This is a genomic window from Micromonospora sp. NPDC003241 (assembly GCF_053589795.1).
On record NZ_JBSFSO010000025.1, the window covers coordinates 1 to 96,017 of the forward strand.

General features: G+C 72.0%; 78 protein-coding genes. 38 read left to right on the forward strand and 40 right to left on the reverse strand.

The window, feature by feature from the left end:
* The coding region (locus ACWDVW_RS19810; RefSeq protein WP_449950887.1) for a TerC family protein at positions 1-575 on the forward strand (575 nt) is incomplete at its 5' end.
* Between the two features lie 84 nt (positions 576-659).
* Here ACWDVW_RS19810 and ACWDVW_RS19815 read toward each other — a convergent pair.
* From ACWDVW_RS19815 to ACWDVW_RS19830, 4 genes are all read right to left on the reverse strand, one after another.
* Entirely contained in the window at positions 660-1,454 is a 795-nt protein-coding gene (locus ACWDVW_RS19815) for an ABC transporter permease (protein ID WP_449950890.1), read from the reverse strand.
* Positions 1,451-2,335, reverse strand: coding sequence for an ABC transporter ATP-binding protein (locus ACWDVW_RS19820; RefSeq protein WP_449950892.1), 885 nt, complete (start codon positions 2,333-2,335; stop codon positions 1,451-1,453). Before ACWDVW_RS19820 ends, ACWDVW_RS19815 begins: the two co-directional genes overlap by 4 nt.
* The gene (locus ACWDVW_RS19825) at positions 2,332-3,198 is read right to left on the reverse strand and encodes a DUF4097 family beta strand repeat-containing protein (RefSeq protein ID WP_449950894.1); all 867 of its coding nucleotides are present in this window, start codon (positions 3,196-3,198) and stop codon (positions 2,332-2,334) included. Before ACWDVW_RS19825 ends, ACWDVW_RS19820 begins: the two co-directional genes overlap by 4 nt.
* 75 nt (positions 3,199-3,273) lie before the next feature.
* A complete protein-coding gene (locus tag ACWDVW_RS19830) occupies positions 3,274-3,780 on the reverse strand; it encodes a toxin-antitoxin system HicB family antitoxin (RefSeq protein WP_449950897.1) in 507 nt (168 codons plus the stop codon).
* A 157-nt stretch (positions 3,781-3,937) separates the two neighbouring features.
* Between ACWDVW_RS19830 and ACWDVW_RS19835 the strand changes: the two genes are divergently transcribed.
* Together ACWDVW_RS19835 and ACWDVW_RS19840 are read left to right on the forward strand one after the other, a co-directional pair.
* The gene (locus ACWDVW_RS19835) at positions 3,938-6,058 is read left to right on the forward strand and encodes an acyltransferase family protein (RefSeq protein WP_449950900.1); all 2,121 of its coding nucleotides are present in this window, start codon (positions 3,938-3,940) and stop codon (positions 6,056-6,058) included.
* A gap of 557 nt (positions 6,059-6,615) precedes the next feature.
* A complete protein-coding gene (locus ACWDVW_RS19840; RefSeq protein ID WP_449950903.1) occupies positions 6,616-7,821 on the forward strand; it encodes an acyltransferase family protein in 1,206 nt (401 codons plus the stop codon).
* Between the two features lie 21 nt (positions 7,822-7,842).
* Here ACWDVW_RS19840 and ACWDVW_RS19845 read toward each other — a convergent pair whose 3' ends face one another.
* Positions 7,843-8,799 carry an NAD-dependent epimerase/dehydratase family protein gene (locus ACWDVW_RS19845; RefSeq protein ID WP_449950905.1) on the reverse strand — a complete coding sequence of 319 codons (957 nt, stop codon included), beginning with the start codon at positions 8,797-8,799 and terminating at the stop codon, positions 7,843-7,845.
* A 110-nt stretch (positions 8,800-8,909) separates the two neighbouring features.
* On the opposite strand from ACWDVW_RS19845, the gene ACWDVW_RS19850 reads away from it, so the two are divergent.
* A complete protein-coding gene (locus ACWDVW_RS19850) occupies positions 8,910-9,602 on the forward strand; it encodes a TetR/AcrR family transcriptional regulator (protein ID WP_449950908.1) in 693 nt (230 codons plus the stop codon).
* A 104-nt stretch (positions 9,603-9,706) separates the two neighbouring features.
* Positions 9,707-11,329, forward strand: a complete 1,623-nt coding sequence (locus ACWDVW_RS19855; protein WP_449950911.1) for a hypothetical protein — start codon at positions 9,707-9,709, stop codon at positions 11,327-11,329.
* A gap of 93 nt (positions 11,330-11,422) precedes the next feature.
* Here the strand turns inward: ACWDVW_RS19855 and ACWDVW_RS19860 are convergent, their stop codons facing one another.
* On the reverse strand, positions 11,423-12,589 hold the full coding sequence (locus ACWDVW_RS19860) for a M14 family zinc carboxypeptidase (protein ID WP_449950914.1): 1,167 nt from the start codon (positions 12,587-12,589) through the stop codon (positions 11,423-11,425).
* A gap of 361 nt (positions 12,590-12,950) precedes the next feature.
* On the opposite strand from ACWDVW_RS19860, the gene ACWDVW_RS19865 reads away from it, so the two are divergent.
* Complete coding sequence (locus ACWDVW_RS19865; RefSeq protein WP_449950917.1) at positions 12,951-13,580, forward strand: nucleotidyltransferase family protein; 630 nt, start codon at positions 12,951-12,953, stop codon at positions 13,578-13,580.
* A 20-nt stretch (positions 13,581-13,600) separates the two neighbouring features.
* Here the strand turns inward: ACWDVW_RS19865 and map are convergent, their stop codons facing one another.
* Complete coding sequence (gene map, locus ACWDVW_RS19870; RefSeq protein WP_449950919.1) at positions 13,601-14,368, reverse strand: type I methionyl aminopeptidase; 768 nt, start codon at positions 14,366-14,368, stop codon at positions 13,601-13,603.
* An 82-nt stretch (positions 14,369-14,450) separates the two neighbouring features.
* Here map and ACWDVW_RS19875 point away from each other — a divergent pair, with 82 nt between their 5' ends.
* Together ACWDVW_RS19875 and ACWDVW_RS19880 are read left to right on the forward strand one after the other, a co-directional pair.
* Entirely contained in the window at positions 14,451-14,723 is a 273-nt protein-coding gene (locus tag ACWDVW_RS19875; protein WP_449950922.1) for a helix-turn-helix domain-containing protein, read from the forward strand.
* Positions 14,724-14,803: 80 nt separating this feature from the next.
* A complete protein-coding gene (locus tag ACWDVW_RS19880) occupies positions 14,804-15,436 on the forward strand; it encodes a TOPRIM nucleotidyl transferase/hydrolase domain-containing protein (protein ID WP_449950924.1) in 633 nt (210 codons plus the stop codon).
* Here the strand turns inward: ACWDVW_RS19880 and ACWDVW_RS19885 are convergent.
* Positions 15,388-15,906 carry a hypothetical protein gene (locus ACWDVW_RS19885; RefSeq protein ID WP_449950927.1) on the reverse strand — a complete coding sequence of 173 codons (519 nt, stop codon included), beginning with the start codon at positions 15,904-15,906 and terminating at the stop codon, positions 15,388-15,390. The two genes, ACWDVW_RS19880 and ACWDVW_RS19885, sit on opposite strands and share 49 nt — an antisense overlap.
* A 225-nt stretch (positions 15,907-16,131) precedes the next feature.
* On the opposite strand from ACWDVW_RS19885, the gene ACWDVW_RS19890 reads away from it, so the two are divergent.
* The 7 genes from ACWDVW_RS19890 (at position 16,132) to ACWDVW_RS19920 (ending at position 22,197) form a co-directional block, all read left to right on the forward strand.
* Positions 16,132-18,096, forward strand: coding sequence for a fibronectin type III domain-containing protein (locus tag ACWDVW_RS19890; RefSeq protein WP_449950929.1), 1,965 nt, complete (start codon positions 16,132-16,134; stop codon positions 18,094-18,096).
* A gap of 109 nt (positions 18,097-18,205) precedes the next feature.
* On the forward strand, positions 18,206-18,838 hold the full coding sequence (locus ACWDVW_RS19895; RefSeq protein ID WP_449950932.1) for a hypothetical protein: 633 nt from the start codon (positions 18,206-18,208) through the stop codon (positions 18,836-18,838).
* A gap of 64 nt (positions 18,839-18,902) precedes the next feature.
* Positions 18,903-19,556, forward strand: a complete 654-nt coding sequence (locus tag ACWDVW_RS19900; RefSeq protein WP_449950935.1) for a hypothetical protein — start codon at positions 18,903-18,905, stop codon at positions 19,554-19,556.
* Positions 19,553-20,323, forward strand: a complete 771-nt coding sequence (locus ACWDVW_RS19905) for an urease accessory protein UreH domain-containing protein (protein ID WP_449950938.1) — start codon at positions 19,553-19,555, stop codon at positions 20,321-20,323. The genes ACWDVW_RS19900 and ACWDVW_RS19905 overlap by 4 nt, the downstream gene beginning before the upstream one ends.
* 100 nt (positions 20,324-20,423) lie before the next feature.
* Positions 20,424-20,948, forward strand: a complete 525-nt coding sequence (locus tag ACWDVW_RS19910; protein ID WP_449950940.1) for an RBBP9/YdeN family alpha/beta hydrolase — start codon at positions 20,424-20,426, stop codon at positions 20,946-20,948.
* Positions 20,949-20,998: 50 nt separating this feature from the next.
* Positions 20,999-21,595, forward strand: coding sequence for a hypothetical protein (locus tag ACWDVW_RS19915; RefSeq protein WP_449950943.1), 597 nt, complete (start codon positions 20,999-21,001; stop codon positions 21,593-21,595).
* Positions 21,596-21,726: 131 nt separating this feature from the next.
* Complete coding sequence (locus ACWDVW_RS19920) at positions 21,727-22,197, forward strand: PPOX class F420-dependent oxidoreductase (RefSeq protein ID WP_449950946.1); 471 nt, start codon at positions 21,727-21,729, stop codon at positions 22,195-22,197.
* On the opposite strand, the gene ACWDVW_RS19925 is transcribed toward ACWDVW_RS19920, so the two are convergent.
* Positions 22,194-23,120: an SDR family NAD(P)-dependent oxidoreductase gene (locus tag ACWDVW_RS19925; protein ID WP_449950949.1), complete on the reverse strand. Its 927-nt coding sequence runs from the start codon at positions 23,118-23,120 to the stop codon at positions 22,194-22,196. The two genes, ACWDVW_RS19920 and ACWDVW_RS19925, sit on opposite strands and share 4 nt — an antisense overlap.
* Positions 23,121-23,230: 110 nt before the next feature.
* Between ACWDVW_RS19925 and ACWDVW_RS19930 the strand changes: the two genes are divergently transcribed.
* The gene (locus tag ACWDVW_RS19930) at positions 23,231-23,800 is read left to right on the forward strand and encodes a TetR/AcrR family transcriptional regulator (RefSeq protein WP_449950952.1); all 570 of its coding nucleotides are present in this window, start codon (positions 23,231-23,233) and stop codon (positions 23,798-23,800) included.
* Here the strand turns inward: ACWDVW_RS19930 and ACWDVW_RS19935 are convergent.
* Complete coding sequence (locus ACWDVW_RS19935; protein ID WP_449950955.1) at positions 23,789-24,100, reverse strand: hypothetical protein; 312 nt, start codon at positions 24,098-24,100, stop codon at positions 23,789-23,791. The two genes, ACWDVW_RS19930 and ACWDVW_RS19935, sit on opposite strands and share 12 nt — an antisense overlap.
* Before the next feature lie 482 nt (positions 24,101-24,582).
* Between ACWDVW_RS19935 and ACWDVW_RS19940 the strand changes: the two genes are divergently transcribed.
* Together ACWDVW_RS19940 and ACWDVW_RS19945 are read left to right on the forward strand one after the other, a co-directional pair.
* Positions 24,583-24,801 (forward strand): winged helix-turn-helix domain-containing protein, encoded by a 219-nt coding sequence (locus tag ACWDVW_RS19940; RefSeq protein ID WP_350699101.1) that lies wholly within the window; start codon positions 24,583-24,585, stop codon positions 24,799-24,801.
* Between the two features lie 50 nt (positions 24,802-24,851).
* Positions 24,852-25,058, forward strand: a complete 207-nt coding sequence (locus ACWDVW_RS19945) for a DUF397 domain-containing protein (RefSeq protein WP_449950959.1) — start codon at positions 24,852-24,854, stop codon at positions 25,056-25,058.
* A 117-nt stretch (positions 25,059-25,175) separates the two neighbouring features.
* On the opposite strand, the gene ACWDVW_RS19950 is transcribed toward ACWDVW_RS19945, so the two are convergent.
* Both ACWDVW_RS19950 and ACWDVW_RS19955 read right to left on the reverse strand, forming a co-directional pair.
* Positions 25,176-25,577, reverse strand: a complete 402-nt coding sequence (locus tag ACWDVW_RS19950) for a hypothetical protein (RefSeq protein WP_449951065.1) — start codon at positions 25,575-25,577, stop codon at positions 25,176-25,178.
* On the reverse strand, positions 25,577-25,891 hold the full coding sequence (locus tag ACWDVW_RS19955; protein ID WP_449950961.1) for a hypothetical protein: 315 nt from the start codon (positions 25,889-25,891) through the stop codon (positions 25,577-25,579). The genes ACWDVW_RS19950 and ACWDVW_RS19955 overlap by 1 nt, the downstream gene beginning before the upstream one ends.
* A gap of 174 nt (positions 25,892-26,065) precedes the next feature.
* On the opposite strand from ACWDVW_RS19955, the gene ACWDVW_RS19960 reads away from it, so the two are divergent.
* Positions 26,066-27,724 (forward strand): FAD-dependent oxidoreductase, encoded by a 1,659-nt coding sequence (locus tag ACWDVW_RS19960; protein WP_449950964.1) that lies wholly within the window; start codon positions 26,066-26,068, stop codon positions 27,722-27,724.
* Complete coding sequence (locus ACWDVW_RS19965; protein ID WP_449950967.1) at positions 27,721-29,175, forward strand: ATP-binding protein; 1,455 nt, start codon at positions 27,721-27,723, stop codon at positions 29,173-29,175. The genes ACWDVW_RS19960 and ACWDVW_RS19965 overlap by 4 nt, the downstream gene beginning before the upstream one ends.
* Positions 29,176-29,200: 25 nt before the next feature.
* On the opposite strand, the gene ACWDVW_RS19970 is transcribed toward ACWDVW_RS19965, so the two are convergent.
* The 3 genes from ACWDVW_RS19970 to ACWDVW_RS19980 all read right to left on the reverse strand — a co-directional run bounded on the left by ACWDVW_RS19970 (position 29,201) and on the right by ACWDVW_RS19980 (position 35,205).
* Positions 29,201-30,241, reverse strand: a complete 1,041-nt coding sequence (locus tag ACWDVW_RS19970; RefSeq protein ID WP_449950969.1) for a WxL protein peptidoglycan domain-containing protein — start codon at positions 30,239-30,241, stop codon at positions 29,201-29,203.
* 66 nt (positions 30,242-30,307) lie between these two features.
* On the reverse strand, positions 30,308-30,940 hold the full coding sequence (locus tag ACWDVW_RS19975; protein ID WP_449950972.1) for a hypothetical protein: 633 nt from the start codon (positions 30,938-30,940) through the stop codon (positions 30,308-30,310).
* 83 nt (positions 30,941-31,023) lie between these two features.
* The gene (locus tag ACWDVW_RS19980; protein WP_449950975.1) at positions 31,024-35,205 is read right to left on the reverse strand and encodes an ExeM/NucH family extracellular endonuclease; all 4,182 of its coding nucleotides are present in this window, start codon (positions 35,203-35,205) and stop codon (positions 31,024-31,026) included.
* 194 nt (positions 35,206-35,399) lie between these two features.
* Between ACWDVW_RS19980 and ACWDVW_RS19985 the strand changes: the two genes are divergently transcribed.
* Positions 35,400-36,323, forward strand: coding sequence for an arginase family protein (locus tag ACWDVW_RS19985; RefSeq protein ID WP_449950977.1), 924 nt, complete (start codon positions 35,400-35,402; stop codon positions 36,321-36,323).
* Here ACWDVW_RS19985 and ACWDVW_RS19990 read toward each other — a convergent pair.
* From ACWDVW_RS19990 to ACWDVW_RS20055, 14 genes are all read right to left on the reverse strand, one after another.
* The gene (locus ACWDVW_RS19990; protein ID WP_449950980.1) at positions 36,302-38,152 is read right to left on the reverse strand and encodes a BTAD domain-containing putative transcriptional regulator; all 1,851 of its coding nucleotides are present in this window, start codon (positions 38,150-38,152) and stop codon (positions 36,302-36,304) included. The two genes, ACWDVW_RS19985 and ACWDVW_RS19990, sit on opposite strands and share 22 nt — an antisense overlap.
* Positions 38,153-38,253: 101 nt before the next feature.
* Positions 38,254-39,210 carry a Gfo/Idh/MocA family protein gene (locus ACWDVW_RS19995; protein ID WP_449950983.1) on the reverse strand — a complete coding sequence of 319 codons (957 nt, stop codon included), beginning with the start codon at positions 39,208-39,210 and terminating at the stop codon, positions 38,254-38,256.
* Positions 39,194-40,069 carry an inositol monophosphatase family protein gene (locus tag ACWDVW_RS20000; protein ID WP_449950986.1) on the reverse strand — a complete coding sequence of 292 codons (876 nt, stop codon included), beginning with the start codon at positions 40,067-40,069 and terminating at the stop codon, positions 39,194-39,196. The genes ACWDVW_RS19995 and ACWDVW_RS20000 overlap by 17 nt, the downstream gene beginning before the upstream one ends.
* 67 nt (positions 40,070-40,136) lie before the next feature.
* Complete coding sequence (locus tag ACWDVW_RS20005) at positions 40,137-40,670, reverse strand: flavin reductase family protein (protein ID WP_449950989.1); 534 nt, start codon at positions 40,668-40,670, stop codon at positions 40,137-40,139.
* A complete protein-coding gene (locus ACWDVW_RS20010; protein ID WP_449950992.1) occupies positions 40,670-42,178 on the reverse strand; it encodes an amino acid adenylation domain-containing protein in 1,509 nt (502 codons plus the stop codon). The genes ACWDVW_RS20005 and ACWDVW_RS20010 overlap by 1 nt, the downstream gene beginning before the upstream one ends.
* Complete coding sequence (locus ACWDVW_RS20015; protein ID WP_449950994.1) at positions 42,175-42,840, reverse strand: 4'-phosphopantetheinyl transferase family protein; 666 nt, start codon at positions 42,838-42,840, stop codon at positions 42,175-42,177. Before ACWDVW_RS20015 ends, ACWDVW_RS20010 begins: the two co-directional genes overlap by 4 nt.
* On the reverse strand, positions 42,837-43,949 hold the full coding sequence (locus ACWDVW_RS20020) for an acyl-CoA dehydrogenase family protein (RefSeq protein WP_449950997.1): 1,113 nt from the start codon (positions 43,947-43,949) through the stop codon (positions 42,837-42,839). The genes ACWDVW_RS20015 and ACWDVW_RS20020 overlap by 4 nt, the downstream gene beginning before the upstream one ends.
* Positions 43,942-45,093: an acyl-CoA dehydrogenase family protein gene (locus ACWDVW_RS20025; protein WP_449950999.1), complete on the reverse strand. Its 1,152-nt coding sequence runs from the start codon at positions 45,091-45,093 to the stop codon at positions 43,942-43,944. Before ACWDVW_RS20025 ends, ACWDVW_RS20020 begins: the two co-directional genes overlap by 8 nt.
* Positions 45,090-45,344 carry a phosphopantetheine-binding protein gene (locus ACWDVW_RS20030; RefSeq protein WP_396698161.1) on the reverse strand — a complete coding sequence of 85 codons (255 nt, stop codon included), beginning with the start codon at positions 45,342-45,344 and terminating at the stop codon, positions 45,090-45,092. Before ACWDVW_RS20030 ends, ACWDVW_RS20025 begins: the two co-directional genes overlap by 4 nt.
* A 5-nt stretch (positions 45,345-45,349) precedes the next feature.
* Positions 45,350-46,624, reverse strand: coding sequence for a type III PLP-dependent enzyme (locus ACWDVW_RS20035; protein WP_449951003.1), 1,275 nt, complete (start codon positions 46,622-46,624; stop codon positions 45,350-45,352).
* The gene (locus ACWDVW_RS20040) at positions 46,608-48,116 is read right to left on the reverse strand and encodes a class I adenylate-forming enzyme family protein (RefSeq protein ID WP_449951006.1); all 1,509 of its coding nucleotides are present in this window, start codon (positions 48,114-48,116) and stop codon (positions 46,608-46,610) included. Before ACWDVW_RS20040 ends, ACWDVW_RS20035 begins: the two co-directional genes overlap by 17 nt.
* Positions 48,116-49,363, reverse strand: coding sequence for an acyl carrier protein (locus tag ACWDVW_RS20045; protein WP_449951008.1), 1,248 nt, complete (start codon positions 49,361-49,363; stop codon positions 48,116-48,118). The genes ACWDVW_RS20040 and ACWDVW_RS20045 overlap by 1 nt, the downstream gene beginning before the upstream one ends.
* 69 nt (positions 49,364-49,432) lie before the next feature.
* Positions 49,433-50,653: an inositol-3-phosphate synthase gene (locus ACWDVW_RS20050; RefSeq protein WP_449951011.1), complete on the reverse strand. Its 1,221-nt coding sequence runs from the start codon at positions 50,651-50,653 to the stop codon at positions 49,433-49,435.
* A gap of 57 nt (positions 50,654-50,710) precedes the next feature.
* Complete coding sequence (locus tag ACWDVW_RS20055) at positions 50,711-51,985, reverse strand: DegT/DnrJ/EryC1/StrS family aminotransferase (protein ID WP_449951013.1); 1,275 nt, start codon at positions 51,983-51,985, stop codon at positions 50,711-50,713.
* Positions 51,986-52,090: 105 nt separating this feature from the next.
* On the opposite strand from ACWDVW_RS20055, the gene ACWDVW_RS20060 reads away from it, so the two are divergent.
* From ACWDVW_RS20060 to ACWDVW_RS20070, 3 genes are all read left to right on the forward strand, one after another.
* Positions 52,091-53,209 carry a glycosyltransferase family 2 protein gene (locus ACWDVW_RS20060; RefSeq protein WP_449951015.1) on the forward strand — a complete coding sequence of 373 codons (1,119 nt, stop codon included), beginning with the start codon at positions 52,091-52,093 and terminating at the stop codon, positions 53,207-53,209.
* Positions 53,210-53,220: 11 nt separating this feature from the next.
* Positions 53,221-54,648, forward strand: coding sequence for a condensation domain-containing protein (locus ACWDVW_RS20065; protein WP_449951018.1), 1,428 nt, complete (start codon positions 53,221-53,223; stop codon positions 54,646-54,648).
* A gap of 61 nt (positions 54,649-54,709) precedes the next feature.
* Positions 54,710-55,933 (forward strand): MFS transporter, encoded by a 1,224-nt coding sequence (locus ACWDVW_RS20070; RefSeq protein ID WP_396749076.1) that lies wholly within the window; start codon positions 54,710-54,712, stop codon positions 55,931-55,933.
* Positions 55,934-55,967: 34 nt separating this feature from the next.
* On the opposite strand, the gene ACWDVW_RS20075 is transcribed toward ACWDVW_RS20070, so the two are convergent.
* The 3 genes from ACWDVW_RS20075 to ACWDVW_RS20085 are packed head-to-tail and all read right to left on the reverse strand — an operon-like array spanning position 55,968 to position 59,855.
* Complete coding sequence (locus ACWDVW_RS20075; protein ID WP_131054478.1) at positions 55,968-56,660, reverse strand: hypothetical protein; 693 nt, start codon at positions 56,658-56,660, stop codon at positions 55,968-55,970.
* The gene (eccE, locus tag ACWDVW_RS20080) at positions 56,657-58,144 is read right to left on the reverse strand and encodes a type VII secretion protein EccE (RefSeq protein WP_449951022.1); all 1,488 of its coding nucleotides are present in this window, start codon (positions 58,142-58,144) and stop codon (positions 56,657-56,659) included. The genes ACWDVW_RS20075 and eccE overlap by 4 nt, the downstream gene beginning before the upstream one ends.
* Before the next feature lie 31 nt (positions 58,145-58,175).
* Positions 58,176-59,855 carry a right-handed parallel beta-helix repeat-containing protein gene (locus tag ACWDVW_RS20085; protein WP_449951024.1) on the reverse strand — a complete coding sequence of 560 codons (1,680 nt, stop codon included), beginning with the start codon at positions 59,853-59,855 and terminating at the stop codon, positions 58,176-58,178.
* A gap of 211 nt (positions 59,856-60,066) precedes the next feature.
* On the opposite strand from ACWDVW_RS20085, the gene ACWDVW_RS20090 reads away from it, so the two are divergent.
* From ACWDVW_RS20090 to ACWDVW_RS20100, 3 genes are all read left to right on the forward strand, one after another.
* Positions 60,067-60,450: a YwqJ-related putative deaminase gene (locus ACWDVW_RS20090; protein WP_396749084.1), complete on the forward strand. Its 384-nt coding sequence runs from the start codon at positions 60,067-60,069 to the stop codon at positions 60,448-60,450.
* On the forward strand, positions 60,447-60,932 hold the full coding sequence (locus tag ACWDVW_RS20095) for an SUKH-3 domain-containing protein (RefSeq protein ID WP_449951027.1): 486 nt from the start codon (positions 60,447-60,449) through the stop codon (positions 60,930-60,932). Before ACWDVW_RS20090 ends, ACWDVW_RS20095 begins: the two co-directional genes overlap by 4 nt.
* Positions 60,933-61,018: 86 nt before the next feature.
* Positions 61,019-62,236: an SseB family protein gene (locus ACWDVW_RS20100; RefSeq protein ID WP_449951067.1), complete on the forward strand. Its 1,218-nt coding sequence runs from the start codon at positions 61,019-61,021 to the stop codon at positions 62,234-62,236.
* Here ACWDVW_RS20100 and ACWDVW_RS20105 read toward each other — a convergent pair whose 3' ends face one another.
* The 5 genes from ACWDVW_RS20105 to eccCa form a co-directional block, all read right to left on the reverse strand.
* The gene (locus tag ACWDVW_RS20105; RefSeq protein ID WP_449951030.1) at positions 62,237-62,617 is read right to left on the reverse strand and encodes a hypothetical protein; all 381 of its coding nucleotides are present in this window, start codon (positions 62,615-62,617) and stop codon (positions 62,237-62,239) included. It lies immediately after the preceding gene.
* Positions 62,618-62,875: 258 nt separating this feature from the next.
* Positions 62,876-64,138 carry a type VII secretion-associated serine protease mycosin gene (gene mycP, locus ACWDVW_RS20110; RefSeq protein WP_449951033.1) on the reverse strand — a complete coding sequence of 421 codons (1,263 nt, stop codon included), beginning with the start codon at positions 64,136-64,138 and terminating at the stop codon, positions 62,876-62,878.
* Positions 64,139-64,250: 112 nt separating this feature from the next.
* Entirely contained in the window at positions 64,251-66,002 is a 1,752-nt protein-coding gene (locus tag ACWDVW_RS20115) for a hypothetical protein (RefSeq protein WP_449951036.1), read from the reverse strand.
* A 34-nt stretch (positions 66,003-66,036) separates the two neighbouring features.
* Complete coding sequence (locus ACWDVW_RS20120) at positions 66,037-66,660, reverse strand: hypothetical protein (protein WP_449951039.1); 624 nt, start codon at positions 66,658-66,660, stop codon at positions 66,037-66,039.
* Positions 66,661-66,837: 177 nt separating this feature from the next.
* Positions 66,838-70,800 (reverse strand): type VII secretion protein EccCa, encoded by a 3,963-nt coding sequence (gene eccCa, locus ACWDVW_RS20125; RefSeq protein WP_449951041.1) that lies wholly within the window; start codon positions 70,798-70,800, stop codon positions 66,838-66,840.
* A 170-nt stretch (positions 70,801-70,970) separates the two neighbouring features.
* Between eccCa and eccD the strand changes: the two genes are divergently transcribed.
* Entirely contained in the window at positions 70,971-72,359 is a 1,389-nt protein-coding gene (eccD, locus tag ACWDVW_RS20130; protein ID WP_449951043.1) for a type VII secretion integral membrane protein EccD, read from the forward strand.
* 3 nt (positions 72,360-72,362) lie between these two features.
* Here the strand turns inward: eccD and ACWDVW_RS20135 are convergent, their stop codons facing one another.
* A complete protein-coding gene (locus ACWDVW_RS20135) occupies positions 72,363-73,109 on the reverse strand; it encodes an SUKH-3 domain-containing protein (RefSeq protein ID WP_449951045.1) in 747 nt (248 codons plus the stop codon).
* Positions 73,110-73,253: 144 nt separating this feature from the next.
* Here ACWDVW_RS20135 and eccB point away from each other — a divergent pair, with 144 nt between their 5' ends.
* The 3 genes from eccB to ACWDVW_RS20150 all read left to right on the forward strand — a co-directional run bounded on the left by eccB (position 73,254) and on the right by ACWDVW_RS20150 (position 75,474).
* Entirely contained in the window at positions 73,254-74,681 is a 1,428-nt protein-coding gene (eccB, locus tag ACWDVW_RS20140) for a type VII secretion protein EccB (RefSeq protein WP_449951048.1), read from the forward strand.
* 158 nt (positions 74,682-74,839) lie between these two features.
* Positions 74,840-75,169, forward strand: a complete 330-nt coding sequence (locus tag ACWDVW_RS20145) for a WXG100 family type VII secretion target (protein WP_131057127.1) — start codon at positions 74,840-74,842, stop codon at positions 75,167-75,169.
* Positions 75,170-75,183: 14 nt separating this feature from the next.
* Complete coding sequence (locus ACWDVW_RS20150; RefSeq protein ID WP_396749110.1) at positions 75,184-75,474, forward strand: WXG100 family type VII secretion target; 291 nt, start codon at positions 75,184-75,186, stop codon at positions 75,472-75,474.
* Between the two features lie 78 nt (positions 75,475-75,552).
* On the opposite strand, the gene mycP (ACWDVW_RS20155) is transcribed toward ACWDVW_RS20150, so the two are convergent.
* Complete coding sequence (gene mycP / locus ACWDVW_RS20155; RefSeq protein WP_449951050.1) at positions 75,553-76,851, reverse strand: type VII secretion-associated serine protease mycosin; 1,299 nt, start codon at positions 76,849-76,851, stop codon at positions 75,553-75,555.
* 189 nt (positions 76,852-77,040) lie between these two features.
* On the opposite strand from mycP (ACWDVW_RS20155), the gene ACWDVW_RS20160 reads away from it, so the two are divergent.
* From ACWDVW_RS20160 to ACWDVW_RS20185, 6 genes are read left to right on the forward strand one after another with little or no spacing between them, the layout of a single operon-like run.
* Positions 77,041-77,433 carry a YbaB/EbfC family nucleoid-associated protein gene (locus ACWDVW_RS20160; protein WP_350699159.1) on the forward strand — a complete coding sequence of 131 codons (393 nt, stop codon included), beginning with the start codon at positions 77,041-77,043 and terminating at the stop codon, positions 77,431-77,433.
* The gene (locus ACWDVW_RS20165; RefSeq protein ID WP_350699144.1) at positions 77,430-77,771 is read left to right on the forward strand and encodes a hypothetical protein; all 342 of its coding nucleotides are present in this window, start codon (positions 77,430-77,432) and stop codon (positions 77,769-77,771) included. The genes ACWDVW_RS20160 and ACWDVW_RS20165 overlap by 4 nt, the downstream gene beginning before the upstream one ends.
* Before the next feature lie 45 nt (positions 77,772-77,816).
* A complete protein-coding gene (locus tag ACWDVW_RS20170) occupies positions 77,817-92,294 on the forward strand; it encodes a toxin glutamine deamidase domain-containing protein (protein WP_449951053.1) in 14,478 nt (4,825 codons plus the stop codon).
* A 1-nt stretch (position 92,295) separates the two neighbouring features.
* On the forward strand, positions 92,296-93,168 hold the full coding sequence (locus ACWDVW_RS20175) for a DUF6406 domain-containing protein (RefSeq protein WP_449951056.1): 873 nt from the start codon (positions 92,296-92,298) through the stop codon (positions 93,166-93,168).
* Positions 93,165-93,800, forward strand: a complete 636-nt coding sequence (locus tag ACWDVW_RS20180; protein WP_449951059.1) for a hypothetical protein — start codon at positions 93,165-93,167, stop codon at positions 93,798-93,800. Before ACWDVW_RS20175 ends, ACWDVW_RS20180 begins: the two co-directional genes overlap by 4 nt.
* Positions 93,801-93,820: 20 nt before the next feature.
* Positions 93,821-94,450 (forward strand): hypothetical protein, encoded by a 630-nt coding sequence (locus ACWDVW_RS20185; RefSeq protein ID WP_396749123.1) that lies wholly within the window; start codon positions 93,821-93,823, stop codon positions 94,448-94,450.
* A 34-nt stretch (positions 94,451-94,484) separates the two neighbouring features.
* Here ACWDVW_RS20185 and ACWDVW_RS20190 read toward each other — a convergent pair whose 3' ends face one another.
* Positions 94,485-95,027, reverse strand: a complete 543-nt coding sequence (locus ACWDVW_RS20190; RefSeq protein WP_350699153.1) for a hypothetical protein — start codon at positions 95,025-95,027, stop codon at positions 94,485-94,487.
* 66 nt (positions 95,028-95,093) lie between these two features.
* On the opposite strand from ACWDVW_RS20190, the gene ACWDVW_RS20195 reads away from it, so the two are divergent.
* On the forward strand, positions 95,094-95,345 hold the full coding sequence (locus ACWDVW_RS20195; RefSeq protein WP_449951062.1) for an SCO4848 family membrane protein: 252 nt from the start codon (positions 95,094-95,096) through the stop codon (positions 95,343-95,345).
* Positions 95,346-96,017: the final 672 nt, after the last annotated feature.

The following is a 96,017-nucleotide window of genomic DNA, read 5'->3' on the forward strand; positions in this document are numbered from 1 at the left end:
CGTTGATCCTGTTGTTCACCGCCGCGAAGTTGCTGCGTGACGCGTTCACCGGGCACGAGCAGTCGGTGGACATCGGCAACATGCGTTCGGTGCGGCTGCTGCGCCGGTTCATGCCGGTGGTGCAGGAGTACCACGGCACCAAGATGATCGTCCGGGTGAACGGCCGTCGGGCGTTGACGCCGTTGGCGCTGGTGGTGGTGGCGGTGTTCGCCGCCGATGCGGTCTTCGCGGTGGACTCGGTGCCGGCGGTGTACGGCATCACCGAGGACCCGTATCTCGTCTTCGCCACCAACGCCTTCGCGCTGCTGGGCCTGCGGGCGCTCTACTTCGTGCTGCACGCCGCGCTGAGCCGGCTGGTCCACCTCAGCTACGGCCTGGCGATCATCCTGGCGTTCATCGGCGTGAAGCTCGGCCTGCACTGGGCGCATGGTGTCTGGGAAGGTGTCCCGGAGATCCCGACTCTGGCGTCGTTGCTGGTCATCATCGGTGTGCTGACGGTCGTGACGATCACCAGCCTGCGTGCCACCCGCAACGTGGTGCCGGGCTCCAAGGAGGTCGTCACCGAACGCCGGTGAGCCTGCCGCCTCGGCTCCGTCCACCACGACCGGAACGCATGCCCGGACGGCATGCGTTCCGATTCCCCGGGTGACCCGGTCGGGTCAGCGGACGGACTTGCGCACGTAGAGGGTGCGGGCCCAGGCGTAGCCGACGACGATCATGACGGCGCACCAGGCGAGGGCCAGCCAGACGTGCCGACCCGGGTCCGCCCCGGCGAGCAGCGCACGAGTGGTCTCGATGAAGGCCGTGAACGGCTGCCAGTCGGCGAACCACCGCACTCCGGCCGGCATCGAGTCGGTGGGGACGAAGCCGCTGCCGAGGAAGGGCAGCAGGGTGAAGACCATCGGAGTGTTGCTCGCGGTCTCCACCGTGCTCGCGCTCATCCCCATGGCGACGGCCACCCAGGAGACCGCGAAACAGACCAGGCCGAGGAACGCGGTGAGGACGAGCCAGTCCAGGGGACCGGCGGCCGGACGCAGACCCATCAGCACGGCGACGCCGAGGACCACGGCGAGGCAGAGGACGCCCTGCACGGTGTTGCCGAGCACGTGTCCGGTGAGTACGGCGGCGCGCGAGATCGCCATGGACCGGAACCGGGCGACGATGCCTTCGGTCATGTCCTGGGCGATGCCGATGGAGGCCCCGGAGGCGATGCCGGCGACCCCGATGAGCAGGATGCCGGGTACGACGTAGGCGAGGTAGGTCCGGGTCGCGCCGCCGGTCCCGCCGGCCGGGAGGCCGGCGCCGAGGGTGTTGCCGAGGACGTAGACGAACAACAGCAGCAGGACGACCGGGATGCCGATGACGAACCCGGTGAGCCCGGGATAGCGGATCATGTGCAGCAGGTTGCGGTGAAGCATGGTCACCGCGTCGGCGACGGTGGTCCTGGTGCTCATCGGTGCTCCCTGGTCGAGGTGGCCGGAGTCGTGGTGAGTGCGAAGAACACGTCGTCGAGGCTGGGGGCGCGCACGCTGACGTTCGCGGAGTGGACGTCGTCGATGTCGGCCAGAGCCCGGCGGAGACCGTCGGCAGTGCCGTCGGTGGGGATCTCGTGGACGACCTTGCCGTCCGGGCCGTGCACCACGAGGACCTCGGTGCCGACGCGGGACTTGAGCTCGGCCGGGGAGCCCTCGCCGACCATCCGGCCGCCGTGCAGGACGGCGACCCGATCGGCGACCCGGTCGGCCTCTTCGAGGTACTGGGTGGTGAGCAGGATGGTCACCCCGTCGGCGAGCAGTTCCCGGACGATCTCCCACATGGTCTGTCGGCTGCGCGGGTCGAGCCCGGTCGTCGGCTCGTCGAGGAAGATCACCTTTGGGCTGCCGACCAGGGTCATCGCCAGGTCCAGCCGTCGCTTCATGCCTCCGGAGTAGGTGTGCAGAGGCTTCCGGGCGGCCTCGACGAGATCGAACCGGGCCAGCAACTCGTCCACGCGACGGCGGCCGGCGCGAGCGCCCAGGTGCCGCAGTCTCGCCATCAGCCGGAGGTTCTCCTCCCCGGTCAGCAGCCCGTCCACGGCGGCGAACTGGCCGGTCAGCCCGATCGCCGCGCGTACGCCGTCGGGGTCGCGTGCCAGGTCATGTCCGGCGACGGTGACCGTCCCGGCGTCCGGGGCGACGAGGGTCGAGAGGATGTGCACGGTGGTGGTCTTGCCGGCGCCGTTCGGACCCAGCAGGGCGAACACGGTGCCGGCCTCGACGGTGAGGTCGATGCCGTCCAGGACGGTCCGGTCGCCGTAGGTCTTACGGAGCCCGACGGCGGTGATGGCGCTGCTCATGCGGTGGCCTCCCGTTCCGGTAAGTCGGTGGCGCGGCGGATGACGACGTCGGCGTAGTCGGCACGCAGGCGCAACTCCACGTGGCGTCCGGTGTTCGCGGCGTCGGCGTCAGGGGTGAGTTCGTTGCGTACGCGGCCGTGCGCGGAGAAGGCGTCGATCCAGGCGGCCAGCCCGGCCGGTACGCCGACCTCCACGTCCGCGTGTCCGTTCTCGATCCGGATGCTTCCGCCGCTCACCTCGCGGATCCGGACCGGGCCGTGGGCACTGCGCGCGGTCACGTCGCCGAGGGCACGGCCGATGGTCAGCGCACCGGAGGTGGCCACGGTGACCGATCCGCCGGTGGTGCCGAGCTCGATCGGGCCGTGCGAGCCGCGCAGCCGGACCTCGCCCCCGACTCGCCGGACGTTCACCAGTCCGTGGCCGACCGTGCCGTCGAGCCGGCCGGTGACCTGGGCGACGTCGATGGTGCCGTGCGGGGATTCGAGCACGAGGTCGTCGACGGTGTCGGCGTTGACGTTGCCGTACTTCGCGACGACGCGGGAGTCGCCGAACCTGCCGCGCAGGTTCACCGATCCGTAGGCGTTCTCGATCGCCACCCGTGATCCGGTGGGCAACTCGCACCGGACGTCCACCGAGTCGCTCTGGCCGAAGAGGTTGAGCCGGCGCGGCACGGTGATCCGGAGCCGGCCACCGTCGAACGAGACCGTGGCGTCCCGGGCCAGCGAGACGTCGCCGGACCGGCCGGGCCGGCTGGGTACGACCTCGACGGTGACGTCGTCGCGGTCCGAGGCGATCAGTTCGACCAGACCGACGCCGAGTGTGGCGTCCAGGTCGATCGGACCGGTGGTGTCGTAGGTGGGCATGGTGCTACCTCCACAGGGCGCGCCGGATCGGTCCCGCCGGCGGCGGGACGACAGGAAGAGTGGGTGCGGCGGGGCTTAGCGGGCCCAACCGGTGAAGCGTGAGCCGCCTCGCGTGTCGCGTTTCGCGGCACGGCGGGTCTTCGGTTCGAGCGCGGTGCCGATCGCCCGGACGAGCCAGGAGTTGACCGAGAGCCCTTCCTCGGCCGCGGCCTGCTCGACGCGGGCCTTCAGCCGGTCGGGCAGTCGGAGCGTGGTGCGGGACGTGACGGTGTCGTCGAGCGGCTCCGGTGTGGGAGCGGGCGGATCCTCCGGGACGGGGGTGTGCTCCTCCGCCGAGCCGGTCGGAGGAGTGACGACCAGGTGCGGATCGCGACCCCGGAACACCACGTCGACCGAGCCCGGTGCGATCTCCCTGGTGATCTCGCTCGCCGCGTCGCTGAGCACTTCGAGCACCATCAACCGGGTCGCGGCGTCGAGCGTGAGACTGAGCCGTTCGGCAACGGCTCGTGTCTCGGGATCGCCGGCCTCCGCCGTGGCCGCGAGCTGTGCGCGCAGCTCCGTGACGTATCGCTCCAGGTTCATGACACCACCATAGCGCCAGAGTGGTGTCAAGCCAAGCCTAATTGACACCACATGACACCACGCGACACCACCGGTGGGGGAGCGTGGGGTTGGGGGTGGCTGAAAACGGTCAAAAGCCTCATTGTTGCCTCTATGCTCCGCCCCGAGAGGGGTGGAGATGACACGGACAGGGGAACGAGCCGGGACGATCCTGACGGGCCGGTTCCGCGATGACGTCGAAGGGCTGCGCGGTCTCGCGCTCGTGCTGGTGCTGGTCGGGCATGCCGGCGTGGCAGCGCTGCCGGGATTCTTCGTCGCCGTCGACGTCTTCTTCGTGATCTCCGGCTTCCTGATCACCGGTCTGCTCGTCGACGAGATGCGCCGGACCGGCCGGATCTCCATCACCGCGTTCTACGTCCGGCGCGCCAAGCGACTGTTGCCCGCCGCCAGCGTCGTCGTCGTGGCGAGCATGCTGCTCACGTACCTCTTCCTGCCGCCGATCCGGTGGTCCGAGACCGCCCGGGATGCCCTGGCCAGCGCGGTCTATGCGATGAACTGGCGGCTGGTCGAGCAGTCGACCGACTACCTGCGGTCGGAGGAGGCGCCGAGCATCCTCCAGCACTTCTGGTCGCTCGCCGTCGAGGAGCAGTTCTATCTGGTCTGGCCGCTGCTCCTGCTGACCGCCGTGGCGCTCGGTCGCCGCCGGGCGCAGTCGGTCGAGGCGCGATCGCCGGTGGACGTCCGTGGTCGGCACCGCCGACGGTTCTTCGTCGACCGGACGTCCGCGCCGGTGCTCGTCGCGATCGCCCTGGTCGGCGTACCGTCGCTGGCCTGGTCGGTGCACCTGAGCCAGACCGAGCCCGCGCGGGCGTACCTCGTCACCACCACCCGGATGTGGGAACTGGCGTTGGGCGGTGCGCTGGCGATCCTGAGCGGCCACCTCTCCCGGCTGCCCCGACCGGCCGCGGTCACGCTCGGCTGGGCCGGCATGGCCATGATCGCCGTCGGCGCGATGCTGATCGGGCCGGATGCGGCCTATCCGGGACACCTCGCGCTGCTGCCCACCCTCGGCGCGGTGGCGATCATCGCGGCCGGTCCCGGGGCCGGGCGGTACGGGCCCGCGCTGCTGCTGGAGAGGCGGTCGATGCGGGCGGTCGGGGTCGTCTCGTACTCCTGGTATCTCTGGCACTGGCCGTTGCTGGTCGTCGCCGAGGCGCGCTGGGGCCCGTTGGGGCCCGGCGCCGGCCTGGCGATGATCCTCTGCTCTGCGGTCCCGGCGGTGCTGACCCACTACCTGGTGGAGAACCCTTTCCGGTACGCGCAGTTCTCCCCGGCCCGCACCCTGCGGATGGGACTGGTCGCCACCAGCCTGACCGTCCTGGCCGGTGTCGGCCTGAGCCTCGCGGTGCGGCCACCGGCCGCACCGGGCCCCACGCAGCTCGCCGGTGCCGGTCCGGCGTCGCCCGGCGGCGATCCGGCGCTGGTGGACCGCTTCGCCCGGATCACGCCCGACCCGCTCGACGCCCGCGACGACCTGTCCGACGTCTACCGCGACGACTGCATCACGCAGGCGCAGGAGTCGAGTCTGCGCACCTGCGTCTACGGCGACCGTGACTCGCCGGTGGAGGTCGCGCTGGCCGGCGACTCGCACGCGGCGCACTGGGTGCCGGCGTTGCAGCAGGTCGCGACGGAACGTGGCTGGCGGCTGGTCACCTACATCAAGACCGCCTGTTCGTTCATGACCGCCCCGACGGTCGTCGGCGGACGGGTCGACGAGAGCTGTACGGAATGGAACCGCGAACTGCGGAGGGCGCTCACCGGCGAGCGACGACCCCGGCTGCTGATCGCCTCCAGCGTGACCCAGATCCCGCTGGTGAATGGCGCTACTCCGGCGCCCGGGCCGTCGACGGCCGACGCGCAGGCGGAGGCGCTCGCCCGGACCTGGTCCGAGTTGACCGGGGCGGGGGTGCCGCTGGTGGTCATCCGAGCCACTCCGGCGTTCCGGGTGGACATCGCCGAGTGCGTCTCCGCCAACCGGGAACGACTCAGCGCCTGCGCCCAGCCGCGCCAGCCCGCGCTCGTCTGGGGCGTACCGCAGGAGCGGGCGGCGGCCACCGTGGCGCAGGTGCATCTGGCCGACCTCAACGACGCGATCTGTCCGGGCGAGCGCTGTCCTGCGGTGATCGACGGGGTGCTCGTCTATCGGGACGCGCACCATCTGACCGCCACGTACGCGCGCCGTCTCGCGCCCCGACTTGACGACTTCCTGCTCCGACACACCGCGCGGCACCTGTCGTGAGGCGGTACAGCGGATTCAGCCTTCCGGGTTACTTGGGGTATTTCGACCAACTTGTCCGTATCGGCGGTGTGATGCTGGCCCACGTACGAGAAGTCGAACGTCGCGGGCGGTCCTGAACCTGGTCGGCACCCGACCGGGTGCAACAGGACGACCCTCCGATCTCGCCGTCTCCTCGTGGACCCGAGGAGACGACACGAGCCGGCCGATTCCGGACAGCATCCGGGTACGTGTCGCAGAGGTCGCCACGCCGCGTTCGGGCTCCGCCCAGAGGTGACCCGCGCCTGCGCCGGTTCATCGGCCCGGGTCGGTGCACTGTGGACGGTGGTCGACGGTCTGCTCGGACATCTGCCCAGCGGCGGTCGTGGTGCGAGTCGGCCACGGCCGCCGCTGGCGGCCGTTCTGGGGTCTGCTGCCCGCCCGGCCAGGCCGTGCAGAGTGGACAAATCACCAAAACCGGGATGAAAGCCGTGAAGATGCTGATACTGCATGTGTCACACGCGGCGGTCGGCACGACGACTCGACCTCCGTCCGGATCTGATCCGCAAAGGAGTCGTCACGTGCAGGCGTGGTTCAACGAAGGGCGCTCGCCGACGCTGCAGGACAGATACTCGGCCCGGCACAACGCGTTCGGCGCGCTGCGTCTGGCGATGGCGTGCGGCGTGATCATCGCCCACTCCGGGCCGATCGGGTTCGGGGTGGGAAACCTCGGTACGGGCCTCTTCGCGGGGCAGAGCGACATCGGCACGATGTCCCTCTACGGCTTCTTCCTGATCTCCGGGTTCCTCATCACCGACAGCGCGCTGCGCTCGTCCCTGCCGCAGTACATCCGCGCCCGCGTGCTGCGGGTGTTTCCCGGCCTGTGGGTCTGCCTGCTGGTCACGGCCTTCGTCATCGCGCCGCTGGTGGCGATCTACGAGAACGGCAGCCTCGACGGCTTCTGGGGACATCCGGAGGGCCCGTTCGACTACGTCACCACGAACGTCCTCGCGTCGATGGAGCAGTTCCCGATCTCCGGCCTGCTCGCCGACACCCCGTACGGGCGGCTCGGCGGAGGTCCGAGCGCGTTCGACGGCTCGCTCTGGACCCTCCGGTACGACCTGGCGTTCTACGGCGTGGTGGCCCTGCTGATGATGACCGCGGTGCTGCGTCGGTCGCCGCGTGCCGTCCTGCTGTTGACGGTCGTCTGCTACGCGCTGGTCCTGTGGGACTTCCTGAACGGACCGACCATCACCGCACGTCCGCCGCAGCACGGCGCGATCGGCCCGTTCCCGCTGATCGGTGCCTTCGCCGCCGACTGGACGCTGATGCTCGGCTTCCTCTTCCTGCTCGGTACGGCCGCACGTCTCTATGCACACCGCATCCCGGTCAACGGCGTGTGGGCCGCAGTGGCCGGTGTCGTGCTGACCGGCTCGCTGCTCAAGGGCGGCTTCTTCGCCGTCGGCCTGCCGGCCTTCGCCTACGTGGTGCTCTACGCCGCGGTGGCGCTGCCGAAGCAACTGTCCAGGATCAGCCGACGGCACGACTACACCTACGGCCTCTACATCTACGGCTTCCCGGTGCAGCAGGTCATCGCCCTGGTCGGCGGCGCCGAGTTCGGGATGTTCGGCTACACCGTGCTGAGCCTGCTGGGCACCCTGGCGTTCGCCGTACCCTCCTGGCACCTGGTGGAACGTCCCGCCCTGCGATTCAAGACCGAGAGCGTGCGGGCGCGTAGCCGGGTCGACCGCGACGCGGAGACCCGACAGACCATGCCGGTCTCCTGAACCTCCGGTGTGGTGTCGTCGTCAGGCAGCGGCGAGGGGGGCAGCGGCACTCTTGCTCGGTGCGTCGCGCAGCAACGCGATCGCCTCGCGCAGCGCCTCGTCGATCGGCTGGGGACGCAGGCCGAACGCGGTGGTGGCGGCCGAGGAGTCCATCACGAACGGCCGCGCGAACTGGTATGCCGTGGTCTGGAACTCGCGGAGCATGGGAACGAACAGGCCGGCGGCCCGGAAGACCGGTGCGGGAGCGCTGGTGAGCTTCGGCGCGGGCACGCCGGCCAGCTCGGTGAAACGGGTGGCGAGCTGCCGGATCGTCTTCGGCGCCGCACTCGGCACGTGCCAGGGACGGTTCCAGGCCCGCTCGTCGGTGGCGGCGGTGACCAGCATGGCCGCCACGTCGTTGATCGAGGTCCAGGTGTGCGGCACGTCGAGTGGGGCGGGGACGATGGCACGGCGTCCGGCGAGCAGCGGCTGACCGAGGAAGAAGGTCAGGATCGACTGCGCCTGGAGGTAGTCGCTGGCGCGTACCTCGGTGACCGCGCGGAGGCGACCGGAACGCTGGGCGGCGAGGGCGTCGCGCCACATGTCGGCGCGCATCCGCAGCTTGGGGTGCGTGGCGGCGAGCGGGGTCTGCTCGGTCATCGGCCCGCTGACCTCGCCGTACCCGTAGAGGCAGCCGGCGATCACGAGTGGCGCGCCGGACCGCTCGGCGGCGGTGAGCAGTGCGGTGGCCATCGGCGGCCAGTCGGTGAGCCAGCGGTGGTAGGCGGGATTGAGGCAGTTGTAGACGGCGGTCGCGCCCTGCGCCAGCTCGCTGAGCCGGTCGGCGTCGGTGGCGTCGGCGGCGATCCGCTCGATGCGGGCGTGGATCGGGCCCCGCCCGGAGCGGCTGACGATCCGGACCTGCTCACCACGCGTGGCGAGCAGTCGCGCGGTGGTCGAGCCGACCATGCCGGCGCCGACGATCAGGTGAACGGCCATCGAAGTCTCCCCTCGGTTGAGAGCAGTGCTCTCTGTTGAGACCAATGCTCAGGCATGAGGGCACCCTTCGTCAAGAGCAGTGCTCTCGAATGTGTGCGACAATCTCCGGTATGCCTGCCGCCGCCATCCGGGCCAGGGCCCGAGCCGAGATGATCAACGAGATCAAGACGATCGCCCGCCGCCACCTCGCCGCGGAGGGGGCGAACCTGTCGCTGCGTGCCGTCGCCCGGGACATGGGGATGGTCTCCTCGGCGATCTACCGCTACTTCCCGAGCCGGGACGAGCTGCTCACCGCGCTGATCCTGGACGGCTACCAGGCTCTCGGTGACGCGGCCGAGGCGGCCGACGCCGAGGTCACCGCCCGCACCGACCTGCGCGGCCGGTGGCTCGCCGTGTCTCACGCGGTACGCCGCTGGGCGCTGGCCCACCCGGCCGAGTACGCCCTGCTGTTCGGTAGTCCGGTGCCCGGGTACGCCGCGCCGCAGGAGACCACCGTGGCGGCGTCCCGGACCCCGACCACCCTGATCCGGATCCTGCTCGACGGCTTCACCACCGGCGTACTGGCCGATCCCGGGGCGGACGAGCTGCCCGGTCCGGTGCACGCCGATCTCGCCGTCGTGCGGGATCACCTCTTCGCCGGACTACCCGAGACCCTGCTGGCCCGGGGCTCCGTCGGCTGGATCCACTGCTTCGGTGCCGTCAGCTTCGAACTCTTCGGCCAGCTCGACGGCCTGATCACCGCGCGGGACGAGTACTTCGACCACCAGATGCGCCGGATGGCCGACCTGATCGGCCTACCCTGACGCGACTGTGGACGGGACGGTGCGGGCGGCGGATGTCATCTAGCATCAGCTTTCCCGCCGTTGTCGTACTGCGGGATCGGCTTCCACTCACGGGAGTTCCTGGATTGTTCTCATCTCGCATCGGGGCCGCCTCCGGCCCCGGATCGTCCTCGCGTGCCCGCGTCCTGGCCCGGGCCGCCGTCGCGTCGGCACTGGTGCCGGCGCTGCTGCTCGGTGCCGGCGCGCCTGCGGTCGCGGCGACCAACACGCTGACCGTCACCACGCTGGACCGCAACGGCAAGAAGGTCACCGTCACCACGACCGTGGTCAACCTCGCCACCAACGAGCGCCGTTCGGTCAAGTCCAACAAGGCCAAGAAACTGCCGAAGGGCACCTACGCGGTGCTCGCCGCGATCAGCACCGGGGACACCTCGACCCTCGGCGCCCGCACGGTCAAGGTCTCCGGCGCCAGTAAGACCACGGTGGACGCCCGCAAGGGCAAGCGGGTCTCGCTCGGCCTCAGTCCGGCGATCGACACGGCCGGGCGGGAGATCCTGACCAACGGGCAGATCTGCACCCGCTCCGCGTCCGCGACCTACTCGGTCGACGGGTGGGACCCCGGCGGCGGGCTGTACGTCGTCCCGAACTCCTCGAAACGGCTGGCCTTCGCCGCGATGCGGTCCTGGGTCGACCACACCGGTGCGTCCCCCCACTACGCGGTCATGTACACCACGACCAGTGTCCCGAGCACCCCGACGCGGACCTTCAAGCAGTCCTCGCTCGCCACGGTAAACGTGGAGACCCGACGCGGCCCGTCGGCGGCGAACTACAGCAGCCTGGGGGTGCAGCCGATCGACCGTTCCTGCGGCAGCGACATGTACGCCGGCCTGGTCAGCACCGATCAGCCGTACCGGACGAAGGTCCGCCTCTCGGCCGGCAAGTGGGACGTCGGGGTACACGCCTACACCGAAGCCAAGGACGGATCGGCACCGGTCGTCGGGCACTACTTCGCCCCCCGTACGGTCAGCGCGGGCAAGTCGTACACCCTGCGGTTCTTCCGGTCCGCCTGGGGACCGTCGACCTGGCTGCCGCAGCTCACCAACGGCTGGCTGTCGTACTCGCTGAACGACATGTTCGCAGACCCCGGCTTCCCCCGCCGCAGCGTCGAGGGCGGCGACAAGGCGACCGCGACCCTGAAGTTCGGTGGCAAGACGGTAAAGACCAAGAAGGACAGGGGCTGGGAGCCGTACTTCACCAGCCTTGAGTACAAGGTCAAGAAGAGTGGTTGGTACACGCTCACCAACGACGCGAGCCGGTACTACCCGGAGATCACCTTCCCGGCCGGGATGCTGTCGCCGAAGACCAGCGTTACGTACCGGTTCAAGGCGAAGCCGAACAGCTCGGTGACCGCGCCCGTCTACGCGCTGACCATGCTGCCCAACGGGCTCGACCTGCACAACCGGGCCAAGGCCGGCGGCAGCACGAACGTGCAGTTGAAGCTGAGCCGCCCCAAGGCCGGCCCGGACGCCAAGCTGGGCAAGAACCCGAAGGTGAAGACGGTCACCGCCAAGGCGTCCTTCGACGGCGGCAAGACCTGGCGCTCAGTGTCGGTCAAGAAGATCGACGGCGTGTGGACCGCCCAGGTGGGCAACCCGACGTCCGGCGCGGTCTCGCTGCGGGCGCGGGTCACCGACACCGTCGGCGGCTACACCGACGTGACGATCATCCGGGCGTACGCGATCGGCTGATCCGGCCACCGTCACGATGACGACGGGCCCCCTTCCCGCCCGGGAAGGGGGCCCGCTCGGTGACCGGATGCGCCCGGTCACCTGTGGTGCTGCCTACCAGTACTTCGGCAGCTCGTAGAAGTCGTCGCCGTTCAGGTTGTCGACCGACCGGTCCGCCATCCGCTCGGCGATGCCGACGATGCCGGCCTCGACGGCCTTGGTGAGCTGACCCTTCTGCTTCTGACCCCAGGCGTGGGACTGGCCGCGTACCTCGAACAGGACGCTCGCGCTGCCGTTGAGGGCGAACGCCGACCGGGCCTGCCCGGCATAGTCACGGTCGAAGCTGTAGCCGTCCGCGACCTGGTAGTGGACGTACTGGCTGACCCCACCGAAGAACGGCGAGCCGGTGCCGGAGCCGTTGCCCGCGTGCTGCATCATGCCGAGCGCGGCGGCCAGCGTGTGCCGGCGGGAGGCGTCCTGGTCGAGCAGCGGCCAGTCGGCGTACCTCGGGTTGCCGGCGGCCTCCGAGCCGAGCGGCGGGAAGTCCAGCGCCACCGTGACGTACTGGTCGGTCCCGATGTTCTCGTTGCACGGGCCCATGTGGTGCAGGTCCACGTAGGCGTGGACCTTGCCGAACTCGTCGCGCAGGTTGACGTAGAGGTCACGCAGTGCCCGGGACTCGTTGGTCAGGTACATGCCGGGCAGCGTCTCGTTGGACGGCCGCGTCGCGGGCGAGGGCTCGGCGGTCAGGTCCGCGCTGAAGTCCCGGTTGACGTCGAAGCCCCGGGCACCGTTGCTGTAGTAGTACGGAGCGTTGGTGCCGGCCAACTGCGGGAACTTCTCGACCACCTCGTTCCACGGGAAGTCGTTCTGCCGACGGTTCAGCTCCGCACCGTCGGGGTTGAACTTCGGAACGGCGACGATGGTCAGGTTGTCCCGGATCAACTTGGCCTGCGGGCTCCCGCTGGACCCGAGGGTCTTGAGCATCTGCAGCAGTGCCTCGGTGCCGGTCTTCTCGTTGCCGTGGATCTCGCTCGTGATCAGCAGTACGCGGTCACCGGTGCCGACGCGGGCGGTGTAGATGTCCCGGCCCCGGTGGGACTGGCCGATGACGTCCACGGCGACCCGGCCGTGGCTGGTCGCCTCGATCTGAGCGAGCTGCTTGCCGAGCTGTGCGTAGTCGGTCCACCCGGAGGCGGATCGGTTGCCGGGCAGATTGCCGCAGTTCGCGTTCACGTTCTCCGCCGACGAGGACGGCGCGAACAGGGTTACGGCACACATTGTTGCGACAGTTGTCGACACCAAAAGGCGACGGTGCATCAGACCTCCTACATCTGTATGAATTCGGCTGCGCGGTGCGTCGATCCGATCGTTTTCCGGGCGGCTCCCACCTCGATTTCACTGTCCTCTGCGGCCACGTTTCGCCTGCTGGCAGGCGTTCGGTGGCGTGAATCCGTCGATCGGATGAGGCAAAACTAAAGGCGTTGGTTAATGTGCATCGGTGTCGGCCAGCGTGTTTGAGGAAACTTTGAGGTTCGCGTGGTCGATCGAGCTGCGGCGGCTGTCGCCGGCACTATTCAAAATCGGTCCACCCCGCAATGGTGGCGCTGAGTTCTCGGCTGCCCGGTGTTAACGTCCAGGGGTGGATTCGACACGTGCCAGGTCCGGCTCGCCGGTCGCCGGGCTGGTGCTCGCGGCCGGCGCGGGCCGCCGCTACGGGCGACCCAAGGCGCTGGTGGAGGTGCACGGCCGGCTGCTCGTGGAACGTGCGGTGGCCACCCTGGCGGCCGGTGGCTGTGATCCGGTGACCGTGGTGCTCGGTGCCGACGCGGAGCTGGTCGCCGTCCGCGCCGATCTGGCCGGAGCGACGGTGGTCGTCAACCCGGAGTGGGCCGGCGGGATGGGGTCGTCCCTGCGTGCCGGTCTCGCCGCGCTGGCGCCGACCCCGGCGGTGGCCGCGCTGGTGCTCCTGGTCGACATGCCGGGCATCACCCCCGAGGCGGTACGCCGGCTCGTCGGTCTCGCCGCCCCGCAGGTGCTCGCGATGGCGGGGTACCAGACCGGGCGCGGTCACCCGGTCCTGCTCGGCCGGGCGCACTGGGCGGGTGTCGCCGCGTCGGCCGTCGGTGACGTGGGTGCCCGTCCCTATCTGCGCGAACGTGCCGAGCAGATCCGGGTCGTACCGGTCGCCGACGTGGCCGACGGCGGTGACATCGACACCGAGGCCGACCGGGCCAGATTCCTCGCCGCCGGGGAGGCGGCGAGCGCCTGACGTGCCTGTGGGTGCCGGTCTCAGCGGGCGGTGAGGATCACCGGCCCGTCCTCGGTGATCGCGATGGTGTGCTCCCAGTGCGCGGCCCGGCTGCCGTCGGCGGACCGGAGCGTCCAGCCGTCCCGGTCCACCCGGTACCTGTCGTTCCCACCGGCGATGAACATCGGTTCGAGCGCGAGGACCAGCCCCGGCCTGAGCCGCAGGCCCCGGCCGGGCTTGCCCTCGTTGGGCACGAACGGGTCCTCGTGCATGGCGCGGCCGATCCCATGGCCGCCGTGGTTCTCCATCAGACCGAATCCCCGCGCCCGGCCGACGGTGCCGATGGCGTGGGCGATGTCGCCCATCCGGGCACCGGGCGTGGCGGCGGCGATGCCGGCGTGCAGGGCGCGTCGGGTCTCGTCCACCAGCGTCTGGTCGTCCGGGTCGGCGGCGCCGACGATGAAGGTCACCGCCGAGTCGCCGTGCAGCCCGTCGATGTACGCGCCGCAGTCGACGCTCAGCACGTCCCCCTCGGCGAGCCGGTACGACGTGGGGATGCCGTGCACCACCGCGTCGTTGACCGAGGTGCAGATGACCGCCGGGAAGGGGCTGGGTGCCGACCGGGGGTGGTAGTGCAGGAACGAGGGCTTCGCGCCGGCCTCGCTGATCACCGTGGCGGCGATCTCGTCCAACTCCCGCAGGGACGTGCCGACCGTGGCCGCCGTCTGGGTCGCGGCGAGCGCCGTCGCCACCACCCGCCCTGCCTCGCGCATCACGGCGATCTCGCCCGGCGTCTTCAACTCGACCATCTCTACCTCTTCGTCGTTCGTGCTGGCGGGGGCGGTGTGCTCCCCGGCCCTGGTATTTTAATACCAGGATTACTATAGGCCCATGGTGCGTACCCCGATGACCGAGGACGAGCGGGCGCGTGGGCTGGTGCTGGGGCGACTGCTCCAACAGGCGCGCGGCGGTCGGAGTGCCGCCGCCGTGGCCCTCCAGGCCGGTATCTCGCTGGACACGCTGCGCAAGATCGAACGCGGGGCGATCGCCTCGCCCGCGTACTTCACCGTCGCCGCCCTGGCCCGGGTGCTCGGGCTCTCGCTGGACGACCTGGCGACCCGGCTCGCCGAGCCGTCTCCGGCCACCGGGCAACTCGCCTCCTGACCGGGCGGTCCGGGCGGTAACTCGCTGGGCCGCTCCGGCGCAGGTCGGCATGATGGTGCGGACGGCCGGGAGGTGAAGGGGTGCGGATCCCGATCGACGCCCTGGGTGACGCCCGCGCCGTGCTCCTGGTCGAGGGGGCCAGCGACCAGGCGGCGGTGCAGGCGCTCGCCCTGCGGCGCGGCCGGGACCTGGCCGCCGAGGGCGTACGGGTGCTGCCGATGGGTGGCATCACCAACATCGGGCAGCACCTGGTCATGCTCGGCCCGCAGGGGCGCGGCCTACGGCTGGCCGGCCTCTACGACGTGGCCGAGGAGGGCTTCGTCCAGCGCGGACTCGACCGGGCCGGCATCGCCACCGCCGCCTCCACCGCCCAGATCGCCGAACTCGGGTTCCACGTCTGCGTACGGGATCTGGAGGACGAGTTGATCCGGGCCGTCGGCACCGACGGGGTGCAGGAGTTCCTGGACGCCGTCGGGGACCTGCGGTCCTTCCGGCTGTTCCAGCGACAGCCGGCGCAGCAGGGACGGGAGTTGACCGCCCAGTTGCACCGGTTCGTCGGCACCCGGTCCGGCCGCAAGGAGGCGTACGCCCGGCTCATGGTGCAGGCGCTCGACCTGGACCGGATGCCACGCCCGCTGGACGCGGTGCTCGACTCGGTCTCCGCTCACCACCTGGGCAGCATCGAGCCGGACAACCGGCCGCCGGGCCGGTAGGCCACGCACATCACGTCCCGATCACCGGCCGCCCAGGTCTCCTCGGTCGGCAGGACCGGATAGAAGCGCAGGTCCCGGGCCTGCCCGTCGGGCCAGGTGCGGGTGAACAGGTCCCGGCAGGCACCCCAGGCGAACTCGCCCAACGCGGCCGGCGCCCAGTCCGCGTCGTCGTCGGCGTGCACGAACCCGTACGTCTGGTTGTCTGCCGTCAGCGCGCACGGCCGGTAACGGACGACCGCCCCGCCGGCCTCCGGCAGGTGCACCGGGTCGTCGAAGCACTCGCCACCCTCGATGTCGAGGACGCCCGGCGTCTGCGCGCTGATGAAGTGTTCGTCCTTGACCACCACGGCGGCCGGGGCGGAACTGCCGACCAGGGCCCCGAGCAGGACCGCAGTGCAGAGCAGGGCACCGCCGGCCCGCAGTCGACGGCCGGTGCGGTCGGGGTGGGGGGCGGTGTGTTGATCGGTCATAACGCCGCCGAGCGTACGAAGACGACCTGAACGCAGGCGGTACGTCGGTGTCGAGCGGATGGCCGGCAGGCCAACAGTTGCTGGTCAGGGCGGGATCACGGGCGACTGTTCACTCGTTCGAAAGGATCTTGTTGCCGTCCGGTCGGGCACGACTGCGCGAATGACGACGGCGCGTGCCGGCAGGTGATCGACCACCGGTGCCGCCGTCCGCCTCCTCATTGAAGGGTGACCAGAGTCTTGACCGACCAGAAGGCTCCCTGGCGCATCGGTGCGCGCCGGACCAAGATCGTGGCGATCGGTGCCGCAGCCCTGATCGTCGGCGGTGTGGCGATCAGCCCCGCCGCCTTCGGCGACGCCCCGCCGGCCAAGCATCCCGCCGCCGAGATCCATAAGCCCTCCCCCGTACCGGACCGCATCATCCTGACCCCGACCACCACACCGTCCACCTCACAGCGCGTCACCTGGCGGGCCGAGGCACCGGCGGAGTGGGCCCGCGCCGAGATCCTCGAAGCGCCCCGGGCACTGGGTGACGTCGTACCGCCCACCGGCGCGGTGACCCGCCTCTCCGCGCTGTCGAGCACGGCGGTCAACACCTCGCTCGGGTACGCCTCGACCTACCACACCGTCGAGTTCACCGGCCTCACGCCGAACACCCGCTACACCTACCGGGTCGGCGACGGCAGCAACTGGAGCGAGTGGATCGACTTCACCACCGCCGCCGTTGACTTCGCGCCGTTCTCGTTCATCTACTACGGCGACGCCCAGAACTACATCGACTCGGCCGTGCCCCGGGTCTTCCGGCAGGCGTTCGCCGACCGGCCGAAGGCCAAGGCGATCGTCAACGCCGGTGACCTGATCGACCACGCCAACAGCGAGGAGCAGTGGGGCCAGTGGTACAAGGCCAGCGGCTTCATCGACGGCCAGATCAACAACATCTCGGTCCCGGGTAACCACGAGTACAGCGGCGGCCTGTCGCAGTTCTGGCGGCCGCAGTTCCCGTACCCGGACAACGGGCCGGGCAACCCGGAACTCAAGCAGACCGTCTACTCCCTCGACTACCAGGGCGTGCGCTTCATCGCCCTGGACTCCAACCACCAGAGCAACGCCACCCTGATGGCCGCGCAGACCGCCTGGCTGGAGGGGGTCCTCAAGGACAACCCGAACAAGTGGACGGTGGTGACCTTCCACCACCCCGTCTACTCGACCACCGGCAGCCGCAACAACGCCCAGGTCCGCAACCAGTGGGGCCCGCTGTTCGAGAAGTACGGCGTCGACCTGGTGCTCCAGGGCCACGACCACTCGTACGGCCGGGGCAACGTGGCCACCAACCGTCGCTCGGCCGCCGTGCACGACGGCACGGTCTATGCGGTGTCCGTCTCCGGCGGCAAGATGTACCAGCTCAACAACGGGCAGAACTGGACCGGCAACGGTGCCGAGGTGACCAGCACCAGCCAGAACACCCAGCTCTACCAGCTCATCGACGTCGAGCAGGGCACGCTGCGCTACGAGTCGCGCTACGCCAACGGGCAGCACCACGACGGGTTCCTGATCCGCAAGAACGACCAGGGCGAGCGGACCGTCAACGAGCTGCGTACCCCGCAGAACACGGCCGGTCAGCAGGTCACGGTCGACAAGACCACGGTCGACGTGAAGGGCACGGTCGCCGTCTCCGCGTACGGCTACGACCCGGCCGAGAAGGTCGCCGTCCACCTGCGCGAGGCCGGCAGCACCGGTGACACCGGCCGCGACGAGGACCGCATCGCCACCGTGACCGCCGACGAGCTGGGCCGGATCAGCTACCCGCTGACCGTGCCGGCCAGCACCAACGCGGGCAGCGCGTACGAGGTGTTCCTCACCAGCAAGAACCAGAAGATCACCAGCCCGGCCATCACGGTGACCGGCTGGAAGGTCGACGTGCAGGCCCGCGCCCACTGCGTCGGCACCACCGCGCACGTCTCGGTCACCGCCCGCAACACCGACGCCGGTCCGCTGGACGTCGAGCTGGTGACGCCGTACGGCTCGCGGAAGGTCTCCGACGTCGCTCCCGGCAAGTCCGCCAGCCAGGCGTTCACCAGCCGGGCCAGGTCCGTGCCGGCCGGTACCGCCACGGTCACGGTCACCGGGACCGTCGACGGCGACCCGGTGACGATGCGGGTCGAGGTGCCGTTCGACGCGGCGAGCTGCGACTAGTCCACCTCGGTGGCGGCGTCCTCCCCGGCGCCGCCACCGTCTCCCGCCCGGACGAAACCGTCCGGCGAAGCCATCAGTTCCGCCCCAGCGAAGATCGACGGAGTAACGGATGAGCACATGGAATCGTGAGCGGCTGCTCGCGGCGGTCGCCGCCGGTGCGCTGCTGGCCGGGTCGGTGACGCTCGCGTCACCGGCGCTGGCCGAGCCCGGCACCGGCGGCGACGTGTCGGTGACGGTCGACATCGAGGAGATCACGGAGCCGGGAGTGCTCGCGATGTCGATCGCGGGCGACTCGGTGGCGTTGACCGAGGACGGGTCGACGCTGCTGGTCCGTCAGTTCGTCGGCGGTCTGCCGACGGTGACGGTCACCGACACCCGCGCCGCCGACGAGGTGCCGTCAGGTGCCGCGTGGGCGGTGCTCGGCAGCGCCACCGACTTCACGGGTGCGGCTGGTCAGGAGCCGATCGGCGCCGGGCACCTGGGCTGGAAGCCGCGTCTGGTCGACGGCGGCGACACCGGCCTGGTCAGTGAGGGTGAAGAGGTCGTGACGGTGCTGGACGAGCCGACGCAGCCGGGCAACAACGTGGGTCTGGTCGACCAGGAACTGCTGGTCTCGACGTTCGACTCCGGAGCGGTCGCTGGTGGGGCGTACTCGGTCGACGCCGACCTGTTCCTGCGCACCCCGGCCGATGTCGCCGCCGGTGCGTACACCTCGACGTTGACCCTGTCCCTGTTCGAATGACCGCCGTGGGCCGTGGGGGCCGCGCGGTCGGACCCCCACGGCCCGGCGCGTTCCGGAGAGAACAATGAATCACCGCAGCATCGCGGGTGCGCTGCTCGCCGGCACGGCGGCCCTGGCCGTCACCACCGGTGGCGGCGGGCCTGCCGCCGCCCATCCCTTCGGGCCGCCCACGACTGCCCAGGTCGCCGTGGACGGTTCCCGGGTCGACCTGTCCTGGCAACCCGCCGAGGACGACTGGGTCGCGCTCGGCCAGTCGCTCGGCGCGTTCGAGGACCCCTCCACCGGCCCGGTCGCCACCCAGGTAACCGGCGAGCAGAAGCTCCGCGACTCCACCGCCGTCCAGGACTACCTGCGCGAGCGGATCACGGTCAGCCAGCAGGGCCGACCCTGCCGTGGGGAACTCCAGCCGCTGGACGCCCTGCTCGCCCAGGGAGCCCGGCTGCGCTTCGAGTGTCCGGCTCCGGTCACCGCGCTCGACATCACGGTGACCGCGCTCACCGACCTCAACCAGGCGTACCGCACGGTGCTGCGCGCCGAGTCGGCGACACCGGCCGAGGCACTGTTCACCGGCGCCGACGGCACCCACCGCGTCGACTTCACCCGCTCGGGCGGCGGATCCGCCCCGGCCGCCGCGCTGGCCGTCGGCGTGGTCGCCGCCGGTGGGCTCGGTGCGCTGCTCGTTGCCCTGACCCGACGACGTAACCGGAGTACGGCATGAACGACCTCAACGGGCTCGACGAGCGCCTGATCGCCCTGTTCGACAACGCGGCCCTGTTCTGGGTCGCCCTGGTCGTGGCGGTCGGTGTCGGCGCCGCGCACGCGGTGGCACCCGGGCACGGCAAGAGCGTCACCGCCGCGTACCTGGTCGGTACGCACGGCCGCTACCGGGACGCGCTCCGGCTCGGCGTGATCGTCGCGGTGATGCACACCTTCTCCGTCCTGGTGCTGGCGCTGGTCTGGACGGGGTTGAGCGGCGTGGCCGACCTCGGCACCAGGACGATCACCGCCGTGCTCCAGGTGGTGGCCGGGATCGTGGTGATCGGTGTCGGCGCGCACCTGATCCGACGTCACCTCGCCAAGCGGGGCCACCACCATCACCACCATCACCACCACCACGGCGACGACGGCCACCATCACCACGACGTCCCGGTCGACCCGTGGTCCCGGCGTGGGCTGATCGCGCTCGGGCTCTCCGGTGGGCTGCTGCCCTCGCCGTCGGCCTTCCTGATCCTGGTGAGCGGCCTGCTGACCGGCCGCTCCCTGGGCGCGGTGGTGATCGTGCTCGGGTTCGGCGTCGGGATGGCGCTGACGCTGACCGGCGTCGGCGTGCTCACCATCCGGGGGCAGGCGCTGCTCGCCGGGCGAGCCGGCCGGGGTGCGCTGGTGGCCGGTCTGGCGGCCTGGATGCCGGCGATCGCCGGTGCGGCGGTCTGCCTCGGCGGGTGCCTCTACGTGGCCGCGGCCGTCTCGGCTCTCGCCGCCTGACCGGCGGTCTCGGCCCTCGCCGTTCGTCTCGGCTCCAGCCGCCTGGCCGTCCGTCGAAACAGGACTGACGGGACGGGTGCGTGCGATTACCGTCGGCCGGGTGACCCGACACCTGCTCGTGCCCGGACGGGGAACGCCGCGACCCGAGCACTGGATGAACTGGCTCGCCGACCGTCATCCGGACTACCGGTGGGCACCCGAGCCGCCCGGCCCGCCGCTGGTCCTGCGGGACCGGGTGGCGGCGCTGCACGAGGCCGTGCACGCCTCGACCGAGCCGGCCGTGCTCGTGGCGCACAGCGCCGGATGCGTCAGCACCGTCGTGTGGGCGGCCGGGCACACCGGACCGATCGCAGGCGCGCTGCTGGTCACCCCGCCGGTCATCGACGGGTACGAGCCGGACGAGCCGGGGGACCTGCCCTGGATCGTGCCCCGCACCCGGTTGCCGTTCCCGACCGTCCTGGTCGCCAGCCGGACCGACCCGTACACCACCTTTGCCCAGTTCACCGAGTACGCCGAGGACTGGGGCGCGGAACTGGTCGACGCGGGCGAGGTCGGACACCTCGACAGTGCGGCCGGGTTCGGCCCCTGGCCCGAGGGGGAGCGGCTGATCGCCCGGCTCGGCTGAGCGGGGCTGCGCATCCATCGCGTCCGGTCGATAATGCGAGGGTGGTGAGAATGGGCTGGGTGCTGGTCGCCGCGCTGCTGTCGACTGTGACGGCCTGCGACGGCACCCCGAGTCCGAGCCCGTCGGACGCCCCGTCGGGGCAGGTCGCCACCACAGCGACGCCGACGGATTTCGCCGCTCCGCCGCTGCGGCTGCCCACCGTGGCAACCGGGGACGCCTGCCCGGTCACCGAGCCACAGCCCTGGCCCCACCCGGACCAGGCCAGCCGGGTGCTCGGCCCCGGGCCGCTCTATCCGGTCGCCGACTACTTCCGGGACGGCGTACTGGAGTTGCGCGCCATGGACCGGCAACAGGACGGCACGTACACGAAGAAGGTCCGGTGGATCGGCTCCGGCTATGCCGGGCCGGTGCTGGTGCGGGCGGCCCGGATCGACGGGACCGGCCCGGCCGGTGCGGAGTTCGCCTACCTCGGGGAGCCGCGCGACGGCGGGCACCACGCCCTGCTGGTCCGTCCGGAGAACGACCTGCCCGCGACCACCATGGTCGGCGGGCCGGGGTGCTACGCGTACCAGGTCGACGGCACCACGTTCAGCGTCACGGTGGTGTTCCGCGCCGCCCTGGAGACGACCTCCGACCCGTCGTCCTGAGCGGCACTACCGCTGCTCGGTCACGACCAGATAGGTGTGCAGGGCCTGGCGGGAGCGGGTGAGCGCGTCGATCCGCTCGTCCAGGTCGACGATACCCACCTGGATCGGATTCCACTGCGAAGGAGCAGACGATGCACGACCGCGACGAACAGTCCGGCACGCCGGTCCCCGCCGTGGCGGCGGCCTACGACCCGCACACCCTCCTGGCGGAGAGTCGGCTCGGGGTGCTGGCCACGATCAGGTCGGACGGCCGTCCCCAGCTCTCCCCGGTCATGCCCTACTACGACCGGCCGGCCGGCGTCCTGTACGTGTCGATGACCGAGGGGCGGGCCAAGACGGTGAACCTGCGCCGGGACCCGCGCGCTGCCCTGGAGGTGACCAGTGCCGACGGCCTGTCCTGGGCCACCGCCGACGGCACGGTGACCCTGACCGGGCCGGGCGACGACCCGTACGGACCCGAGGTCGACGCCCTGGTGGACTACTACCGGCTTGCTGCCGGGGAGCATCCGGACTGGGACGAGTACCGAGCGGTGATGGTCGCCGACCGCAGGGTGCTCATGACGATGACGGTGGACCACGTCTACGGCGAGGACATCGGCTAGGCAGCGGACGCCGACACGTCGTCGAGGTAGCGCACGCCGGTCGCCTCCTCGGAGACCTGCCAGAGCCGCGCGGCCAGGGCCCGGTCGTCGGCGGGGGCGACGACTGGGCGGCTGTGTACCCGGTTGCCCCACCGGAACAGCGGCGGGCCGTGGAAGACGCCGGTCTCGGCGGTCGGGGCGGTGGCGGCGTAGAGGAGCGGGACGGTGCCGCTCTCGGAGCTGCGGGCAAGCAGCAGACCGCCGATCCGGGTCACCGCCCATTCCCCGGCGTTGTCGTACCGACGGTTCATCGGGGTGCGGGCCATGCCGGGGTGGGCGAGGAGGCTGCGCACCGGGCTTCCCGCACGGCGCAGTCGACGGTCGAGCTCGACGCCGAACAGGGCGTTGGCCTGCTTCGACCGGATGTACGCCACGGGCTCGGCGGCGGCCGGTTCCCCAGTCAGGTCGTCCAGGTCGGGTCCGCCGCGCAGCAGTCGATAGAAGCCGGAGCCGACGGTGACCACCCTCGGGTCCCGATCCGGCCGGAACAGGTCGAGCAGCAGGCCGGTCAGGGCGAAGTGGCCCAGGTGGTTGGTGGCGAACACGCTCTCGTACCCCTGGGCGGACCGCTCGTGTCCCGGCTTGGCGATCCCGGCGTTGTTGAGCAGCAGGTCGACCTGGCGGCCCTCGGCACGCAGTTCAGCGGCGAACTCGTGGACCGAGTCGAGGTCGGCCAGGTCGAGTCGGCGTACCACCAGGTCACCGGCGATGCCGGCGCGGGCCTGCTCGGCCTTGGCGGGGTCGCGTACGGCCATGACGACCGTCGCGCCCCGGGCGGCGAGCTGCCCGGCGGCGACCAGGCCGAGACCACTGCTGGCCCCGGTGACGACTGCCGTACGGCCGCGCCGGTCGGGGATGTCGTCGAACGTCCAGGAAACGGGCATGAGGCACCTCCGGTCGATCGCAGCGGATGAAATATCCGCTGCGGTGGTGTCGACCGTAGCACGGAGCGGATAACTAATCCGCTCGTGTGCGGATGGATTATCCTCGTGCTGTGTCCACCGACCCGCCGACGAACGCCGAGCCCCTGCGTGCGGACTCGGCCCGGGTGCGTGCCCGGATGCTGCGCGCAGCCCGGGAACGGCTGGCCGCCGGTGACGTGGAGTTGCCGATGAACGCGATCGCCAAGGCGGCCGGGGTCGGCGTCGGCACCGTCTATCGGCACTTCCCCAGCCGACTGGCCCTGCTGGAGGCGTTGGCCGCCGACCGGTTCACCCAACTCGTCGACGCGGCCGAACAGGCCGCAGCCGGGCCGGACGTCGCCGCCGAGATGGCCCGGTTGCTCCGGGTCGCACTCGATCACCAGCTCGGTGACCCGGCGCTCGCCGCCGTCCTGGCCGAGCCGGAGCCCGCCCGCCCGGAGACCAGGGAGCTGGGCCGGGCGCTGACCACAGCGGTGGACCGACTTCTGCACCGCGCCCGCGTCGCCGGTGCCATCCGCCCGGAGATCACCGCCGACGACCTGCGGGCGCTGTTCTGCGGCCTCCAGCACGCGGTCACGGTCAGCGGCGACGCCGACCGGGCCCGGTACGTCGAGATCCTGCTCCGGGGACTACGCGCCTGACTCGACCGCGCGGATCGTGGGTGTTGCGCGTGGACTGGGTGCCCTCTTCCGCCCCGATCGCCGGACCGCCACGGGTGCCGGTGCGGTCCGCAGTCCGGCCGGTTGGACGAAGATGGCCCGGCGGTCGACCGCATCACCTGCGGCATTCAACTCGTACCCCTCCAACCAGATCCACCCGTCGTACGTGGTCCAGTTCAGGACCCGGATCACGCGGAACAGGATCGGCTGTCGGAACTGCACGCTGGCCTCACGTCCCACGCGGAGCAGATCACCGGGGCAGGGTGTGGTCAGGTCAGCCATCCGAGGAACCTCCGGCGGAGGCTTTCCGTGGGCACCCAGCTCAGATCCTCGGCGGCTGACAGCATCTACGAACCCAGGTAAAGGGTCAGGCAGGTGCGTGCTGCGCCGTACTCGTCGACCAACTCCGTTCGGCCGGTAGCGCACGGCCAGGGTGCATCGCAGCGGAGACAGACCCAGGTCGGCCGAACCGGTAGGTGCTCCGTCATCGCACACCCCAGTGCCCCCGGTTGATCGGCACCCGGTGCCGGGCTCGACACGGCAGGCTTGAACCGCAGCGGCAGACCATCCGCCACTTCCGCCACGACCACACCGGTCGATGCTGCTGCGCCAGTGTCAGAGCGGTGAGCAGCACGTACCTCTCGAAACTAACCATCAGACCCCCTCACCAACCTACGTTACTAGGTACGCTGGGTATACCTGCAATACCCCGTGTCGTTTGATGAGTCCCCCTGCGTGTTCTCTTGACGCAGGGAGGGCGACGCATGGCTGTGCCGCTGTATCAACAGATCGCCGACGACATCACGCGGCAGATCGAGTCCGGTGTGCTGAAGCCAGGGGACAAGCTGCCCAGCACCAAAAAGCTCTGCGATCAGTACGAGGTCAGCGAGACGGTCATCCGATTCACGATGATCCAGCTCAAAGCGCGCGGCCTTGTGTACGGCCAGCCAGGCCGAGGTGTGTACGTCACCCGGCGGGACTGATCATCGCCAAAGCCAGGCCCGAAACAGTGCAGCCAGAAAGGTTGACCATGATGACTCCGGACCTCACTGGTGCGGTGTGGCGCAAGTCCACCCGCAGCGACAGCAACGGCGGCGCGTGCGTAGAGGTGGCAGGCAACCTACCCGGCGTGGTCGGGGTCCGCGACAGCAAGGACCGGCAGGGCCCCCTGCTGTCCTTCACGACCGACCAGTGGATCGGCTTCGTCCAGGGCGTCAAGGACGGGACGCTCGACGCCTGAGTGTCCACCGTCGCCAGCCGTTTCGTGGGCACCGGATGGTGCGCGCGAACATCGGTCCGGAGGCGCTGCGCGAGATCAATGTGGCCTGTGACGCTGGCCTCGGGGCTGGTGCCCCGGTCACTGGTTCGGCATGTGGTTGATCGGCAAGCCCTCGCCGTAGCGATGACCCTCCCCGGTCAGAATCTGCGCCGCGTGCTCCAGCGACGCCAGCACCGTCGTTGCCAGGTCGACCCGACTGGTCACCCCCAGCCAGTACGACAGCTCCCACCAGTCCTCGCCCCACGTGGGCAGCACCGCGCAGGCATCCATCGCTAGCAGTGTGTGAAGGTCTCCCCGGTTCTTCGAGTCGGTCACCAGCTTCAATGCCTCAGCCACGGTGACGGCGGTGACACCGAAACGCTGCCGATCGGTGATGACCTCGCCCACTGGCTCCACGGCGTGGATCGATCCCGCTACGTACGCCAGCAGCGCCGAGCGGTCCAGCACGAGCGTGACCGGGGGCAGGTCGTCCTCGGGGATCACGCCGCCGACGCCGACTTGTCCCCGCCAGCCTGCTCCTGCTCCGAGTGCTGGCGGACCCGCTCGCGGACCGCCGCGAATCGCTCCGCAGGCCACTCGGCCTGCACCGCGTACCGGCGCGCGCGGGCGGCGGCCATGCCCTCCGAGGTCAGCGCCACCCCACGGCGAACCTGCTCGTCACGGAACTGCTCCCACGCCCTCTGGGCGCGCACGGCCCCGGTCACGTAGGCGCTCGCCTTGCCCGGGCCCTGCTGCTCCAACGTCTCTGCCACATCCTGAGGGACGGAGATCGACAGCTTCTTCACCGTGGTCATACCGTCAGCGTACTCCGGTAGCACCTTCCTCTTGCCAGCAACACGGGGGCACGTTCACAGCCCCTGCCCTGCGTCTAGGGCGTCAAGGACGGGACGCTCGACGCCTGAGCGTCCACCGTCAGCGGCCGTTTCGCGGGCAACCGGGGCGGCACATTGGCGTGCTTTCATTGGCCCATGGCGAACCCGGTGATTCTCTCCGTCGACGACGACCCGGCGGTGTCGCGGGCCGTCGCCCGGGACCTGCGGCGTCGCTACGGCGACCGGTACCGGGTGGTGCGCGCCAACGCCGGCCCGGAGGCGCTGGAGGCGCTGCGGGAGATCAAACTGCGCGGTGAGCAGGTGGCCCTGCTGCTGGCCGACTACCGGATGCCGGAGATGACCGGGATCGAATTCCTGGAAGCGGCGATGGACCTGTTCCCGGCGGCCCGCCGGGTACTGCTGACCGCGTACGCGGACACCGGCGCGGCGATCGACGCGATCAACCTGGTCGACCTCGACCACTATCTGCTCAAGCCGTGGCACCCGCCGGAGGAGAAGCTCTATCCGGTGGTCGACTCGCTCCTGGACGCCTGGTCGGCCAGCCCGATCGCGGCGGAGTCCGAGATCCGGGTGGTCGGGCACCGGTGGTCCGCCGAGTCCTTCGCGATCCGTGACTTCCTCGCCCGCAACCTGGTGCCGTACCGCTGGCTGCTGGTCGACGACCCGGAGGGGGCGCGGCTGCTCGCGGCGGCGGGGGTGACCGAGGCCGACGTACCGCTGGTGGTCACCGGCGACGGCAAGACGCTGGTGGCCCCGGCGGAGGCGGAGCTGGCCGGGCTGATCGGCATGAACGTCACCCCGACGGCGGACTTCTACGACCTGATCGTGGTCGGTGGCGGTCCGGCCGGGCTGGGTGCGGCGGTGTACGGCGCCTCCGAGGGGCTGCGGACGGTGCTGGTGGAGCGGCTGGCCACCGGCGGGCAGGCCGGGCAGAGCAGCCGGATCGAGAACTACCTCGGCTTCCCCGACGGCGTCTCCGGCGCGCAGCTCACCGACCGGGCCCGCCGGCAGGCGCTCAAGTTCGGCGCGGAGCTGCTCAGCACCCGCGAGGTGGTCGGCCTGGACGAGGCCGGTTCGGCCCGGGTGCTGCGGTTCAGCGACGGCCAGAGCCTGGCCGCGCACTCGGTGGTGCTGGCCACCGGCGTGTCGTACCGGATGCTGGCGGCACCCGGCCTGGACGAATTCACCGGCCGGGGGGTCTTCTACGGCTCGGCCGCCAGCGAGGCGCCGAGCTGCGTCGGCGCGGACGTCTACATCGTCGGCGGGGCCAACTCCGCAGGCCAGGCGGCGGTCTATTTCTCCCGGTACGCGCAGCGGGTGCACCTGCTGATCCGGGGTGCCGACCTGACCGTCTCGATGTCGCAGTACCTGATCGAGCAACTCGGCCGCATCGAGCAGGTGATCGTGCACCCGCACACCGAGGTGGCCGCCGCCGCCGGAGACGAACACCTGCAACGACTGACGCTGCGCGACACCCGCACCGGCGAGCAGCGGGACGTGGACACCTCCTGGCTGTTCGTCTTCATCGGCGCGGAACCGCGTACCGGCTGGCTGGACGGCACGGTGGTCCGCGACCAGCGCGGTTTCGTGGTGACCGGGCCGGACCTGGTCGCCGCCGGACGTCGGCCGCCCGGCTGGTCGCTGCCGCGCGACCCGTACCACCTGGAGGCGAGCCTGCCGGGTGTCTTCGCCGCCGGTGACGTCCGCGCCGCGTCGGTGAAGCGGGTGGCCTCGGCGGTCGGCGAGGGCGCGATGGCGGTATCCCTGGTGCACCGTTACCTGGAGGCGCAATGACCACCGACGGACCGACAGCCGGAGCGGAGCCGCAGCGGTTGACCGAGGACGAGCTGCGGACGCTGTTCCTGTTCGAGTCGCTCGACGCGGAGCAGTTGGCGTTCCTGGCCGGTCAGGGGCGGGTCGAGCGGCGGGCCGGCGGTGAGCTGGTCTACGGAGAGAGCGACCCGGCGGAGTGCTTCTTCGTCCTGCTCGACGGCACGGTCCGGCTCTGCCGCACGGTGCACGGCGACCAGGTGGAGATCAGCCGCACCTCGCAGCGCGGCGCGTACGGCGGTGCCACCCAGGCGTACGTGGGCGAGGCCCGGCTCTATCGCAACAGCATGTGGGCGCTGACCGACTCGGAGTTCTTCGTGCTGCCGGCGGAGAAGTTCGCGCACGCGGTGCGGTCCTGGTTCCCGATGGCGATGCACCTGCTGGAGGGCATGTTCATCGGCATGCGGGACACCCAGACGCTGGTCGGTGAGCGGGAACGGCTGCTCGCCCTCGGTTCGCTGTCGGCGGGGCTGACCCACGAGCTGAACAATCCGGCGAGCGCGGCGGTGCGCGCCACCTCCAGCCTGCGCGAACGGATCGCGGCGATGCGGCACAAGCTGGCGTTGATCGCCGACGGCCGGATCGACGGCCGACGGCTGCACGCCCTCGTCGCCCTTCAGGAGGAGGCGGCCGAACGGGCGGCGAAGGCCACGCCGCTGTCCGCCCTGGCCGCCAGCGACGCCGAGGACGCGCTGACCGACTGGTTCGACGAGCAGGGCTTCACCTCCGGCTGGCAGTTGGCGGAGACGCTGGTCAGCGCCGGGCTGGACGTCGACTGGCTGGAGCGGGTCCAGGCGGCGGTGGGGCCGGAAGACGTCGAGGCGGCGGTGCGCTGGCTGACCTACGCGGTGGAGACCGAGCTGCTGATGGCGGAGATCGCCGACGCGGCCATCCGGATCTCCACGCTGGTGGGGGCCGCCAAGCAGTACTCCCAGCTCGACCGGGCGCCGTACCAGGTGGTGGACGTGCACGAACTGCTCGACGCCACGCTGGTGATGTTCAAGGCGAAGACCCCCGCCGGGGTCCGGGTGGTCCGGGAGTACGACCGGAGCCTGCCGGCCATCCCGGCGTACGCGGCCGAACTGAACCAGGTGTGGAGCAACCTGATCGACAACGCCCTCGGCGCGATGCGGGACAGCGGCACCCTGACCGTCCGCACCGGCCTGGTCAACGACCAGTTGGCCGTCGACATCGTGGACACCGGACCGGGTATCGCGGCGGAGATCCGACCGCGCATCTTCGAGCCGTTCTTCACCACCAAGCCGGTCGGCGAGGGCACCGGGCTGGGGCTGGACATCTCGTACCGGATCGTGGTCAACAAGCACCACGGCGACATCCGGGTGACGAGCACGCCGGGGAACACGCAGTTCCGGGTGTTGCTGCCGATCGACCTGGAGTCGCCGCCGACCGGCTGACCCGGCGCGGACGCCGGGTGGCCGGTCAGCCGACGGTGGCCTTGCGGCCCTCGGCCCGGCCCTCCTCGCGGGCGCTGGCGAGCATCTGCGCGAGTCGCCGCCGACGGCGCTGGCGGACGATCCGCACGGCGACGACGAGCGCGACGACGACCAGCAGGAGCACGAGCTGCGCCCAGGGGACGCTCCACGTGGTGACGGTGGCCGAGGCGGGGCGGATCACCGCGTCGGTCGCGTCGCCGCCGAGCACGGCGGGGGTGAGGTCGACGGTGGTCCGCATCCGGCCCAGCCCCCACACCCCGTCGACGCGGGCCTCGAACGTCTTCTGGCCACCCGGCAGGATCTCGTCGACCTCGGTCGAGGTCTCCCGCCCGGTCAGGCCGAACAGTTCGCGGACGGTCACGTCGCCGCCGCCGGTCACCGCGACGTTGCCGTTGTTGGTGGCGGTGTAGCTGACCTGGACCGTGCCGCCGGAGAAGGGGTTCCACGAGGGCGTGTAGGTGGCGGTGAGCCCGTCGACTGCCAGGCCGGCGGTGATCGTGCCGCTGGCGCGCATCATCACCCGGAAGCCGACCCGGCTCTCCACGGCGACCGTGCCGCCGGTGCTGGTGACGGTCGCCGCGATACCCGCCGGGTGGTCGCCCGGGGTGGCGTTCTCCGGCACGGTGATGGTGAACGGCACCACCTTCGTCTGCTTGGCGCCGACGGTGACCTGCTCCTGCACCTCGATCCAGGTGCCGCCGTCCACCGACGTCTCGTTCGAGGGCAGCATGTTGAAGCGGCCCTTGTCGGTGAGGTAGCCGTCGGCCGCCTTGAGGGAGAAGACCACGGAGGAGTCGCTGAAGTTGCGGACCGCGAGGTGCTCGGTCATCACCTGACCGGGGTCGAGGGTGTGCTCGATCCACCGCCGTCCGTCCGGGCCGTTGCGGTCGGCCGGCTGCACCGCCCAGGTGACGGTCGGGGTGGTCGGCTCCGCCATCGCACCGGCCGGCGCGATCGGCGTGGCGACGAGCACCACGGCCAGCACGGCGAGCAGCCGCGACAGCGCTCGCGGCGGGGTTCGGAACATGGCGGGATCCTTCGGCGGTAGGGGTGCGGCCGGGGAGCCGCCCGAGGCGGCTCCCCGACCAGGGCACTACTCGAACAGGGAGAGGGTCAGCGTCGAGGTGTACGACCCGGCGGCCACGTCGGCCGGGGTACGCAGGAACAGGCCGGCGTTGACGGAGTACGCGTCACCGGCGACCGCGCCCGAGTCGAACGTGGAGACCAGCAGCTCCTGGTCGGTGAGACCGACGTTGTTGCCCGGCTGGGTCGGCTCGTCCAGCACGGTGACGACCTCTTCACCCTCGCTGACCAGGCCACTGTCGCCGCCGTCGACCAGACGCGGCTTCCAGCCCAGGTGTCCGGCGCTGATCGGGTCCTGGCCGCTGCTGCCGACGAAGTTGGTCGCGCTGCCCAGCACCGCCCAGGCGGAGCCCTCGGGCACCTCGTCGGCGGTCCGGGTGTCGGTGACGGTGACCGTCGGCAGGGTGCCGGTGAACTGACGGACCAGCAGGGTCGAGCCGTCCTCGGACAGCGCCACCGAGTTGCCGGCGACGGAGAGGGCGAGCACGCCCGGCTCCTTGACCTCTTCGATGTCGACGGTGACGCGGACGTCGGTGCTGTCGACCGGCTCGGCGAGGGCCGGCGACGCCAGCGCCACCGACCCGGCCAGCAGCGCACCGGCGGCAGCCGCCGCGATCAGGCGCTTGTGGTTCCTTGTGTGCATTCGATGCTCCGTTTGGTGCTTATGTCTTTCGAACGGGGGATGGTGCGGTGGCGGCACCCGGAGGCACCGCCACCGCGAGTGAACTAACCGCAGGTGAGCGCGGGGAACGGCGCCTCGACCTGGGTGGTGACGGGCTGGCCGTTGACGGTACCGGTGACCTTGACCGTCGACGTACCGGCCGCCACCGTCTTGGCCCGGGTGTTGAACGACTGGAAGGCGGTCTTGCCCGGAGCCACATCGGTGACCTTGCGCGAGCCGTACGGGGTGACCAGCTCGATGGTGAGCGCGACGTCGTCGGCGTTCTGGGCGCTGACCGAGACGTACGCGTTGGTGCCGACGCACTGGCTGCGGGCCTGCACCGTGACGTCCCACTCCGGGTCGCCCTGCCCGACGGTCGAGCGCGGCGTGGTGTCCGCGGTGACCGGCGAGTTGGCGGCGAGGTAGTTCGTCAGCATGGTGAGGTCGTTGTCGCCGGTGGTGACCCGGTCGGTGCCCCCACCGAGGGTGGTGAAGTTGTCCCCACCGGAGGCGAGGAACGAGTTCACCGTGACCCGGTAGGTGCCGGCCGGGTCGATCGGCGCGCCGTTCAGCTGCATCGAGGTGATCCGCGAGCCCTGCGCGGCGGTCGGGTCGTAGGTGTAGCTGAAGCCCTTCGACACGCCCAGCCAGAGCACCGGACGGGACGCGCCCGCCGGCTGCCACTGCTGCTCCAGCACCTGCTTGATCTCGGCACCGGTGTAGGACTTGGTGACCACGTCGTTGGAGAACGGCTGGACCGAGAAGGCGTCGGCGTAGCTCACCGTGCCGTCGGTCCGGTACAGCAGGTCGGCCCGCAGACCACCCGGGTTCATGAACGCGATCTGCGCCCCGCCCCGGCCGGCGTCGGCGGTGCCGGCGAGCTGCACGTCGGCGATGAAGTTGCCCAGCGCCGACTCCTTGCCCCGGTCCTCGTTGCCGCCGGTGTAGGCCCGCCTGATGTCGGCGGTGATCTCACCGAGCTTGCGCTGACCCAGCTCCTCCGCCCGGACCTTCGCGGCGGCCACGATGTCGGCCACCGCCGGGTCCTGCGGCGCACCGACCACGTCGACGAGCGAGGCATCGGCGGCGGTGACCGACTTCGACTGCGGGTCGAAGGTCAGCGTGACCTTGCCCAGTCGCTTGCCGTAGTCCTCGGCCTGGACCACCGGACGCAGCTTGTCGGTGCCCGGGACCGGGACCTCGAAGGCGTACGGCTGGTGGGTGTGACCGCTGAAGATGGCGTCGATGGTGGCGTCGACCCGGGTGAACTTGCCGAAGACCGGGTCGTTCGCCAGGGCCTCGGGGGAGTCGATGTTCTCCGTGGCGGCACCCTCGTGCGCGAGCAACACCACCACGTCGGCCTCGCCGTTGTCCGGGTTGCCGTCCTTGAGCTGGGCGGCGACCAGGTTGGCCTCGGCCACCGGGTCACGGAAGGTCAGGCCGGCGATGCCGTCCGGGCTGACCAGCGACGCGGTCTGCTCGGTGACCACGCCGACGAAGCCGACCTTGACCCCACCGATGGTGCTGACCGAGTACGCCGGCAGCGCCCGGGTGTCGCCCCGGTACACGTTGGCGCCCAGGATCGGGAAGTCGGCCCGCTCCATCACCCGGTCGGTCAGGTCGGCCATGCCCTTGTCGAACTCGTGGTTACCCACCGCCGACACGGTCAGCCCGGCCTGGTTGAGGAAGTCGATCGTCGGGTTGTCGTCGTCGATCGCCGAGATGAAGGTGGACGCGCCGATGTTGTCACCGGCGGAGACGAACGCGGTGTTCGGGTTCTGCGCCCGCAGCTGGTTGACCAGACCGGCGAGCTGGGCGGCACCGCCGACCGGCTGACCGTTCACGGTGGCCGGGGACTCCAGCCGACCGTGGAAGTCGTTGATGGTCAGCAGTTGCAGGTCCACCGGGCTGGCCCCGGTGTTGAGCCCGACGATCAGCGGGTTGTGGTCGCTGGCCCGGTACGGGTCCGGCGCGAAGAACGAGGCTAGGCCGTCGTACTGGAAGGCGTACGACTCGACCGCGTTGGTCTGCCAGACGTCCACACCGGTCACCCGGTCCGCCAGCGACGGCGAGGCCAGGGCGTGGTCCAGCGAGCCGGACTCGCCACCGAAGACGTAGCTCGTCTTGCCGGTGTCGTTGAGGTTGGCGTACTGCTTGTCGTAGAGGACCTGCATCGGGTCCTCGTGGGTGTACGCGTTGAAGTCGCCCAGCAGCAGCACGCTGTCGGTGCCGCTGTCGGCCTTCACCTGGTCGACGAAGGTGGCCAGTGCCGTGGCCTGCCGGACCCGGTCACCGTTCCAGCCGCCCTGACCGTCCCCGGAGTCGGCGTTGTCACCGTTGCCGGCGCCGCTCTTGGACTTGAAGTGGTTGACGACCACGGTGAAGTCGAGCGGACCGGCGGTGAAGGTCTGCGCCAGCGGCTCGCGGGCGTTGAACCAGACCGACTCGTCGTTCACCGAACGCGACGGACCCTTCGGCTGGGTCTTGGCCGGCTTGAAGATGATCGCGGTGGTGATGACGTCCTGCTGGGCGGCGCCCGGCAGCTCCGTCGGGGTACGGACGTAGTCCCAGGTGCCCGCGCCGTCCTCGGTGTTCAGGGCGGCGACCAGGCGCTTGAGCGCCTGCTGCGGGTCGTTGGCGTTGAACCGGACCGAGTTCTCGATCTCCTGCAACGCGACCACGTCGGCGTCCAGCGCGCTGATCGCCGAGACGATCTTCGCCTCCTGCTTGACCAGTGCCGCCTCGTTCGCGGCACCGCGTGCGTCTCCGCCGAAGTGGACGAAGTAGTTCAGCACGTTGAAGCTGGCCACCCGCAGGTCACCGCCGACGTTGACCGGAGCGGCGGTACGCGGGTTGGTGGACTTGAAGGTGGTCCGGGCGGCCGGCGGGGTGTCGGCGTCGACCGGACGGGTCGGCTGCAGACGCCACTCGTTAAAGGCGTACGACAGCACCGACGGACCGAACGCCTCGACCGAGTCACCGACCCGCAGCGGGGCGGCCGGGGAGACGTACGGCGGGAGCAGCCCGGCGTTGGCCAGGTTGGTGGTCTTGCCGTCGTCGACCAGCAGTCGGCGCGCCTTGTTGTCGGCGGCGAGCTGGCGGGCCGCCTCCGAGCCGGGGCGGGCCTTGTCGGTGGGGGTGGCGGCGGGCTTGTCACCGGCGGTGAGGACGACCTCGCCGAACCGGTTGGTGTTGTAGACCTCGGAGACGGCGTACGAGCCGACCGGGGCGACCAGCATCGACTCGACCGACTCGCGGGCGTCGTCGCTCAGCGGCAGCTCGACCGGGACCGGGGCGGGCAGCGGTGCGCCCTGCTCGCAGACCTGGACGTCGCTCTTGGCGCCGATGGTGAGCTGGGTGAGGCCGTTGAACTCGCTCGCGGTGCCGCTGACCCGGACCCGGTCGCCGATCGCGACCGACGGGTGGTTGGCAGTGCTGGTGGTCAGGTAGACGAAGACCGCGTCCGAGGCGGTCCCGGCGGCGACGGTGCGCTCCCCGCCGCTGCCCGCCGTCTGCACGTACACGCCGTTGTAGCCACCGGTGCGGTGGTCGGCGGTGACGATGCCCTCGACGGTGACCCGGGTGCCGGCCAGCGGAGTCGCGTTGCCGGTGCCCTGGACCTCGGCGATGGTGCGGTCGACCGTGATGGTGCAGCCCAGCGGCGGATCCGGGTCCGGATCGGGACCCGGGCCGGAGGCGCTGTTGCGCACCCCGAAGCTGTTCGGCGCCGGGGGCCGCCAGGTGCCGTCGATCTTCTGGAGGGAGTGGCCGACCGGGGTGGACCCGGTCTCCTCCACGCCGATGTCGACGCCGGTCCGGCCGTTCGCCGGGCCGCCGACCGCGGTGAAGGTGCCCTCGTAGGTGAGGAACTCGGCCACCCCGCCGTCGGGCTTGATTAGCGCGACGCCGTCGGGCGCGCCGTTCTGGATGCCGTCGGCCGGGTACGACGCGACGACGACACCCGCCGCCGGGACGGACCCACTGAGCGTCCTGGTGTTGTACGGCGCCCCGTTGGCGCCGTTGTAGAGGACGATCTGCCAACCGCTCAGGTCGAAGCCGACCGGCGCCTCGATCTCGATCGCCTCGCCGACGTCCGCGCCGACGTTGTCGTAGTGGATCTCACTGATGAACGGCGTCGTGGGCACCGGGTCGGCGAACGCGGCGGTGCCACTGGAGAGGGTGAGCGCGGCGGCGGTGACCAGTACGCCCGGGATTGTGAGTAGTCGTGTACTTCTTCTTCGCAGCATGTGCGCGGCCTCCGAGGGTTAGACCTCGGGAGGATAAGCGCCGTCGGTGTCCGTACGGGAGCCACCAGATGTACTAAAGCAGGGGAAAGTCGGTGGCATGGACCACCGTCCTGGCCTGCCGGATCGCCGATTCCGCGTTATCGCGAGCGCGATCGTGCCCGGCGTGGACGTGCCGACGGGGCGATGATGAGGTCATGACCACGACGTGGGACGTCATCGGTGCACCGTCGAGCGCGGGGGCACACACCCCCGGAGTGGAGCAGGCGCCGGCCGCGCTACGCGACGCGGGTCTGGTCCGGCTGCTGCGACGTACCGCCGAGGTCGACGACCTCGGTGACGTGCCGCCGTCGCGCTGGCGACCAGACCCGGCACGTCGCACCGGCCAGAACGCGACCGAGGTGGCGCGGGTCGCGACGGACGTGGCGCAGCAGGTCGAGACCTCGGTACGCCGGTCCCGACTGCCGCTGGTCCTCGGCGGTGACTGCACGGTGACGCTGGGGCTGGTGGCCGGTCACGCCCGAGCGGGACGACCGGTGGCGCTGGTCTACGTGGACGGCGGACCGGACCTGTACACGCCGCTGACCAGGGCGAACGGGAATCTGGACGCGATGGGGCTGGCGCACCTGCTCGGGCTGCCCGGCATCCGGCCCGAGGTCGCCGCCGTCGGCGGTGCCGTGCCGCTGCTGACTCCCGACCGGGTGGTCGTGTACGGCGACTCGCTGCCCCCCGGCGACCACGAGTACGACCTGGTGGCCGAGCTGGGCATCACGTACGTGCCGGCGGACGAGGTGCACGCCGATCCGGTCGCGGCGGCACGGCGAGCGTGCACCGCCGCCGAGGCCGCCGCCGAGGCGTTCGTGGTGCACTTCGACGTCGACGTGCTCGACTTCGTCGAGACCCCACTGGCCGACGTGCCCGAACCGACCGGGCTCACGCTGGCCGAGGCGTCGACCACCCTTGCCACGCTGGTGCGCAGCCCGCGCTTCGCCGGGCTGACGGTCACCGAGATCAACCCGGATCACCTGCCGGAGGACGAGGTGTTGACCCGGTTCGTCGAGGTGCTGACCGATGCGCTGGGCACCGGGCGGGCGAGTGGTCAGGAGGCCGGGGAGAGCTGAGCGCGCGGGGTGGCGCACTCCCGGGCGAAGATGCGCAGCAGGACGGGCAGGTGGAAACACTGCCCGGTGCCGTCCGAGTCGACCGGCACCAGCAGGTTGTGCGCGACGAGGTCCTCCACCACCCGGTTGGCCTGCGGTCCGGGCAGGTGCAGGATGTCGCCGGCACTGGACTGCGTGATCAGCAGGTCGCTGATGGCCAGTGCGTTGAGCGCGGCCCGCGCCTGGGGGGTGAGCGCCTGGTAGCTGCCGGAGAGGCTGTGCCGGACCGAGATGTCGCCGACGGCGAGTTCCTCCAGCCGGTTCTCCTCCTGTTCCAACTGCTCGGCGAAGCTGGGCAGGGCGATGCCGGGCTGGGCGGCGATCCGGCTGCCCACGATCCGCAGTGCCAACGGCAACTGGTCGCAGGCCGCCGCGATCCGGCCGAACACCTCCGGCTGCTCGCGTACCCGGTGCTCACCGGCGATGGTCGCCAGCAGCCGTACCGCGTCGCCCCGGCTCAGTGACCCGAGGTTCAGTCGCCACCCCACGTCGAGGTCGAGCAGGCGGTGCCGACTGGTGATCAACACCAGACTCCGGCCGGCGCCCGGGAGCAGGGGCCGGACCTGCTGGGCGCAGTCGACGTCGTCGATGATCAGGAGTAGGCGCCGATCGGCGAGCGTGCACCGCAGCACCGCGGCGCGCTCGCGGACGTCCTCGGGTACGTCGGTCAGGGCGACGCCGAGTTCGACGAGCAGTTCCCGCATCAGGTCGGCGGTGCTCCGGGGCGTACCGGCGGCATGGTCGAAGCTGACGAAGAGTTGTCCGTCGGGGAAGAGGTCGGCCAGTTCGTAGCCACTGGCCACGGCGAAGCTGGACTTGCCGACGCCCGGCGCACCGGTGACCAGCACGACGCCCGCGTGCTCGTCGGTGCCGACGGTGTCCGCGATGGCGCGCAACTGGCGTGCCGCAGCGGCCCGGCCGACCAGCCGGGGCGGCTTCATCGGCAGGGCCCGTCGACCGGACGGCGGCTCGGGGACGGCCGGCGGTGGGGGTGTTCCGCCCCCGACCAGCGCCGGCCAGCCACCGGGCGGCCGGACGTCGGTCGAGTCGGCGTCGAGCGCGACCTGTAGGGCACCCTGGAGGGGCGGCCCCGGATCGACCCCCAGTTCGTCGACGATCACCCGTCGCGCCTCCTGATAGGTGGCGAGCGCCTCGGCGACGCGGCCTTCGAGCGTGAGCGCGACGACCAACTGGGCCTGTCGGGGCTCGTCGAGCGGCTCCTCGGCCACCATCTGCCGCAACTGCGGGATGACCGCTGCGGGCTGCCCGAGTCGGAGCCGTACGTCGATCAGCGCGGTCACCGCCCCCCGGCGTTGTTCCTGGAGTGCCATGGCGAACGCGGCGACGTCGGTGCCGAGGTCCGGCAGATCCTCCAGCGGTCGCCCGTGCCACTGGTCGAGGGCTCTGCCGAGCAGGTCGACGGCGCTGTCCAGGCGGTCCTCCCGGGCCGCCCGGTGTCCCTGGTCGACGAATCGCTGAAAGCGCAGCAGGTCGAGTTCGTCCTCCTCGACCTGCAGGTGGTAGCCGGTGCCGTCGCGGACCAGCCGGTCGGCCGAGTCCCCGACCCGGTGCAGGAGCTGCCGCAGCCGGTGCACGTACGTGCGGACGTTGTGCAGCGCCGATGCGGGCGGGGACGTCGGCCAGATACCGTCGATGAGGCGACCGGTGGCCACCATCCGGCCGGGGTTCATCAGCAGGATGGAGAGCAGGGAGCGGGGTTTTGCTCCGTTGATCGAAAGCGGACCAGCCTCGGTAGCCAATGTCAATGGTCCGAGCACATTGAATTGCATAAATTCTCTCCCCCTGCAGGATATCGCCGATGAGCGATTTCTCTATTTCGCAATCCCCGCCGGGAGGGAGTAGTAACACGGCCACCAGATGATGAAAACAGTCACCGATCGGGCTTTGTCACACCGCAAACGGACGCCGCCGCGCTGGCCTGGTACGCAGCGTCGAGCACCGCCGCCGCGTCCGCCGTCCCCGCCCCGGTGGAGCGCCCGGCACGCACCAGGTCCACGAAGTCCTCCGCCTGGCGGGCCAGCGCGGCGTACATCGTGGCGTCCCCGTCGGCCGGGTCGAGGAAGGTCAGGCGTACGTGGTCACGGGTGCCGAAGACCTCCACGCTCGCCATGTCGCCGCCCCGGTGATGCCGCCCCAACGACACGAGCGCGGTGGCACCGTCGGAGAGGCCCAGCAGCGCCTGGGCGCTGTCCACGTCGCTCCCGCGTACCGCCGGGTCGGTGACCGGCCCGGCGGCCTGCCCGCAGACCCGGACCACCCGCTGCCCGGTCAACCACTGGATCTGGTCGAACTCGTGCACCCCCATGTCGACGAAGATGCCGCCGCTGCCGGTGCGGAAGGCCGACCCCGGCGGTTCACCGTCCCACTGCAACGCCGCTACGAAGAGGATCTCGCCCAGCTCACCTGCGGCGATCCGGTCCCGCAACTCGCGCAGCGCGGGCACGAAACGGCGCCAGTAGGCCACCTGGAACGGGATACCGGCAGCGGTCGCCACCCGGCCCGCCTCCCGCGCGTCGTCGGCGGTCAGTCCGGCTGGCTTCTCGCACAGCACCGGCAGGCCGGCCTTGGCGGCGGTGGCGATCAGCGCGCCGTGCCGGCCGGTCGGCGCCGTCACCAGCAGACCGTCGGGCGTGGTCTCGGCGAGCAGATCCTCGACCGAGGCGTACGCCGGCAGCCCGGCGTCGGCGACCGCCGCCCGGGCCGCCGGCACCGGATCGACCACCGCGGTGACCGCCACCGTCGGGTTGCCGGTCAGCGCGCGCAGGTGGTGCCGGCCCATCCGGCCGGCACCCACCAACGCGAGTCGGAACTCAGGACTGCTGGTCATCTCGCCACTCCTCCTCGTCGGGACGGTCGTCTCCGGTCGGGCCGAGCCACTCCGCAAGCGCCGCCACCACCGCCGGTGCACCGGTGGCGAAGACGCGGCGACCGGCCCGGCGCCAGCGCCGAGTCGTGCCGCCGGTCGCCTCGATCAGGGCGGTGCCGGCGGCGATGTCCCACGGCGCGGGGTCGAAACTGACGAAGGCGTCCAGCTCGCCGGTCGCCACGGCGGCCAGGTCGCAGACGGTCGAGCCCGAGTTGCGCAGGTCGGCGATGTGGGGCGCGACCAGACTCAGCAACCGGTACGCCTGACGGCGCGGACCGGGCGTGTTGGGCACCGCGAACGCGACGAGCGCGTGCCCCGGTGCCGCCGTCCGGTCCACCGTCACCGGGGCGTCCTGCTGGTCGCGCACCTCGTTGCCACCGAGTATCAGGCAGGCACCGGTGGCCGGTTGGAGGATCGTCGCGGCGACCACCCGGCCGTCGGCACCCGTACCGCGCCCGTCGGCCCCGCCGGTGTCGCCCCGGTCCGCCGCGACGGCGATGCTCACGGCGTAGCGGCTCAGGCCGTGACTGAAGTTCAGCGTGCCGTCGAGCGGGTCGACGATCCAGCGCAGACCCGAGCAGCCCGTGGTCAGCCCGGACTCTTCGGCCAGCACCGCGTCCTGCGGCCGGGAGCGGGCGATCAGGCCCAGGATGGCCCGCTCACTGGCGTGGTCCGCGGTGGTGACCGGGTTCTGGGCCGCGCCACCCTTGTAGGAGAGCCGCACCCCCCGCTCGCACACCTCGCGGATCGCGTCCGCACCCGCCCGCGCCGCACGGACGCTGAGATTCCGCAGATCGGTAGGAGCCGCCCCCACGCTCATGCCGTCCCTCCGCTGCGCTGCGGGCCGGCATTTTCACTGGGCCTGATGATTCGCTCGCTGCGCTCGCTCATGCCGTCCCTCCGCTTCGCACTGCGTCGGCTACGCGGGCGTAGTGGCCGTCCACGAAGAGCAGCGGCGGCTTCGGGCGCAGCAGGCCCGACGACTGGACGATGCCCATCAGCACCATGTGGTCACCGGCCGGGTCGGTGCGGACCGCCTCGCAGCCGAAGTACGCGACCCCGTCGGTGAGCAGCGGGCAGCCGGTGGTCCGTTCCGGGTCGTGCGGGATGTCCGCGAAACCCTCGGTCCCCGCCGGTCGGCCGTGCGAGGCGAACCAGGCCGCCTCGGCCCGCTGGTCGTCGGCGAGCACCGTGATCGCGAACCGGCCGGTCCGGCGCACCGCGTGCAGCAGCCGGCAGTCGTGCTTGAGGCAGATCAACAGCATCCGGGGGTCCAGCGACACGGTGGTGAACGAGTTGACGGTCATGCCGACCGGCCCGTCCGAACCTCGTGCGGTGGCCACCGCCACACCCGTGGCGAAGCGGCCGGCGACCGACCGGAAACCCCGGTCGGTGTCGACCCGACGCGACACGTCGGTCATCACAACGCTCCTCTCGTCTCGCCGGCACCCGTGTCGACCAGGGCGGCTATCCGGCGTCGGTCGGTCTTGCCGTTGGCGTTCGTGGGCAGCGCGGGCACGTGGTGGACGCGGCTCGGCACCATGTATCCGGGCAGCCGGTCGGCGCAGCTCCGCCGCAGCTCCTCGCCGATCCCCTCGGTGCCGGTGTAGACCGCTTCGAGGCAGGTGCGCTCGCCCGCGCCGAGCGCCAGCACCACCGCGTCCTGCACCCCCGGGTGGCCGCGCAGGGCCATCTCGATCTCGCCCAGCTCGATCCGGTAGCCGTGCATCTTCACCTGGTCGTCCAGGCGTCCGTGGTGGACCAGTACGCCGTCCTCGCGGCGGACCCGGTCACCGGTGCGGTAGTACCGCCGCCCGTCGTGCGCCACGAAACGGTCGGTGTCGTCGGCCGCGTCGACGTACCCGGTGAAGCACTGCGGTCCCCGTACGCAGAGCTCGCCGTCGTCGTCGACGATCTCGCCCGTCTCGGACCGCAGGATCGCGTCCAGGTGCGGGTACACCTCGCCGATCGGGACGGTCCCGTTCGAGGTGACCGGCCAGTCGGCGACGTCGGCCGGCAGCCGGTGACCGGTGCAGGTCACGGTCAGTTCGGTGGGGCCGTACAGGTTCTCCAGCACGCTGTTCGGGGCCGCCTCGGCCCAGGCCCGCGCCTGGTCCAGGGTCAACGGTTCACCGGCGAACAGGCTGTACCGCAGGCCCGGCATGGCACCCGGCGACAGCATCCGCATCCGGCGGGCCAGCGACACGACCGACGGCACCGAGAACCAGCCGGTGATGCCCCGGTCGTTGACGAAGCGCACCGGGGTCAGCACCTCGTCGGGCTGCGGCACGACGAGCGTCGCCCCGCTGCCCCAGGTGACGAACATGTCGAAGACCGACGGGTCGAAGGTCAGGTCGAAGTTCTGCGACAGCCGGTCGCCGGGCCCGATCGGATAGCGGTCGAGGCAGTACGCGAGGTAGGCGTCGACGTTGCGGTGCCGGATCGGCACACCCTTCGGCCGCCCGGTCGAGCCCGAGGTGAACAGCGTGTAGGCCACGTCGTCGGGTGCGACCTCGGTCGGCGGCACCGGTGCCGCGTCCCGGGAGTCGTCGAGGCGTACCGGCTTGGCACCGGTCCGGGCCGACAGGTCGGCGGCGACGGCGGCACCCGTCTCGTCCACCACCACGACCTCGACCCCGCCGCCCCGGCACACCTGCACGTTGCGGGAGATCGGAAAGGTGGGGTTGAGCGGCACCACGACCGCCCCGACACGCACCGCGGCCAGATAGCCGACGTACGCGGGCAGGCTGCGGGCGGCCAGCAGACCGACGGCGGCGGGCGGGCGGCCGGTCGGGTGGCAGAGCTGCCCGGCCAGGTGCGCGACGAGTTCGTCCATCCGCCGGTACGTCACCGCCTCCGCGCCCACCTCCAACGCGATCTCCTCCGGCGACCGCGCGACGCTGCGCTGGAACCACTGGTACAGACTCACGGCGTTGCTCCCTTCCTGTCGTCGATCGGTTCCCAGGCGCAGCTCCACGGCGTACCGCCGGTCGGCGGCAGGGTCCGCCAGCGCAGGTGCCGCCACCACCCGTGCTCCTGGTCGGGGCCGACCGGGATCCGCCACGGCCGGATGCCCAGCCCGCGCCCGGTGGCCTTGGCGCAGGACTCCTGCACGGTCCAGATCCGGGCCACCGCCGCGTCGCGGGCGGGCCGGTCGTGTCGCAGCAGCGCGACGGCGCCCTGCGGACAGCAGCGCCGCACCAGGGCGTCACCCACCGGGTACGGCTCCTGCACGTCCACGCCGACCGCGCCGCCCCGGGTGTGCACCGCCGCCGCGACCACGCCACCGGAGTGCGCCAGGCTGACTTCGAGGTCGGGGCGGTCCGGCAGGTACGGCTGGCCGCCCGCGCGGCTGCCCACCGCAAGGTGCCCGGTCCCGTCCGGCGCCACCGCGCCGACCAGCGTGGTCAGCAGTCGCCGCGCGCCGACCCGTTCGGTCACCCGCCACCGGGGCAGCCCCCGGCCGACGTCACCGGCCGCCTGCTCCGGCGTCTCCAGGGCACCGATCGGCGCGTAGGCGGCGAAGACCCCGTCGGGCAGCGCGACCGCCACCGCGCCCGGCATCCCGGGCAGCCCGTACCCGCTGCTCATGGCCCGCTCCCGAGCAGGTCGTCCGCGTGGTCGGCGAGTCCGGCCAGCATCGTCCCGGTGGCACCCCCGGCGATGCCGAACATGGCCGCCTCGGTACGCAGTGCCGCCTCGCCGCCGTCGCGGAACGCGTCCGCGCCACGCAGGTGCACCGCCTCGGCCGCGATCGTCTCGACCGTCTCGGCGGCGGCCACCTTGAGCACCATGCCCGTGACGGTCGAGGGTGGACCGGGCGGGCCGTCCAGCAGGGGCGCACACAGCGCGTCCAGTTGACACAGGGCGACCAGGCAGCGGGCGTACCGCTCGCGGACCGCCGGGTGGTCCCAGAGCGTGCCGTCGGCGGCCGGTCGGGCCCGCAGCCACTCCCCGAGCCCGGTCAACAGTCGACGGCAGATCGCCCGGGACCAGAGGGCACCCGCCAGCCGCTCGACGCCGACCTGCCGGGCGAACCCGGCCAGCGCCCGACCGGGCCGACCGACCAGCGCGCTCGGTGACGGTGCCACGCCGTCGAACCGGAGATGTCCCACTCCGGACCCGGCGAAGGCGCGCCCGGCGGGCTCGACCGTCACCCCCGGCGTCGATATCGGCACCAGCAGCCAGCAGAAGCTGGTGAAGTGTCGGGGCTCGCGGTGCCGGGCGAGCACCAGCGCGGCGTCGCAGGTGGTCGCGTTGGTGATCCACTCCTTGCCGCCGTCCAGGGTCACGGCGTCGTCGCCGAGCTTGGCCCGGGTGGTGGCGTCGAGCAGGTCCGAGCCGGAGGCACCGGCGTCGGTGACGGCCAGCGCCACCACGGTCTCACCGCGCACCATGCCGGCCACCGTCTCGGCGACCGGTCCGGTGGCCGCTCCGGTGGCCGCCTCGGAGAGCAGCGGCAGCACGGTGGCCACCTGGACGCAGACCGAGAGGGTCACGCCGAGCGGACAGCGGGCGTCCAGCTCGGTCAGCAGCGCCGCCAGCCGGCGCGGGTCCGGTTGGGTGTCGCCGTCGGGACAGAGGGCGGCGACGACACCGCCGGCGCCCAGTGCCCGCCACAGGGCCCGTGCGTCGGCGGTGTCCACCCCCGCCAGCGCCGTACCCAGCGCGGCGGTGAAGTCGGCGGTCGACTCAGGCAAGACGCACCCCCGGGTCACGCAGCGCCAGCGCCCCGTTGGCCAGCCGCAGCCGGTCGTTGCCGTAGTTCAGCGACGCCGACCGCAGGTCGCGGAAGGCACGCTCCACCGCCAGCGGTGAGCCGGTGAGGTAGCCGTGCCGCAGCCCGACCAGTTCGACCAGCTCGTGCACGGCGGCGAAGGACTCGTCGGCGGCCCGGATCTTGAGCGTGTTGAGCAGCGACTGCACCGGCGCGGCGGACATGTCGGGTGCCGAGTCGACGACCGACACGGTGTGCCGCAGCAGGGCGTTCGTGGCGTCGAGCCGGGTCCGTATCCCGGCCAGGCGCAGCAGCACCAGCTCCGACGAGGGGGCGAACTGCCGCCGTCCCGCCTCGCTGCGCGCGTGCCGGAGCACCCGTGAGTATGCGCCGGCTGCCGTCCCGAGCCAGGCAGCGGCCCAGCCGACGTGGGCCAGCGGCGCGAACACCCGGGTCGCGATGTCGCGGAACCCGCCGTGCTCGCCGACCACCTGCCACTGCGGCACCGCGCCGCGCAGCCGCATCGGCACGCTGTGCGTGGCCCGCATGCCCAACGGCTGCCAGCCGCCGGTCACCTCGATCTCCACCTGGTCGCGGGCGGCATAGACCAGGTCGACCTGCGTGGCCGACTCGGCCTGCGGTGCCAGCGTGGTGATCAGGAACGCGTCGGCGTACGGGCCGCCGGTGACGATCGGGGCCTGCCGGTCGACGCGCAGCATCTCCCCGTCCTGCTCCAGCCCCGACTCGGAGGTGAGCAGGTGCCCGCCCTTGCCCGGCTCGGTGGTGACCGAGCCGAGGTACACCTCGCCCCGCGCCACCGCCGGCAGCACCTCGGCGCGCAGCTTCTCCCCGGCGTACGCGGCGAGCGCCGCCACCTGCTGACAGTGCATCGTGAAGACCATCGCCACCGACATGTCCACCCGACCCAACGCCTCGGTGACGTCGACCATGTCGGTGAGCGTGCCGCCGGGACCACCCTCGGCGGTCGGCACCAGCAGCCCCAGCAGCCGGGTACGACGCATCGCGTCCAGCGCCTCGGTGGGAAACGTGGCCGTGGTGTCGGTGGCCTCGGCGTGCGCGGCGGCGACCTCCGCCACCGTGGTCAGCGCCTCGGCGTACCCGGTCATCGGGCACCACCACCGACCGGCGTCCGCAGCTCCTCGACCACGTGCCACAGCCCGCCCGCCGTGGCGAACGTCGAGTCGACCAGCTTGTCGTCGGGAACGGCGACGCCGAAGGTGTCCTCGATGGCGAAGAGCAGCTCGATCTCCCGCATCGAGTCCAGGCCCAGGTCACGCAGGCGGGACTCTTCGGTGATCTCCTTGTCGCCGGCGAACTTGAGGAACGGCCGGAGCATCTCGGTGAATTCGGCGTTCATGACGGTCACCTTTCGTCTCGTGGATCGGTCGGGTCGGTCGGGTCGTCCGGTGCGGTGCCCGGCGTCCGGGTCAGCGTCAGCCGGGACGTCTCGACGACCTGCTCGCCGTCGCAGACGACCTCCAGCGGCGCCGGGTGGCCGAGGAAGGCCAGCAGGCTCGCGGAGAGCCCGTACGCGCCGACGTTCGGCACGCTGAGCACGTCACCGGGGCGTACGTCGGGCAGCGTCGCGGCGCGGGCCCAGGTGTCCAGCGGAGTGCAGAGCGGACCGGCCACGATGGCCCCGGTCAGCGCCGGCTCGTCGGCCGGGTCGGTGGACCCGTCCGCGTGCAGGGCCGGAACCAACGGCGGCAGCCGACGCAGGCCGGACATCCCGCCGAGGTGGTTGATGCCGGACTCCAGCACCACCACGGGTGTGCCGTGCGAGTGCTTGACGTCCAGCACCCGGGTCAGCAGGGTCCCGGCGGTGGCGGTGAGGAAACGACCGGACTCGAACGCGATCACCGGGTCGCCGTCCGGCCAGCCCGGGAAGAGGTCGTCCAGGGCGGTACGGACCTGCGCGTCGAGCCCGGTCAGGTCGGCGTTGTGCCCGGCGCGGGCGAACGGCGCGCCGAAGCCACCACCCAGGTTGAGCAGCGTCAGCTCGATGCCGAGCAGGTCGCGCAGCCGGTGCGCGGTGGCGGCGGCGGAGGCGAACTGGGTCACCAGCGCGTCCACCGACTCGACGTTGCTGCCGGTGTAGAGGTGGAACCCGGAGACGACCGCCGCCGACCGGGACCGGAACGCCTCCGGCTGGCGCTCGATCCAGTCCACGTCGGCACCGAACTGCGAGGCGACGCCGGTCATGGTCAACCCCTGGCCGGGGTTCGGCACCCGGTCGTTGACCCGCAGCAGGCAGTGCAGCGTGGTGCCGAACCCACCGGCGATCCGGTCGGCCTGGTCGAGAGCGCCCGGCGAGTCGACCGAGAACCACCGCACACCCGCCTCGACCGCCTCGATCACCTCGGCGTCGCGCTTGCCGGGGCCGGTGTAGAGCATCCGGTCGCCGGGCACGCCGGCCGCCAGCGCCGTGGCCAGTTCACCGGGGGAGCAGATCTCGGCACCGCATCCGGCCTGGTGCAGTGCCGCCACGATCGCCGGGTGCGGGTTGGCCTTGAGCGAGTAGTAGAGGCGGCTGGGCGTGGGCAGGGCCGCGCGCAACGCGGCGTGGTTGGCGCGTACGCCGGCCAGGTCGTAACGGTAGGCCGGGGTCTCGAAGGGCAGGTCAGCCACGACGCTCACCCGCCAACCGGGCCAGCGCGCGGCGGTCGACCTTGCCGTTGCCGTTGAGCGGCAGGCTCGGCAGGACCACGCACCGCGCGGGCACCTTCATCTCCTCCAGCTGGCCGCGCAGCCGGTGCAGGATGTCGTCGGCCGCCAGCTCGGCGACCACGAAGAGGGTGGCGCCGTCGCGGCCGTCGGCGGGCGGCAGCACCCCGGCCACCTCCACGCCGTCCACCCGGTACGCGGCGGCCTCCACCTCGGTCGCGCTGACCCGGGTCCCCTTCTCCTTGTAGACGTCGTCGCGCCGACCGGCGTAGTGCACGTAGCCGTCGGCGTCCACGTGGCCGTAGTCGCCGGTGTGCAGTTGCGGGAACAGTCCGTCGCGGCGGACGAAGCGTTCGGCGGTCAGCTCGGGGCGTCGCCAGTAGCCGGCCATCACGTGCGGGCCGCGCACCACCAGCTCACCCGGGGTGCCGGGAGACTGCCGCCGGCCGGTGGAGTCCACCGTGAAGATCTCGGTGCCGGGCAGCGCCCGGCCGGACGCGCCCGGCCGCCGCAGGTCCTCGTCCGGCGGCATGATGGCGGCACGCTTGCACTCGGTGAGTCCGAACATGAGTTGCACCTTCAGGTCGGGTAGCGCCTCGCGCAGACCGGCGAGCACCTCGGGCGGCATGGTCGCCCCGGTGTTGGTGATCAGGCGTAGCCGTGGGCGTACCGCACCGGGACGGCGCAGCAGTCGCAGCAGGTTGATGGCGAGCGACGGCACGCAGGGCAGCACGGTGGCCCCGGACTCGCGCAGCGCGACCAGGAGGCGTCCCCCGGTCTGCCCGGCGTCGCCCAGGTGCAGCCGACATCCGGCGACCGTGCTCAGGAAGATCTGGTACAGGCCGTAGTCGAACGAGGTGGGCAGCACGTCGTGCACCACGTCGTCCGGGCGGTACGACAGTTCCGACTGGATCGCGCGTACCGCGAAGGTGACCTGGGCGTGGGTGGAGACCACCGCCTTCGGCATGCCGGTGCTGCCGGAGGTGTAGATCAGGCAGACCGGATCGACCGCCAGCGGCGGCGTGCCCTCCGCCGCGCCGGTCAGGGCCAGCGGTGAGGTGCCCTCCGCCGCGCAGGTCAGGGCGGCCGAGTCGCGGACGGCGACGTTCCGGGTCCGCGCCAGCTCGCGCAGCAGCGGATCGTCGGTGACGACGAGCACCGGCTCGGCGTCGTCCAGCACGTGGGCGAGGGCGACCTCGGGAGCGGGCACCCGGATCACCGCGAAGACCGCGCCGATCCGGGACACCGCGTAGAGCAGGGCGGGCAGGGTGGCGTCGGCGGTCACCGCGACCACCACCCGGTCACCGCGCCGCACGCCCTGCCGGTGCAGCCAGTCGGCGAGCCGGCGGCTGCGCGCGTCCACCTCCCGATGGCAAAGGCGGACCGTACCGTCGCTGACCGCGTCCGCGTCCGGCCACCGCGACGCGGCCCGGTCGAGCAGGCCGTGCAGCAGGTCGGTGCTCATCAGGCACCTCCGGTACGGCTGGCGTCGGCGAACATCGCGCACAGCGAGCCGACGTCCCGCAGGTCGGCGGCGGAGAGCGCGGTGGCCGGGACCTCGACGCCCAGCCGCCGCTCGACCCGGTCGATGACGTCGACCAGCCGGAACGAGTCGAAGCCCGGCAGATCCCGCAGCACGTCCGTGGGGCGCAGGCGGTCCTCGTCCAGGTGCAGCGTGTCCCGCAGCGCACCGAGCACCGCCGCCTGCACCGGGCCGTCACCGGTACGCGAGCCGTCACCGGCACGCGATGCGTCGCCGCCCGTCGTCGGCGCGGCGCCGATCGCCTCCACCGCCGAGAGGTACTCGTCGACCAGCGCGCCCAGCGCGCCGGCCAGCTCGGGGGAGGCGGGGCGTCCCGCCTGGGCGCGACGCAGCGCCACGTAACTGCGGGCGGAGAGCTGCTGCCATCGCTGCGCCTGCCCGGCCAGCGCGGCGGCGGCGTCCGGGCGGACCGACTCCAGCCAGTGCTCGTGCAACTGGCGGGCCCGTCCCAGCAGCCACACGTCGAGGACGAACCGGTGCAGGCCGTCCACGGTGGTCAGGCTCTCGGTCAGCGAGGTGAGATGTCCGGCCACCGCCGGACGGGACTGCCGGGCCCGCTCCGCGTTGCCGGCCAGCATCTCCGGCACGTCGAGGACCGGTGCCGGACCGGCCGTGATGGCCAGCGTGTGGGCACCGCCCGCCAGCGCCGTGTCGAACTCGTCCACCGGCAACCGCCACACCCCCGGGCGCGCCGGCCCCCAGGCGGTGTCGTTGTGGTACGCGTCCACCACGGTCACCGCACCCGAGCCCGCGTCGGTGGCGAGGAAGCTGTGCCGCATGTGCTCGTGCCCCTGGTACGGGCACCAGGGCAGGTCGTAGGCGTCGGCGATGACGTACAGCGGCTGGCCGGTGGCGAACAGCCGGCGTACGCGTGGCCCGTCCAGTTGCGTCCACCGGCCCTCGACCCGCAGGCCGAGCAGGCCCACCGCCTCGGCGGCGCGGTCGTCCGGCGTGGCCTCGACGGTGGGCAGCCCGGCACGTTCCCGGGTGCGGAACTCGACGCGTGCGCCGAGGGCGAGATGGCTGCCGGTGCCGTGCGCGTGGTCGGCCAGCAGCGCGAAGCTCGTCTGGAGGCAGTCCAGCGCGGAGGCGCGCAGGGCGGTCAGGATCGGCGTCCACACCGGATCACCGGTCCGCCGGTCCGGCCGGCTCTGGGTGTGTGGGGGCATGGGAGGCTCCTCGTGGCTACGGCGGGCGGAACCGCCGGCGCGGTCGCCCGCGCCGGCGGCGCGGACGGCTCAGCTCTCGGCCTCGCGGTCGAGGCCGTTGGCCCACTCGGTGAGTGCCCGGGCCTGGTCGGCGAGGGCGTGCTCGTCGGAGCCGATCGGGTCCTTGAAGAAGAAGCCGAGCTCCTCGACCGGGCCGACGTGACCGGCCCGGTGCGCGGCGGCGGTCAGCCGGGCCAGGTCCAGCACCAGCGGCGCGGCCAGCGTCGAGTCGACGCCGCTCCAGGTGAGCTGCATGGACATCCGGACGCCGAGGAAGCCCTCGAAGGAGACGTGGTCCCAGGCGGTCTTGTGGTCGCCGAGGTCCGGCACGTTGTCGATGTGCAGCGGTGCGGTCACGTCCTCGCCGAGCAGCGCCGGCAGCACACCCGACTTGGAGCTCAGCTTGCTCTTGGCGTTCGCCGGGTCCTCCAGCGTCGCCCCGTCGCCGCCGCCGAGCAGGTTGACCCCGGCCCAGGAGAGCACGTGCAGCGCGCGGCAGGTGAACATCGGTGCGAGGGCGGTCCGCAGCAGCGTCTCACCGGTCTTGCCGTCCGAGCCGGCGAAGGGCACCTGCTGGCGGCGGGCCAGCAGCTCCAGGGCCGGCAACCGCGCCCCGGTCGACGGGGTGAAGTCGACGAACCCGCATCCGGCCTGGAAGGCCGCGTACGCGACGACCGAGCTGGGCGGCAGCACCCGGGCGTCCGGGTCGGTCAGCGCGCGGGTCAGCGCCTCCAGGTCGTCGTGTTCGGGCCGGAAGTCGACGGGCGGTTCGGTCGACGACACGTTGACCACCACCACCCGGGCCAGCCCGTGCCGGCTGCGGAACTCCTCGATGTCGGCGGCCAGCCGGTCGATCGCCTCGGCCTGGCTGCCGGTGTGGGACTGCGCGTCGTAGCCGGTGCGCAGCTCGCCCTCGACCTCGGGCAGGCTGCCCCGTACGGCGGCCAGGACCGGGGCCGGGATCACTCCGGAGTCGACGAGCGCCTCCGCCTTCTTCTCCAGTGGTGTGTCCACCACGTCGTGCCCACCGACGACCATGTCGGTCCAGCTCGCCAGCGGCGCGTCGCGCAGCATCTCGGTGTCGGTGACGCAGCCGGTGGACCGGGTCATCCCGGCCCGCAGCGCCATCAGTCCGGTGATCGCGGTGGTGGCGACCGAGCCTCGGGCGCCGTTGAGCCACAGGCCGATCGGCCCGTCGGAGGTCTGCGACGAGGACGTGCTCTGCGGGGTCTCGCTGTGCGTGATGGTCACGGAAGGGTCCCTTCTCTGGGCGCGCCGGGTCGGTGGCGCGCGGATCGGTGGCGCGTTTCAGCGGGCCAGCACTTTGCCGAGGGCACCGGCGATGTCGTGCATGTCGCGTTCGTCGCCGAGGAACGTGCTGTGGTGGGTCTGCACGGTGTGCGCGGCGAGCCATTCGGTCTTGGGGTACGCACGGTCGCGGTGGATCTCGGTGAACCGCTCGGCCAGCGGCGCGAGCAGCGGCTTGGTCCAGGGCTGGAGCAGCGGGCTGCGGTGCAGCGGCTCGTCGGTGACATAGAAACGCTTGCCCAGCTCGGCGGTGAGCGCGCTGGCCAGGTCGGCGTTGCTCATCCCGGCGGGCAGCTCGTCGAGGACGATGGTGCCCTCATAGATGGAGATCCGGGTCTGCGCCGGTGCGGGTTGCAGCAGGCGTACCCCGTCCAGGTCGGCCACCAGCTCGGTGAGCAGGGCGTAGTTGCGGTTCCGGACGGTGTGCTGCTCGTCCAGGAGGCCGAGTTGGGCACAGGCCACGGCGGCGGAGAACTCGCTCAGGCAGAAGTTCGCGCCCTGGATCCCGGCGCTCTCCTCCAGGTCCAGCTCGCCCGGGGCGGGGCGTCCGTCGCGGTAGCGGCGGGAGTCGGCCCGCAGCTCCTGGAGCACCGGTGCCAGCGAGTCGTCGTCGGTGACCACGGCACCGCCTTCGCCGCAGGTGAGGACCTTGCCGTGCTGGAAGCTGAAGCACCCGATCCGGCCCAGGGAGCCGGCCTGGCGGCCCTGCCAGGTGGCGCCGTGCGCCTGGGCGCAGTCCTCCACGATCGAGATGTTCCGGGGCGTGGTGACCGCGTCCAGCGCCGGGATGTCGGCCATGTTGGAGGCCCAGTGCACGGCCACCACGGCGCGCGGGTCCACCGACAGGTCGAGGTCGTCCGGCCCGATGCAGCCGGTGTCGGCGTCCACGTCGACAAGCACCGGCACCAGACCGGCACGCAGCGCGGCGGTGGCCGAGGCGGTCCAGGTCAGGGCCGGGACGAGCACGGTGTCACCGAAGTCGAGGCCGAGGGATTCGAGGGCCACCACCAGGGCGCTCGACCCGTGGTCCACGGGTACGCAGTGGCGGGTGCCGACGTAGCGGGCGAAGTCGGCGGCGAACCGGCGCTCGAAGAGCGGGGTGTCGCCGCACGTCGGGCTGCTGATCGCCCACCGGCCACCGTGCAACACGGCGGCGAGGTTTCGCTCGGCGTCCGGGGCGGGGACCGGCCATCGGGGCCACGGCCGGTCCGGCGGCCGGAACGGTCGGCCGCCGTCGACGGCGAGCCGTCGGTCGGTACGGATGGAGGTCGTCATGCCGTCGACACTGCTGCCGCTCGATACATCCTCCGTACACATCGGATACCGGCGGAGTTCGATGCCGTGTATCGGCGTTGTATCGGCCTGGCCGACCCTCGGGACATGAGTCGATCCCCGCAGTCATCCCGCAGCGAGCCGACCGCACCACCCGGCGTCGAGCGTGGCGTCTCGGTGGTCATCCCGGTCAAGGACCGGGTGCCCGAGATGCGCCGGCAGCTCCGCAGCCTGCAACGCGCGGCCCGGAACTGCCCAGAGCCGGTGGAGGTGGTGGTGGTCGACGACTCCGCACCGGCGGCCGCCGCCGCGCACCGGGCCGCCTGCGCCCAGTACGGCGCCCGCTACGTACGCGGTCCCCGGCACGTCGGGGCCAAACGCAACCTGGGCGTCCGGCACGCCCGCCACGACCTGGTGCTGTTCACCGACTCCGACTGTCGGGTGCCGGAGGACCTGATCACCCGGTACGCCGCCCGGCTGCGCGCCAGCGGCGACGAGGTCGCCGGAGTCACCGGGCCGGTCCTGGTGGAACCCGGCGAGGGTGCCTTCTTCCGGGTGATGAGCCGCTCCTACCTGCTGCTCGGTGACCTGACCCGGCCGCTGCACCACGAGCGGGTGTCCTGGGGCGCCGGGGCGAACACGGCCGTGAAACGTGTCGCGTTCGACGCCGTCGGCGGCTTCCCGGAGGACTCCCCGATGCCGATCGGCGGCGAGGACCTGCACCTCGGCCTGCTGCTGACCGACGCCGGGTACGCGCTGCTCGCCGAGCCCGAGGCGGTCGTCACCCACGACACGTCGGTCGCCGAGACCGTCGGAGCCGTCGCATACCGGTTCACCACGTACGGGCGATCCGAACAGTGGCTCTGCGTGGCCCACCCGCACCGCCGTCGGTTCGTCCTGAACACCGTCAGCGCGCTCGCGGTGACCGCCGCCGTCGGGCTGGCCACGGCTCGGCGTACCGGCGGACGCAGCCTGCTCGCGGTGCCGGCCGTCGCGGCGGCGCTGGTGGCCGCGAAGACACCCGGTCGGCTCGGCGACGACCGTGGCCCGCGCGCGCTCGCCGAGTCGGTGGCCTGTGCCGCGATCGAGACCCTCTTCGACGGCGCCGCCTTCGTCACCGCAATCCGGATGCGCCGCCCCGACCTGCTCTTCACCGGATTCCGGGCCCCGAACGAGGACGACTACCAGCCGGTCGCCCCGTCGCGGCCGGAACCGGTCGCGGCGTGAGAGGAGCCGGTGTGCCGACCACCCTGCCGCTGGCCCCGAGCCAGCAGATGATGTGGGAGTTCATGACCGCCCTCGACCCGGCCCACCCGGGCGCCGCCCGGCTGGTGGTGGTGGAGTTCCGTCGACTCTCCGGCCGACTCGACGTCGACGCGTTCGCGCAGGCCGTGCAGGACGTGATCGACCGGCACGACGCGCTGCGGATGCGGTTCGTCCGGATCGGCGTCCGGCCCGAGATCGAGATCCTGCCCCGGGTCCGGTCACCCCTGGTCCGGGTGGACCTCACCGGCCAGTCGCCGGCCGCCCAGCAGGCGCGGATCGAGCAGATCGCCTACGAGCACCGCACGGTCGCGTACGACCCGACCGAGGCGCCACTGTGGCGGGCCGCGTTGATCCGGCTCTCCGCGACCGAACACGTCCTCGCGCTCTGCTTCTTCCACATGGTCTCCGACGGCTGGTCGTGCCGGCTGTTCGTGGAGGACCTCTGCCACGCGTACGCGGCCCGGCTCGGCGCGGTCCGCCCGCAACCGCCGCTCGGCGTCGACTTCGCCCGGCTCGCCGCCATCCAGGAGACGGAACTGGCCGGTGGCGGGGTCGACGCCGCCACCCGGGCCGCCCACTGGCGGGATCGGCTGCGGCCGGTGTCGCCGTACCAACTCTTCCCGGCCACCCCACCGGCCCCCGACGCCGACCTGAGCGCCGAGGTGGCCACCCGCTTCGCGATCCCGCCCGAGGTGACCGCCCGTCTGCGCCCGGCCGCCCGACGTGCCCGGACCAGCCCGTACGTCCTGCTGCTCGCCGCCTACCTGGTGATGCTGTCGCTGCGTGCCGGTCGGGAACGGATCGTGCTCGGCACCACCACGCTCGGCCGGGAGAGCCCGCTGTCGCAGCGCCTGATCTGCCAGTTCACCAACAACGTGTACGTGCCGGTGGAGATCGCGCCGGACGCGCCACTCGGCGCGGTGGTGCGTGCCGCCCACACCGCGCTGACCGAGGCGATCGCCCACGTGGCGCCGTTCCACCGGGTGGCCGAGGCGGTGCATCCCGACTTCGCCCGACAGCGACCCTGGCCGGACAGCCACCTCTTCGACGCCTGGTTCCAGTCGGCGGCCACCGCCTCACCGGTGCTGCACTGCCCCGGGCTGCGGGTCGAGCCGCTCGACATCACCGCACGTCCCGCCCCCGGCACACCGGCGCCGGTGGTCGCCGCCGACTGCCTGCCGGTCTGGCTCAAGCGGGGGTCGCCGATCGTGGTGGTGGACGACGACCGGGCCGGCGGGGTCTTCATCCGCAACCGCAGTTTCTTCGACGACGACCTGGTCCGTGGGCTGATCGACGACTACCTGGCGGTCGTCGCCGCCCTCGTCGACGACCCGGACCGCTGCCCCGCGCAGCTCCGGCTTCCTGACGGCGCGTGCTTCTTCGATCACGCGGCGGGGTAGAAGGGGCGCGGAGAGGGGCGGGGACCAGGATCCAGGCCGACTCGGGAGAGGTACGACGATCATGACGGACACCTCGACGCACCAGCACGCCGACCGCGAGACGCCGCCGGTGCCGCGCAGCGCGGTCCGGGCCCGCTACTCGGTGGTGCTGCTCTTCGTCATCATGGGCCTGGCCATCGGCGGTTGGTCCTCCCGGGTGCCGGACGTCCGCAACGCGGTCGGCCTCGGCAACACCGGTTGGGGCCTGGCGAACATCGCCACCAACGCCGGTGAGCTGATCTCGCTCGTGGTGGTCGCGGTGCTGATCAGCCGGATCAACACCCGACGCCTGGCGCTGGCCGGTGCCGCTCTGATCCTGGTCAACGCGCCGCTGCTCGCCGCCTCGACCACGGTGGTCGCGCTGGTGGGCGGGCTTGCCGTCTGGGGGTTCGCGGCCAACCTGCTGGCCACCCCGATGAACGCGCAGTCGGTCGAGGTGCAGAAGCAGTACGGCCGCCCGATCCTCTCCACGTTCCACGCCGGGTTCAGCATCGGCATGCTCGCCGGTGGACTCAGCGGCACCGGAGCCGCCGCCGTCGGCCTCTCCCCGTCGATCCAGATGGCGATCACCAGCGCCCTGCTCGGTGCGGTGCTGATCGGCACCCAACGCTGGCTGCCCGACACGCCCCGTCAGGAGACGAAGGAGGGCGAGGCGCGCCGCCGGCTGCGCGACCGGTTCACGCCCCAGTTGCTGCTGCTCGCCGCGATCGCGTTCCTGGCGTCGTTCGTGGAGATGGCCGGTGCCCAGTGGAGCGCCCTGTACGCCACCGAGGTCGCCGCCGCCGGGGCGGTGCTGGCCGCCGCGACGTACACCTGTCTCTCGCTGGCCGCCGCCGGTGCTCGCCTGGTCGGCGACTCGCTCGCCGGCCGCTTCGGCCGGATCCGGTTCGTCCGGCTCTCCGCCCTGGTCGCCGCCGCCGGGTTGGCACTGCCGCTGGCCGTGCCCCACCCCGCCGCGGTGATGGCCGGGTTCGGCCTGCTCGGCTTCGGTCTCGCGTGCGTCACGCCGACGGTGCTCGGCTTCGCCGGTGAACAGCCCGGCCTGACCTCCGGTGAGGGGGTCTCGGTGGTGGCGATGGGCCAGTGGCCCGGCGCGCTGCTGGCCGCGCCGGTCATCGGTCTGCTGGCCGGTGCGCTCGACCTGCGGCTGGCCTTCGTGGTGGTGCTGGTGATGGTGCTGGCCGTGATCGTCCTGGTGGGACGGGTCCGGGCCGCCGCGCTGCCCGGCGAGGGCGCCGCCGGGTGAGCCGTCCGTCAGCGCCGCCGGGTCAACCGTCGCCTCAGCCGCCCCGGGCCACCGGTCCGATGAGCTGACCCTCGGTGCCGGTCATGCTGAGCATCACCCACTGCACCTTGCCCTTGGTGATCAGGCCGACCATCTCCGGGTGCAGTTGGGTGAACCAGCCCTGCACGCTGACCAGACCGAGGGCGGTGGCGGCGGTCGCCGCCTCGGCCTCGGTGAGCCGCTGGAGTACCACGATGTCGCTGCGGACCAGCACCTCGACGTCCCAACCGGCCAGGTCGTCGCGGACCACGAGGGTGGCCCGCCAGGGTGCGCTGAGGTTGGTGTCCGGGCCGGTGACCGGACCGGTGTCGATCACCACGAGTTGCGGTTCGGTGGGGGTGGCGGGCACCGGCGGGGCCACTCCCGGTGGAAGGAACGAGGCGATCTCCCGGCCGATCACACAGCGCCGCAGGAAGGCGTCCCACTCCTGCTCCCGAGCGGTCTGGATGAACAGCCGGGCACCGAGCGCGAGGGCCCGGAAGGCGAGCAGCTCGGCGGCGCGTACCCCGCCGGTCAGCATCAGCCGGGTCGGTTCGGCCCGGAACACCCGCAGCCCCACCGGCTCCTGCTGCCGGTTGCGCCCGACCACCAGCCCGCCGCCCCCGGCGACCAGGTGCAGGCCGGCGACGGCGGCCTCGTCGGTGACGTGCAGCCCCATCCGGCTGCCGGGAAAGGCGACGCCGTTCACCTGAGGAAGCCTCCGAGCGGCAGGGTGGCGGCCACGCCGTACGCGTGCTCGCCGTCGAGTCGTTGCAGGCGGCCACCGTGACCACGGACCGCCTCCTCCAGGGCCCGGTCGGCGGCGGCGAGCGCGTCGGCGTCCGCGCCGATCAGCCGGAACGCCACTTCCACCACGGCGTCGGCGGCACCGGTGCGACCGGTCTCCCGGGCCACCGCGATGGACACCACGCCGGCTGCCGCCGGCAACCCACGCAGCAGCGGATCGACCTCCCACGACCGACGCGGCCAGTCGAGCAGCCGGTGGCAGCTCTGCGGCACGCCCTGCGCCGACCAGTGCCGCCAGCCCTCCCGGGCCAGCGGCCGGTCACCACCGGCCGGCCCGTCCGTGAGATGGGTCAGGCCGGCGACGGCGGCCAGCACCTCGTCCCGGTTGAGCAACCGGGCGGCCACCCGGTCCTGGCGCAACTGCCGCCGGGTGCGGCGGATCGCCGCAGTCAGCGCCGGGCGCAGGTCGCGGTCGGCATGGAAGTCGGGGGTACGCGGTGCCTGGAGCACCACCCACGCCTGCCGGCTCGCCGGCACCTCCCCGCCGGTCAGTTCGCGGTACGCCCGGTCCACCGCTGCGGAGCGGGCCCGAGGTGCCGGGGTGACCTGGATCAACACCTGCACCGCCACGGCCGGAGTGTCCGGGTCGGCGGCCGGCAACAGCGACACCGGCGACGGCAGGGCCTGCGGCGCGCCCATCAGCAGGGCACCCTCGGTCGGGTCCACCTCCAGCACGGCACTCAGGCCGCCCCGGTGGGTCAACAGCACGGCCGGCTGGTCGTCGATCTCGACCTGGTCGAGCTCGACGCTGCCCTCCAGATTGGTCAGCAGTTGCCAGGCCGCGTCCGTGCCGGTGGCGGTGAGCTGCCGACGTCGACCCCGGTAGCCCCACCAGACGGCCAGCCACTGATAGAGCCACCGGCCCCGGTGCCGCAGCAGGGTCGGCGAGAGCAGCAGCACCACACCGGTGGCCACCGCGATGGTCAACGGCAGTCCGTGCGCGCTCGCGGCCAGCACCCCGGCAGCACCCGCCTGCCAGGCCACGAGTTGGGCGACGTGGATCCCGCCGACCCGCAGCGGACGCCGGTGCGGGCGTACCACCGGGATCGACGCCGCGTCGGGCGCGGTCGCCGTCGTGTCGAGGCCCTCCGGTCGGGCCGCCACGTCGGGCTGGGCCGGAGGTGCCGGTCTCTGCTCCACCGCCGGCTCGGCGGCCGGAGCGGCTGCGGCCAGCGCGGCGGCCTGGCTGGTGTACGCGGTCCCGACGGTAGCCCGCCCCTGCGTACGCTGAGCGGCCCACGCCTGCCCCGGCCCGGCTCCGCCGAGCGTCGGTGCCGGCGTGGCGGCCTGCTGCGGCGGTGCCGTGCGCTGCTGCGGCGGTGCCGGGGCCCCCGGGTGTTGCTGCCAACCCGGTTCGCCCGGCCGTGCCGCACCCGGATGCGTCACCGCACGTCCCTCCCTGACCGGCCCGGCATGGTCAGCGTCCGATCGCGGCCTGGACGTCGGCGACCGTCACGGTACGCAGCTCGTCGAGGCTGGGTCGCTGGCCGGACTGGCGCAGTCGCTGTGCCTGTGCCTTGCGTACGCCCTCGAACAGTTTGCGCGCCTCCCGGGCGTTGCCGAAGTTCTCGTCGCGCTCGATCGTGCCGAAGTGCTGCCGGAGCACCTCGGAGACCCCGTCGTCCAGAAGGTATTCGTCGCCGGAGGCCATCCGCTCCACGATGACGACCAACTGTTCCGGCGAGTAGTTGCCGAACTCGATCGTCCGCGCGAAACGGGAGGCCAGACCGGCGTTGGCGTCGAGGAACGTCACCATGTCACCGGTGTAGCCGGCGGCGATCACCGCGATCTCGTCCCGGTGGTCCTCCATCAGCTTGACCAGCGTGTCGATGGCCTCCTGGCCGAAGTCACCGCCGCTGCCGAACGAACGGGAGAGGGTGTACGCCTCGTCGATGAAGAGCACGCCGCCGCGCGCCTGCTCGAACGCTGCGGCGGTCTTCTCGGCGGTGTGGCCGAGATACTGCCCGACCAGGTCACGGCGGGACACCTCGCGGAACGAGCCGCCGGGCAGCGCACCCAGCGCGGCGAGCAACTCGCCGTAGATGCGCGCCACCGTGGTCTTACCGGTGCCCGGCGCACCGGCGAAGATCAGGTGATGGCTCACCGCACCGACCGGCAGCCCGGCGCTGCGTCGCCACTCGTTGACCTGGATCTCGTCGATCAGGGCGCGGACCTCCTCCTTCACCGACTCCAGGCCGACCATCGCCTCCAGGTCGGCGAGCAGCTTCTCCACCCGCGCGGTGTCCTGCGGAGTGGCGGCGCGGGCCGCCGCCGCACCGAAGGCCGCCTGCCGGCTCACCGGGCCCTCCACGATGGTCGGTGAGGCGCCCTCGGCGATCTCGATCGCCGGTTCGGCGGTGTTCTCGGTGGTGCACTCGGTGACCGAGCCCTGGCAGCCCCGGCCGAAGGAGACCGCCGGGCCACGGGTGTCCCGGATCCGGCAGCGGCGCAGCACCGGCGCGCTCTGGTGCACGACGGCGATCCCGGCCTGACCGGTCTGCGAGATGTCGCACGCCTCGATGGTGGGCTTGCCGTACTGATAGATGTAGATGCCCCGGTTGCCGCAGCGGGTGACGGTGGTGGTGCGGATCGTCGGGGCGGCGCCGATCCGCACGATGATGCCGTCCTCGGCGAGGTCGGTGAACTCGCAGCCCTCGACGCTGCCCTCGGAGTCCTCCACCACCAGGCCGTAGCGTCCCCCGGTGACCCGGCAGCGGGCCAGGTTGAACTCCGACCGACCGGCGACCTGGACGGCGGCGCCGAAACCGGCGCTCAGCTCGCACCCGGTCAGCGTCAGCTTCGCCCGGTCCGCCACCACGACCGGCGCGTCCCCGGCCTTGAGCACGAGGTCACGCAGCTCCAGCCGACCGGAGTTGCAGGAGACCGTCGGGTACGTCCCGGAGGAGGCGTCGATGGTGACCGTGCCCGGCCCCTGGGCGGCGATCACGGTGGCGCCACGGTCGTTGACGAACAGCGCCTCGTAGTAGGTGCCGGGGCTGACCGCGACGACGGTGTCGTCGCCCGCTGCCGCCAGCGCCTCACCGATGGACGGGTAGGCGCCGGCTTGGTCGGTCGAGACGAGAAGGGTGCGCGTCATGGCTCCGGGGCTTCGTGCGGCGAGCAGGCGGGGGTCGGACCGACGATATCCCAGCCGCTCCACCGAATGTGAGCCCCGCACGCTCCTGCGACGGGCGACGCGCCTGGCCGGGACGACGCGGACCGGGCCGCGCCGCAGCGCCGTCGCTGGTTAGGCTCGGCGAGCGGTCCCGGCCGGTCGGCCCGGGAGACGACGACCTCCGGGAGGACGGATGACGCAGCCGCGGATGCTGCCGCTGGCGGCGGGTGCGCTGCTGGCCGACGGCACCGTCTACACCCACACCTCGGTACGCGGGGACGTGCCGCCGGACCTGCACCCGGTGGTCCGGCGCTTCCTGCACGGGTTGCCGGTCGACCAGCGCGAACGCTTCGCGGGCTGGTGCGCCGAGGCGGTGCTGGTCTCCGACCGCCTGTACGCCGCCGAGCAGGGTGGGCCGCCGATCGAGGCGGCGCGGGCCCGGGCGCTGCTCTGGGGCGCGAAGGTGCGGGTGACCCGGGTACGCGAGGAGGGCGACCCGCGCCACGGCGAGGTCCAGCCGCCCTGTCGATCCTGCGCCGCGCTGCTCGACTGGTTCGGTATGGAGGCGTTGACGTGACCGGACGATTCCCCGCCCTGGTGGCCGAGGCTCTGGCCGAGGCGGGCTGGTCACCCGACGGCCGCGACGACGACCGGGGCCGCGAGTGGGGGCTGCGGATCGCCGCCCAGGCCAGCCCCGGCGGCCGTCAGCACGTGATGACGGCAGCGGCCATCGCCGCGTACGCCGAGTTCGGCGGGTTGCGGATCAGCCCACGGGGCGACGGCGAGCAGATCGCGCCCAGCGAGTTCCACCTGGACCCGTTCCTGGTGCGGCAGTCGGTGGAGACGCTCGCCGAACTGGCCGAGGCGATCGGCGCGCCGCTGAGCCCGCTCGGCGAGGAGGGCGACGGCACCGGCATCCTGGCCGTCGACGCCCAGGGTCGGGTGTTCGTGCTGGACCACACCGGGGACTGGTTCCTCGGTGCGGACCTGGACGAGGCGATCACCGGTCTGGTGCTCGGCCGGCAGCCGCAGCGGGTGAACCGGGACGGCGGCTGGTGACCGACCGCCAGCCCACCACCGACCGGCAACGCACCGACGGGCAGCCCACCACCGACTGGCAGCCCAGCACCGCCGCCGAGTGGGCGATGCTGGCCGCCGCCGAGGCCGACGACCGGGCGGCCTTCCTCGCCGCACTCGCCGACGGTCCGCTGCTGCTGCCGGTGTCGCCGTCGGCGGCGGCCGGTCTGGAGCCGGTGGCCTGGCCCACCGGCACCCACGACGGGATCACCCACGTGCTGGCCTACACCTCGGCGGCGGCCGTCGCCGCCGGTCTACCCGGCCGGTCGGTCAGCTACCACGTGTTCGGGCTCGCCGACCTCGCCGTCGACTGGCCCGACGACGCCTGGATGCTGGCCGTCGACGCCGGGTTGCCAATCGCGCTGCGACTGACCGCCGAGGAGCTGCGGTCGGTCGCCGCGCCGGTGGTCGAGGCGGAACGGCCGCTGCGCGAGGCGATCCGCCGACAAGACCCGAACGCGCTGATGTCGGCACTGTTCCGGGCCGAGTTGGTGCTGCCGCTGCGCCCGGACGGCCCGGTGACCCGGGACCTCTCCGACCCGGAGTTCCCCTGGTGGAGCCTGCCCGACGAGCAGGGCCGGACGAGCCTGCCGGTGTTCACCTCGGAGGCGCGGATGCGGCAGGCGTTCGGCGAGCACGACCTGGTGGTGATCAACAGCCTCCAGCTCACCGACCACTGGCCGGACCTCTCCTGGCAGTTGCTGCTCAACCCGGACACCGCGCTGGCGGCGGCGTTGCCCGGCGAGGCGTTGCTGAAGTTGCGTGAGTGGGTCGGTGAACTGCGGCAGGTGATCACCGAGGCGACCGAGGAGGAGCAGCGTCGCCGCGAGACGGCCGCGTACGCCGAGCCGTCGCGGCGGGGCGTGCCGGTGCCGCGTACGCCCTCGGAACCCGAGGTCGACGAGGGACCGGACCCGGACGTACCGCTGCTGCTGCAACTGGTCATCCCGCACCGCTACCTGCCGTCCTACCTCGACGACGGGTACGACCGGGCAGCCGGGCTGGTGCACGCCTGGCACGGCCCGGGACGCGACACCCCGGCACGGCTCTACCGCCGCCTCGGACTGCTCGGCGAGGGCTCGCCCTTCGAGGAGGGCGACGAGTGGGTGGCGGTGCTGCGCTGGCCGCCGGGCGAGACCACGCCGCCGGAGTGGGGCGAGGGCGGGCCACGGATGGAGTCGCTTATCGTGCCGGACGGCACCGCGCTGCACTGCCTGCACCAGGACGGTCGTGACGAGCTGCTGGCCCGCTTCGACGCGACCGTTCGGCGCTGGTCCCCGGCCTGATCAGGAGCGGCGGCGGGCGAACCAGGCGCGGGCCGGCGGGCTGCACACCAGGGCGAGCGAGACGCCCGCGAGGCCGCCCACCACCAGCGGGGTGACCATCGTCGGCTGGAAGGTCAGCTTGCCCTGCGCCAGCAGCGTCACGATGACGACGACGAAGATCCCGAAGGTGAAGCCGGCCGGCACGGTCAATCCGGCCGCGCCGTCGCCCTGCCAGGCCATCATCATCCCGAGCGAGGCGAGGAACACCACCAGCAGCGCGAGCGCGAGGACGGCGCCGCCGATGCCCACCACCAGCAGCCGACCGATCCCGGTGCCCTCCGTGCGCAGCATGGCCAGGAAGAAGGCGATCCCGGCGACCAGCCAGACTACGACCGCAGGCACCATCAGCAACACTGCGAGCGTGACCACGGGCGGGCGCGGCGCGGCCGTCCGTTCGGGGCCAGGCAGGCCGGGCGGCTCACCCTGGGCAGCATGGGATGGCGCCGCCGCTGCGGCCCCGGCCACCGTCGGTGCCGGGCGGAGGATCGGGGAAGGGCCAGGCGCCGGGTACGGGCCGGAGACCGGCGGGGGGCCGGGAGGCGGGTACGGAGATCCACCGGTGGGCGGCGATGTCACGGGTTCCTCCTCGGGGCGCATCGGTCAGCCCGGCGGCCGACGCCAGACCGAGTCGTCGGCGGGCTCGTCGGAGTCTGGTCCACCCGATGGGACGGGCGTCCCGGGTGCCGGTCCGACGGGTGCGGGTCGGTCGTCATCCGCGACGGCCCTGCCCCGACGGGCGCGACGCAGCAGCACGACGGCCGTCACGACCCCGACGAGGAGCACCAGGATCCCCACCCAGACCAGGACCACGACCATGGTCTCCGCCGGGCCGGGCCCCTCGACGGCACGGGCCGCCGCCAGATCCGTGTCGAGGTCCGGCTCGGTGGGGGCCGGTACGTTGCGGCCCCGGCCGTCCGGCTCACCGGTCAGGGCGGCCCGCAGGTCCAGAGCACCCCATCCGTAGTACAGGTCCTTGCCCGGGTCGCCGGCGTCCCGCGTGGTTTCGAGCAGCCGTTCGAAGAGCTGGAACGCGGTCAGGTTCGGGTACTTCGCCTTGACCAGGGCCAACGCCCCGGACACGATCGCCGCCGATCCGCTGTTGCCGACGGCGGTCACGTACCGGCCGCCGGGAGCGGCCTGGACGATGTCCTCGCCCGGCGCGGCGACGTCGACCTCCTCGGCCGGCAGCGCCGCCTCGTTGCTGATCACACCGGCCCGGTCGGTGCCGTTGACGGCGATCGCGCCGGGGTGCCGGGCCGGGTTACCGATGATCGCGTCCTTGCGGTTGCCGACCGCGGCGACCACGACGACGTTCCGCTGGTACGCGCGGTCCACCGCCCGGTTCAGTTCCTCGCTGTGGCTCGCTCCCAGCGAGACGTTGACGATGTCCGCACCATTGTCGACCGCCCAGTCGATGCCGGCGGCGATCGCGGTCGGCGCGATCACGGCGGCACGGGGACTCTTGATCGTGACCGGCAGGATGCGGGCCTTCGGCGCGACGCCGAGTACGCCGTCTCGGTTACCCGGTCCGTGTCCGTGCCCGGCGATCAGCGAGGCCATCCCGGTGCCGTGCCGCTCCCGGTCGACGCGCCCCTTTGCCTCGTCGTCATAGAGGTCGACGCCGGGCACGACGTCGTCCTTGAGATCCGGGTGTGTCGCGTCCACCCCGGTGTCGATCACCGCGACGGTGATGCCCTCGCCCCGGCTGATCTGGTGCATCTCGGCCAGTTCCAGGGTCCGGACGTGCCAGGAGTCGTCCCTGGTGGAGTCGGCCAGCGCGGGAGCGGCGGGCACGACCAGAGCGGCCAGGACGCCCACGGCGGTCATCGCCACGGTGGTCACCGGTCGGGTGAGGACTCGCATACCCGTCAGCCTTCCGCTGTGGGCCGCCGGGTCGTCCGACGGCGAGGAACGTGGACGGTCACCGCATGGTACGGGCCGGCCACCGGAATTCCGGTGACCGGCCCGCCGCTGCTCAGGCCTGCCCGAGCGCCCGTCCCTGCTCGCGAGGGCGCTGCTCGGCCGGCGCCTCGACCACACCGACCGCCGACGACTCGGTGACCCAGAGTTCGTCGTCGCCCTCGCCGTACTCCCAGGTCTCCTGCTCCCCGTCGCGCGCCTGACCGGTACGCGGCTTGGGCACCGAGCCTCCGCCGCGGCGTCCGCCGAGGGAAGGTGCCGGGCCGGTGGTCGGTGCCGGGCGGGCGGCGCCGGTGCGACCGGTCAGGCCGGGCCGGGCGCCGGTGCCCGGAGTGGGCTTGCCGGACGGCGTGGCCGGGGACGTGGTGCCCCGGCCACCCGGAGCGGCACCCGCCTTCGGCGGCGTGCCCGGCGCGGTGCCGCGCTGGCCGCCGAGGCTCGGCGGCGGCGAGGTGGCCGGACGGCCGGGGGCGGCACCTCGCTGGCCCGGACGGGCCGTGGAGCCCGGCAGTTGCGGGCTGGACGCCGGTGGGGTGGGTGCACCGGTCGGCCGCAGCCCGCCCGGTCGGCCCGGACGTGCACCCGGCGCGCCCGGTGCACCGGTGTTGCCCGGCAGGGTCGGGCGGTTCGGTGCGGGACCGCGCTTGCCGCCCGGAGGCGTCCCGGCGCCGTTACCCGGTCCACCGGCTCCGGGAAGCGTGGGACGGTTCGGTGCCGGCCCTCGGCTGCCCGGCGTGGTGGGTCCACCGGCGCCCGGCAGCGAGGTGCGGGGTGCGTTCGGTCGAGCGCCCGTGCCCGGTTGGTTCAGGCCCGGGTTGGCCGGACGGAGTCCGGGACCCGTCACCGGCGGCGGGGCCGGGCCGGGTGCGACGGGCGTGTTCGGCGTGTTCACCGGCGGTGGTGCGGCCGGCGGCGGACCGGCCGGGGCGACCGGAGCCGTGGTGCCGGCGAGGCTGACGCCGTCCGGCGTACCCGGCGGCGGAGCGGCGGGTTCGGTGGGCCGATCGCCGGTTTTCGGCCGGTTCGGCATGTCCGGCCGGTTCGGGCGGGCGCCGTTGAGCGAGGGCGCGCCGGGGCGACCGCCCGGTGGCCCGCCCGGCCCGGTGGGCCGGGGAACACTCGACTGGTCGAAGAGCACGGCGTCGGTCGGACCCTTGAACCTCCCGCCCCGGGAGATGTTCGTGATGTACGTGTCGATGTAGAAGTCGGCCAGCGGCTTGACGATGTTCTTGGCGCGCTGGTGGTAGTCCTTCTGGACGTCCTCGTACGACCTGCCGTCGTTGCCGGTGACGCCGGGGATCCAGTCCACCAGGTCGGAGGCCTGGAAACCCTTGTCGTCGGAGCGCCGTTCGCCCTGCCGGACCTGCTCGGCCCGGTACTCCTCCCAGAGGGTCTTCATCTCGGTCTGGGTGGTCTTGATCTTGCTGGCGAGCTGCTCCAGACCGGTGGCGTTGTTGCTCGCCACGGTCTTCCACTCGTCCAGCGAGTGCAGCGTCGCGCCGACCCGGCCCATGAAGACGCGGGCGGCCGGCGACTGCCACTTGGCGTCGAGCGAGTCCGCGTGGCGCTGGAGGTTGTCCCGGGTCGACTGGAGCAGACTGGCGGCGCGTCGCCACATCTCGGCGAGCGCGGTCGTGCGTTCGTCGCTCTCCTTGCGGACGTACTCCCACATCTGCTCGATGTTCACCGAGTCCCACGAGGTGGGTTCGTACGGCGTGGACTGGGCGGCCCGCTCGGCCGCGTAGTCGTCCGACACCCCGGAATACATGTGGTAGCTCGGCGGCTGCCAGCCGTAGTAGTCGCTCATCCCCGCTCCTCAGGTCCCACGTTCCGCACCGCCGTCACTGCAGACTCGACTGGTCCAGTCGGAGATCCTCACCGTGCATGCGCTCGCTGTCGCCCGGGATCACGTACGCGCCGGGACCCTCGCCGACGACCTCCCGCTGAGCCCACTCCGGCGTCTGTTCCCGCTGGTCACCCGTGGGGCAGGAGTCCATGCCGTAGTAGGGGTCCATCGGCACGGGGTTGGCGGCCTCCTGAGGAACGGTCCCGGCCGGATCGTCGGCGTTGCCCTCCTGCCAGGCGCCGCTGAGCGTCTCCTGACCGTCGACCCCGTGGAACGCGTTGAGGACGTCGTCGTTGGTGGCCTGGGCGAGCGCGTCACCGGTCAGGTACTCCGCCGAGATGGAGATGGCGGCGGTGCTGAGCGCGACGAGTCCCTTCATCGCGTCGCCCATCAAGTGGGACACCGCCATCCGGCTCTCGTCGTGCCGGCCGCGGAAGAACGCGGCCTCCTTCATCCCGCCGCCGCCGAACGGCGCCTGCACGGTGAGCATGGGTTGCAGGCCGCCCTCGAAACTGGGCCGGAAGTTCTCGTCCAGCTCCTTCTGAATCGCCTGCGCAAAGTCCTTGAGCTGCAGGATGTCGACGTTGATCTCCTCGTCGACGAGCCACTCGTCGCCCATGTCCCTCCCCCGATCACTCACCTGGCACCGGCGCGGCCGGCCGCTGCCTCCCGGTGAGGGCCGGGCCCTGCGCCGGAGTCAGCGCCTGCGGCTTCGCACCCGGGTGACGGTCCCGCAACCGCGCACGGTAATCCACTCTGGCCGACGGTAGCCCGTCCGGGCAACCCCGTACCGCGCTCAGGAACGCGGTGGGAGGTGCACCAACTGCACCAGTCGGGTCCCGCCGCGCCGGGACACCAGCCAGCCCCGGCCGGGCGGCAGCGGCCCGGGACGGACGGTGCCGAGCAGCACCCCCTCGTCCCGGTTGCCGGACATCACGATGCCCGGCGTGCTGATCTCCCGCAGCCGCATCAGCACCGGCTCGTACAACGCCCGGCTCGCGCCACCGGTGCGTCGGGCGATGACCAGGTGCAGGCCGATGTCCCGGGCCTGGGGCAGGAACTCCAGCAACGGGGTCAGCGGGTTGCTGCCCGCGCCCGCCACCAGGTCGTAGTCGTCGACCAGCACGTACAGGTCGGGGCCCTTCCACCAGTCGCGGGCCCGCAGCCGTTCCGCGCTGATGTCCGGCGGTGGCAGCCGGTCCCGCATCACGGCGGCGACCTCGGTCACGATGCCCTCGGTGACCTGTGCCGTCGAGCCGTACCCGATCAGGTGCGGCGAGTCGATGTCACCGAGCAGGCTGCGCCGGTAGTCGACGAGGACCAGCCGCGCCTGGGTCAGCTCGTTACGGTCGACGATCGTCTGCGCCAGCGACCGCAGGAACGTGCTCTTACCCGACTCGCCGTCGCCGAACAGGATGAAGTGCGGGTCGGCGGCGAAGTCCAGGTGCACCGGTCGCAGGTCCACCTCGGCGATGCCGATCGGCACCCCCGGTCGGCCGGTGTCCGGCAGGCTGCCGTACGGGACCACCGGGGGCAGCAGCCGGATCGGCGGGGCTCCCGGGCCCTGCCATGCGGTGGCCAGGTCGGTGACCAGCTTGCGTGCCCCCTCGGGCAGGGTCTCCGCCTCCTGCGAACTGTCGGCCCGGGGCAGCGCCGCGAGGAACTGCTGGCCGTCCGGTGTGATGCCGCGTCCCGGTGACTTGTCCGGCACGTTCATCGCCGCCCGGCGGTCCAGGTTGGAGTCGCTCGCGTCGGCCAGCCACAGCTCAAGCCGGGTGCCGAAGACATCCCGGACCGCCGGACGCAGGTCCATCCAGCGTCCGGCGGTGACGATCAGGTGGATGCCGAAGGAGAGCCCACGGTTGGCGATGTCGTTGATGGTGGGTTCGAGGTCCTCGAACTCCGACCGCAGCGTGGCCCAGCCGTCGATGACCAGGAAGACGTCGCCGAACGGGTCGTCGTCGTGCTGCCCGTGGCGACGTGCCCGCCGGTACTCGGACATCGAGTCGACGCCGCGCTCGGCGAACCGGCGCTCCCGCTCGCCCATCAGCAACTGCAACTCGGCCACCGTACGCCGCACCAGACCGGCGTCGAGTCGGGTCGCCACCGAGCCGACGTGCGGCAGCTCGCGCAGCGAGGAGAGCGCGCTGCTGCCCAGGTCGAGGCAGTACACCTGGGCTTCCCGAGGGGTGTGCGTCAGGGCCAGCGAGGTGACCACGGTACGCAGCAACGTGCTCTTGCCGCTCTGCGGACCACCGACGATCACCGCGTGACCGGCCGCCCCGCCCAGGTCGAACCAGAGCACGTCCCGACGCTGCTCGAACGGCTTGTCGACGATGCCCACCGCCACCTGCAACTCGCCCAGCAGACCGGCGTGCGCCACGGTCACCCCGCGCGCCGGGTCGGCGGTCAACGGCGGCAGCAACTGGTCCAACGTCGGCGGCTCGGCCAGCGGCGGCAACCACACCTGGTGGGCCGGCTTGCCCCGACCGGCGAGCCGGCCGACCAGGATGTCCAGCACGCTCTCGCCGACCCCGTCGAGCGGCTCCGGCTCCTCCTCCGGCTTCGGCGTCCGGGTCACCGGCGGGGCGACGTAGGCGGTGGTGTACTCGCGTACCCGGTCCCCGCCGTCACCGGCCGCGACCGCGGCGGCGGTCTTGCTCCGGTACGCGCCGGAGACGTACGCGGCCTTGAACCGCACCAGCGGCTCGGTGCCGAACCGCAGGTAGCCGTGACCCGGCGACCGAGGCAGCTCGTACGCGTCGGTGGCGCCGAGCACCACCCGCGACTCCATCGCGGAGAAGGTCCGCAGACCGATCCGGTACGACAGGTGGGTGTCGAGCCCCCGCAGCCGCCCCTCCTCCAGCCGCTGGCTGGCCAGCAGCAGGTGCACGCCGAGCGAGCGGCCGACCCGGCCGATCTGCACGAACATGTCGATGAAGTCGGGCTTCGCGGTGAGCAGCTCGGAGAACTCGTCACAGATGATGAGCAGGCTCGGCAACGGCGACAGCGGCGCACCCGCCGCCCGGGCCTTCTCGTAGTCGCGCTGCGAGGCGTAGTTGCCGGCGGCCCGCAACAGCTCCTGCCGGCGGACCAGCTCGCCGTTGATGGAGTCGGTCATCCGGTCCACCAGCGGCAGCTCGTCGGCCAGGTTGGTGATCACCGCGCTGGTGTGCGGCAACCCGTCCAGCCGGGTGAAGGTGGCACCACCCTTGAAGTCGACCAGGACGAAGTTGAGGCTCTCCGACGAGTGGGTCGCCGCCAACGCCAGCACCAGCGTGCGGAGCAGCTCGGACTTGCCGGACCCGGTCGCGCCGATGAGCAGTCCGTGCGGACCCATGCCGTCCTGCGCGGACTCCTTCAGGTCCAGCTCCACCGGCCCACCGTCGGTGCCGATCCCGATCGGCACCCGCAACTTGTCGCGGTTGGGCCGCGGCTGCCAGCCCTGGTCGACGTCGAACTCGTACGGGTCGCCGATGTCGAGCAGGTCGGCCAGGCCCAACTCGCTGGTCAGCGGGGTGTCGCCGCCGCCCCGCGAGGCAGCCGACAGGCGCAGCGGAGCCAACTGCATGGCCAACGCCTCGACCTCTGCCGGTCGGCAGTCGTCGGCCCGCCCGATCTCCGCCGGCCCGTCCACCGTGACGCTGTCCAGCCTGCGGTCGGCCGACACCTCCAGCACCAGGCGCGCCCGGTCGAGCAGACGCGGCGCCGGGGTGGAGAGGTCGAGCAGGGTCACGCCCTCCACCCCGCCCTCGGTCATCAGGTGGTCGGAACCGGCGGTGTCACCGCCGTCGACGACCACCAGCACGTGCGGCCCGGAAACCTGCGGGCCACCGCCGCTGGCGTTGAACCGGGGCCGGCTGGCGAGCACGTCGTCGAGCATCGCCTCCAGGCCGGCCACCGATCCAGACACCAGCCGCAGTTGACCCAACGCGTCGGTACGCGACGGGTGCAGGGCGTGCGGCAACCACTTCGTCCACTCCCACTCGGCCCGCCGATCCGGCGCCACACAGATCGCGATCAGCATGTCGTCCGGTGCGTGGAACGCGGCGGCCTGGGCCAGCACCGCCCGGACCATGCCCCGCGCGGCCTCGACGTCGCCGCGCAGGTGCACCCGGGCGAACCCGTTCAGGGCCATGGTCACCGGCAGGTCGGGCACCTCACCGTAGGTGGTGAGGAAGCGACGCAACGCCAGCGCGCACATCGGCTCCAACTTCTCCAGCGACGTGGCCGGCGGCGGCACCAGGGGCGTGGCCAGCTCCTGCGGGCCCAGGCCGATCCGGACCGTACCGAAGTCCACGTCGCCGCGCCGCCGCTCCCACAACCGCTGCCCCAACGGCAGCGACCAGAGGATGTCCGGGTCCGGATGCCGATAGAAGGCCGCCTCGCGCTGCTTGCGGATCGTCTTCAGCACCCGGCGACGCTGCCGCGACAGGTGCGTCATGTACTCCCGGCGTCGCTGGAGCATCTCCTGCTTACCCGGCCCGCCCGCGTTGTTGCTCAACTGCGAACCGAGCATGCCGATGGCGGAGAGGCCGAACAGGCCACCCGTGACGTACCCGAGCGTCGACCCGCCCCGCCCGGCGAACATCAGGGCCATCGCGAACGAACCGGCGAGCATCGGCAGGAGCATCATCATCTGCCCCCACGCCTTACCGGTCGGCGCCGGCACCTCGGGCGGCGCCTCCAGGAGCACCTCGCCGGAGGGGTACTCCGGTTCCGGCTGCCGGGCGGGTCGTTTGACGACCACGGTGCTCACGTGACAGACCTCCGTTGCCTCTCGCGGGCGTGGTGCGTACGCCCGACACCCCCGTGCGCTCGGCCGTCGCGGAGAACCGGCACCCGCGTCACCGGCACATGGTAGGTAGCCTTCTCCCGTCAGGACAGCCGCGGGCCCATCGGCCCGCTCCGCGTACCGAGGGGTCGTCAGTGGTCACCCAGGCCGGAACCGGACTCGCGCGCATCGCCGTCGTCGCCCCGCACCGACGGCTGGACCTCGCCCTGCCCGAGCATCTGCCGCTCGTCGGACTGATGCCCGCAGTGCTGCGCCAGGCCGACGAGGAACCCTCGGACGGCACCGGCCACGGCGGGTGGATGCTGCGCCGCAGCGACGGCAGCGCCGTCGACCTGACCCGTACGCTCGCCGCCCAGAGCATCCGCGACGGCGAGACGCTGCACCTGGTGCCGCGTCGCACCGAGTGGCCGGAGTTGGCGTACGACGACCTGATGGAGGCCGTCGCCGACGGCGCCCGGCGGCGCGGTGTCGCCTGGACCCCGTTCGCGACCCGACTGACCGGCCTGATCGTGGCGGGCGTGCTGCTCCTGCTCGGCCTCGTCGTGATCGTCACCTCCACCGAACCCGGATGGCTCGGTGGCGCGGTCGCGCTCGGCACGGCAGCAGTGCTGCTGGCCGGCGGGATCGTGCTGTCCCGGGCGATGGCCGACTCCCTGGCCGGAGCGGTCGTCGCCGCCGCCGGGCTGCCCTACGCCTTCGTCGGCGGTGTGCTGGTGATCGGCTCCGGCGAGTCGGTCTGGGCGCTTGGTGCGCCGCACGTGCTGCTCGGCTCCGCCGTGCTGCTGCTCTCCGGACTGCTCGGACTGCTCGGCGTCGGTGACGCGACCAGGGTCTTCGTCGCCGCCGTCTTCGTCGGGTTCTGGGGCATGGTCGGCGGGCTGCTCGCCTTCGGCTCGATGGACGCCGCCCAGGGCACCGCCGTCGTGGTCGGCGCGGTGGCCCTCCTGCTGCCGGCGATGCCACTGCTCTCCGTACGGCTCGGCAAGATGCCGATGCCGGCGCTGCCGCGTACCGCCGAGGACCTGCTGCGGGACGAGCCGCAGCCCAAGCGGGAGATCGTCTACCAGGCCACCGCCCGCGCCGACGAGGTGCTCACCGGCATGATCTTCGGGGCCTTCGTCATCACGGTCAGTTGCCTGGTCGTACTCACCGCCACCGGCACCGTCTCCGCGCTGCTGCTGGCCGGGGTGATCTCGCTCGGCTACCTGCTGCGGGCCCGGCTGGTGTCGACGGTCCGGCACCGGGTGCCGATGCTCGCCGCCGGCCTGGCCGGTCTGGGCCTGCTGCCCCTGGTCGGCGCGGCCGACGCGTCGACCGCCGCCCGGGTGCTGGCGGTGCTGCCGGTGGCCCTGGTCGCGGCCGGGCTCGCCGCCGCCGCCGGGCTCGCCTACAGCCGACGTCCCCCGTCACCCCGGCTGGCCCGCCTCGGCGACGTGTGCGACATCCTGCTCCAACTCGCCATCGTGCCGGTGGCGTGCAGCGTGCTGGGCCTGTACGCCTTCATGCGCGCCATCAACGGCTGACCCTCACTTCGACCAGTCGAGGTCGCTGGCCTCGGTCATCGGGCCGCCTCGGATGAGTTTGACGATGGCGGTGTCGATGTCGGGTCCGACGAAGAAGTCGTCGGCCCAGTGCAGCATGAAGACGCGTCCTTGGGCGTCGATGACGAGTTCGGAGGGTCCGTCCTCGTTGTTCCCGATCGGGTAGACCGGGTTGTCGAACTCCTCGATGAACTCGCGGGCGCCCACGGTGGTGACACCACCCCGGGTCGGGTGGATGTAGCTGGTGAAACCTCCGCCGAGCCGACCGCTGCGGCCGAACTGAGGAAGCTGGAGGCCGCCGAACTCGACCATCGTGGCGCGGGCGGCGGGGAAGCACTCCAGCCCGGCGACTTCGTCGGCGAAGCGTCGCATCCAGTGGTCCACCGACGCACCCAGGTCACGGCCCGGGAACCACCCCGCCTGCTCCAGTACGGCCCGTACGTCCGGCGGGAACCGTCCCTCGGACCCGCGGCGTTGCGCGTACCGTTCGGCGATCACCTGCCATGGCAGCGAGGGCCACTGGGACACCTCGCCGGTCTCCCGGTCCACGACGGCGCGCGGGTAGCCCGTGGACGGCGGCGGTGCGGGTGGCCCGTCGGTCGTGGACGCCACCGGTTCGACCAGGCACGCCACGTAGCCCAGATCGAACTCGAAGAGGGTCACATCGAGTACCGGCTGGTGCCCGCCGGCCCACTGGCGTGCGATGGCCAGGGCCTGTTCGCGACTGATCATCGAACGACTCCTCGGACTGCCGAGTTCGGTTTCGCCGGGCGGGGCCGGGTGCGGGCATCGGCTGCCCCGGCGCCCTGCATATGGTAGGCACCGCGCGGCGCGGCCCACGTGACCGTGCCGGTGTACGCCAGGGGGAGGGGTGCCATGCCGTCGCGGCGGGACCAGGTCCAGTCGTACCAGTTCTTCGTGCAACGGATGACCTCCGCGCTGGTGGCGCGTGAGCCCGATCCGGAGTCCGCGCCGTTCCGTCGGCTCGGCGGCGCCGGCTTCGCCAGCGTGATGGTGGCCGTGCTGTTCCTGGGCGCGGTCGGCGTCTACGGCCTGCTGCGTCCCGGCGGCGCCACGAAGTGGAAGGAAGGCGGCGCGGTCATCCTGGAGAAGGAGACCGGCACCCGCTACCTCTACCGGGAGGGCCGCCTGCACCCGGTGCTCAACTACGCCTCGGCGCTGCTGGCCATGGAGTCCGCAGCACCGACCGTGTCGGTCTCCCGCAACTCGTTGGTCGGTACTCCCCGTGGTCCCCGCATCGGCATCCCGTTCGCACCCGACGCGCTGCCGGCCGCCAACCGGATCCTGGACGGACCGTGGACGCTGTGCACCCAGCCCGCCCGTAACCCGGCCGGCGGGATCGTCGCCACCACCGTGCTCACGGTCGGCCGGGCCCCCGAGGGCGGGCGCGAGCCCGGCGACGCGGCGCTGCTGGTACGCGACCGCAAGACCGAGCGACTGCACCTGGTCTGGCGCGACCACCGGTACGAGATCCGCAACGAGAAGATCGTGCTTGAGGGACTCACCATGAGTGCCGAACCGGTGGTGGAGGTCGGTGGCGCCTGGCTGAACGCGCTGCCCGCCGGCGAACCGATCGCGCCTCGTCGGGTCTCCGACCGGGGCACGACCTCGACCGCGCTGGCGAACGCCCGGGTCGGTCAGGTCTTCGTGGTGGAGAGCCAGAACGGCACGCGCCAGCACTACCAGGCCGAGCGGAACCGGCTCGTACCGCTGACCCCGGTGCAGGCGGACGTGGTGCTGGCCGACCCGGAGACCCGCGCGGCGTACCCGGACTCCTCGGAGCCACGGGCACTGGAACTCGCCGCCGGCACCGCCGCCGCCGCACCGAAGGGAGAGGCGCCGGCCCAGGGTCGGCACCGTGCCCCGGAGCAGCGCCCCGAGATCGCCCGACTGACCGGTGACCAGCCCGCCGTCTGTGCGGCGTACCAGCCGGACCAGGACGAGCCGACGCTGCTGCTCGACGCCCAGGTGCAACCGGTGCGCGAGCCGGTGCGGACCGGTGAGCAGACCGGTGACGGCATCCCGCTGGCCGACCGGGTGGTGATCGCACCCGGCTTCGGCGTCCTGGTCGACGCCGTGCCCTCGCCGGACCAGCGGACCGGCACCCTCAACCTGGTCACCGACATCGGCTACCGCTACCCGCTGGCATCCCAGGGGGTGGCGGCGATGCTCGGCTACTCCGGTGTGCAGCCGGTGCGCCTGCCGGCCAGCCTGGTGGTCCGGCTGCCCGCCGGTCCCGCCCTCGACCCGGCTATCGCCAAGCGAGCCCTCGACCAGGAATGATCCGACCAGCCACAATGGAAGGCTGGGCCGGCCGCCTGGTCTAGCGTCGACTGGACACGACCCGTTACCGTTCGTACGACGATGGTGCGTGAGCGCCGACTGACACGCCGCCCCCGGTGACGCGGGGCGATCGAACGAGGACGGGGGTGACTTCCGCCATGTCGATGAATACCGACACCGGCTTGATGCTGAAGACCGAGGGTGACGTCGATGCCGTCGCCGACCGGCTCACCGGCAACCTCAACTCGCTGATGGACCAGCTCGCTCCGCTGTACGACCAGTGGAAGGGTGCTGGCGCGGGTTCCTTCCACCAGGTTCGTGAGCGGTTCGACCAGGACATGGCCCGGCTCAACGTCGCGCTGCGCGCGATCGCCGAGGCGGTGGGATCGGCCGGTAAGGACTACGACGTCAGCGACGAGGAGATCCGGTCGGACATGGAGGGCGCGGGCGCGACCGCCGGCCAGATCACCGCGGCGCTGAAGCTCTGACGGGGAGATAAGTCATGACGGAGATTCGGTACAACTTCGCCGGCCTGAACGCGGCGGCGGACAGCTGTGGTGGTGCGGTCCGGAACATGACCGGCGAGCTGGACGGGCTCAAGTCCGGCATCGCCCCGCTGCTCGCCACCTGGGACGGCGACGCCCGCGAGGCGTACTTCCAGCGGCAGGGCGAGTGGGAGTCGGCCGCCAACGACCTGCGTGACCTGCTCACCCGCATCGAGCGCGCGCTGCGCGAGTCGGCGGGCAAGATGCAGGCCCGTGAGGCGGCCAACCGCCAGAAGTTCGGCGGCTGACCCGCCAGCGAGAGACACCACGACGGCCCGGCCCTGTGCCGGGCCGTCGGCGTCTCGCCCTCTTGAGAGCCGCGCTGCTCAGCCGCGTGGCGTCGACGTCGGCACCCGGAAGAACGCCTCCTCGGGCTCGTCGACCTCGGGCATCGGGGCGGGTGGCGCGGACGGCCGGGTGGGCTGCCACCGGGTGCGTCGCCCGCGCGGTAGCAACGCCGCCAGCACCGCCACGCCGACCGCGAGCACGGCCAGCGGCAGGCCGGTCCAGAGCGCCCACCGGCCGAAGACCGCCCACCGTTCCTCACGGGCTGCCGCTGCGGCGTCATAGGGCACGTCGGGCAGCGGAGGCTGGGCCACCGGTGCCGCGCTGGTCAGCCGCTCGGTGACCGCGCGGTACGGATTGACGACGCCACTGCCGTACCCGGCTTCGGCGTCGCCACGGGCCGGGTCGGCGGTGGCCAGGATCCGCCGGGTGACCTCCTTGGCCGACAGGTTCGGCTCCGCCGCGCGGATCAGCGCGGCGGTGGCGCTCACCATCGGGGCGGCGAAGCTGGTGCCGTCCCAGACGCTGTGGCCGAACACGCGGGTGGCAGCCACCACCGCCCCGCCCGGCGCGACGACGTCCACGTACGGCCCGATCTGGGACTGCCTGATCCGGGCCCCGTTCTGGTCGACGGCGCCCACGCCGATCACCCCGTCGAAGTCGGCCGGGTACGGCACCGGGTCGGGACGGGCGCCGTCCTGGTGCTGGTTGCCGGCGGCGGCCACGAGTACGACGTCCCGGTCCACCGCGTACTTGACGGCCTGCTCGACGTCCTTGTCCCAGTAGTAGAGCGTCACCGACATGTTCACGACCTTGGCGCCATCGTCGACCGCCCGCCGGATCGCCCGGGCGAAGACCTCGCCGGTGACGGTTTCGCCACCGGTCCCCGGCTGCTCGTTGGCGTTGCGCTCGCTGACCCGGATCGGCACGATCGTGGCGTCCGGAGCCAGGCCGTAGAACCCGACCCCCTCCATCCGGCCGGCCGCGATGATGCTGGCCACTGCGGTGCCGTGGGAGACGCAGTCCACATCGCCCCCCGGCGCGCCACGCAACGCGTCGAATCCGGTCGCCACCCGGCCGGCCATCTGCGGGTGGGTACTGTCCGTGCCGGAGTCGATCACGGCGACCTTCACCCGTGCGCCGGTGCTGAACGGCCAGACCCGCTGCGGTGCCAACCACCGCTGGTGCCACGGGGTCTCGATGTTCATCTCTCCCGGATCGCTGGGATTCCGGCAAATCGTCGGATCGGCCCGGGCCGGGGTCGGAGCGGGTGCGGTCACCATCGTGGCCAGGACGGCTCCCACGAGGGCAAACGCCGCCATCGGACGGTCACGGAACATTGCCTGCCCACCTCCCCGTCGACCGGTGCGGGTGCATCCTAACGACGCTCGGCCGCAGACCGACCACCCCGATGTCGCGCCCATTCAGTATGGTCGAGTCGCCACGCCCAAGGCGCGGGCGAGACGTGGACGTTCGCGGGAAGGGACGTGCGCGGAAAGGGGCTGGACGTGCGCGGGGAGGGACACGCCATGGACGTACAGGCGCTGCGCGCGCGTGCCGACGAGCTGATGGCTCAGTTCGAGCGGATGCGTTCCGGTGTGGGTGATCTCCAGCAGAAGATCAAGGCGGTCAAGGCAACGGTCACCTCCGACGACGGCCTGGTCACCGTGACCGCCGGGCCCCGTGGGCAGGTGACGAAGGTCGAGTTCGACCCGCGCATCTATCGCCGGCCGGATTCCAAGGAGCTGTCCGCCACCGTCACCGAGACGATCCGCCGGGCGAGCGAGAAGGCCATGGCCGAGGTCGAGCAGCTCCTCCAGCCGTACGTGCCGGACAGCCAGTTCCAGGCCTACATCGACCACGATCTCGACGGGATCTTCCGACAGTTGGACAGTGACCTGCCCGGGGAGGAGAAGCGGTGAGCGAACTGCGCGAGACCTTCGTCAAGCCCGACGCGGCTCTGGACGGTGCCAACCAACTGGGCTCCGCCGGTGCCCTGCTGGCCATGCGCTTCCGGAGTGCCGCCGCGACGATCGAGACGCTCAACGGCGGTCGGCCGTGGGGCGACGACGAACCGGGCAACGAGTTCAACAAGAACTACCTCGGCGGTGACAACCAGCCGGCGCAGAAGGTCCTTGAGATGGGCCACGGTCTGGTGCCGGTGGTGGAGCTGCTGGGCCCGACCGTCAAGGGTGCGGTCGAGGGCACCGTCGACGTCGACGACATGACCCGGACGCTGTTCGGCGGCGAAGAGAAGTAGCCGGCGGCCGTACACCGGTCGACATCGGACGGAAGGGCACGCGGGGTGGCGGTACCCAATCCCAGGAACTCGCTGGGCGAGTACGCGTGGGTCTGGGACGCCATCTGCTGGGTGAGCGCGGGCGAGGCCTGGCCCAGCGGCGACGAAGACAAGATGCGGGAGCTCGCCGACGCCTGGCAGGTGATGGCGGACGCGATCACCGAGGCGTTGGGCGAGGCCGACCCGGCGGTCATGAAGATCCTGCAGGCCTGGGGTGGCGGTGCCGGCGAGGCGTTCGGCGGGCTGTGGAACCAGATCGCCGTCGACCCGAACACCGGCCTGCCGCTGATGCAGGAGGTCGCTGCGGCGTACGCCGCCGGCTGCGACCAGGCCGCCCTGGAGATCGAGTACGCCAAGCTGACCGTACTCATCGCGGTCTTCATCACCGTCATCGCGGTCTTCGTCGCGCTGCTGATGGCCTGGCTGGGTGGTGTGTCGGCCGGCGCGATCCCGGGCATCCTGGCGGCTGGACGCCAGGCCGTGACGGTCGCCTTCCGCCGGTTGATCGCCCAGATGGGCCGGCAACTGCTCACCCGCGCCGGCATGCAGACAGCCCTGCGCGCCGCCGGCACCCGGCTCGGGCAGATCGTCAGCAGCCAGGGATTCCGTCAGGGGATGACCCGGCTCGGCCTGGAACTGGTCGAGGAGATCGGCGAAGAGCTGATCATCGACGTGGGCGCCCAGGCGTACCAGATGCACACCGGCGAGCGACGGCAGTGGGACGGAAACCGCACGCTGACCGCCGGGGTGGGCGGCGCGTTCGGCGGTGTGCTCGGCACCGGTATGAGCTTCGCCGGCCGTCGGTTGGCGCCCCGGATGCCCTTCTCGTTCAGCCCCTCCGGTCTCACCTTCCCGGGCAGTGGGGTGGTCCGCTGGGGCAGCAGGAGTCTCGCCTCCGGCATGCAGAACGCGGTCGTGTCCCCTGCGGCCAGCGTGCTCGCCAACGGCACCGTCAACGGGCAGTGGGCGATGCCGGGCGCGGAAGCGTTCCTCGGCGGGTTCACCAGCGGCGCCGGCCGCACCGGGTTGACCATGATCGGCAGCAGCATGGGCAACGTGGGTGCGAACGTCACCAACTGGGGCCTCGGCCGGACAGGTGCGGAATTCAACCCGGGCGCCGGTCTCCCGGCGGGCGGGATCGACCCGGCGCTGAACGTCGGCGGCGCCAACGGCCTCGGCAACGTCGGCGGCGTCAACGGCGGCGCGGGCACCGGCTCGGCCGGAGCCGGCTCCACGAGCGGTGGGGCCACAGGCGGCGCCAACGGCGGCAGTTCCACCGGTGCGACGTCGGGAAGCACCGGCGCGACGAACACCGACACCAGTGGCACGGGGTCCGGCGCGACCGGCAGCACCAGTGCCGATTCCGGCGCCACGGTCACCGGTGGCGCCGACGGTGCGTTGAACGTCCCCGGCGACGGGAACATCGACACCACTCCCGTAGACACCGTGCCGGACAGTGGCTCAGGCTCGATCAGCCTCGCGCCGCCTAGCGCCGACGCGGCGGTCACCTCGCCGGCCGACACCTCGGCGGTCCCGTCGGCCGACGGGGCTACGACGGGTGCTCCGACCACGACGGACAGCGTGACCGGAACTCCGGCCGGTGTCGTCGCCGAGGGCCCGGCCACGGCGCCTGCCGGCGACACCGCTGCTACGAGCCCACCCACCAGCGACACCACGACGCAGCGTGTCCCGGACGGGCAGGTCGCCCCGACCCCCGATTCGGTCGGTGCCGAACGGCTCGGCAGCGGCTCCACCGATCAGGCCAGTGGTGGACCGGTGACGGCTCCAGGTCCGGAAGCGGGTACCACCACACCCGGAGACGGCACGGCCGGACCCGCCCGCAGCGTGACCGAGACACCCACCACGGACGGCTTCGCCGATACCAGGTCTGTCGATGTTCGCGTCGATCCCACCGTCGCGGACACGCCACCAGCCGTGCTTCCCGGCAACTCGGTCACCGCGCCGCCGGCCGCTCAGACGCCGGGCAACGTCGCTCCGACGGTCCCGCCCGCCGCGAACTCGGCTCCCCCTGCCGGATCTCCTGCCGGATCTACGGTGTCCACCGGTCCCCAGGTGGTGGCGGGCCCCAATACCGCACCGCCGACCACCGCCGCACCGCCGGCCAACAACGCACCGCCGACGACCGGCACGAACAATGCGGCCACCACCACTGCGCCCAGCACCACCAACCCCACCGCGCAGCCGGCGGCGAACCGTACGCCTCCGGTCGGGCCGACCGTCAATCCGGCGGCGGCGAACTCGGCCGGCTCGGTATCGCTGTCCCCGTCCACTGGCCCGACCTCCACCAGCCCCAACCAGCCCGGCACCGGCCCCCAGCAGAGCGCCCCCCACCAGCAGGCCACTCCGGCCCAGGGCGTGCCGGCCCAGCAGGACACCACGAGCCGCCCGGACAACCGACCCACTCCGGGCCGGACGGACGCGGGTGTGCCGACCGCACCCACGGTGCCGGCCCAGACGGCGGGCAGCGATCCGGCAGCCACCACCGTCGACACCAGCGGGCCGTCCGCTCCCGACACCGCCGGCGACCCTGCGCTGGGGCGGACCGACCAGGTCTCGCAGACCGACGGGCCGGTCGTGGTCCCGGTGCCGGCCAGCACCGGAAGCACCGTCAACAGCGGGCCGGTCGGGCCGAGGTCGGATACCGGGCAGGTCGATCCGGACACCCTCCGCCGGTCGGACTCGCCGACCGGCCGGGGTACACACAGCTGGGAGACTGACCCGACGACCGTGGCCGGTGATCCCACCGGCCCGGATGCGGAGCGCTCGCTGATCGAGGCGGCACGGACGCTGGCCGAGACCGTTCGTGTGGCGGTCAAGGCCAGCACGATCTCGAAGGCCAAGCAACCCGGCATGGCTGGGGCGTTGCTCATGCCCAATGGCGAGATCACCACGCATACCAGCATGACGGCGAACAAGGGCACGACACCGGCTACGCAACCGAGCGTGCACCGGCTCGCGCAAGCCGCTTTGGATCGGACGGCGACTGCTCTGGCCGACGGTGTCGGCGGCGGACATGGCAAGTGCGCGGAGGTTGCTCTGATCTCCGACCAGCTCTACCAACTAGAACAACAGTGGGAGGCTTTAGGTAAGCCCGGCAACTTCGATCAGTGGGCCCTGGATGCGCTGCGAGGGGCAAGGATCGTCACGCATCAGGTAAGACCCGCGCACTCCGACGGCGTTACTTATGAGCTGGGACATTACCGACCGCCGTGCCGATCGTGCGCACACTTCCTGCCGCAATTTGGCGTAGAGCCCATCACTGACCCGGGCCGTGACGTCAGCACCTATCAGCCCACCGTGCCCGGCGTTGTCGGCAACGGCCCGCCGTTGAGCGACAACCGCCCCTATGGCCGTCCTGACGGCCTGATTCCGCCCGACCCAGCCGATCAGCAGTCGCTTGAGGCAGCGGTGCCGCGCGATGCGACGACCGGGCAACCCGAGGTACACCCGGATCCGCGTGGCCCTTGGGCCGGGCGGGTCAACGACGGTGGACCCACCGTCCCAGGGCGCGACAACAACTGCGCAGATGTCGGGCTCTCGGTCCTGTCGACCTGGTTCGGACGACCGGAGGTGGCTGCGTCGACGGTACCGTCGACGCAGGTCGAGGCGGGCAGTACAACGCGTCAGGAGCAGGCACTCAGGTCCAGCTTTGCCCACCAGGGCAGCGGCACCAACGCCCTGGGCGCGGTCGCCGACGCGCTTCGTGCGGCAGGTCCAGGCTCGGCGGTGTTGATTGTCAACACCTGGTCCGACCAGCCTGGCGGGCATACCTGGAACGCGGTCAACCATGACGGCACGATTGTGTGGCTCGACGGCCAGAACCAACTGATCTCCGACACCGACCCGTTGCACGCCGACAAGGTGGGTGACGTCTGGGCCATCGTGCTCGACGCCGAGGGCGACCCGGTCCTGCCGACCCAGACCGACGGCACCACGAGCGCGGTCCTGCCGCCGGATTCGACCGCGTCGGACGACGGGCCGAGGATCGAGCAGAGCATCGATCCGGCGTCGGTGGTTGACCCGAGATTCACGGATCCGAACGCCGCGATCTGGCCAGACATGCAGGGCTGGCCGATGCCGGACACCCGGCAGTACGGGCCGGAGCAGTTGGCGCCCCTGGAGGATCCGCGTTATCAGGACGACGTCGCGGACAGCCTGTGGACCCCCGAGGGGTACGCGGTCTTCGCCGACCCGTCCACGCACCCGTACGGGCGGTTGATCAACGACGGCGGGCCGGACCAGCCGGGGCGGAGCAACAACTGCGTCGACTCCACGCTCGCCGCGCTGGCCAGCTTCTACGGTGATCCGCAGGTGTCCCACCCGCGTTGGCCGGATCGGCTCGACGACGGTTCCATCGAGGCCGAGTTGGGCGAGCTGGCCGGCGTCGACCGGATCGCGAACTGGATCGGTGGCGACTGGGTCGGTGACGGTGCCAACGACGCGATGCCGGGTACGCCCGCCGAGCGGGCCGAGGCGATGGCCGACCGGTACGCGGAGCTGTACCAGAGCGTCCGCGACGCGGGGCCGGGCGCGGCGGCGGTGGTCGTGGTGGACTGGGTGCAGTTCGACGGGAACGCGGCTCCGCTGCTCGACGCCGACGGCCACACCCAGGCGGCGGCCCAGCACGCTTTCCTGCTGGTGTACCCGGACGGCGCGGACGGGCCGGTGTGGTGGGACCCGCTGTACGCCAGCACCACCACCGACCCGCACCCCGGCGACTATGTTGGACTGACGCACAACCTGTGGTCGATGGAGGTACACCCCGGTTATGCCGATGAGCAGGGAGGAAGCCCAGCAGTTGATGACTCGGCTGCTCGGGACGGACAACCCGGTGGCGGTCTTCCCGTTCGAGTTCGGCTGGGCAGCCCAGGAGACGCTCTCCCCGCAGCAGCGGGCCCAGGGACGACAGATGGGCCAGGGGGTCTTCATCATCGACCGGACGGGAGTGGTGACCGCGCATCCCAGCCTGCCACCACCACTGGTCATGAAGCGGTACACGACGGCCCGCCGGGAGGGCCGGATCACCGGCCGCCAGGTCTGGCCGACGGAGGAACCGACGGCCTGACCGACGTCGGTCCCGCGCCGTCGCTGCCGGAGAGCCGGCGGTACGGGCCGGGCGAGCTGGCCCCACTTGAGGATTCGCGCTTCCAGGACGATCTGGCCGCGAGCCTGGCCACACCGGAGGGGTACGCGGTCTTCGCCGACCCGTCCACGCACCCGTACGGCCAGTTGGTCAACGATGGCGGGCCGGAGCAGCCGGGCCGCGCCAACAACTGTCTCGACGCGTCGCTGGCGGCCCTGGCCAGCTTCCACGGCGACCCGCAGGTGTCGGTGCCCCGCTGGGCGGACCGCGCCGACGCCGGCGCTATCGACCTGGTCTCCGGTGAGCGGGGCGGCCTCCAGCGCGCCGAGGCGTGGATCGGCGGGGAGTGGATCGGCGGGCCGGACATCCTGCCCACCGACCTGTCGGCCCGGACCGAGGCGGTCGCCGACCAGTACGCCGACCTCTACCAGCAGGTGGCGGAGGCCGGGCCCGGCGCATCGGCGCTGGTGGTGGCCGACTGGGTGTACGTCGACTCCGCCGGGCAGCCCGTCCTGGACGCCAGCGGTCAGTTGGACATCGACGGTGCCCACGCGTTCGTGATCGTCTTCCCGGTCGGCGCCGACGCGCCGGTGTGGTGGGATCCGCAGAGCGGGACGACGTCGACGGACATGCCGGCCTCGGACATCCGGGAAACCCATGCCCTCTGGGCGATGATGATGCCTGACGGAGAGGGGCGAGTTGACCGAGGACGAGGCGCTGACACTGATCAGCCGTCTGCTGGCGACCCGGAATCCGATCGTGCTCCGGGAGTTCGAGTACGGCTGGCTGGCCCGGGAGAGACTCTCGGACCAGGAACGGGCCTCGGGGACGCACGTGGGCCAGGGGAGCTACATCATCGACCGCTCGGGAGTGATCACCGTTCATCCCAGCCTGCCGCCCCGGCGGGTCATGCAGGAGTACGCCCAGGCGCGACGCGAGGGGCGGACCAGGGGCCGGCAGGTGTGGCCCGACGCGGAACCGACAGCCTGACCGGACCGACCGACCGGACCGACGTCGGCGACGCCCGGGCGAACGGTGACCGCGCCGGCACGGTGATCACCGCCAGCGCGCTGCCCGGTACCGACTTCCACGGTCAGGGCCGGGCGGAGCCGGACCCGGACGCGGTGCTGGACCGGGCCCGTACGGTCGCCGGCCAGGTGGCGACCCACGCCGGGGTCACCGAGGTGTCGATCCGCCCGGACGGTACGTACCAGGTCACCCGGGCCGACGGCAGCACGTTCACGCTTCGCCTGATTAGTGGGCCGGTGGCGGACGGCGCGGTGGCGACCGGCCGGTTCGGCAGCGACGGCGTCGCCGTGGTGACGCTCTCGGACCAGGCCGCCGACCGGGTGGTCGAGCGGGCGCTGGCGCACGAGGTGGCCGAGTTGTCGGCCCTCGGGCGACCGATGGACCCGGGGGCACCGACGGTCGCGCCGCTCTCGCCCGCCGACCTCGCCGAGCTGCGGACCGCCGCACACCAGGTCGCCGTCGCCGACCGCTGGTCGTTGGGCGCGGCCCGACGCGAACTGGCCGCGGTGGTCGACCGCCTGGGCCTGCGGGACGGCATGCTCGGCGCGGAGCAGCGCCTCGCCGGAGTGCCGGATGCGACGCGCACCGCCCTGACCGAGGTGTACCCGGACTGGTACACCGACCGCAGAGGCAAAGCGCTCGACCGTCTGCCCGCCGCGCCGACCAGCGACCCCCGTCCGACCGGTCTGCCCCGGCTGCGTACGTATGTGATCACCCACTTCGCCACCAACTCGCTGCTCGCCGCGTTGGCGGTGAAGCTGACCGTGGACGCCGGTCGACCGGAGCTGGCACTGATGCTCGGCGTCGGAGGGGCGATCGGCGCGGTCGCCACCGGCCCGGCGAAATGGCTGGCGAAGCGGGTCGGTCTGGCCGCCGAGGACCGTCGGGCCCGGCACGACGCACGTCAGGACGCCCGCTCCGCCGTCGACTCCGATCTCACCACGGGCCGCGAGGTCGCCGGCCGGACCGACGACGTGGGTGCCTCGACCCGGGCGGCCGATTCGGCGACTGGCAGCCTGGAAAGCCACGTCGAGGCGCTCGGACAGCGGCTCGACGCCGGGGAGCGCCGCCGTCGACTGATCGGCCGGCCCCGACGCTTCGCCCCGCCGGATCCCGGCCCGTCGGCGGGCACCGCCCCGGCACCGACCACCAACCGGCCCGGCGATCCGGCCGCGACGACGGCCTCCCCCGACCCGGTCGGCCTGACCCCGCACGAACAGGGGCGGCTCGCCGAGTTGCGGGCCCTCGCCGCGCAACGCGACGCCGCGTCGAGGTTCGCCCGTCCCCGGGTGACCCGCGAGATCCGGGGCCTGCTCGACGCACTCGGTCTGCGGCAGGACACGCCCGGCGTCGCGCAGCGCCGGGAACTGTTGCCGGAAGACCTGCGGTCGATGGCGGACCGCTTCGGCGGTACGCGTACGGCGATGGTGCGGCACCGGCTGGCGGCGGTCGCGGACGGGCGACCGGCCGAAGGGGACCGGCCCGGCAAGGTGGCGCCCTGGTGGATGGGCACCGTGGAGAACACGCCGAGCGTGCTCGCCGCAGGCAGCATCGCCGTCGTCGGTGACCTGATCGGTCAGCTCCGGCTCGGTTGGTTCGCGATCACCGCCGGTCTGACCGCGATGGCCAGCGGGGCCGTGGTCGACCCGATCATGGCCCGTCGTGAGGCGGCGGCCAAGGACGCCCGCGACACCTGGGACACGGACCACCCGGCGATGCCGGCGGACGCCCAGCTCACCCAGCTCACCGAGGCCGTGGCCGGTCCGGTGGACCTGGTGACCGAACGGGTCGCGGACGTCTCCCGCCGCGCCGCCGACCTGGAACAGCGGGTGGCCGACCTCGACCGGCGGCTGGCCGAGTCGCACCGCCGTAACGGGGCCGCCGACTCGTTCCGGCGACTGCTCTTCGGCGATCCGGCCTGGGCGGGGCTCACCGCCCCCGACGCCACGTCGTCGGCCCGACCCGGCGATCCGGCGGGTGCTGTCACGACCACCGCTGATCCGTCGACCGGTACCCGCGAGCCCGGCGACGCGGCGGCGCTCACGCAGCTCGCCGAGTTGGCGGCCCGGCACGACGCGGCCGGCGGTCCGGCCCGGATCCGACACGCCCGCCACCTGCGGGCGTTGCTGGACCAGCTCGGCCTGCGCGACGGCACTCCCGGGGCGGAGCAGCGACGCGAGCACCTGCCGGCCGAGCTGCGGCCGGTCGCGGAGCGCCACGGCCGTCGACTGCTGGCCGACCGGATGGCACGGATCTTCGTCGGCCGACCGGCCGACGCCACGGACAGCGACGCCCGGCCGAGCAATGTGCCGAACGCCGGTGTGTACGCGGTGGAACAGAGTCCCGGCCCGCTGGTACAGGCCGCCACCACCGTCGGTCTGGCGGGTGTCGTCCAGGTCGCGGCCGGGGCGGGACCGCTGAACATGGCCGCCGGTGGCGTCCTCGGACCGGTCCGCGACCTGGCGCTGAAGCGGATGGAGACCAGCGTCAAGGACGCCCGCCGCAAGTGGGACCTGGACCATCCGAATCCGGCGGCGGACTCGTCGGCACGGGTGGACCGGCTCGCCGCACCGACCGAGGTCGTCGTCGCCGACGCGGCCCGCCGGCTCCGGGTGGCGGTGGCGAACCTCGACCGGGTCACCGCGGCGGTCGACCGGCTGGCGGCGCATCGCTCGGAGACCGGGCCGCCGGCACCGACCCCGCCGACCTCCCAGGACGGCGACTCCACCACGACGGAGGGCCGGGATGTCCTCAGCCGAGCGGACTCGTGGGAACTCCAGGTCGCCCAGAGCCACGTACGTAACGCCGACCCGATGTCCCTCAAGCCCGCCCTGCGCGAGCTGTACGCGGTCATCGACCGACTCGGTCTGCGCGAGGGCATGTTCGGCCGGGCGGAGCGGCTGGCCCAGTTGCCACCCGAGGCGCGCCAGGTGGTCGTCGACTACGGCGGCGACCGGGCCAGCCGGTCGGTCCGGCTCCGGACGCTGCGTGCCGAACAGAGAGGCGTCGACCGTCCGCCGGGCGTGCCGAGCCTGAAGGCGTACCTGCGTGCCAGCATCGCCACGACCGGTCTGGCCGCCGCAGGGGGTACCGCGATCGCGATCGCCCTGTCGAGTCCGCTCGCCCCGATCATCCCGGTCGCCGCGCTCGCCGCCGTCCCGGTGATCGGCGCCGCCAAGTGGTACGCGAAACGTGCCGGCCTCGCCGCCGACGACGTACGGACCCGGTTCGACGCCCGTAGTGACGCCCGGTCGGCGGCCGACCGGGTGGATCAGGTCGTCGACCAGTTGCAGGAACCGGTCCGGGAGCTCGAACAGGCGACCGCCGACCTGGAGGCCCGGCTCGACGCGGCCGAGTCGGCGGCCGACCGGCTCACCGAGCGCCTGGCCGGGGCACAGCAGCGCAACGGCGTGCTCGGGCGTCTCTTCGGTGCCTTCCAGCGCTCCGCCGACCCGGCCGCCGACCCGGCCTCGCCGGATCCTGCCGCCCCTGACCCTGCCGCCCCTGACCCGACCGCTCCGGATCGGATCTCGCCGGACCCGACCTCGCCGGACCCGACCGCCGGTCGGCCGGACGGGGGGACCGACCCGGACTCGGGCCGGATCACCGCAGCTCCCGTACCGAACTCCGGGTTCCACGGACTGGGCCGTCCGACCGCCGACCCGGCGGCCGTACTCGACCTGGCGCGGGCCGCCCTGCCGCAGATCGCGCCGTACGCCCAGGTGGACGCGGTGGTGCAGGTCGGTCCGGACCTGTTCGAGATCCGCGCGGCCGGGCAGTACCCACTGACGGTGCGCCTCACCACCGGCCCGATGACCGACGGTGTGGTGGCCCAGTCGACCCGCGAGCCCGACGGGACCTTCACCGTCACCGTGTCCGACCGGGCCGTCGACCAGATCGTGGCGCGGGCGCTCGCGCACGAGGTGGCCGAGCTGGTGGCCCTGCACGAGTCCGGGCGGGCACTCGTCGGGCCGCTGGACCCGGGCAACGTGGACGGCCGGATCGACCCGGCCGGGCTCAGCGCCCACGACCGCGGCCGGATGGCCGAGATCCGCCTGCTCGCCGCCGCGTACGCCGACGCCGACCCGGCCGGGCGGCTCGCGCTCCGTACCGAGATCGACGCCCTCGCCGCCCACCTCGGCCTACGGGTGGGCGATCCGGACGTCCGGGACCGGTGGGCGCTGCTCCCCGGCGACGTGCTGGCCCACCTGGTGCAGCTCAGCCTGCCCGCCCTCACTCCGGACGCGGTGTCGGCGGTGCTGGCGGGCGCACCGACCCTGACCGAGGTCGAGCGGGTTCGCATGTTCGACTACCGGGCTCAACTGGCACCGGACTTCCAGGTGCCGCAGCAGGCGGATCTGACGGCGCGGCTGCGGGAACTCGCCGTCGAGGTCGAGTGGGCACAGACCGGGCTGCCCCGAATGCCGTCCTTCGCGGGACAGATCGTCGGCCTGCGCCCCGGACAGATCGGACGGATCCGGGCGGTCGATCCCGACCTCGCCGACCGAGTCGCCCGTGACGGCGTCTACGTCGACGTGGCGGGCCGTTACGACCTGCGCCCGTACATGGTGAACGGCGTTCCGGAGATCGACCTCGGCGCGGCCCGGCCGGCGTTCGACCTGACCACCGAGTCCGGCCGGCGGGCCCAACTGCACGAGGACCGGCAACGTGCCCATGCCGCCCTACGGGCGCTGCACGGCGACCAGGCCGCCGTCCTGCTCGCCGACCACGAGTTCCACTACCACGGCACGGCCCGCTGGATGGGGCTGGTGCCCGACGTCCTGACCGAGGCGCTGCGCGCCATCACCCCCGTGCCACGGGACAGCGTCGTCGCCGCCGAGACCGTCCCGACTCAGGAGCCGTCCGGGGACGTTTCGGTCACCGCGGACCGGGTCACGCTCCCCTCCGACACATCCGGCGGCGGACCGGTCTACGGCTCGCCGCGCGATGCTCGCACCGGCCAACCGGCGCCACTGTTCGACGGTCCGCCGAAACGGGAGGACGTGCAGCAGGGTGGGCTGGGTGACTGCGGCATGATCGCCGTGATCGGCTCGGTCGCCGGTCACCTGCCGGACACCGTCACGCAGATGTTCCAGCCGAACCTGGACGGCTCGGTGGACGTGCTGCTGCACGAGACCGACGGGTCGGGCAGCACGAGCACCCCCACCGGACGCAGGCTACGGGTCACCGTGTTCCCGGATGTACCCGTGCTCGCCTCCTCGAACGGACGCAGTGCCTACGCCGACCAGTCGACGGTCGGCACGTCCTGGGCCTCTCTGCTGGAGAAGGCGATCGCGGCGGTCGACCGTACCTGGACCCCGCAACGTCACGACCAGTGGCAGCGCGGGTGGAGTGCCCAACCCGACGTGGGCGCCGCCCAGGCCGCCCCACTCGGCTACGCCCGGCTGGACAACGGCAGCACCCACCACATGCAGGCGGAACTACTCAGCCAGCTCACCGGCCTGCCGACCAGGGTGAACCAATTCGACCCGACACCCGGACGGGAGGCCGACGCCCAGGCCCGACTGGCCGAGCTGCTCGCCGCCGGCAGCCCGGTGATCACCGGTACGCGCCCCGCCCAGAGCTACGAGTCGTACGAGCACGGCAAACCGCCCCACGGGCTGTATGCCGGGCACGCGTACGAGGTCGTGTCGGTGACCGACGGCAAGGTGCGGCTGCGCAACCCGTGGAACGACAGCCATCCCGCGCCGATGCCGATCCGCGACTTCCTCGACCTGACGAGCCCCACCTACGCGCACGTCGAACTGGCCCGCAGCACGGTCACGGCGCTGCTGGACTCCGGATTCCACGGTCACGGCCGACCGGTCGCCGACCCCACGGCGGTCCTGGACCGGGCCCGGCTGGTGCTGCCCACCCTCGCCGAATCGATCGGCGCGACCCAGGTCGTCGCCGTCGGCCCGGACGTCTTCGAGGTGCGGGCCGACGGCCTGGATCCCCTGCGGGTCCGGGTCACCACCGGCGAACTGGCCACCGGCACGGTGGCGCAGACCATCCGCAACCTGGACGGCACCTTCACCCTGACCGTCTCCGACCGGGCCGCCGACAGCGCGGTCGACCGTGCGCTGGCGCACGAGACCGCTGAACTGTTGGCCCGGCACGAGACCGGTGACGCCCAGGTCGGCCTCTTCGACCAGGACGCCGTCGACGGACCGATCGACCCAGCCGGCCTTACCGCCGCCGACCGGGGGCGGCTGGCCGAGCTGCGCGTGATGGCCGCCTGGTACGCGCAGGGCGAACCGGCAACCCGGGTGGCATTGCGCGCCGAGATCGACGCGCTGGTCGACCACCTGGGCCTGCGCTGGGGTACGCCGGACGTACAGGAACGCCTGGCGGTCGTGCCCGGTGACGTCTGGCACCACGTGCTGATGCTCAGCCTGCCGGCGATGACACCGGAGACGGTGACCGACGTCCTGGCGTACCAACCTGACCCGACGCTCGTCGAGCGGTACCGTGCGATCGACTACCGCGATCATCTGGCCCCGGACTTCCGGCCGCCGCCGGAGGCTGCCGAACTGACCGCGAAGCTGCGCGAGTTGGCCGTGCACGGGGAACAGCGCCAGTCCTCGATGCCCCGGATGCCCGCCCTGGCCGGGCAGCTCATCTATCTGCCGCCGAGCCTGTTGGACCAGATCCGCCAGGTCGATCCACGGTTGGCCGACCGGGTGGCCGCCGAAGGCGTCTACGTCGACCTGACTGGCCGCTTCGACCTGCGCCCGTACACCGTCGACGGCGTATCGGAGTTCACACTCGGCTCGTCGGCCCCCGCGTACGACCTGCGCACCCCGGCAGGCCGCCAGGCCCTCCTGGCCGAGGACCGCGTCCGCGTCGACGCCGCCTTCCGGGCCGCCTACGGCACGAATCCCGCCGCGATGGCCGTACTCGCCACCCACGCGTTCCACTACCAGACCGACGCGCGGCGGATGGCGCTGGTGCCGAACGCGCTGACCGAGGCGCTGCGGTTGATGATGCCGCCGGAGACCGAGGTCGACATCGAGGTCACCTCCGTCGACACCGGCAACGAGATGGTGGTGGCAGCCCACCGGCTGTCCCTGCCCGATCCGGATCCGGAGTACCCCGTCGACTACGGGCGGGCGCTTGACGCCCGCACCGGGCAGCCGGCTCCGCTCTTCGACGGTCAGACCCGTCGCGACCAGGTGCGGCAGGGGTTGCTCGGCGACTGCGGAATGCTCGCCACCGTGGCCGCCGTCGCCGGCTACCGACCGGATGGGCTGGCCCAACTCCTCCAGCCGAACCCGGATGGCACGGTCGACGTGCTGCTGTACGAGAGCACCTTGAGCGGCGACATGTCGGCCCCCACCGGCCGGCGACTTCGCATCACCGTGCAACCGGATACGCCCCTGCTGATCAATGCTCCGGGAAGGTCCGCATACGCCGACCAGTCCATCAACGGCTCCACCTGGGCGGCGATTCTGGAGAAGGCGCTGGCGGCAGTCGACAGGACGTGGAGCCTTGAGCGACGCCAGGTGTGGCAGCGCGATTGGACTGCGCTGGCCAGCCCTGATGATCCACATCAAGCGGCGCCCGCCGGTTATGCACGCCTGCACGTTGGCAGCCATGTGGTGATGCAGGCGGAACTCATGACTCAGCTGACGGGTGCTCCGAGTCGATGGGCGTCCTTCGACAGCTCGCCCGGTCAAGAGGTCGCCGTGGCGACACGGCTTGCCGCGCTGCTCGCTGCGGGGAATCCCGTGATCGTCGGCACCAAGGCGGACAAGGAATACCCGGCTGAGACACCAAGGCCGCTTCCGTTCGGCCTCTACGCCGCGCACGCGTACGAGGTGCTGGCAGTTCGGAATGGTGAGGTGCACCTACGTAACCCATGGAACTCGGCGCACCCCGAACCGTTACCCATGCGGGAATTCTTGGACCTCATCGATGCCGAGTACGCGCACCTGGACGACGGCTCACCGGCTGAGGGGTCGACGTCCGGAGCGCATGAGCCGTTCGCTCCGACCTCCGCCACGCCACCACCACCGCGCGACGTCCCCGCGCGACGCGAGCACGAGGTAGCCGAGACCGACCCGGTCCGATCACAGAGGCATCCCCTCGGACGTACCTACCTTGAGGACGACCAGCCTGTCACTGTCGGATACCACGTGCTGTTCAGCGACGACGGTACGGTGAGTGGCCTACTCGTGATGGTGTCCACGGACCAGGGGCAGCACACGATGTACTGGACGGTTGACGGAACTGCACCTGGAGGCAGGTCAATGCCGGTCGGGCGAGTGGAGGCCGAGCGCATCGCCCGCGAGGTGCTCGGCTTCGTATTGCCAGAGGAGCCCGCCTTGCGCGACATGGTGAACGGCTGACATGCCGACGACAGGACAGGGAGAAGATCCGTTGCGCTCCTTCACCGAAATCGCATCGATCCCCAACAACATTCCCGTTGACATCGGGCCCGCCCGGCTCGGCGTCCGGTGGGTCGACACGGGTCCGCCGGTTCAGGCCGAGCTGGTGGTGATGCCGCACTGGAGCGAGGGTTCTCCGCACCACCAGATAGCGCTCGGTCAAACCTTTCCGGTGGGCGACGAGACGTGGCGGTTCGCGGATCTTGACATGGCCAGTGCCGACGAGTGGCGGGTCACGGTTCGCCGGGTGGACGCGAACGAGGTGATGGATCCGCCCACCGGACGACTGTGGAAGCCCGCTCGGCTGCGGACCTACGGCCAACTCGACGAGACACAACTCCAGTCGGTCGAGTCCGCCCTTGGGCTCCGTCTGCCCGCGGATTACCGCGAATGGTTGCGCCGCAACAACGGCGCGCAGCCCGAGGTGCCGCACCACGTACCCGGTGTGCCGTTCGCCCTGACGCCGGAACGCCCGCTGTTCGGAGTGCACCCCGACTATCCGTTCTTCGATCTGGTGTACGCCCAGCGCCGACACCGCGACCTGTGGCTGTCGCCGGCCTGGCTGGTGATCGCGAACGCCTCCGGCGGACTGCTGGTCGTCTCGACGCAGTCGGGCGACTCGACCGTGTACTTCGTTCACGAACTGGACCTGGTCGGCCCGCCCGGTCCACCTGCTTCCGCCGCCCGGGAGAGGAAGCTACGCGGAGTGGCCAGGTCCATGGGCTACCTGCTGGGCCGACTCACCCCCGTGGAGGTCGACCACCTCCCGCCGGCGCAGATGCTGCCACCCGGCACCTTCACCGACCCCCGCAACCACCAGGACGGGCAGCCATGAGTACGCCGACCCCAGAGGCCCTGCTGCTTCCGCTTGGGCAGTTCTTCGGCACCTTCCACCCCAAGGTCGGCGCCTCGGAGCGCTACCAGCGGGTCCGGCTCGGCCCGGACGTCTGGGACCTGGACGATCAACGCTTCGCGCTGTGGGCGCTGGCGCACAGCACCGCCGACCGCGAGGAGGAGCAACTCTGGTCGCTCGCCTCGGTGCGGCAGGCGGCGGCCGTACACCTTCCCGGTGTGGACGTCGAACCGCTGCTCGACAGCCTGCTCACCGAGGGTCTGCTCGCCGAGGTGACGCCGGACACCTCGGCGGCGGTCGACTTCGCCCAGCGGCACCGGCTCGGGTCACGGATGGTGGGGTTGGGCAACAGCGCCGACGAGCCCTGGCTGTGGTCGATCGGCTTCTTCGAGCGGCCGATCGTGAAGGTCACCCGCACCGTCTACAACCTCTGGGAGAGCGGGCGCTCCGGGGAGAGCCTCTGGGACGTGTGCGAGTCGCTGGCCGCCGACGAGCGCGAGAGCGGAGGCACCGATACAGAGTTGACCGAGCCGGAGCTGCTGCTCACCGCGCTCTTCCGTGCCCTGCACCCGTTGCTGCTGGCCAGCGTGGTCTACCTGGAGCCGCAGCCGTGACCGAGACGAGGACGCCGCCGATGACCCAGCCGTTGATCCTGCCGGTCGGCCGCTACACCGGCGAGTTCCATCCGGAGACGGGCGCCCCGGTCGCCTACTACTCGTTGGGCATCGGTCGTCTCGTGGTGACGATGGAGGACCCGCAGGCTTTCGCCGTCTGGGCTGCCGCCCATCCTCCGACCGACGCGACGGCCCGGCCGTGGACCAGGAGCGCCCTGGTGGAGTCCGCCACCGCCGTCGGGGTCACCGATCCGGAGCGGATCGTCGAGGGGTTCCTGGAGGACGGTCTGCTGATCGAGGTGAGCCCGGACGATCCCGACCTGGAGGGGTTCGCCCGGGCGCATCGGGTGTTGCCGCTGATGGTGTCACTCGGCAACAGTCCGGACGACCCGCTGAACTACGGCATCGGCCTGTTCGGTATGGAGCCGGTGATCCGGGTGCCGACCCTCGTGCACGACGTCTGGCAGTGGAGCAGCGTCGGCGACAGCCTGTGGGAGGTGTGCGAGGTGTTCGCCGAGGCCGGCGCACGGGTCGACTTCGTCGACGAGCGGGAGCACGATCCCCGTCACGTCTTGCGGGAGTTCCTCGGGGCGCTGCCCATGCTGCTCGCCACCAACGCCGCCTGCCTGGACGAGGCCCGCGGCCTCTGACCGCATCACCGCCGTCGAGGCCGGCGGGGCCGCCTCAGCCGAGCTGCGCCAGCATCCCGGCGTACGTGTCGCGCACCGCCCGCAGCCGGTCCCGGCGGAACCGACCGGGCTCACGCCGGTGCAGCTGACGCCCCCGGTCACTGTCGAAGGTCTCCGGGGGGACCGCGTCACCGTCCGCCGGGATGAACTTGCCGACCTCGTCGAGCGCGGCGACGGCCCGGGTCAACGCGGCGCGAGCCCGCTGCCCGGCGTCGCCGTCCGCAGGCGTTGCCGGCACCTGTCCGGCGTACGCGTCGGCGACGAGCAGCCATTCGCCCGGGTCGAGCAACTCGGACGGCTCGTCGCCGCCGTAGCGGAACCCGGTGCCCGCCGTGCCGAGTCCCGGCGGCAGCCGGAAGACGAACTCCCGTTCCCGGCCGCACCCCGCACAGGCACCGGTGTAGCGACTCGCCAGCTCGCCGTCGGCCAATGCGACGACCGCGCTCTGACGAGGGAAGCGGACGTTCCCGCAGGAGCAGGGGCGCAGGTCCATGTAGAGGTGCGCCTCCGCGTTGGTGCGGCTCAGCGGCGGGGTCATCGACCCACCGTACCGATCGGCCGATCCGGGCACTGTCCCCGTCGCCCGCTGGCATACTCGCCGACCATGGTGGTGTCGCGTGGCTGGGCCGTGTTCCTCGCAGGTGTGGGCGTCTGGACCTGGGTGATCTGGCCGAGGTTCGCGGTGGCCATCTGGAACGACGAGCGGTCCTGGTCGAGTGGCACGGTCGGTGACTGGCCGGCGACCGGCTTCCTCTGGGTGCACGCGCTGCTGATCGGGGCGTCACTGACGATCGGTACGGCAGTGGGTCTGTTCGGCGTACGCGCCTGGCGGATGTCCCGACGCGGCACGCGCTGAGCTGGGCCCGCGGATCACTCACGGGCCCGCCCACCCCGGGGGCGAGCTGCGGCCCGGTTCCCTTGTGCCGCTGCGTATGGCCTGGTCCAACGGACCACTTCGGACCGGGGAACGTTCGCGGTCACCGGAGTGTGACGGGGACCGCTTCCCCCGGATTTGACGATCAAACCTGTGGACGCGTAACTTTCTCTCTGCCGCTGCGGAACGGGCAAACGGGGCGAAAGCCACGAGGTCCGGACCAGGCGGTGCCGAGTTCAGTGCGGAGTGATCCTCAATGGACGCGGCCCGGGCGGGGCCCGACGAAGACGCCGAGGGGCGGATTTGGCGGAGCGGAAACGACCGGGTAATGTTCACGACCGGCAGGGAACCGGGCGAGCTAGCGGGAGACCGCAGCGGCCGGCCTGTCAAATCCGAGGATCGAGCGAAGCGGTCACCGCTGCGCCTGATCACGGATGCCGAACCGCCAGAAGCGTGACGTACCGGGACACACCGGTTGACACGGGCCAGACGGTAAGGTAACGTAGTAAAAGTGCTCGCCGCGAGGTGGGTGCGGGTTGGTCCCCGGAGGGGTGCCTGCTGGTCGGGTGTTCTGATGGTGTGTGGTTGTTCTTTGAGAACTCAACAGGGTGCTTGATAAGCCAGTGCCAAATTGTTTTATGATGCCCCGTGCCA

Excerpts from the sequence above, each read along its gene's own strand:
- ACWDVW_RS19815 (WP_449950890.1), bottom strand. The coding sequence starts at position 1,454 with ATGAGCACCAGGACCACCGTCGCCGACGCGGTGACCATGCTTCACCGC.
- ACWDVW_RS19820 (WP_449950892.1), bottom strand. The coding sequence starts at position 2,335 with ATGAGCAGCGCCATCACCGCCGTCGGGCTCCGTAAGACCTACGGCGAC.
- ACWDVW_RS19825 (WP_449950894.1), bottom strand. The coding sequence starts at position 3,198 with ATGCCCACCTACGACACCACCGGTCCGATCGACCTGGACGCCACACTC.
- ACWDVW_RS19830 (WP_449950897.1), bottom strand. The coding sequence starts at position 3,780 with ATGAACCTGGAGCGATACGTCACGGAGCTGCGCGCACAGCTCGCGGCC.
- ACWDVW_RS19835 (WP_449950900.1), top strand. The coding sequence starts at position 3,938 with ATGACACGGACAGGGGAACGAGCCGGGACGATCCTGACGGGCCGGTTC.
- ACWDVW_RS19845 (WP_449950905.1), bottom strand. The coding sequence starts at position 8,799 with ATGGCCGTTCACCTGATCGTCGGCGCCGGCATGGTCGGCTCGACCACC.
- ACWDVW_RS19850 (WP_449950908.1), top strand. The coding sequence starts at position 8,910 with ATGCCTGCCGCCGCCATCCGGGCCAGGGCCCGAGCCGAGATGATCAAC.
- ACWDVW_RS19860 (WP_449950914.1), bottom strand. The coding sequence starts at position 12,589 with ATGTGTGCCGTAACCCTGTTCGCGCCGTCCTCGTCGGCGGAGAACGTG.
- map (WP_449950919.1), bottom strand. The coding sequence starts at position 14,368 with ATGGTCGAGTTGAAGACGCCGGGCGAGATCGCCGTGATGCGCGAGGCA.
- ACWDVW_RS19875 (WP_449950922.1), top strand. The coding sequence starts at position 14,451 with ATGGTGCGTACCCCGATGACCGAGGACGAGCGGGCGCGTGGGCTGGTG.
- ACWDVW_RS19885 (WP_449950927.1), bottom strand. The coding sequence starts at position 15,906 with ATGACCGATCAACACACCGCCCCCCACCCCGACCGCACCGGCCGTCGA.
- ACWDVW_RS19895 (WP_449950932.1), top strand. The coding sequence starts at position 18,206 with ATGAGCACATGGAATCGTGAGCGGCTGCTCGCGGCGGTCGCCGCCGGT.
- ACWDVW_RS19900 (WP_449950935.1), top strand. The coding sequence starts at position 18,903 with ATGAATCACCGCAGCATCGCGGGTGCGCTGCTCGCCGGCACGGCGGCC.
- ACWDVW_RS19905 (WP_449950938.1), top strand. The coding sequence starts at position 19,553 with ATGAACGACCTCAACGGGCTCGACGAGCGCCTGATCGCCCTGTTCGAC.
- ACWDVW_RS19915 (WP_449950943.1), top strand. The coding sequence starts at position 20,999 with ATGGGCTGGGTGCTGGTCGCCGCGCTGCTGTCGACTGTGACGGCCTGC.
- ACWDVW_RS19920 (WP_449950946.1), top strand. The coding sequence starts at position 21,727 with ATGCACGACCGCGACGAACAGTCCGGCACGCCGGTCCCCGCCGTGGCG.
- ACWDVW_RS19925 (WP_449950949.1), bottom strand. The coding sequence starts at position 23,120 with ATGCCCGTTTCCTGGACGTTCGACGACATCCCCGACCGGCGCGGCCGT.
- ACWDVW_RS19935 (WP_449950955.1), bottom strand. The coding sequence starts at position 24,100 with ATGGCTGACCTGACCACACCCTGCCCCGGTGATCTGCTCCGCGTGGGA.
- ACWDVW_RS19940 (WP_350699101.1), top strand. The coding sequence starts at position 24,583 with ATGGCTGTGCCGCTGTATCAACAGATCGCCGACGACATCACGCGGCAG.
- ACWDVW_RS19945 (WP_449950959.1), top strand. The coding sequence starts at position 24,852 with ATGACTCCGGACCTCACTGGTGCGGTGTGGCGCAAGTCCACCCGCAGC.
- ACWDVW_RS19955 (WP_449950961.1), bottom strand. The coding sequence starts at position 25,891 with ATGACCACGGTGAAGAAGCTGTCGATCTCCGTCCCTCAGGATGTGGCA.
- ACWDVW_RS19960 (WP_449950964.1), top strand. The coding sequence starts at position 26,066 with ATGGCGAACCCGGTGATTCTCTCCGTCGACGACGACCCGGCGGTGTCG.
- ACWDVW_RS19965 (WP_449950967.1), top strand. The coding sequence starts at position 27,721 with ATGACCACCGACGGACCGACAGCCGGAGCGGAGCCGCAGCGGTTGACC.
- ACWDVW_RS19970 (WP_449950969.1), bottom strand. The coding sequence starts at position 30,241 with ATGTTCCGAACCCCGCCGCGAGCGCTGTCGCGGCTGCTCGCCGTGCTG.
- ACWDVW_RS19975 (WP_449950972.1), bottom strand. The coding sequence starts at position 30,940 with ATGCACACAAGGAACCACAAGCGCCTGATCGCGGCGGCTGCCGCCGGT.
- ACWDVW_RS19980 (WP_449950975.1), bottom strand. The coding sequence starts at position 35,205 with ATGCTGCGAAGAAGAAGTACACGACTACTCACAATCCCGGGCGTACTG.
- ACWDVW_RS19985 (WP_449950977.1), top strand. The coding sequence starts at position 35,400 with ATGACCACGACGTGGGACGTCATCGGTGCACCGTCGAGCGCGGGGGCA.
- ACWDVW_RS19990 (WP_449950980.1), bottom strand. The coding sequence starts at position 38,152 with ATGCAATTCAATGTGCTCGGACCATTGACATTGGCTACCGAGGCTGGT.
- ACWDVW_RS19995 (WP_449950983.1), bottom strand. The coding sequence starts at position 39,210 with ATGACCAGCAGTCCTGAGTTCCGACTCGCGTTGGTGGGTGCCGGCCGG.
- ACWDVW_RS20000 (WP_449950986.1), bottom strand. The coding sequence starts at position 40,069 with ATGAGCGTGGGGGCGGCTCCTACCGATCTGCGGAATCTCAGCGTCCGT.
- ACWDVW_RS20005 (WP_449950989.1), bottom strand. The coding sequence starts at position 40,670 with ATGACCGACGTGTCGCGTCGGGTCGACACCGACCGGGGTTTCCGGTCG.
- ACWDVW_RS20015 (WP_449950994.1), bottom strand. The coding sequence starts at position 42,840 with ATGAGCAGCGGGTACGGGCTGCCCGGGATGCCGGGCGCGGTGGCGGTC.
- ACWDVW_RS20025 (WP_449950999.1), bottom strand. The coding sequence starts at position 45,093 with ATGACCGGGTACGCCGAGGCGCTGACCACGGTGGCGGAGGTCGCCGCC.
- ACWDVW_RS20030 (WP_396698161.1), bottom strand. The coding sequence starts at position 45,344 with ATGAACGCCGAATTCACCGAGATGCTCCGGCCGTTCCTCAAGTTCGCC.
- ACWDVW_RS20040 (WP_449951006.1), bottom strand. The coding sequence starts at position 48,116 with ATGAGCACCGACCTGCTGCACGGCCTGCTCGACCGGGCCGCGTCGCGG.
- ACWDVW_RS20045 (WP_449951008.1), bottom strand. The coding sequence starts at position 49,363 with ATGCCCCCACACACCCAGAGCCGGCCGGACCGGCGGACCGGTGATCCG.
- ACWDVW_RS20055 (WP_449951013.1), bottom strand. The coding sequence starts at position 51,985 with ATGACGACCTCCATCCGTACCGACCGACGGCTCGCCGTCGACGGCGGC.
- ACWDVW_RS20060 (WP_449951015.1), top strand. The coding sequence starts at position 52,091 with ATGAGTCGATCCCCGCAGTCATCCCGCAGCGAGCCGACCGCACCACCC.
- ACWDVW_RS20070 (WP_396749076.1), top strand. The coding sequence starts at position 54,710 with ATGACGGACACCTCGACGCACCAGCACGCCGACCGCGAGACGCCGCCG.
- ACWDVW_RS20085 (WP_449951024.1), bottom strand. The coding sequence starts at position 59,855 with ATGACGCGCACCCTTCTCGTCTCGACCGACCAAGCCGGCGCCTACCCG.
- ACWDVW_RS20090 (WP_396749084.1), top strand. The coding sequence starts at position 60,067 with ATGACGCAGCCGCGGATGCTGCCGCTGGCGGCGGGTGCGCTGCTGGCC.
- ACWDVW_RS20100 (WP_449951067.1), top strand. The coding sequence starts at position 61,019 with ATGCTGGCCGCCGCCGAGGCCGACGACCGGGCGGCCTTCCTCGCCGCA.
- mycP (WP_449951033.1), bottom strand. The coding sequence starts at position 64,138 with ATGCGAGTCCTCACCCGACCGGTGACCACCGTGGCGATGACCGCCGTG.
- ACWDVW_RS20115 (WP_449951036.1), bottom strand. The coding sequence starts at position 66,002 with ATGAGCGACTACTACGGCTGGCAGCCGCCGAGCTACCACATGTATTCC.
- ACWDVW_RS20120 (WP_449951039.1), bottom strand. The coding sequence starts at position 66,660 with ATGGGCGACGAGTGGCTCGTCGACGAGGAGATCAACGTCGACATCCTG.
- ACWDVW_RS20135 (WP_449951045.1), bottom strand. The coding sequence starts at position 73,109 with ATGATCAGTCGCGAACAGGCCCTGGCCATCGCACGCCAGTGGGCCGGC.
- eccB (WP_449951048.1), top strand. The coding sequence starts at position 73,254 with ATGCCGTCGCGGCGGGACCAGGTCCAGTCGTACCAGTTCTTCGTGCAA.
- ACWDVW_RS20145 (WP_131057127.1), top strand. The coding sequence starts at position 74,840 with ATGTCGATGAATACCGACACCGGCTTGATGCTGAAGACCGAGGGTGAC.
- ACWDVW_RS20150 (WP_396749110.1), top strand. The coding sequence starts at position 75,184 with ATGACGGAGATTCGGTACAACTTCGCCGGCCTGAACGCGGCGGCGGAC.
- mycP (WP_449951050.1), bottom strand. The coding sequence starts at position 76,851 with ATGTTCCGTGACCGTCCGATGGCGGCGTTTGCCCTCGTGGGAGCCGTC.
- ACWDVW_RS20160 (WP_350699159.1), top strand. The coding sequence starts at position 77,041 with ATGGACGTACAGGCGCTGCGCGCGCGTGCCGACGAGCTGATGGCTCAG.
- ACWDVW_RS20175 (WP_449951056.1), top strand. The coding sequence starts at position 92,296 with ATGCCGACGACAGGACAGGGAGAAGATCCGTTGCGCTCCTTCACCGAA.
- ACWDVW_RS20180 (WP_449951059.1), top strand. The coding sequence starts at position 93,165 with ATGAGTACGCCGACCCCAGAGGCCCTGCTGCTTCCGCTTGGGCAGTTC.
- ACWDVW_RS20185 (WP_396749123.1), top strand. The coding sequence starts at position 93,821 with ATGACCCAGCCGTTGATCCTGCCGGTCGGCCGCTACACCGGCGAGTTC.
- ACWDVW_RS20190 (WP_350699153.1), bottom strand. The coding sequence starts at position 95,027 with ATGACCCCGCCGCTGAGCCGCACCAACGCGGAGGCGCACCTCTACATG.
- ACWDVW_RS20195 (WP_449951062.1), top strand. The coding sequence starts at position 95,094 with ATGGTGGTGTCGCGTGGCTGGGCCGTGTTCCTCGCAGGTGTGGGCGTC.